112 protein-coding genes, 1 tRNA gene and 1 riboswitch (2 of these 114 cut by a window edge) are annotated in these 109,015 nt (G+C 71.6%); of the genes, 55 read left to right on the top strand and 58 right to left on the bottom strand.

The genetic code is table 11. The annotated features are described in order from the left end of the window. From ACFYO9_RS36590 to ACFYO9_RS36580, 3 genes are all read left to right on the top strand, one after another. On the top strand, positions 1 to 208 hold the end of the coding sequence (locus tag ACFYO9_RS36590; RefSeq protein ID WP_358778891.1) for a hypothetical protein. The gene continues 500 nt to the left of window position 1, outside the view; the window shows 208 of its 708 coding nt (coding positions 501-708); its start codon lies beyond the left edge, outside the window; the stop codon is at positions 206 to 208. Positions 209 to 249: 41 nt separating this feature from the next. Next, positions 250 to 1,338, top strand: a complete 1,089-nt coding sequence (locus tag ACFYO9_RS36585; protein WP_358778892.1) for a GNAT family N-acetyltransferase — start codon at positions 250 to 252, stop codon at positions 1,336 to 1,338. 300 nt (positions 1,339 to 1,638) lie between these two features. Continuing rightward, a complete protein-coding gene (locus tag ACFYO9_RS36580; protein ID WP_358778905.1) occupies positions 1,639 to 2,865 on the top strand; it encodes a Cmx/CmrA family chloramphenicol efflux MFS transporter in 1,227 nt (408 codons plus the stop codon). A gap of 12 nt (positions 2,866 to 2,877) precedes the next feature. Here the strand turns inward: ACFYO9_RS36580 and ACFYO9_RS36575 are convergent, their stop codons facing one another. Continuing rightward, the gene (locus ACFYO9_RS36575; protein WP_355807981.1) at positions 2,878 to 3,144 is read right to left on the bottom strand and encodes a DUF4031 domain-containing protein; all 267 of its coding nucleotides are present in this window, start codon (positions 3,142 to 3,144) and stop codon (positions 2,878 to 2,880) included. After that, positions 3,141 to 3,500 carry a hypothetical protein gene (locus ACFYO9_RS36570; RefSeq protein WP_355807983.1) on the bottom strand — a complete coding sequence of 120 codons (360 nt, stop codon included), beginning with the start codon at positions 3,498 to 3,500 and terminating at the stop codon, positions 3,141 to 3,143. Before ACFYO9_RS36570 ends, ACFYO9_RS36575 begins: the two co-directional genes overlap by 4 nt. 88 nt (positions 3,501 to 3,588) lie before the next feature. Here ACFYO9_RS36570 and ACFYO9_RS36565 point away from each other — a divergent pair, with 88 nt between their 5' ends. Together ACFYO9_RS36565 and murQ are read left to right on the top strand one after the other, a co-directional pair. Beyond that, the gene (locus ACFYO9_RS36565; protein ID WP_355807985.1) at positions 3,589 to 4,515 is read left to right on the top strand and encodes a MurR/RpiR family transcriptional regulator; all 927 of its coding nucleotides are present in this window, start codon (positions 3,589 to 3,591) and stop codon (positions 4,513 to 4,515) included. A gap of 81 nt (positions 4,516 to 4,596) precedes the next feature. After that, entirely contained in the window at positions 4,597 to 5,574 is a 978-nt protein-coding gene (gene murQ / locus ACFYO9_RS36560; protein ID WP_358713510.1) for an N-acetylmuramic acid 6-phosphate etherase, read from the top strand. A 63-nt stretch (positions 5,575 to 5,637) separates the two neighbouring features. On the opposite strand, the gene ACFYO9_RS36555 is transcribed toward murQ, so the two are convergent. Then, the gene (locus ACFYO9_RS36555; RefSeq protein WP_358713512.1) at positions 5,638 to 5,871 is read right to left on the bottom strand and encodes a hypothetical protein; all 234 of its coding nucleotides are present in this window, start codon (positions 5,869 to 5,871) and stop codon (positions 5,638 to 5,640) included. Further along, entirely contained in the window at positions 5,868 to 6,080 is a 213-nt protein-coding gene (locus ACFYO9_RS36550; protein ID WP_355807991.1) for a hypothetical protein, read from the bottom strand. Before ACFYO9_RS36550 ends, ACFYO9_RS36555 begins: the two co-directional genes overlap by 4 nt. Positions 6,081 to 9,113: 3,033 nt before the next feature. Between ACFYO9_RS36550 and ACFYO9_RS36545 the strand changes: the two genes are divergently transcribed. Beyond that, positions 9,114 to 10,388: a hypothetical protein gene (locus ACFYO9_RS36545; RefSeq protein ID WP_358778893.1), complete on the top strand. Its 1,275-nt coding sequence runs from the start codon at positions 9,114 to 9,116 to the stop codon at positions 10,386 to 10,388. 110 nt (positions 10,389 to 10,498) lie between these two features. Here ACFYO9_RS36545 and groL read toward each other — a convergent pair whose 3' ends face one another. The 4 genes from groL to thrC all read right to left on the bottom strand — a co-directional run bounded on the left by groL (position 10,499) and on the right by thrC (position 14,796). Next, on the bottom strand, positions 10,499 to 12,124 hold the full coding sequence (groL, locus tag ACFYO9_RS36540) for a chaperonin GroEL (protein ID WP_355807995.1): 1,626 nt from the start codon (positions 12,122 to 12,124) through the stop codon (positions 10,499 to 10,501). 378 nt (positions 12,125 to 12,502) lie between these two features. Next, positions 12,503 to 12,706, bottom strand: coding sequence for a cold-shock protein (locus ACFYO9_RS36535; protein WP_005315736.1), 204 nt, complete (start codon positions 12,704 to 12,706; stop codon positions 12,503 to 12,505). A gap of 421 nt (positions 12,707 to 13,127) precedes the next feature. Then, a complete protein-coding gene (locus ACFYO9_RS36530) occupies positions 13,128 to 13,403 on the bottom strand; it encodes a MoaD/ThiS family protein (protein ID WP_150217764.1) in 276 nt (91 codons plus the stop codon). A gap of 97 nt (positions 13,404 to 13,500) precedes the next feature. Further along, the gene (thrC, locus tag ACFYO9_RS36525; protein WP_358778894.1) at positions 13,501 to 14,796 is read right to left on the bottom strand and encodes a threonine synthase; all 1,296 of its coding nucleotides are present in this window, start codon (positions 14,794 to 14,796) and stop codon (positions 13,501 to 13,503) included. A gap of 17 nt (positions 14,797 to 14,813) precedes the next feature. Continuing rightward, positions 14,814 to 14,970, bottom strand: a riboswitch (SAM riboswitch). Between the two features lie 136 nt (positions 14,971 to 15,106). Between thrC and ACFYO9_RS36520 the strand changes: the two genes are divergently transcribed. The 3 genes from ACFYO9_RS36520 to ACFYO9_RS36510 all read left to right on the top strand — a co-directional run bounded on the left by ACFYO9_RS36520 (position 15,107) and on the right by ACFYO9_RS36510 (position 19,132). Next, positions 15,107 to 16,051, top strand: coding sequence for a glucosyl-3-phosphoglycerate synthase (locus tag ACFYO9_RS36520; protein ID WP_358778895.1), 945 nt, complete (start codon positions 15,107 to 15,109; stop codon positions 16,049 to 16,051). Positions 16,052 to 16,129: 78 nt separating this feature from the next. Next, the gene (locus ACFYO9_RS36515; protein WP_358778896.1) at positions 16,130 to 17,557 is read left to right on the top strand and encodes a trehalose-6-phosphate synthase; all 1,428 of its coding nucleotides are present in this window, start codon (positions 16,130 to 16,132) and stop codon (positions 17,555 to 17,557) included. A 78-nt stretch (positions 17,558 to 17,635) separates the two neighbouring features. Beyond that, entirely contained in the window at positions 17,636 to 19,132 is a 1,497-nt protein-coding gene (locus tag ACFYO9_RS36510; RefSeq protein WP_358778897.1) for a right-handed parallel beta-helix repeat-containing protein, read from the top strand. Here the strand turns inward: ACFYO9_RS36510 and otsB are convergent. The 3 genes from otsB to ACFYO9_RS36495 are packed head-to-tail and all read right to left on the bottom strand — an operon-like array spanning position 19,120 to position 21,522. After that, positions 19,120 to 19,992 (bottom strand): trehalose-phosphatase, encoded by an 873-nt coding sequence (otsB, locus tag ACFYO9_RS36505; protein ID WP_358778898.1) that lies wholly within the window; start codon positions 19,990 to 19,992, stop codon positions 19,120 to 19,122. The genes ACFYO9_RS36510 and otsB overlap by 13 nt on opposite strands. 19 nt (positions 19,993 to 20,011) lie before the next feature. Next, a complete protein-coding gene (locus tag ACFYO9_RS36500) occupies positions 20,012 to 20,251 on the bottom strand; it encodes a DUF3263 domain-containing protein (RefSeq protein ID WP_358713525.1) in 240 nt (79 codons plus the stop codon). Positions 20,252 to 20,268: 17 nt separating this feature from the next. Next, entirely contained in the window at positions 20,269 to 21,522 is a 1,254-nt protein-coding gene (locus ACFYO9_RS36495) for an extracellular solute-binding protein (RefSeq protein ID WP_358713527.1), read from the bottom strand. A 285-nt stretch (positions 21,523 to 21,807) separates the two neighbouring features. Between ACFYO9_RS36495 and ACFYO9_RS36490 the strand changes: the two genes are divergently transcribed. From ACFYO9_RS36490 to ACFYO9_RS36470, 5 genes are all read left to right on the top strand, one after another. Continuing rightward, positions 21,808 to 22,701, top strand: a complete 894-nt coding sequence (locus ACFYO9_RS36490; protein ID WP_355808010.1) for a sugar isomerase — start codon at positions 21,808 to 21,810, stop codon at positions 22,699 to 22,701. Between the two features lie 160 nt (positions 22,702 to 22,861). Then, positions 22,862 to 23,827 carry an ROK family protein gene (locus tag ACFYO9_RS36485; RefSeq protein ID WP_358713530.1) on the top strand — a complete coding sequence of 322 codons (966 nt, stop codon included), beginning with the start codon at positions 22,862 to 22,864 and terminating at the stop codon, positions 23,825 to 23,827. Next, positions 23,827 to 24,966, top strand: coding sequence for an N-acetylglucosamine-6-phosphate deacetylase (gene nagA / locus ACFYO9_RS36480; protein WP_355808013.1), 1,140 nt, complete (start codon positions 23,827 to 23,829; stop codon positions 24,964 to 24,966). Before ACFYO9_RS36485 ends, nagA begins: the two co-directional genes overlap by 1 nt. Positions 24,967 to 25,121: 155 nt before the next feature. Beyond that, positions 25,122 to 26,057 (top strand): 1-phosphofructokinase family hexose kinase, encoded by a 936-nt coding sequence (locus ACFYO9_RS36475; RefSeq protein WP_358778899.1) that lies wholly within the window; start codon positions 25,122 to 25,124, stop codon positions 26,055 to 26,057. A 34-nt stretch (positions 26,058 to 26,091) separates the two neighbouring features. After that, the gene (locus tag ACFYO9_RS36470) at positions 26,092 to 26,940 is read left to right on the top strand and encodes a class II fructose-bisphosphate aldolase (RefSeq protein WP_358778900.1); all 849 of its coding nucleotides are present in this window, start codon (positions 26,092 to 26,094) and stop codon (positions 26,938 to 26,940) included. 35 nt (positions 26,941 to 26,975) lie between these two features. On the opposite strand, the gene ACFYO9_RS36465 is transcribed toward ACFYO9_RS36470, so the two are convergent. Both ACFYO9_RS36465 and cdgB read right to left on the bottom strand, forming a co-directional pair. Beyond that, positions 26,976 to 27,971, bottom strand: coding sequence for a carbohydrate-binding protein (locus ACFYO9_RS36465; RefSeq protein ID WP_358778901.1), 996 nt, complete (start codon positions 27,969 to 27,971; stop codon positions 26,976 to 26,978). 250 nt (positions 27,972 to 28,221) lie between these two features. After that, complete coding sequence (cdgB, locus tag ACFYO9_RS36460) at positions 28,222 to 29,859, bottom strand: diguanylate cyclase CdgB (protein WP_358712253.1); 1,638 nt, start codon at positions 29,857 to 29,859, stop codon at positions 28,222 to 28,224. Positions 29,860 to 30,365: 506 nt separating this feature from the next. Here cdgB and ACFYO9_RS36455 point away from each other — a divergent pair. Beyond that, positions 30,366 to 30,857 carry a flavin reductase family protein gene (locus ACFYO9_RS36455; protein WP_388667074.1) on the top strand — a complete coding sequence of 164 codons (492 nt, stop codon included), beginning with the start codon at positions 30,366 to 30,368 and terminating at the stop codon, positions 30,855 to 30,857. A gap of 173 nt (positions 30,858 to 31,030) precedes the next feature. Here ACFYO9_RS36455 and arfB read toward each other — a convergent pair whose 3' ends face one another. Then, a complete protein-coding gene (gene arfB / locus ACFYO9_RS36450) occupies positions 31,031 to 31,468 on the bottom strand; it encodes an alternative ribosome rescue aminoacyl-tRNA hydrolase ArfB (RefSeq protein WP_355819119.1) in 438 nt (145 codons plus the stop codon). Between the two features lie 227 nt (positions 31,469 to 31,695). Between arfB and ACFYO9_RS36445 the strand changes: the two genes are divergently transcribed. Continuing rightward, positions 31,696 to 32,271 (top strand): TerD family protein, encoded by a 576-nt coding sequence (locus ACFYO9_RS36445; RefSeq protein ID WP_355819122.1) that lies wholly within the window; start codon positions 31,696 to 31,698, stop codon positions 32,269 to 32,271. Between the two features lie 152 nt (positions 32,272 to 32,423). On the opposite strand, the gene ACFYO9_RS36440 is transcribed toward ACFYO9_RS36445, so the two are convergent. The 3 genes from ACFYO9_RS36440 to ACFYO9_RS36430 form a co-directional block, all read right to left on the bottom strand. Then, positions 32,424 to 33,944, bottom strand: coding sequence for a multicopper oxidase domain-containing protein (locus ACFYO9_RS36440; RefSeq protein WP_355819124.1), 1,521 nt, complete (start codon positions 33,942 to 33,944; stop codon positions 32,424 to 32,426). A gap of 80 nt (positions 33,945 to 34,024) precedes the next feature. Beyond that, positions 34,025 to 34,273, bottom strand: a complete 249-nt coding sequence (locus tag ACFYO9_RS36435) for a DUF397 domain-containing protein (protein WP_355819127.1) — start codon at positions 34,271 to 34,273, stop codon at positions 34,025 to 34,027. Positions 34,274 to 34,284: 11 nt separating this feature from the next. Next, entirely contained in the window at positions 34,285 to 35,139 is an 855-nt protein-coding gene (locus ACFYO9_RS36430) for a helix-turn-helix transcriptional regulator (protein WP_355819129.1), read from the bottom strand. 219 nt (positions 35,140 to 35,358) lie between these two features. Here ACFYO9_RS36430 and ACFYO9_RS36425 point away from each other — a divergent pair, with 219 nt between their 5' ends. From ACFYO9_RS36425 to ACFYO9_RS36415, 3 genes are read left to right on the top strand one after another with little or no spacing between them, the layout of a single operon-like run. After that, on the top strand, positions 35,359 to 35,838 hold the full coding sequence (locus tag ACFYO9_RS36425; protein WP_355819132.1) for an ATP-binding protein: 480 nt from the start codon (positions 35,359 to 35,361) through the stop codon (positions 35,836 to 35,838). Between the two features lie 41 nt (positions 35,839 to 35,879). Further along, positions 35,880 to 36,230 (top strand): PadR family transcriptional regulator, encoded by a 351-nt coding sequence (locus ACFYO9_RS36420; protein WP_355819135.1) that lies wholly within the window; start codon positions 35,880 to 35,882, stop codon positions 36,228 to 36,230. A 2-nt stretch (positions 36,231 to 36,232) separates the two neighbouring features. Continuing rightward, positions 36,233 to 37,381, top strand: a complete 1,149-nt coding sequence (locus tag ACFYO9_RS36415; RefSeq protein WP_358778902.1) for a hypothetical protein — start codon at positions 36,233 to 36,235, stop codon at positions 37,379 to 37,381. 136 nt (positions 37,382 to 37,517) lie between these two features. Here ACFYO9_RS36415 and ACFYO9_RS36410 read toward each other — a convergent pair whose 3' ends face one another. The 3 genes from ACFYO9_RS36410 to ACFYO9_RS36400 form a co-directional block, all read right to left on the bottom strand. Then, the gene (locus ACFYO9_RS36410) at positions 37,518 to 38,945 is read right to left on the bottom strand and encodes a M1 family metallopeptidase (protein ID WP_388667071.1); all 1,428 of its coding nucleotides are present in this window, start codon (positions 38,943 to 38,945) and stop codon (positions 37,518 to 37,520) included. A 335-nt stretch (positions 38,946 to 39,280) separates the two neighbouring features. Continuing rightward, complete coding sequence (locus ACFYO9_RS36405) at positions 39,281 to 39,928, bottom strand: ankyrin repeat domain-containing protein (protein ID WP_355819140.1); 648 nt, start codon at positions 39,926 to 39,928, stop codon at positions 39,281 to 39,283. A gap of 133 nt (positions 39,929 to 40,061) precedes the next feature. Beyond that, complete coding sequence (locus tag ACFYO9_RS36400) at positions 40,062 to 40,619, bottom strand: heme-binding protein (RefSeq protein ID WP_358778903.1); 558 nt, start codon at positions 40,617 to 40,619, stop codon at positions 40,062 to 40,064. A gap of 439 nt (positions 40,620 to 41,058) precedes the next feature. Between ACFYO9_RS36400 and ACFYO9_RS36395 the strand changes: the two genes are divergently transcribed. The 3 genes from ACFYO9_RS36395 to ACFYO9_RS36385 all read left to right on the top strand — a co-directional run bounded on the left by ACFYO9_RS36395 (position 41,059) and on the right by ACFYO9_RS36385 (position 43,716). Further along, complete coding sequence (locus tag ACFYO9_RS36395) at positions 41,059 to 42,396, top strand: sensor histidine kinase (protein ID WP_358778907.1); 1,338 nt, start codon at positions 41,059 to 41,061, stop codon at positions 42,394 to 42,396. Next, positions 42,393 to 43,061, top strand: coding sequence for a response regulator transcription factor (locus tag ACFYO9_RS36390; protein WP_355819145.1), 669 nt, complete (start codon positions 42,393 to 42,395; stop codon positions 43,059 to 43,061). Before ACFYO9_RS36395 ends, ACFYO9_RS36390 begins: the two co-directional genes overlap by 4 nt. 154 nt (positions 43,062 to 43,215) lie before the next feature. Beyond that, on the top strand, positions 43,216 to 43,716 hold the full coding sequence (locus tag ACFYO9_RS36385; RefSeq protein ID WP_358778904.1) for a hypothetical protein: 501 nt from the start codon (positions 43,216 to 43,218) through the stop codon (positions 43,714 to 43,716). A gap of 1,188 nt (positions 43,717 to 44,904) precedes the next feature. Here ACFYO9_RS36385 and ACFYO9_RS36380 read toward each other — a convergent pair. Next, positions 44,905 to 45,618 carry a pentapeptide repeat-containing protein gene (locus tag ACFYO9_RS36380; RefSeq protein WP_355819151.1) on the bottom strand — a complete coding sequence of 238 codons (714 nt, stop codon included), beginning with the start codon at positions 45,616 to 45,618 and terminating at the stop codon, positions 44,905 to 44,907. A gap of 162 nt (positions 45,619 to 45,780) precedes the next feature. Between ACFYO9_RS36380 and ACFYO9_RS36375 the strand changes: the two genes are divergently transcribed. Then, positions 45,781 to 47,040, top strand: a complete 1,260-nt coding sequence (locus ACFYO9_RS36375; protein ID WP_358777794.1) for an FAD-dependent oxidoreductase — start codon at positions 45,781 to 45,783, stop codon at positions 47,038 to 47,040. A 425-nt stretch (positions 47,041 to 47,465) separates the two neighbouring features. On the opposite strand, the gene ACFYO9_RS36370 is transcribed toward ACFYO9_RS36375, so the two are convergent. From ACFYO9_RS36370 to ACFYO9_RS36360, 3 genes are all read right to left on the bottom strand, one after another. Continuing rightward, positions 47,466 to 47,975: a hypothetical protein gene (locus ACFYO9_RS36370; RefSeq protein ID WP_358712464.1), complete on the bottom strand. Its 510-nt coding sequence runs from the start codon at positions 47,973 to 47,975 to the stop codon at positions 47,466 to 47,468. Positions 47,976 to 48,161: 186 nt separating this feature from the next. After that, positions 48,162 to 48,650 carry a GNAT family N-acetyltransferase gene (locus ACFYO9_RS36365; RefSeq protein ID WP_358777795.1) on the bottom strand — a complete coding sequence of 163 codons (489 nt, stop codon included), beginning with the start codon at positions 48,648 to 48,650 and terminating at the stop codon, positions 48,162 to 48,164. 75 nt (positions 48,651 to 48,725) lie between these two features. Next, the gene (locus tag ACFYO9_RS36360) at positions 48,726 to 49,649 is read right to left on the bottom strand and encodes an aminoglycoside phosphotransferase family protein (RefSeq protein ID WP_388667065.1); all 924 of its coding nucleotides are present in this window, start codon (positions 49,647 to 49,649) and stop codon (positions 48,726 to 48,728) included. A 61-nt stretch (positions 49,650 to 49,710) separates the two neighbouring features. Here ACFYO9_RS36360 and ACFYO9_RS36355 point away from each other — a divergent pair, with 61 nt between their 5' ends. Next, on the top strand, positions 49,711 to 50,484 hold the full coding sequence (locus ACFYO9_RS36355; RefSeq protein ID WP_388667068.1) for a rhomboid-like protein: 774 nt from the start codon (positions 49,711 to 49,713) through the stop codon (positions 50,482 to 50,484). Here ACFYO9_RS36355 and ACFYO9_RS36350 read toward each other — a convergent pair. Beyond that, positions 50,462 to 51,316 carry a thioredoxin domain-containing protein gene (locus ACFYO9_RS36350; RefSeq protein ID WP_358777797.1) on the bottom strand — a complete coding sequence of 285 codons (855 nt, stop codon included), beginning with the start codon at positions 51,314 to 51,316 and terminating at the stop codon, positions 50,462 to 50,464. The two genes, ACFYO9_RS36355 and ACFYO9_RS36350, sit on opposite strands and share 23 nt — an antisense overlap. Positions 51,317 to 51,458: 142 nt before the next feature. Here ACFYO9_RS36350 and ACFYO9_RS36345 point away from each other — a divergent pair, with 142 nt between their 5' ends. The 3 genes from ACFYO9_RS36345 (at position 51,459) to ACFYO9_RS36335 (ending at position 53,481) form a co-directional block, all read left to right on the top strand. Next, positions 51,459 to 52,928, top strand: a complete 1,470-nt coding sequence (locus ACFYO9_RS36345) for an FAD-dependent oxidoreductase (protein ID WP_358777798.1) — start codon at positions 51,459 to 51,461, stop codon at positions 52,926 to 52,928. 62 nt (positions 52,929 to 52,990) lie between these two features. Beyond that, positions 52,991 to 53,293: a hypothetical protein gene (locus ACFYO9_RS36340; protein ID WP_358777799.1), complete on the top strand. Its 303-nt coding sequence runs from the start codon at positions 52,991 to 52,993 to the stop codon at positions 53,291 to 53,293. Then, on the top strand, positions 53,290 to 53,481 hold the full coding sequence (locus ACFYO9_RS36335) for a hypothetical protein (RefSeq protein WP_358712287.1): 192 nt from the start codon (positions 53,290 to 53,292) through the stop codon (positions 53,479 to 53,481). The genes ACFYO9_RS36340 and ACFYO9_RS36335 overlap by 4 nt, the downstream gene beginning before the upstream one ends. Before the next feature lie 34 nt (positions 53,482 to 53,515). Here the strand turns inward: ACFYO9_RS36335 and ACFYO9_RS36330 are convergent, their stop codons facing one another. Continuing rightward, positions 53,516 to 53,746 carry a hypothetical protein gene (locus tag ACFYO9_RS36330; protein WP_358777800.1) on the bottom strand — a complete coding sequence of 77 codons (231 nt, stop codon included), beginning with the start codon at positions 53,744 to 53,746 and terminating at the stop codon, positions 53,516 to 53,518. A gap of 110 nt (positions 53,747 to 53,856) precedes the next feature. Continuing rightward, positions 53,857 to 53,933: transfer RNA gene (locus ACFYO9_RS36325), tRNA-Thr, on the bottom strand. 219 nt (positions 53,934 to 54,152) lie between these two features. On the opposite strand from ACFYO9_RS36325, the gene ACFYO9_RS36320 reads away from it, so the two are divergent. The 3 genes from ACFYO9_RS36320 to ACFYO9_RS36310 all read left to right on the top strand — a co-directional run bounded on the left by ACFYO9_RS36320 (position 54,153) and on the right by ACFYO9_RS36310 (position 56,923). Then, entirely contained in the window at positions 54,153 to 55,289 is a 1,137-nt protein-coding gene (locus ACFYO9_RS36320) for a sn-glycerol-3-phosphate ABC transporter ATP-binding protein UgpC (RefSeq protein ID WP_358712291.1), read from the top strand. Between the two features lie 233 nt (positions 55,290 to 55,522). After that, complete coding sequence (locus ACFYO9_RS36315) at positions 55,523 to 55,978, top strand: hypothetical protein (protein WP_355819179.1); 456 nt, start codon at positions 55,523 to 55,525, stop codon at positions 55,976 to 55,978. 222 nt (positions 55,979 to 56,200) lie between these two features. Next, on the top strand, positions 56,201 to 56,923 hold the full coding sequence (locus ACFYO9_RS36310; protein ID WP_358777801.1) for a nucleotidyltransferase family protein: 723 nt from the start codon (positions 56,201 to 56,203) through the stop codon (positions 56,921 to 56,923). A 99-nt stretch (positions 56,924 to 57,022) separates the two neighbouring features. Here ACFYO9_RS36310 and ACFYO9_RS36305 read toward each other — a convergent pair whose 3' ends face one another. From ACFYO9_RS36305 to ACFYO9_RS36270, 8 genes are all read right to left on the bottom strand, one after another. Further along, positions 57,023 to 58,675 carry a DoxX family membrane protein gene (locus ACFYO9_RS36305; RefSeq protein ID WP_358777802.1) on the bottom strand — a complete coding sequence of 551 codons (1,653 nt, stop codon included), beginning with the start codon at positions 58,673 to 58,675 and terminating at the stop codon, positions 57,023 to 57,025. A 96-nt stretch (positions 58,676 to 58,771) separates the two neighbouring features. Beyond that, positions 58,772 to 59,722 (bottom strand): 23S rRNA (guanosine(2251)-2'-O)-methyltransferase RlmB, encoded by a 951-nt coding sequence (gene rlmB / locus ACFYO9_RS36300; protein ID WP_355819188.1) that lies wholly within the window; start codon positions 59,720 to 59,722, stop codon positions 58,772 to 58,774. Between the two features lie 131 nt (positions 59,723 to 59,853). Further along, entirely contained in the window at positions 59,854 to 61,257 is a 1,404-nt protein-coding gene (gene cysS / locus ACFYO9_RS36295; RefSeq protein ID WP_358712298.1) for a cysteine--tRNA ligase, read from the bottom strand. 100 nt (positions 61,258 to 61,357) lie between these two features. Beyond that, entirely contained in the window at positions 61,358 to 61,759 is a 402-nt protein-coding gene (locus ACFYO9_RS36290; protein WP_358777803.1) for a PPOX class F420-dependent oxidoreductase, read from the bottom strand. Positions 61,760 to 61,789: 30 nt separating this feature from the next. Further along, entirely contained in the window at positions 61,790 to 62,194 is a 405-nt protein-coding gene (locus ACFYO9_RS36285; RefSeq protein ID WP_358777804.1) for a PPOX class F420-dependent oxidoreductase, read from the bottom strand. Between the two features lie 72 nt (positions 62,195 to 62,266). Further along, complete coding sequence (gene ispF, locus ACFYO9_RS36280) at positions 62,267 to 62,776, bottom strand: 2-C-methyl-D-erythritol 2,4-cyclodiphosphate synthase (RefSeq protein ID WP_358712304.1); 510 nt, start codon at positions 62,774 to 62,776, stop codon at positions 62,267 to 62,269. Then, the gene (gene ispD, locus ACFYO9_RS36275; RefSeq protein WP_355819199.1) at positions 62,766 to 63,497 is read right to left on the bottom strand and encodes a 2-C-methyl-D-erythritol 4-phosphate cytidylyltransferase; all 732 of its coding nucleotides are present in this window, start codon (positions 63,495 to 63,497) and stop codon (positions 62,766 to 62,768) included. Before ispD ends, ispF begins: the two co-directional genes overlap by 11 nt. Before the next feature lie 316 nt (positions 63,498 to 63,813). Then, the gene (locus ACFYO9_RS36270) at positions 63,814 to 64,296 is read right to left on the bottom strand and encodes a CarD family transcriptional regulator (protein ID WP_003953493.1); all 483 of its coding nucleotides are present in this window, start codon (positions 64,294 to 64,296) and stop codon (positions 63,814 to 63,816) included. Positions 64,297 to 64,921: 625 nt separating this feature from the next. On the opposite strand from ACFYO9_RS36270, the gene ACFYO9_RS36265 reads away from it, so the two are divergent. Next, positions 64,922 to 65,674 carry a DUF461 domain-containing protein gene (locus ACFYO9_RS36265; protein ID WP_355819200.1) on the top strand — a complete coding sequence of 251 codons (753 nt, stop codon included), beginning with the start codon at positions 64,922 to 64,924 and terminating at the stop codon, positions 65,672 to 65,674. Positions 65,675 to 65,794: 120 nt separating this feature from the next. Here the strand turns inward: ACFYO9_RS36265 and ACFYO9_RS36260 are convergent, their stop codons facing one another. Together ACFYO9_RS36260 and ACFYO9_RS36255 are read right to left on the bottom strand one after the other, a co-directional pair. Continuing rightward, the gene (locus tag ACFYO9_RS36260; RefSeq protein WP_127911779.1) at positions 65,795 to 66,475 is read right to left on the bottom strand and encodes a response regulator transcription factor; all 681 of its coding nucleotides are present in this window, start codon (positions 66,473 to 66,475) and stop codon (positions 65,795 to 65,797) included. Next, positions 66,472 to 67,770, bottom strand: a complete 1,299-nt coding sequence (locus ACFYO9_RS36255) for an ATP-binding protein (protein ID WP_358777805.1) — start codon at positions 67,768 to 67,770, stop codon at positions 66,472 to 66,474. Before ACFYO9_RS36255 ends, ACFYO9_RS36260 begins: the two co-directional genes overlap by 4 nt. Before the next feature lie 305 nt (positions 67,771 to 68,075). Here ACFYO9_RS36255 and phoU point away from each other — a divergent pair, with 305 nt between their 5' ends. The 3 genes from phoU to ACFYO9_RS36240 all read left to right on the top strand — a co-directional run bounded on the left by phoU (position 68,076) and on the right by ACFYO9_RS36240 (position 70,128). Beyond that, positions 68,076 to 68,789: a phosphate signaling complex protein PhoU gene (gene phoU, locus ACFYO9_RS36250; protein ID WP_358777806.1), complete on the top strand. Its 714-nt coding sequence runs from the start codon at positions 68,076 to 68,078 to the stop codon at positions 68,787 to 68,789. A 522-nt stretch (positions 68,790 to 69,311) separates the two neighbouring features. Further along, a complete protein-coding gene (locus tag ACFYO9_RS36245) occupies positions 69,312 to 69,527 on the top strand; it encodes a hypothetical protein (RefSeq protein ID WP_355819208.1) in 216 nt (71 codons plus the stop codon). 76 nt (positions 69,528 to 69,603) lie between these two features. Beyond that, complete coding sequence (locus ACFYO9_RS36240; protein ID WP_355819211.1) at positions 69,604 to 70,128, top strand: hypothetical protein; 525 nt, start codon at positions 69,604 to 69,606, stop codon at positions 70,126 to 70,128. A 57-nt stretch (positions 70,129 to 70,185) separates the two neighbouring features. On the opposite strand, the gene ACFYO9_RS36235 is transcribed toward ACFYO9_RS36240, so the two are convergent. Continuing rightward, entirely contained in the window at positions 70,186 to 70,944 is a 759-nt protein-coding gene (locus tag ACFYO9_RS36235) for a GntR family transcriptional regulator (RefSeq protein ID WP_358777807.1), read from the bottom strand. A 193-nt stretch (positions 70,945 to 71,137) separates the two neighbouring features. On the opposite strand from ACFYO9_RS36235, the gene ACFYO9_RS36230 reads away from it, so the two are divergent. Then, a complete protein-coding gene (locus tag ACFYO9_RS36230) occupies positions 71,138 to 71,575 on the top strand; it encodes an ATP-binding protein (protein WP_358777808.1) in 438 nt (145 codons plus the stop codon). Positions 71,576 to 71,675: 100 nt separating this feature from the next. Here ACFYO9_RS36230 and ACFYO9_RS36225 read toward each other — a convergent pair whose 3' ends face one another. Then, positions 71,676 to 72,437 carry a phosphoglyceromutase gene (locus ACFYO9_RS36225; protein ID WP_355819218.1) on the bottom strand — a complete coding sequence of 254 codons (762 nt, stop codon included), beginning with the start codon at positions 72,435 to 72,437 and terminating at the stop codon, positions 71,676 to 71,678. A 202-nt stretch (positions 72,438 to 72,639) separates the two neighbouring features. Between ACFYO9_RS36225 and ACFYO9_RS36220 the strand changes: the two genes are divergently transcribed. Continuing rightward, positions 72,640 to 74,007, top strand: a complete 1,368-nt coding sequence (locus tag ACFYO9_RS36220) for an MFS transporter (protein WP_358777809.1) — start codon at positions 72,640 to 72,642, stop codon at positions 74,005 to 74,007. Here ACFYO9_RS36220 and ACFYO9_RS36215 read toward each other — a convergent pair. Further along, positions 73,978 to 74,544, bottom strand: coding sequence for a YbjN domain-containing protein (locus tag ACFYO9_RS36215; RefSeq protein WP_358777810.1), 567 nt, complete (start codon positions 74,542 to 74,544; stop codon positions 73,978 to 73,980). The genes ACFYO9_RS36220 and ACFYO9_RS36215 overlap by 30 nt on opposite strands. Continuing rightward, positions 74,537 to 75,892, bottom strand: a complete 1,356-nt coding sequence (gene mshA / locus ACFYO9_RS36210; protein WP_355819364.1) for a D-inositol-3-phosphate glycosyltransferase — start codon at positions 75,890 to 75,892, stop codon at positions 74,537 to 74,539. Before mshA ends, ACFYO9_RS36215 begins: the two co-directional genes overlap by 8 nt. Before the next feature lie 189 nt (positions 75,893 to 76,081). Here mshA and ACFYO9_RS36205 point away from each other — a divergent pair, with 189 nt between their 5' ends. From ACFYO9_RS36205 to ACFYO9_RS36195, 3 genes are all read left to right on the top strand, one after another. Beyond that, positions 76,082 to 76,882, top strand: a complete 801-nt coding sequence (locus ACFYO9_RS36205) for a class I SAM-dependent methyltransferase (protein WP_358777811.1) — start codon at positions 76,082 to 76,084, stop codon at positions 76,880 to 76,882. A 320-nt stretch (positions 76,883 to 77,202) separates the two neighbouring features. Next, positions 77,203 to 78,267 carry a C40 family peptidase gene (locus tag ACFYO9_RS36200; protein WP_355819227.1) on the top strand — a complete coding sequence of 355 codons (1,065 nt, stop codon included), beginning with the start codon at positions 77,203 to 77,205 and terminating at the stop codon, positions 78,265 to 78,267. Between the two features lie 316 nt (positions 78,268 to 78,583). Further along, complete coding sequence (locus ACFYO9_RS36195; RefSeq protein WP_358777812.1) at positions 78,584 to 80,011, top strand: fused response regulator/phosphatase; 1,428 nt, start codon at positions 78,584 to 78,586, stop codon at positions 80,009 to 80,011. 41 nt (positions 80,012 to 80,052) lie between these two features. Here ACFYO9_RS36195 and ACFYO9_RS36190 read toward each other — a convergent pair whose 3' ends face one another. The 3 genes from ACFYO9_RS36190 to ACFYO9_RS36180 all read right to left on the bottom strand — a co-directional run bounded on the left by ACFYO9_RS36190 (position 80,053) and on the right by ACFYO9_RS36180 (position 81,771). After that, complete coding sequence (locus ACFYO9_RS36190) at positions 80,053 to 80,406, bottom strand: DUF2516 family protein (protein ID WP_388667063.1); 354 nt, start codon at positions 80,404 to 80,406, stop codon at positions 80,053 to 80,055. Positions 80,407 to 80,542: 136 nt separating this feature from the next. Beyond that, the gene (locus tag ACFYO9_RS36185) at positions 80,543 to 81,205 is read right to left on the bottom strand and encodes a hypothetical protein (RefSeq protein WP_358777813.1); all 663 of its coding nucleotides are present in this window, start codon (positions 81,203 to 81,205) and stop codon (positions 80,543 to 80,545) included. A gap of 104 nt (positions 81,206 to 81,309) precedes the next feature. After that, positions 81,310 to 81,771 (bottom strand): helix-turn-helix transcriptional regulator, encoded by a 462-nt coding sequence (locus tag ACFYO9_RS36180; protein ID WP_355819237.1) that lies wholly within the window; start codon positions 81,769 to 81,771, stop codon positions 81,310 to 81,312. 193 nt (positions 81,772 to 81,964) lie between these two features. On the opposite strand from ACFYO9_RS36180, the gene ACFYO9_RS36175 reads away from it, so the two are divergent. Next, complete coding sequence (locus ACFYO9_RS36175; protein ID WP_358777814.1) at positions 81,965 to 82,546, top strand: hypothetical protein; 582 nt, start codon at positions 81,965 to 81,967, stop codon at positions 82,544 to 82,546. 10 nt (positions 82,547 to 82,556) lie between these two features. Beyond that, positions 82,557 to 83,237, top strand: coding sequence for a hypothetical protein (locus ACFYO9_RS36170; RefSeq protein ID WP_358777815.1), 681 nt, complete (start codon positions 82,557 to 82,559; stop codon positions 83,235 to 83,237). Between the two features lie 876 nt (positions 83,238 to 84,113). Here ACFYO9_RS36170 and ACFYO9_RS36165 read toward each other — a convergent pair. Continuing rightward, complete coding sequence (locus ACFYO9_RS36165; RefSeq protein ID WP_358777816.1) at positions 84,114 to 84,320, bottom strand: hypothetical protein; 207 nt, start codon at positions 84,318 to 84,320, stop codon at positions 84,114 to 84,116. Positions 84,321 to 84,395: 75 nt separating this feature from the next. On the opposite strand from ACFYO9_RS36165, the gene ACFYO9_RS36160 reads away from it, so the two are divergent. The 6 genes from ACFYO9_RS36160 (at position 84,396) to ACFYO9_RS36135 (ending at position 90,885) form a co-directional block, all read left to right on the top strand. Beyond that, on the top strand, positions 84,396 to 85,058 hold the full coding sequence (locus tag ACFYO9_RS36160) for a class I SAM-dependent methyltransferase (RefSeq protein WP_358777817.1): 663 nt from the start codon (positions 84,396 to 84,398) through the stop codon (positions 85,056 to 85,058). Between the two features lie 124 nt (positions 85,059 to 85,182). Beyond that, positions 85,183 to 85,980: an N-acyl homoserine lactonase family protein gene (locus ACFYO9_RS36155; RefSeq protein WP_358777818.1), complete on the top strand. Its 798-nt coding sequence runs from the start codon at positions 85,183 to 85,185 to the stop codon at positions 85,978 to 85,980. A 72-nt stretch (positions 85,981 to 86,052) separates the two neighbouring features. Further along, positions 86,053 to 88,629: an excinuclease ABC subunit UvrA gene (locus ACFYO9_RS36150; protein WP_358777819.1), complete on the top strand. Its 2,577-nt coding sequence runs from the start codon at positions 86,053 to 86,055 to the stop codon at positions 88,627 to 88,629. Positions 88,630 to 88,758: 129 nt separating this feature from the next. Next, positions 88,759 to 89,187 (top strand): helix-turn-helix transcriptional regulator, encoded by a 429-nt coding sequence (locus ACFYO9_RS36145; protein ID WP_355819253.1) that lies wholly within the window; start codon positions 88,759 to 88,761, stop codon positions 89,185 to 89,187. Between the two features lie 10 nt (positions 89,188 to 89,197). After that, positions 89,198 to 89,617: a VOC family protein gene (locus tag ACFYO9_RS36140; RefSeq protein WP_355819256.1), complete on the top strand. Its 420-nt coding sequence runs from the start codon at positions 89,198 to 89,200 to the stop codon at positions 89,615 to 89,617. An 83-nt stretch (positions 89,618 to 89,700) separates the two neighbouring features. Next, positions 89,701 to 90,885, top strand: a complete 1,185-nt coding sequence (locus ACFYO9_RS36135; RefSeq protein ID WP_358777820.1) for a MerR family transcriptional regulator — start codon at positions 89,701 to 89,703, stop codon at positions 90,883 to 90,885. A 133-nt stretch (positions 90,886 to 91,018) separates the two neighbouring features. Here the strand turns inward: ACFYO9_RS36135 and ACFYO9_RS36130 are convergent, their stop codons facing one another. After that, positions 91,019 to 91,390, bottom strand: a complete 372-nt coding sequence (locus ACFYO9_RS36130) for a helix-turn-helix domain-containing protein (RefSeq protein ID WP_358777821.1) — start codon at positions 91,388 to 91,390, stop codon at positions 91,019 to 91,021. Between the two features lie 110 nt (positions 91,391 to 91,500). On the opposite strand from ACFYO9_RS36130, the gene ACFYO9_RS36125 reads away from it, so the two are divergent. Further along, a complete protein-coding gene (locus ACFYO9_RS36125; protein ID WP_358777866.1) occupies positions 91,501 to 92,397 on the top strand; it encodes an NAD(P)-binding domain-containing protein in 897 nt (298 codons plus the stop codon). Positions 92,398 to 92,413: 16 nt separating this feature from the next. On the opposite strand, the gene ACFYO9_RS36120 is transcribed toward ACFYO9_RS36125, so the two are convergent. Together ACFYO9_RS36120 and ACFYO9_RS36115 are read right to left on the bottom strand one after the other, a co-directional pair. After that, the gene (locus tag ACFYO9_RS36120) at positions 92,414 to 92,812 is read right to left on the bottom strand and encodes a hypothetical protein (protein ID WP_358777822.1); all 399 of its coding nucleotides are present in this window, start codon (positions 92,810 to 92,812) and stop codon (positions 92,414 to 92,416) included. A 207-nt stretch (positions 92,813 to 93,019) separates the two neighbouring features. Then, positions 93,020 to 95,095 (bottom strand): AAA family ATPase, encoded by a 2,076-nt coding sequence (locus ACFYO9_RS36115; RefSeq protein ID WP_358777823.1) that lies wholly within the window; start codon positions 95,093 to 95,095, stop codon positions 93,020 to 93,022. Positions 95,096 to 95,160: 65 nt separating this feature from the next. On the opposite strand from ACFYO9_RS36115, the gene ACFYO9_RS36110 reads away from it, so the two are divergent. After that, on the top strand, positions 95,161 to 95,916 hold the full coding sequence (locus tag ACFYO9_RS36110) for a TetR family transcriptional regulator (RefSeq protein WP_358777824.1): 756 nt from the start codon (positions 95,161 to 95,163) through the stop codon (positions 95,914 to 95,916). A gap of 98 nt (positions 95,917 to 96,014) precedes the next feature. Here ACFYO9_RS36110 and ACFYO9_RS36105 read toward each other — a convergent pair whose 3' ends face one another. Next, positions 96,015 to 96,785 (bottom strand): TetR/AcrR family transcriptional regulator, encoded by a 771-nt coding sequence (locus tag ACFYO9_RS36105; protein ID WP_358777825.1) that lies wholly within the window; start codon positions 96,783 to 96,785, stop codon positions 96,015 to 96,017. Positions 96,786 to 96,940: 155 nt separating this feature from the next. Here ACFYO9_RS36105 and ACFYO9_RS36100 point away from each other — a divergent pair, with 155 nt between their 5' ends. Continuing rightward, on the top strand, positions 96,941 to 97,951 hold the full coding sequence (locus ACFYO9_RS36100; protein WP_358777826.1) for an ATP-binding cassette domain-containing protein: 1,011 nt from the start codon (positions 96,941 to 96,943) through the stop codon (positions 97,949 to 97,951). Continuing rightward, entirely contained in the window at positions 97,938 to 98,738 is an 801-nt protein-coding gene (locus ACFYO9_RS36095) for an ABC transporter permease (protein WP_358777827.1), read from the top strand. The genes ACFYO9_RS36100 and ACFYO9_RS36095 overlap by 14 nt, the downstream gene beginning before the upstream one ends. An 8-nt stretch (positions 98,739 to 98,746) precedes the next feature. Here the strand turns inward: ACFYO9_RS36095 and ACFYO9_RS36090 are convergent, their stop codons facing one another. The 4 genes from ACFYO9_RS36090 to ACFYO9_RS36075 form a co-directional block, all read right to left on the bottom strand. Continuing rightward, entirely contained in the window at positions 98,747 to 99,622 is an 876-nt protein-coding gene (locus ACFYO9_RS36090; RefSeq protein WP_358777828.1) for a hypothetical protein, read from the bottom strand. Between the two features lie 133 nt (positions 99,623 to 99,755). Continuing rightward, positions 99,756 to 101,759, bottom strand: a complete 2,004-nt coding sequence (locus ACFYO9_RS36085) for a phosphotransferase (RefSeq protein WP_358777829.1) — start codon at positions 101,757 to 101,759, stop codon at positions 99,756 to 99,758. Between the two features lie 60 nt (positions 101,760 to 101,819). Then, positions 101,820 to 102,572: an HAD family hydrolase gene (locus tag ACFYO9_RS36080; protein ID WP_358777830.1), complete on the bottom strand. Its 753-nt coding sequence runs from the start codon at positions 102,570 to 102,572 to the stop codon at positions 101,820 to 101,822. After that, positions 102,573 to 103,499: a GntR family transcriptional regulator gene (locus tag ACFYO9_RS36075; protein ID WP_358777831.1), complete on the bottom strand. Its 927-nt coding sequence runs from the start codon at positions 103,497 to 103,499 to the stop codon at positions 102,573 to 102,575. A 125-nt stretch (positions 103,500 to 103,624) separates the two neighbouring features. Here ACFYO9_RS36075 and ACFYO9_RS36070 point away from each other — a divergent pair, with 125 nt between their 5' ends. Next, the gene (locus ACFYO9_RS36070) at positions 103,625 to 103,813 is read left to right on the top strand and encodes a hypothetical protein (protein ID WP_355819293.1); all 189 of its coding nucleotides are present in this window, start codon (positions 103,625 to 103,627) and stop codon (positions 103,811 to 103,813) included. A gap of 6 nt (positions 103,814 to 103,819) precedes the next feature. Here the strand turns inward: ACFYO9_RS36070 and ACFYO9_RS36065 are convergent, their stop codons facing one another. Beyond that, positions 103,820 to 104,731 carry a GntR family transcriptional regulator gene (locus tag ACFYO9_RS36065; protein WP_358777832.1) on the bottom strand — a complete coding sequence of 304 codons (912 nt, stop codon included), beginning with the start codon at positions 104,729 to 104,731 and terminating at the stop codon, positions 103,820 to 103,822. A gap of 155 nt (positions 104,732 to 104,886) precedes the next feature. Here ACFYO9_RS36065 and ACFYO9_RS36060 point away from each other — a divergent pair, with 155 nt between their 5' ends. After that, a complete protein-coding gene (locus ACFYO9_RS36060; protein WP_358777833.1) occupies positions 104,887 to 105,072 on the top strand; it encodes a hypothetical protein in 186 nt (61 codons plus the stop codon). A 158-nt stretch (positions 105,073 to 105,230) separates the two neighbouring features. Here the strand turns inward: ACFYO9_RS36060 and ACFYO9_RS36055 are convergent, their stop codons facing one another. After that, positions 105,231 to 105,974, bottom strand: coding sequence for an ABC transporter substrate-binding protein (locus tag ACFYO9_RS36055; RefSeq protein WP_358777834.1), 744 nt, complete (start codon positions 105,972 to 105,974; stop codon positions 105,231 to 105,233). Between the two features lie 175 nt (positions 105,975 to 106,149). Here ACFYO9_RS36055 and dtd point away from each other — a divergent pair, with 175 nt between their 5' ends. Then, entirely contained in the window at positions 106,150 to 106,575 is a 426-nt protein-coding gene (dtd, locus tag ACFYO9_RS36050; RefSeq protein WP_358777835.1) for a D-aminoacyl-tRNA deacylase, read from the top strand. A 45-nt stretch (positions 106,576 to 106,620) separates the two neighbouring features. Here dtd and ACFYO9_RS36045 read toward each other — a convergent pair whose 3' ends face one another. The 3 genes from ACFYO9_RS36045 to ACFYO9_RS36035 are packed head-to-tail and all read right to left on the bottom strand — an operon-like array spanning position 106,621 to position 108,679. Then, a complete protein-coding gene (locus ACFYO9_RS36045; protein ID WP_358777836.1) occupies positions 106,621 to 107,586 on the bottom strand; it encodes a folate-binding protein in 966 nt (321 codons plus the stop codon). Between the two features lie 34 nt (positions 107,587 to 107,620). After that, the gene (locus tag ACFYO9_RS36040; protein ID WP_355819306.1) at positions 107,621 to 108,076 is read right to left on the bottom strand and encodes a transcriptional repressor; all 456 of its coding nucleotides are present in this window, start codon (positions 108,074 to 108,076) and stop codon (positions 107,621 to 107,623) included. 30 nt (positions 108,077 to 108,106) lie between these two features. After that, positions 108,107 to 108,679 (bottom strand): FABP family protein, encoded by a 573-nt coding sequence (locus ACFYO9_RS36035; protein WP_355819309.1) that lies wholly within the window; start codon positions 108,677 to 108,679, stop codon positions 108,107 to 108,109. A gap of 245 nt (positions 108,680 to 108,924) precedes the next feature. On the opposite strand from ACFYO9_RS36035, the gene ACFYO9_RS36030 reads away from it, so the two are divergent. Then, positions 108,925 to 109,015, top strand: the 5' portion of a protein-coding gene (locus ACFYO9_RS36030; RefSeq protein ID WP_355819312.1) for a DUF3099 domain-containing protein. Its footprint extends 167 nt past the window's final position; the window shows 91 of its 258 coding nt (coding positions 1-91); the start codon lies at positions 108,925 to 108,927; its stop codon lies beyond the right edge, outside the window.

The following is a 109,015-nucleotide window of genomic DNA, read 5'->3' as shown; positions in this document are numbered from 1 at the left end:
GGCCCCGGACGCGTACGCGGCCTACGCGGCGGCGGTCCGCGAGGAGTACGGCTTCGTGCCGGACGAGGCGTTCCGGCAGGGCAGGGCGGACGTGCTGCGCCGGCTCATCTCGCTGCCCCGGCTGTTCCGCACCCCGTACGGCGCCGCCAACTGGGAGGCGCCCGCCCGCGAGAACCTGGCGACCGAACTGGCCCTGCTCGCCCCGTAAACCGGGCGACCGGACGGACTCCGCTCCCGTACCCTCACCGCATGCTTTTCATGGGTGGGGACAAAGGCGGGGACCGGATCGACGAGGCCGTGGCGCACACGGCGAAGGTGCTGCGCGCGGCGCTGGACCGCGACTGGGGCGTCAAGGCGGACGGGCTCGACTGGAGCTGTCTGTACACGGCCGAGCACATCGCCGGTGACTTCGTCGCGTACGCGGGCCAGCTGACCGGCCGCCCCACCGACGCGTACGTCCCCTTCGAGGCCGTGCTCGACAAGGGCACGGCTCCCGAGGGCGCGATCCGCGCGATCGAGGCGACGGGCGGGATCCTCGCGGCGGTCGTCCGTACGACGCCGCGCGGCGTGCGCGCCTTCCACCCGTACCCCGCGGGCAGCGCCGACGCGGCGGGCTTCGCGGCGATGGGCGTGACGGAGGCGCTGCTCCACACCCATGACATCGCCGCCGCGCTTGACGTCGACGCCGAGCCGCCCGCCTCCCTCTGCGAGGCGGTCCTCGCCCACCTCTTCCCGCATGTCCCGCCCACCCCCGCGGGCGGCACCCCGTGGACCACGCTCCTGTGGGCCACCGGCCGAGGCACGCTGCCGGGCCGCGCCCGGCTCCCGCACTGGCGCTGGCGCAACGCGGACTCCCTGCCGGCCGGCCCCGTCGCCCTGCGCGAGGTGACGCCCGCCGCGGCGGCGGACCTCGCCACGGGGGGCACCGGCGGCTTCGAGTGGCTGGGCGGCGGCCCCTTCGACGGCACGCGCCGGGCGGCGGAGATGGTGACGAAGGCGTACGCGGCCGGGGTGCACCGTCCCGAGTGGGGCATGTACGTGCTGGTCCGCACCGCCGACGAGCTGGCCGTGGGCGGCATGGGCTTCCACGGGCCGCCGGACGAGAACGGCTGCGTGGAGGTCGGGTACGACCTGGTGGAGGAGGCGCGGGGGCAGGGTTACGCCTCGGGGGCGCTGCGCTCGCTCTCGCAGTGGGCCCTCACGCACCCGGAGGTGACGTCCCTCCTGGCCGTCGTCGAGCCGGCCAACGCCGCGTCGCAGGCGGTGGCGGTGCGGGCGGGGTACGAGCGGCTGCCGGACCGCGACACGAACTTCGCGTACGGGCTGCGCCGGGCCTGAACGTCTTCCTCCGCCCCGGGGCGGATTCTCGCCGGGGGCGGGGGCGGGGGCGGGGGCGGGGTCAGGGTCGGGGGCTGAGGGTTCCTCCCTCGCTCCCCCTGCGGGGCCGAACAGGCCCGCGGCTCGCCGCCCACCCGTTTGCCCCGCGACGCAGGGTTGGCGCAGGGGCCCCGGAACCCGAGACGGGCCGACAGCTCGGGCGCCACGGCCCCGCCCCATGGAATGACAGGTGCCACCCCGGCGTTCACCACTGTTATGCCGAACACCGCCCCCACCCCCGAGCCCGGCGCGGCCGCCCGCATGCCCATAGCCGTCTACATGCTCGGCCTCGCCGTCTTCGCCCTCGGCACCAGCGAGTTCATGCTCTCCGGCCTGCTGCCACCCATCGCCGACGACATGAACGTCTCCATCCCCCGCGCCGGCCTCCTCATCTCCGCCTTCGCCATCGGCATGGTCATCGGCGCCCCCCTCCTCGCCGTGGCGACCCTCCGCCTCCCCCGCCGCACCACCCTCGTCACCCTCATCACCGTCTTCGGCCTCGGCCAGGTCGCCGGTGCCCTCGCGCCCACCTACGAGATCCTGTTCGCCTCCCGCGTGGTCAGCGCACTCGCCTGTGCCGGCTTCTGGGCCGTCGGCGCCGCCGTCGCCATCGCGACGGTCGAGTTCCACCAGCGCGCCCGCGCCATGGCGGTCATGATCGGCGGTCTCTCCATCGCCAACGTGCTCGGCGTCCCCGCGGGCGCCTTCCTCGGCGAGAACCTCGGCTGGCGCTCCGCGTTCTGGGCGGTCGGCGCCGCCTCCGCCGTCGCGCTCGTCGGCGTGCTCGCCCTCATCCCCCGTATCCCGCTCCCCGCCGAGAAGCCCCGGCTGAAGAGGGAGGTCTCGATCTACGCGGACCGCCAGGTCTGGCTCTCCGTCGCCGTCACCGCCCTCGCCGCGGGCGGCGTCTTCTGCGCGTTCTCGTACCTCTCGCCGCTCCTCACGGACGTGGCCGGCCTCTCCGAGGGCTGGGTCCCGACGATCCTCGGCCTCTTCGGGCTCGGCGCCCTCGTCGGCACGACGATCGGCGGGCGCGTCGCGGACGCCCACCTCTTCGGCGTCCTCCTCAGCGGCATCACCGCGTCCACCGTCTTCCTGATCGCCCTGGCCCTGTTCGCGGCCACCCCGGCGGCGGCGATCACGCTGAGCTTCCTGCTCGGCCTCTCGGCGTTCTACACGGCCCCGGCGCTCAACGCCCGCATGTTCAACGTCGCGGGCGCCGCCCCGACCCTCGCGGGCGCGACCACGACGGCGGCGTTCAACCTCGGCAACACGGGCGGCCCCTGGCTCGGCGGCACGGTGATCGACCTCGACTTCGGCTACCGGGCCACGGCGTGGGCGGGCGCGGCGATGACCACGACGGCGATCGTCGCGGTGGCGGTGTCCCTGCGCCTGCACCGGAGGACCCCCAGCGGTGTCGTCACCACGTCCTTCGCCTCCTCCTCCAACCGCTCCGAGGAAGACACCAAAACCCCTTCCTGGAACTAAAGTTGACGGCGACTAGGCCGACCGCCCCTTGGGCCGCCGCAACCCCGCCCCCGTAAGCCTGCGCACCAGTTCCTTCGAGCCGATTTCCACCGCGCCCGCCCGCACCGCGTCCCCGTACCGCTCGGACGGTACGTCGTAGTGGTCGCCGTCGAAGGCGCGCTTCGGGCAGCCGATGGACGTCGCGAACGCGTGGAGCTCGTCGTACGAGACGTCGCTGACCAGGTGTGACCACATCCGGCCGTGCCCCGGCCAGGTCGGCGGGTCTATGTAGACCGTCACGGCGTGAGCCCGCCCACCGGGGCCACCACGACGCCCGCCTTGCCGCAGACCCAGTGCGGGTCGGGGCCCAGCTCCGGCTCCACGTCCAGCGCGTGCGGGTCGCCCGTGCCGCAGACGGGGCACAGCGGCCACCGCCCGTACCGTTCCAGGAGCGCGTCCTGGACGTCCTGGGCGACGAGACCGGCGACGTACGCGATGCCCTCCGGCCACTGCTCGACCCACCAGCGGCGGTGCGCCACCGACTCCTCGACCATCGAGACGACCTCCGCCTCGGCGACCTCGCGGGCCACAAGGTCGGCGAGGACGAGTGCGCGGGCGGCGTGCAACGCCTGCTCCAGGGGGTCGATCGTGTCCATGCAGCCATTGTCACCCCTCGACCGCCCTCGCACCCTTGACCGCTCCCGCACCCTTGACCGCCCCCGCGTCCGAAAATATCTTTCAGGCGTGACCCATGACGTGAAGGAAATTTTCGCGGGAGCCGCGCCCCCCGCCCCCGCCGCCCTCGCGGCCAAGGTGCGGACCCTGGCGCCCTCGATGACCCGCTCCATGCAGCGCGTCGCCGAGGCCGTCGCCGGCGACCCCGCGGGATGCGCCGCCCTCACGGTCACCGGCCTCGCCGAGCTCACCGGCACCAGCGAGGCGACGGTCGTGCGCACCGCCCGCCTCCTCGGCTACCCCGGCTACCGGGACCTCCGCCTCGCCCTCGCCGGTCTCGCCGCCCAGCAGCAGTCCGGGCGCGCGCCGGCCGTGACCGCGGACATCGCCGTCGACGACCCGATCGCGGACGTCGTGGCCAAGCTCGCCTACGACGAGCAGCAGACCCTCGCCGACACCGCCGCCGCGCTCGACACCGTGCAGCTCGGCGCCGCCGTCACCGCGCTCGCCGGCGCCGGGCGCGTGGAGATCTACGGCGTCGCCGCCTCGGGGCTCGTCGCCCAGGACCTCGCCCAGAAGCTGCTGCGCATCGGGCACATCGCGCACGCGCACTCCGACCCGCACCTGGCCGTCACCACCGCGGTGACGCTGCGCGCCAAGGACGTCGCCATCGCGATCACCCACTCCGGTTCGACGGGCGACGTGATCGAGCCGCTGCGGGTCGCCTTCGAACACGGGGCGACGACGATCGCGATCACCGGGCGTCCGGACGGCGCGGTCTCGCAGTACGCCGATCACATACTGACCACCTCCACGGCCCGCGAGAGCGAGCTGCGGCCGGCCGCGATGTCGTCCCGTACGAGTCAACTCCTCGTCGTGGACTGTCTGTTCGTGGGCGTGGCGCAGCGGACGTACGAGACGGCGGCCCCCGCGCTCGCCGCGTCCTACGAGGCCCTGGCCCACCGCCACAGTCCGCGCGGCGCCAACCCGCGCTGAGTACGGCCCCCACCTCCCCGATCACTCCACCCGTACTTACGTACGTACCTACGTACCGGACACGAGAGAGCCGCAGACGTCATGACCTCCACCACCGGCGCCACCCCCTCCCACCCTGGCGACCCCTACGGGGAGCTCCGCGCCCAGCTGGCCACCCTCACCACCGAGGCGTTCCGGCCGGAGCTCTCCGAGATCGACCGGCTGCCCACCCTGGAGATCGCCCGGATCATGAACGGCGAGGACACCACCGTCCCGGCCGCCGTCGCCGAGCAGCTGCCCCGGATCGCGGCGGCGATCGACGGCACGGCCGAGCGGATGGCCCGCGGCGGCCGGCTGGTCTACGCGGGCGCGGGCACCGCGGGGCGGCTCGGCGTGCTCGACGCCTCCGAGTGCCCGCCGACGTTCAACACCGACCCCGGTGAGGTCGTCGGCCTCATCGCGGGCGGCCCCACCGCCATGGTCACGGCGGTCGAGGGCGCGGAGGACAGCAAGGAGCTCGCCGCCGCGGACCTGGACGCCCTGCACCTCACCGCGGACGACGTCGTCGTCGGCGTCTCGGCGTCGGGCCGCACCCCGTACGCGATCGGCGCCGTCGAGCACGCCCGCGAGCGCCGCGGCGCCCTCACCATCGGCCTCTCCTGCAACGCGGACAGCGCGCTCGCGGCCGCCGCCGACCACGGCATCGAGGTCGTCGTCGGTCCCGAACTCCTCACCGGTTCCACGCGGTTGAAGGCGGGCACGGCCCAGAAGCTCGTCCTCAACATGTTGTCGACGATCACGATGATCCGGCTCGGCAAGACGTACGGGAACCTGATGGTGGACGTGCGCGCCTCCAACGAGAAGCTGCGGGCGCGTTCGCGCCGCATCGTCGCGCTCGCCACGGGAGCGTCCGACGAGGAGATCGAGGCGGCCCTCGCCGCGACCGACGGCGAGGTGAAGAACGCGATCCTCACGCTCCTCGGCAAGGTGGACGCCGCGACGGCCGCGAGGCTCCTGACGTCGTCGTCCGGTCACCTCCGCGCGGCCCTCGACAACGCCGCCTCCACCGACACGGCCTGAGCCGGGCCGGTGCCGGGCCGGTGCCGGGCCGGTGCCGGGCCGTACGGCGAGGCGGCTTCGCGCTCATCGCGGTCTGGCCTGCACCTGTCGGTTCAGCTCGCGCACCCGTTCGCGGAGCAGCTCGCCCGGCGGCGCGTCGCCGATCTCCGCGGGCGGGCAGTCCCACTCCCGGCCGCCGCCGATCGGCCTGAGCTGGACGAGTCCGCCCACGCATCCCATCACCTCCCCCACGCTTCCGTCCCGGTAGTCCACGGCGTACGTGCCCGTCTCCGGCACGCTCGGGTCCTCGGCGCTCATCGCGGTCCCTCCAGTACGGCGGCCAGCCGCAGCGCGGTGTCGAGGTTGCAGCGGCCCAGTTCCACGAGGGGCAGCGCGCCCTCGTCCGCGGCGGTCAGCGGGTCCATCCGCAACGACGGCAGCGTGACGCCCGCCCTCGCGAGGCCCTCCCGCAACTGCCGTACGGCCTCCTCCGCCGCCCTCACCCGTTCCCGCGCCGTCAGCGCCATGAGCTCCGCCTTTCCACCGAGTGTTCTGCGTTCCTCACCCAGCGTGGCCGAGCTTCCGTACGCTGAACAGCGCGGGAATCCCAACAAGTCACCGTGCGTGGTGGAGCGTTGTCCGTGACCCGTCCGACGGGTCTGGACCCCGCGAACGGGCGGGCCGGAGCCAGGGGCCCCGGGCACTCCGCGCTTCGTGAGCGGGTCGTTCATCGGCGCATTTACTTGACGTCCCAACAACCCCCTTGTTGCGGGCTGGGCCTTGAGGACGAGTCTGCCGCTGTGGCCCGGTACGACCTGGGCACGGGCACTGAGCTGGGCCGCGTTCGTGACGGCCCTCTGGTCGGTGTCTTCGGTGGGCCGGCGCCTTCAATTCTGACCGGGGCCGCCCGGGGTTTTGCGGAGTGTGGCGCCTCCGGGCCGCGAGTAAAGGGCGCTCCGCTGCGCTACGCGTCGGCTTCGCCGATTCCGCTGCGCTCCACCCTTGACTCCCGTCCCTACACCGCGACTTGACCTTCGACCCGGACGGCCAGGGGTGAGGCGGCGGGCGAGGCTGGGATGGTCATCCCGTTTCGCTGCCGGGTGCGGACCGGTCCATCGTGCGTCGACGCCCCCATGCGAGCTCGGCCCACGGCCAGCGTGGTCGGGTCATCGGCTTTCGCGGCCGAGTGCGGACCGGCCCAACGTGGGCGGAGGCCCCGGTGCGAGCTCGGCCCACGGCCGGTGTGGTCAGGTCATCGGCTTTCTCCGCCGGGTGCGGACCGGCCCATCGTGAGCGGGCGCCACGGTGCGAGCTCGGCCCACGGCCGGTGTGGTCGGGTCATCGACTTTCGCCGCCGGGTGCGGACCGGTCCATCGTGCGTCGACGCCCCCGTGCGGGCTCGGCCCACGGCCGGTGTGGTCGGGGCATCGGCTTTCGCTGCCGAGTGCGGCCCGGTCCATCGTGAGTGGGTGCCACGGTGCGGGCGCGGCCAGCCGCCCGGCATCGCCGCTCGGGCCATCGCCTTCGTGGCCGGGCGCGGACTGGCCCATCGTGGGCGCAGCCAGGGTCTGCGCCCTGCCAGCCGCCCGGCCACGCTGCTCGGGCCCATCACCCCTCGCCGCCGGGTGCGGACCGGCCCATCGTGGGCGGGGCCCTGGTGCGCGCGGCTAGCCCGGGGGCCTCCCCACTCGGGTCATCACCTTTCATCGCCGGGTGCGCTCCGGCACATCGTCGGCACAGGTCAACCTCGATGCGCTGCCCAGGGGCAGGGGACCGCCGTCCCGGCGGCTGTCACCTACTTTGGAAAAGTTGCGAATGAATATGCCGCACGCCCCCCTGCCACGCTCCAAGCCCCCCCCTGCCACGCTCCAAGCCCCCCCCGGAACCGTTCCATCCGCCGAAGGGAATGGGGTGGGTGGATCCTCTGCGCGTCATGGGAATCGTGGGACTGGTGGGTCCGCGTGGCGCATGAGGCCTGTGTGACGAATAAGTTCGGTGGGGCTGGTGGGTACGGGGGGCGGGCTGGATCCTGCGATTGCGCACCCGCCGGGCGGCGCGCGGGGGGTGGAAGGGGGGCGCGCGGAGATCCGCTGCGCAACTTTCCCGAAGTAGGTGCCAGACCCACCCCCTGCAAAACTCTCGTGACCGATGAAGCCTGTGGGACGGATGGGTTCAGCAGGGACGCCGGGCACAGCGGAGCGCTGAACCCTGCGACCGACCACCCGCCGGGCGGCGCGCGGGGCGTGGCAGGGGGGCGCACGGAGATCCGCTTCGCAACTTTCCCAAAGTAGGTCACCGAGGGGAGGGATGGAGCGGGGGCGGGCCAGACGTCAGAGGGTTGGCTTACGCCCTCGGCCCTCGGGGGCGCATTTTCGGTCTGGCGAGGGGGCGCGCGGCGTATCGATTCGCAACTTTGCCGAAGTAGGTGCCCGACCACGCGAACCCGGCCCGCGCCCCCGACCCCACCTCGACCGAGACGGCCAAGCACGAAGCCCCGGCCGCGAGAGCCGATGACCCGGCCTACGATGCCGCGCGGCTGGCGGAGTTCGTGCCGTGCCCCCGCCCACGATGAGCCGGGCCGCACCCGACGGCGAAAGTTGATGACCCGAGCGGCGATGCCGCGTGGCTGGCCGAGCGCATACCGTGGCGCCCGCCCACGATGGACCGGGCCGCACCCGGCAGCGAAAGCCGATGACCCGAGTAGGGAGGCCGCCGGGCTGGCCGAGCCCGTACCGTGGCCTCCGCCCACGATGAGCCGGGCCGCACCCGGCAGCGAACGCCGACGAGCCGACCACACCGGCCGTGGACCGAGCTCGCACCGTGGCGTCGGCGCACGATGAGCCGGGCCGCACCCGGCGATGAAAGGTGATGACCCGAGCGGGGAAGCCGCTGGGGTGGCCGAGCTCGCACCGGGGCGCCCGCCCACGATGGACCGGTCCGCACCCGGCAGCGAAAGTGGATGACCCATCCCAGCAGAGTCCGCCGCCTCACCCCTGGCCGTCCGGGTCGAAGGTCAAGTCGCGGTGTAGGGGCGGGAGTCAAGGGTGGAGCGGAGCGGAATCGGCGGAGCCGACGCGTAGCGCAGCGGAGCGCCCTTTACTGCCGGCCCGGAGGCGCCACACTCCGCAAAACCCCGGGCGGCCCCGGGGACCGTCGAAGGCACCGGGCCACCAAAGGGTGACCTCCGGGCGGCCCCGGCCTCCGGCAAACGCACCGGCCCACCGAAGTCCCGGGCGGCGGCCCCACCCCGGTCGCCTTCGCGACAGACTTTCCGTCGGTTCCCGCGCCCCGACACCCCCCACCCCCCGCCGAGTTGGCCGACGCGCCGACGCCCCGCCAGGGCCCCGCGCCCAGTCCCCCCGTACGCCGCAGGCCAACGCGTCCCGCCCCTCGCGCCCCAGCCGTAACCGGCCGAACCCGGCCTGTCCTAAAGGGTCCTGCCCCGGCCCGCATCCGGGCGCTCCCCCTACCCCGCGACTACCGGACGTACCAAAGATGGCACCGAACGTGACCGGCGCACTTCGCGTACCGCATCGAAGCCGCACCACCGGAGGGGACCCATGACCAAGCCCAGCGATCCCAACGCGTCGAACGAACCGCACGAGCCCGCCGACCCGCAGATCTCCGACGCCTTCGGGGCCGCCGCCCGCGTCACCCTGGCCCCCGGGTCCAGGGAGGCCAGGGAGCGGCCGGCCGAGGCGCCGGAGCCGGACGAGGAGTGGGCCCTGCCGAACGGCAGAGCCTGGGTGTACCTCGCCAACTCCGCGCAGGGGCTCACCCGGCCCGTCATCCTCGGCGACGGGTTCAACAGCGGGCCCAGTGAGCTGGACTTCTCCTGGGAGATCCTGGAGCGCGGCCCGTACCCGTTCATCAGCGCCCTGCGCCGACGCGGCCACGACGTCGTACTCCTCGGCTTCGACGAGCGCAGCGCCTCCATCCTGGACAACGCGCAGGTCGCCCGCGCCGCGATCCTGGAGGCGATCGCGCGGCGCCGGGGCGACCGTCCGCTGACGGTCGGCGGGTTCAGCATGGGCGGGCTCGTCACGCGGTACGCCCTCGCCAGGATGGAACATGAGGGCATCGACCACGAGACGGCGCTCTACTTCTCCTACGACAGCCCGCACCGCGGCGCGTGGATCCCCCTCGCCCTGCAGTCGTTCGCGCACTACATCCGGCGCCTCAACGCGGCGTTCTCGGACCAGATGAACAGCCCGGCCGCCCGTCAGCTGCTGTGGCAGCACATCGCCGAGTGGGACGACACCGCGGAGACCGACAAGGAGCGCGTGGAGTTCCTCGCCGAGCTGGAGCGGGTCGGCGGCTGGCCCGCGCGGCCCCGCAAGATCGGCGTCGCCAACGGCGTGCGCACCGGCGAGGGCAACGGCATCCGCGGCGGCGGGCGAGCCTTCCACGGCAAGGGCCTGGCCATCACCGGCACCCATCTGCACACCCAGCCCGCCGGCGAGAACCAACTCGTCGCGCAGTTGCGCGTGGTGACCCTGCGCAAGCCCCGTATCCACACCTCCGGCCTGCCGGAGACGGACGGCGCGCCCGGCGGCACCCTGGAGGGCTTCGGCATCCTCGCCGACGAGCTGGAGAAGATCCCGGCGATCATCGGTCTCGGCTCCGCGGCCGACATCCGCGCACACTGCTTCGTGCCGACGGTCAGCGCGATCGCGCTGCGCGACATCGACACCCACGAGAAGCTGTACGCGCCGGTGACGGCCGCCGCCGAGGAGGAGAGCGAACTGGACGAGTTCCTCTGCGCCTCCCAGAACGAGGGCCACACCCTGGTGACGGAGGAGCTCTGCAGCTGGATCCTGGACCGGCTGCCGTAGCAGTCGCGGACGGCTCCCGGAAACGCCCACAACGCCCGAGGGCGGCACCCCTTCGTGAGAAGGAGTGCCGCCCTCGGTACGTGAAGACTGGCCTGCCGAGCCGAAGCGGCTCAGAAGTCCATGTCACCGCCCGGCATGCCGCCGCCGGCCGGGGCAGCGCCCGCCTTCTCCGGCTTGTCGGCGATGACGGCCTCGGTGGTGAGGAACAGCGCGGCGATGGAGGCGGCGTTCTGCAGGGCAGAGCGCGTCACCTTCGCCGGGTCGAGGATGCCCTCGGCGATCATGTCGACGTACTCACCGGTCGCGGCGTTCAGGCCGTGGCCGACGGTCAGGTTGCGCACCTTCTCGACGACGACGCCACCCTCGAGACCACCGTTGACGGCGATCTGCTTGAGCGGGGCCTCCAGGGCGAGCTTCACGGCGTTGGCGCCGGTCGCCTCGTCACCCTGCAGGTCGAGCTTCTCGAAGACCGAGGCGGCCTGCAGCAGGGCCACGCCACCGCCGGCGACGATGCCCTCTTCGACGGCCGCCTTCGCGTTGCGGACGGCGTCCTCGATGCGGTGCTTGCGCTCCTTGAGCTCGACCTCGGTCGCGGCACCGGCCTTGATGACGGCCACGCCGCCCGCGAGCTTCGCCAGGCGCTCCTGGAGCTTCTCGCGGTCGTAGTCCGAGTCGCTGTTCTCGATCTCGGCGCGGATCTGGTTGACGCGACCCTGGACCTGGTCGCTCTCACCGGAGCCGTCGACGATCGTCGTCTCGTCCTTGGTGATGACGACCTTGCGGGCGCGGCCGAGCAGGTCGAGACCGGCGTTCTCCAGCTTGAGGCCGACCTCCTCGGAGATGACGGTGCCACCGGTGAGGATGGCGATGTCGCCGAGCATGGCCTTGCGGCGGTCACCGAAGCCCGGGGCCTTGACGGCGACGGACTTGAAGGTGCCACGGATCTTGTTGACGACCAGGGTCGACAGGGCCTCGCCCTCGACGTCCTCGGCGATGATCAGCAGCGGCTTGCCGGACTGCATGACCTTCTCGAGGAGCGGAAGGAGGTCCTTCACGTTCGAGATCTTCGAGTTGACGATCAGGATGTACGGGTCGTCGAGCGACGCCTCCATACGCTCCATGTCGGTGGCGAAGTACGCCGAGATGTAGCCCTTGTCGAAGCGCATGCCCTCGGTGAGCTCGAGCTCGAGACCGAAGGTCTGCGACTCCTCGACGGTGATGACGCCTTCCTTGCCGACCTTGTCCATCGCCTCGGCGATGAGCTCGCCGATCTGGGTGTCGGCGGCGGAGATGGAGGCGGTCGAAGCGATCTGCTCCTTGGTCTCCACGTCCTTGGCCTGCTCGAGCAGGGCGCCGGAGACGGCCTCGACGGCCTTCTCGATGCCGCGCTTGAGGGCCATCGGGTTGGCACCGGCGGCCACGTTGCGCAGACCCTCGCGCACCAGGGCCTGGGCCAGGACGGTCGCGGTCGTCGTGCCGTCACCGGCGACGTCGTCCGTCTTCTTCGCGACCTCCTTGACCAGCTCGGCGCCGATCTTCTCGTACGGGTCCTCGAGCTCGATCTCCTTGGCGATGGAGACACCATCGTTGGTGATCGTGGGGGCGCCCCACTTCTTCTCGAGGACGACGTTGCGACCCTTGGGGCCCAGGGTCACCTTGACGGCGTCGGCGAGCTGGTTCATGCCGCGCTCGAGGCCGCGCCGTGCCTCCTCGTCGAACGCGATGATCTTGGCCATGTGAAGTGGTCCTCCCGGACGGGGTGGAAATGCAAGCAAACGGATCGCACCGGCGCCCGCGACGGACGGCCTGCAAGCCTTGTGGTTCCTTGCCCCACCCGGCCTGCGGGCCTCACCGACCCGATCCAAGTTCTGTCACTCTCACGCGGAGAGTGCTAAGCCCAATGATTAGCACTCGACCCCGTCGAGTGCAAGGTGCTCCCGCGAAGCGGGATCATTGAGGGGCGGCGGTCGGGCGACGGGCGGGCGCAAGCGCCTCTTGAGGATCCGGACAGTGCCGGGCGCGCGGCGCGCGTACCCCGCGCGCACGAGGGGCCCGTACCCCTGATGGGATACGGGCCCCTCGCGATACTTGCTTCGGTGGTCGATCGCGCCGAGCTAGACGGCGAGCTTGACCATGTCCGCCTGCGGACCCTTCTGGCCCTGCGAGATCTCGAATTCGACTCGCTGACCTTCTTCAAGGGTGCGGTACCCGTCCATCTGGATCGCGCTGTAGTGGACGAAAACATCCGCACCACCGTCGACCGCGATGAAGCCGTACCCCTTCTCCGCGTTGAACCACTTGACGGTGCCCTGAGCCATGCCTAACTCCCCTATTACTGGCCCTTGCACAGGACCGCACTTCGCGGACCCGGGTCAGACCTCACCCCCCACTGATTGGGGGTGTGCGCCGGAACGCGTCGACCGCCGCTGAATGTATCTGTCCAACTGCCGTCTGCAACAGGTCAATCGGACGAGAATTCTGGGCACGCGCGATCGGTAATATGCGGAGAATTTGCCGTAATTCAGGGCAAGTCGGGCCGGGCAAAAGCCACATGGGGCTCAAATGGGCGGCGCGCATTGGCTGCTTCTTGTCGACTCCGGGTCGACTTCGTATATGCGCTCGGCACAAACGGCGAAGCACACTTCCCAACTGTACCGCGCTCAACCATGCAGAATTGCCCCCTCCGTTTCTCCGACGGAGAGGGCAATTCGGGTTAAGCAGGGTTCTTGCAGAAAAGGATCAGCCGCCGGCGACGGCCGGAATGATCGAGACGCCCGCACCGTCCGGGGTGGCGGTCTCCAGTCCCTGCTCGAACCGGACGTCGTCGTCGTTGACGTACACGTTCACGAACCGGCGCAGCTTGCCCTGGTCGTCCAGGACGCGGGCGGCGATGCCGGTGTGGTTCTTCTCCAGGTCGGCGATGACCTCCCCGAGGTTCGCCCCCTCGGCGGCGACCTCGGCCTTGCCGCCGGTGTAGGTACGCAGAATGGTGGGGATACGGACGTTGACGCTCATGGGTTTCACCTCGGGGATATCAGGGGGCGGGGGCGCCCCGTCAGGGACGCGGGGAACTGCGCGACCGGCCACGGCCGGCCCGCAGGGAAGCTACGGCCTAACCGGCGAGCCCCGCGGAGCGAAACGCCTCAAGGTTCGGCTTGATCGTGGCGGTCGCCTGGGACCTCTCGGCAACCGCGTCGAGCGTCTTGAGCCCGTCACCGGTGTTCAACACCACCGTGGTGAGGGAGGGATCGATGAGCCCCGCCTCGACGAGCTTCTTCGTGACGCCCACCGTCACCCCGCCCGCGGTCTCCGCGAAGATCCCCTCGCTCCGGGCGAGCAGCTCGATCGCTTCGACGACCTGCTCGTCGTTCACATCCTCCACCGCACCCCCCGTACGCCGCGCGATGTCGAGCACGTACGGCCCGTCGGCCGGGTTGCCGATGGCCAGCGACTTGGCGATGGTGTTCGGCTTCTGCGGGCGGACCACGTCATGGCCGGCCTTGAAGGCCGCCGACACCGGGGAGCACCCCTCCGCCTGCGCGCCGAAGATCTTGTAGGGCTTGTCCTCGACGAGGCCCAGCGCGATGAGCTCCTTCAGCCCCTTGTCGATCTTCGTGAGCTGCGATCCGGAGGCGATCGGGATGACCAGCTGGTCGGGGATGACCCAGCCCAGCTGCTCGCAGATCTCGTACGCGAGGGTCTTGGAGCCCTCGCCGTAGTACGGCCGCAGGTTGACGTTGACGAAGCCCCAGCCCTCGCCCAGCGGGTCGCCGATGAGCTCGGAGCAGAAGCGGTTCACGTCGTCGTAGTTGCCCTCGATGCCGACGAGCTCGCCGCCGTAGACCGCGGCCATGACGACCTTGCCCTGCTCCAGGTCGTGCGGGATGAACACGCAGGAGCGGAAGCCGGCGCGGGCGGCGGCGGCGCCGACGGCGCCCGCGAGGTTGCCGGTGGAGGAGCAGGACAGGGTGGTGAAGCCGAAGGCGCGCGCCGCTTCGAGGGCCTGCGCGACGACGCGGTCCTTGAAGGAGTGCGTGGGGTTGCCGGAGTCGTCCTTGACAAACAACTTGCCCTGTTGGACGCCGAGTTCGGCGGCGAGGTTGTCGGCCTTGACGAGCTTGGTCCAGCCCGGGTTCAGGTTCGGCTTGTCGGCCACGTCGGCGGGGACGGGCAGCAGCGGGGCGTAGCGCCAGATGTTGGCGGGGCCCGCCTCGATCTGCTTGCGCAGGGACTCCGGGTCGCCGAGGGGCAGGTCGTACGCGACTTCGAGGGGGCCGAAACACTCGGCGCAGGCGAAGATCGGGCCGAGCGGGAAAGTGGTGCCGCATTCCCGGCAGGAGAGTCCCGATGCGGGGCCGAGGTCTACGGAGGTGGTGGTGTTCTCGGTGGCGACAGTCTGCACAGCCATGGAGGCGAGGCCCTTTCTCCTCATCTTCCTCGCGACGCATCTCGCCGCGAGACGGATTTGGCACCTTCCCTAGCCGGGAGCCTCGCGGCGCTGATCACTTGATCGCGTACGAGACCGGCTGGAGGGTTGCCGGGGCTTCAACGGGCCGTATCCCTCTGCCCCTCTGGATGAGCGGTATTCGATTGTGTGACGCCCGGGACCCCCGACATGCGGTGGTCATCGGCGTTGTTCAAGACTGTAACCGAAGCCCCGGACCCTAGAGATAGTCGTCCGAACCGCGAGATGGATCACATATGGGAGGACTGCGACCGTGCTGGAAGAGGTCGAGCACTGGCTGAGCAGGCGTTCCTGGTCCGTCGCCGACCGCCCGCTGGATCTCCTGGTCGCCGCCAAACGCGCGTCAGGAACCTCGGTGAGCGTCGTACTGCCCGCGCTCGACGAGGAGGGAACGGTCGGCGAGATCGTCACCAAGATCCGCCGCGCACTGATGGAGGAGGTCCCGCTGGTCGACGAGCTCGTGGTGATCGACTCCGGCTCCTCGGACCGTACGGCCGAGGTGGCGTCGGCGGCGGGCGCCAGGGTCGTGCACCGGGACGAGATCCTGCCGCGCCTGACTCCGGTGCCCGGCAAGGGCGAGGTGCTGTGGCGCTCGCTCCTGGTGACGGGCGGGGACGTCGTGGCGTTCGTCGACGCGGATCTGCGGGAGTTCTCCGCGGACTTCGTCTCGGGCATCGTGGGCCCGCTGCTCACCGACCCGGACGTGGCCTTCGTGAAGGCGATGTACGACCGGCCGCTGGGGTCGGCCGCGGGGCAGGGCGGCCGGGTGACGGAGCTGATGGCGCGCCCGCTCCTGAACATGCACTGGCCGCTGCTCGCGGGGTTCGTCCAGCCGCTGGGCGGCGAGTACGCGGCGCGCAGGTCGCTCCTGGAGCGGCTGCCGTTCCCCGTGGGGTACGGCGTGGAGCTGGGGCTGCTCGTCGACGCGCTGCACACGGTGGGTCTGGACGCGCTGGCGCAGGTGGACGTGGGGGTGCGCAGGCACCGGCACCAGGACGGGCAGGCGCTCGGGCGGATGGCGGCGGCGATCTACCGGACGGCGCAGCTGCGGCTGGCGCGCGGCCATCTCCTGCGGCCGGAGCTGACGCAGTTCGAGCGGGGGGCGGACGGGTTCGTGCCGCGCACGTATCCGGTCGACACGGAGGAGCGCCCTCCGATGACGGGCATCGCGGAGTACGCGCACCGTCGCGTGGCGTAGGGCGTCACATCCGGCCAGGCCGTACGCGGAGTCCGTCCGTACGTTTGCCCGAGCCCGTCACGGGCTACGTTTTGCCACATGGTCTCCGAGTCCGCATCGTCAGCAGCAGCACGATCGTCAGCAGCAGCGCAGGTACTCGTCGCGTCCAACCGCGGCCCCGTCTCGTACACCGTGGGTGAGGACGGGGAGCTGACCGCGAAACGCGGGGGCGGCGGTCTGGTCTCCGGGCTCAGCGCCATCGGTGACGACGCGGACGCGCTGTGGGTGTGCGCGGCGCTCGGCGACGGCGACCGCGAGGCGGTGCGGCGGGGCGTCGGCGAGCCGGGCGTACGGATGCTGGACATCGACGCGGACGTCCACGCGGACGCGTACAACGGCATCGCCAACTCGGTGCTGTGGTTCGTCCACCACATGCTGTACCAGACGCCGCTGGAGCCGGTCTTCGGGCCGGAGTTCCGCGCGCGGTGGGCGGCGTACGAGAGGTACAACCGGGCCTTCGCCGAGGCGCTGGCGGCGGAGGCGGCGCCGGGCGCGGCGGTCCTGGTGCAGGACTACCACCTGACGCTGGTGCCGGGGATGCTCCGCGAGCTCCGGGAGGACGTGCGGATCGGCCACTTCTCACACACGCCGTGGGCGCCCGTCGACTACTTCCGGATGCTGCCGGACGACGTGGCCGAGCAGGTGCTGCGCGGGATGCTGGGCGCCGACCGGCTGGGGTTCCTCACCGGGCGGTGGGCGGACGCGTTCACGGAGTGCTGTGTGCGGGTCGTCGGCGGGACATCGGGCACCCGGATCGGGGTGCACGGGCTCGGCGCCGACGCGGACTTCCTGCGGGAGCGCTCGCGGCGGGACGACGTCGAGGAGCGGATGCGGACGCTGCGCGGGCAGGCGGGTACGCAGGACGGGGAGGACCGGAAGCTGATCGTCCGGGTGGACCGGACGGAGCTGTCGAAGAACATCGTGCGCGGCCTGCACGCCTACCGCGAGCTCCTCGACACCCACCCCGAGTGGCGCGAACGCGTCGTGCACGTCGCCTTCGCCTACCCCTCGCGGCAGGACCTGGCGGTGTACCGCGAGTACACGGCGGAGGTCTCCCGGGTCGCCGAGTCCATCAACTCCGCGTACGGGACGCCCGGCTGGACCCCGGTCCTGCTGCACGTCGACGACGACTTCGCGCGCTCGCTCGCCGCCTACCGGATGGCGGACGTGGCGCTGGTCAACCCGATCCGGGACGGCATGAACCTGGTCGCGAAGGAGGTGCCGGTCGTCTCCGACGAGGGCTGCGCGCTGGTCCTGTCGCGGGAGGCGGGCGCCCACGAGGAGCTCGGCGATGACGCGCTCACCGTGAACCCGTACGACGTGTCGGCCACCGCCGAGGCGCTGCACACCGGCCTGTCGATGCCCGCGGAGGAGCGCGCCGAGCGCACCAAGCGCCTCGCCGCGGCGGCCACCGCGCTGCCCCCCGCCCAGTGGTTCCTGGACCAGCTCCACGCCCTCACCGGCTGACGGCGCGGGGCCGGGCAGTCCAAGGGCCGCTTCGGTTTGTCCATGGGCGCGGGGCGGGTGCCTCACTACGGTCACCGCATGACCCCGCGTCGTACGAGCACCGTGATCCTGGCCGCTCTCGCCGTGGCGGGCGTGGGCCTCGCGCCCACCGCCGCCGCGCGGACCGGCACCGCGTACCACGTCGACTGCGCCGCAGGCGACGACCACGCGTCCGGCACCTCGGCGGGAGCGGCCTGGCGGAGTGTGGCCCGAGCGAGCGCGCACACCTTCGGCCCCGGCGACCGGCTCCTGCTGAAGCGGGGCACAAGCTGCACGGGGGTGCTGGCTCCCCAAGGTGCGGGTGCGGCCGGCGCCCCCGTGCGGATCGGCGCGTACGGCGACCGGCGGGCCGCCAAACCGCACATCGAGGGCGGCGGTGCCCGCGCGGCGCTGCACCTCGTCAACACCGAGCAGTGGGAGATCCGCGACCTGGACCTCTCCAACACCGGCCCCGCCACCACCACCGACCGCCGCGCGGGCCTCTATGTCCGGCTCGCCGACTACGGCACCGCGCACCACTTCGTCGTCGACGGCGTCGACGTGCACGACGTGAACGGCGCCGACTTCAAGGACCCGGACCCCAGCGGCGGCATCCTCTTCACCGTCCAGGGCACCGCGAAGCCCACCCGCTTCGACGGGGTGCGCGTGGAGGACTCCACGGTGCGCCACGTCGACCGCACCGGCATCGGCACCATGTCGACGTGGGACGGGCCGGGGCGGTTCTCCACCGGGGTACTGTTCCGGCGGAACAAGGCGTACGACGTGGGCGGCGACGGCATCGTCGTCCACGAGACGGCGAAGGCCCGCGTCGAGCACAACCACGTCGACGGCTTCAACATGCGCTCGGCCGGCTACAACGCGGGTGTGTGGGCCTGGGAGTCCGAGGACGCGCTGTATCAGTACAACGAGGTCACCGGCGGGCACGGGACGCGGGACTCGATGGCGTACGACATCGACGGCGGCAACGTCCGCAACGTCTACCGGTACAACTACAGCCACGACAACGAGGGCGGCTTCCTGCTCGTCTGCAACGGCGAGGGCAAGGTCAGCGACGGCAACCGCGTCCACGACAACATCAGCGTCAACGACCGCAACACGGCCGCCCCGTACGGGGTGATCTCGGTGGTGTGCGGGGCGACCACGGACACGCAGGTCTACCGCAACACCGTCGTCACCGACCGCGCGGACACCGCCCTGGTCTCGAACAACGGGCCCACCGGGGTGACCTTCCGCGACAACGTCTTCGTCGGCGCGGCCCCCGGAGCCGCATCCCCCACCGGCTCCCCCATCAAGGACACCGTCAGCACCTACGAGAGCAACCTGTACCGGAACACCGCGCAGCCCCGCGACCCGAAGGCCGTCGACGCCGACCCGCTGTTCGTCGCGGCGCACCCGACGCGGCCGGACGACGTGCGGCTGCGGCCGGGCTCGCCGGCGCGCGGCGCGGGCGCGGGGACCGTCGACGGCACCCGGTACGACTACTTCGGGCACCGGATCCCCGTCCCGCCCGGCATCGGGGCCGATCAGTCGAGCTGACCGGTGATCGCCGTCAGCAGTGCCACCACTCCGGCCGGGCCGTCCACCACCAGGTCGGCCCGGTCGGCGAGGTCCGCGACCTCGGTGCTGCCGCTGCACACCAGCAGGCCCGCGACCCCCTCCGAGCGGAGCTTCTCCACGGCGCCGAAGGCGGGCAGGTCGCCGAGGTCGTCGCCCGCGTAGAGGACGGACTCGGCGCCCACCTCGCGCAGGTACTCGGCGAGCGCCACGCCCTTGTCCATGCCGGGCGGCCGCAACTCCAGGACCATGCGGCCCGGCTCGACGATGAGGCCGTGCCGGTTCGCCAGCTCCGCGAGCGGTTCGCGGAGCGCCTCGAAGGCGGCCTGCGGGTCCGAGGCGCGGCGGGTGTGGACCGCGACGGCGCGGCCCTTCTCCTCGATCCAGGTGCCGCGCCATGCGTTGATCGCGTCGAGGAAGCCGGGCAGTTCGGCGCGGACGGCCGCGACGCCCGGGTGCGGCTCGGCGGCGTGCACGGTGCCGGTGACGGCGTCCCAGCGCTCGGCGCCGTAGTGCCCGAGGACGACGAGGTGCTCCAGGCCGGCGGCGCCCGCGAAGCCGCCGTGGCGGACGGCGACGCCCGCGGGGCGCCCGGTGACCACGGCGACCGACCGCAGCCGCGGTGCGAGCGCGGCGAGCGCGGGCACGGCGCCGGGGTGGGCGCGGGCCTGTTCGGGGTCGGGCACGATCGCGGCGAGCGTGCCGTCGAAGTCCAGGGCCACGACGGCGCGTTCGGGCCGGGCGAGGAGCGCGGCGAGGCCGTCGCGCCCGGCCGGCGTCACGGGCTCGGGCAGGCCGGGGCGTCCGGGCCCGGCGGGCTGCGTGTACGTAGGGTCACCCATGGGCCCGACCTTAACCGCGTCAGCGCTCGTCGCGCCGTGACTCCCGCACCCGGCGCAGCCGATTGACCGTAATCGGGTCGTGGGCGAGCGCGCGGGCGTCGTCCAGGAGGGCGTTCAGGACCTGGTAGTAGCGGACCGGCACCATGCCGAGCTCCTCGCGGATGGCGCGTTCCTTCGCGCCGGGGCCCGGCCACGGGCGCCGCTCCAGGGCGAGGACGGCGCGGTCCCGCGCGGAGAGCTCCGGTTCCTGATGGTTCATGCGGCCACGGTAAGCCTCTACTCGGCGTTCTCCTCGGCCGCTGCGCGGTTCTGGATGCCGGTGAGGACGGAGGCGGGGTTGCCGCCCTCCTCGACGGTCCTGCCGATGTTCTTCTTGACCTCCGCGGACACCTGCGCCCAGGAGGTCTTGCCGACCGGGTAGAGCTGCGAGGTGGGAAGCTCGTCGAGGAACTTGCCGAGCGCGGTGTGGCCGCGCTCGGCGGCCATCGCCTGGGACGCGGAGGTGGTCACCGGCAGGATGTCGTACTCGTTCGAGAAGTCGAGCACGTTCTTCTTGCTGTAGACGTAGTCGAGGAACTTGCCGGCCTCCTTGCGGTGGCCGTTCTGCTTGAACGCCATCATCCAGTCGGCGACGCCCATCGTGGCCTGCGCCTTGCCGTTGCGGCCCGGCGCGGGGACCATGCCGAACTTGACGCCCTTCTTGGCGGCCATCTTCATCAGCGTCGGGTGGCCGTTGAGCATGCCGACCTCGCCGCGCGAGAAGGCCGCGAAGGCGTCGGCGCGGTTCATCTTTCCGGGCGGCGTCGGGCCGGTCAGGCCCTCGCCGACGAGCTCGTCGCGGAGCCAGGAGAACGTCTTGGCGTTCTCCTTGGAGTCGATGGCGTACGAGCCGACGTTGTCGGTGTAGCCGCCGCCGCCGCTGAGCATCCACATCAGCGTCTCGGCGGGCGCCTCCTCCGGGCCCAGCGGCAGCGCGTACGGGATCTTCACGCCGCGCGCCTTGAGCGCCTTCGCGTCCGCCTGCAGCTCGGTCCAGCTCTGCGGCGGGGTGAGGTGGGCGTCCTTGAAGAGCTTGGTGTTGTAGAAGAGCAGGCGGGTCGAGGAGGCGAACGGCATGCCGTACTGGATGCGGTTGACCTCGCCGGCCTGGGAGAGCGGGGCGAGGAAGTCGGCCTGGGTGGCGATCGAGAGGAGCTCGTCGGCCTCGTAGAGCTTGCCCTGCGCGGCGTAGTCGGCGTAGGCGCCGATCTGCGCCAGGTCGGGGGCCTCGCCCTTCTTGACCATGTCCTTGACGTCGCGGTCCACGTCGTTCCAGGAGCGTACGGTGACGTCGATCTTGATGCCGGGGTTCTCCTTCTCGAACCCTTCGGCCAGCTTGTCCCAGTACTTCTTGGAGCTGTTCGCCGCGGAGTCGCCGTAGTCGGCGGCCACCAGCTTGAGGGTGACGTCGCCGGAGTCGCCGGGACCGCCGCAGCCGGCGAGCACGCCCGCCATGCCCAGTGCGGCCACCGCCGCGGTCAGTCCTGTCACGCGCCGCTGCACAGCTGTCCCACCCTCATTGCTTCCACGTCCCGGGGCGTCTTCGCCCCCGCGCTCTTGAACTGCGAGTTTCCCCCGAGTCCGGACACAAGGTCTACACCACCCGAGTATCACTTGTGCAACGGCCTCCACAGGCACCCCCACGGGCGCTTCCGCGGACGCCTCCGCCACGGCTGATCATTGCCGTGCGCGGCCGGCGACTGCTATGCACGTGTCGGCACAGCTCAGCGAAACCCCGCACCAGTCCAGCCCCGCACTGACGAGGAGCCTCGGCGCATGTCGCGTACCGCAGCAGAAATAGCAACCCAGCCCGCCTGCTGGAACCGGGCGGTGGAGGCGGCCGCCACCTTCGAGGGGCTGCCGAGGACGGGTGAGCGGGTCGCCGTCACCGGATGCGGGACGTCGTGGTTCATGGCCATCGCGTACGCGGCGCTGCGGGAGGCCGCGGGCCTCGGCGAGACGGACGCCTTCGCCTCGTCGGAGTTCCCGGCGGGGCGGACGTACGACCGGGTCGTGGCGATCACCCGGTCCGGTACGACGACGGAGGTCCTGGAGCTGCTCGGGCAGCTGAAGGGGAAGGTGGCGACGGTCGCGCTGACCGCCGACCCCAAGACCCCGGTCATGGACGCGGCGGACGCGGTGGCCGTCCTGGACTGGGCCGACGAGGAGTCGGTGGTCCAGACCCGCTTCGCCACGACGGCGCTCGCCTTCCTGCGGGCCGGGCTCGGCGACATCCCCGGTGTCAAGTCGGTGACGGAGGCGGCCGTCGACGCGGAGCTCGCGGTGACGGAGCCGCTGCCGGCGTCGGTGGTGGGCGCCGAGCAGTGGACGTTCCTGGGGCGCGGCTGGACGTACGGGCTCGCGCTGGAGGCGGCCTTGAAGATGCGCGAGGCGGCGGGGGCGTGGACGGAGTCGTACCCGGCGATGGAGTACCGGCACGGCCCGATCTCCATCACAGGGCCCGGCCGGGTGACGTGGATGTTCGGTGTGCTGCCGGAGGGGCTCGCGGGCGACGTGGCCCGGGTGGGCGGCGAGCTGGTGGCCCGCCAGGAGGCGGACCCGCTGGCCGAGCTGATCCGGGCGCAGCGGCTCGCGGTGGCGCTCGCGGAGTCCCGCGGCTACGACCCGGACCGCCCCCGCAACCTCACGCGCAGCGTGATCCTCCCGTAGGCCGTAGGCCGGGCGGGGTTTCCCGGGGCGGGGCAGGCCCCGGGAGACCCCGCGCCCGGCCCTCCGGGAGCTCTGCCCGACCCCCCGGAACCCCCGATACCCCCACAAGAAGCCGAAGTGGACTAGACCTTTCCAGGGGGAACGCGCGAGACTGTCCCCCGTGAGACACGTCATCGCCCTCGATGTGGGCGGCACCGGAATGAAGGCCGCCCTCGTAGGGGCGGACGGCACGCTGCTGTACGAGGCGCGCCGCCCCACCGGCCGCGACCGGGGCGCCGACGCCGTCGTCGAGTCCATCCTCGACTTCGCCGCGGACCTGCGCGCCCACGGCGCCGCCCGCTTCGGCGAACCCGCCGCCGCGGCCGGCGTCGCCGTCCCCGGCATCGTCGACGCCGAGCGCGGCATCGCCGTGTACGCGGCGAACCTCGGCTGGAGCGACGTCCCGCTCCGCGACCTCCTCAGCACCCGCCTGGAAGGCGTCCCCGTGGCCCTCGGCCACGACGTCCGCACCGGCGGCCTCGCCGAGGGCCGCATCGGCGCGGGCAAGGGCGCCGACCGCTTCCTCTTCGTACCGCTCGGCACCGGCATCGCCGGCGCCATCGGCATCGGCGGCGCCATCGAGCCCGGCGCCCACGGCTCGGCCGGCGAGATCGGCCACATCGTCGTGCGCCCCGGCGGCCCGCCCTGCGGCTGCGGTCAGCGCGGCTGCCTGGAGCGCCTCGCCTCCGCCTCCGCCGTGAGCAAGGCCTGGGCCGAGGCGAGCGGCGACCCTCAGGCGGACGCCGCGGACTGCGCGAAGGCCGTGGAGTCCGGCGACCCGCGGGCCCGCGCGGTCTGGCAGGACGCCGTCGACGCCCTCGCCGACGGCCTGCTCACCGCCCTCACTCTGCTGGACCCGCACACGCTGATCATCGGTGGCGGTCTCGCGGAGGCGGGGGAAACGTTGTTCACGCCGCTGCGGGCCGCCGTCGCGGCGCGCGTCGTCCAGTTCCAGACGCTGCCCGACATCGTCCCCGCGGCCCTCGGCGACACCGCCGGGTGCCTGGGCGCGGGCCTGCTCGCCTGGGACCTCGTCGACCGGAAAACCGGCGACCGGAATACCGACCCCACGGAGGTAGCCACCTGATGGCCACTAGCAAGGTTCTCGCCGGTGCACAGGTGGTCCTGCCCACCGGGACCCTCACCGACGGCCGAGTGATCGTCGACGGCACCCGCATCGCGGGCAGCGCGCCCGCCGACGCCGAGACCGTCGACCTCACCGGCCACTGGGTGGTCCCCGGCTTCGTCGACCTGCACAACCACGGCGGCGGCGGCGCGTCCTTCACCTCCGGCACCGTCGAGGACGTCCTGAAGGGCGTGCACACGCACCGGCTGCACGGCACCACCACCGTCGTCGCCTCGACCGTCACCGGCGAGATGGACTTCCTCGTCGAGCGCGCCGGGGTGCTCTCCGAACTCGCCGAGCAGGGCGACATCGCCGGCATCCACTTCGAGGGCCCCTTCATCTCCCCGTGCCGCAAGGGCGCGCACAGCGAGGGCCTGCTCCGCCACCCCGACCCCGCCGACGTCCGCAAGCTGATCGACGCGGCCCGCGGCCAGGCCAGGATGTGCACGCTCGCCACCGAACTGCCGGGCGGCCTCGACTCCGTACGCCTCCTCGCCGAGCACGGCGTCGTCGCGGCGATCGGCCACACCGACGCCACGTACGAGCAGACGGTGGCCGCGATCGACGCGGGCGCCACCGTCGCCACGCACCTGTTCAACGCCATGCCGGGCCTCGGCCACCGCGACCCGGGCCCGATCGCCGCGCTCCTGGAGGACGAGCGGATCACCGTCGAGCTGATCAACGACGGCACCCACCTCCACCCGGCCGCCTTCGAGCTGGCCTTCCACCACGCGGGCGCGGACCGCGTCGCGCTGATCACCGACGCGATGGACGCGGCCGGCTTCGGCGACGGCCGCTACATGCTCGGCCCGCTGGAGGTCGAGGTGAAGGACAGCGTGGCGCGGCTCGTCGAGGGCGGCTCCATCGCGGGGTCGACCCTCACCCAGGACCGCGCGTTCAAGCGCTCGGTGACCGTCGACGGGCTGTCCGTCGAGGACACCGTCCGCGCCGTCTCCGCCAACCCGGCCCGGCTCCTCGGGATGTACGACCGGGTGGGGTCCCTGGAGCCCGGCAAGGACGCCGACCTGGTCGTCCTGGACGCCTCGTTCGACGTCAAGGGCGTGCTGCGCAAGGGCGAATGGGTGATTGCGCCCGTTTGACCCCCGCAGCGCCCCTGCTGACCCCTGCTCATCCGTCCCGGACACAAGGCGGTTGGCCCTCACCTCTGGGCCAACCGCCTTCTGTTTGGCATGATCAGAACCCTGGAAACGCCAACGGCACGCGCGTACGAACAGGCACTTCGGGGGTGGTACGAGTGATCCTCACCGTCACACTGAACACCGCCCTCGACCTCACCTACCGCGTCCCCGCGCTCACCCCGCACGCCTCGCACCGCGTCACCGAGGTGACCGAACGCCCCGGCGGCAAGGGCCTGAACGTCGCCCGCGTGCTCGCCGCCCTCGGCCACGACGTGACGGTCACCGGTTTCGCCGGCGGCGACACCGGCCGCCTCCTGCACGAACGGCTCGCGGACGACCCCCACCTCACCGACGCGCTCGCCCCGGTCGCCGGCGCCACCCGCCGCACCCTCGCCGTGGTCGACGCGGCGAGCGGCGACACCACCCAGCTCAACGAACCCGGCCCGACCGTCACACCCGCCGAATGGGCCGCCTTCCTGGACACCTACGAGGAGCTGGTGCACCGCGCCGGCCTGGCCGCGGTCGCCCTCTGCGGCAGCCTGCCGCCCGGCGTCCCCGTCGGGGCGTACGCGCTCCTCGTACGGGCCGCACGCGCCGCCCGCGTCCCGGTCCTGCTCGACACCAGCGGGGAGCCGCTGCGCCGCGGGGTCGCCGCCCGCCCCGACATCGTCAAGCCCAACGCCGACGAGCTCGCCGAGCTGACCGGCTCCCACGAGCCGGACCGGGCCACCCGGGACGCCCGCCGCAGGGGCGCGCACACCGTGGTGGCCTCGCTCGGCGCCGACGGGCTCCTCGCGGTGACGCCGGACGGCAGCTGGCGGGCGCGTCCGCCGTCCCGGGTGCGCGGCAACCCGACCGGCGCCGGCGACTCGGCGGTGGCGGGGCTGCTGTCCGCGCTCGCCGAGGGGCTGCCGTGGCCGGACCGCCTGGCCCGCGCGGTCGCCCTGTCGGCGGCGACGGTGGTGGCGCCGGTGGCGGGCGAGTTCGACCCCGCCACGTACCAAGATCTGCTGCCTCGTGTCGCGGTGACCCGGCAGGTCACCGCGGCCTGAACCTCCGCACCGCCTAGAGCAATTGGGGAGAACCGTGTCACTGGTCAGCACCGGCGAACTCGTCGCGGAGGCCCGCGACGCGGGTCACGGCGTCGCCGCGTTCAACGTCATCACGCTGGAGCACGCGGAGGCGGTGGCGCTGGGCGCGGAGCGGGCCGGGCTCCCCGCGATCCTGCAGATATCGGAGAACGCCGTGCGGTTCCACGGCGGCCGGCTCGCCCCGATCGCGGCGGCGAGCGCCGCGGTGGCCCGCGCCTCCACGGCCCGGCTCTCCCTCCACCTCGACCACGTGACGGACGTGGACCTGCTGCGGGCCTCGCACGCCGAGGGCTTCAGCTCGGTCATGTTCGACGCGTCGAAGCTGACGTACGACGAGAACGTGAAGGCGACGGCGGACGCGGTGCGTTGGGGCCACGAGCGCGGCATCTGGGTGGAGGCGGAGCTCGGGCAGGTCGGCGGGAAGGAGGGCGAGGCGCCGCTGGACGCACACGCGCCGGGGGTGCGCACGGACCCGGCGGAGGCGGCCGCGTACGTCGCGGGGACGGGCGTGGACGCCCTCGCGGTGGCGGTGGGCTCCTCGCACGCGATGACGGAGCGCACGGCGGCCCTGGACCACGAGTTGATCGGCTCGCTCGCCGCGGCCGTGCCCGTCCCGCTCGTGCTGCACGGCTCAAGTGGCGTACCGGACGAGGAGATCCGCCGGGCCATCGCCGCCGGCATGGTGAAGATCAACGTCGGCACGGCCCTCAACACGGCGTTCACCGGCGAGGTCCGCGGCTACCTGGCCGCCCACGCGACGGGCGTCGACCCCCGCAAATACCTCGCCCCGGCCCGCGAGGCGATGGCCGGGACGGTGGCGGGTTTCCTGGGGCTCCTGAAGTAACCCTCAGGAGCCCGCCCGCAGTTCGTGAGGGGGCGCTAGCCCTTGTCGCCCTTCACGAGCCACATCTGGTCGATGTTGGCGCCGGTCGTCCCGCACAGGTCGCTCTGCGCGCAGGTGAGCGAGATGGTGTTGGTGCCCTTGGTGAGCTGGACCACCGCCCAGGTGTTGGTCCAGCCCTTCTCCCAGTCGCCCTCGTCCGCGTGCGCGAAGTTCTCCATGTTCAGCGGGCGGATCTGCTTCTTGCCGTTGACCAGGATGGTGGCGTTGGAGTCCTTGCCGGGCACCCCGTAGTGCACCCGGAGGCTGTACGCGCCGCTCTTGGGGATGCCGTTGACGGTCCAGGTCACCTGCGCGCCGACCTTGTCGAACCCGGCCACGTAGGTCCCGCCGTCCGCCTTGGCGCCGTCGACGTCGGACGCCGTGGTCGTGCCGCCGTCCAGCTTCAGGGCCTTCGCGTCGGTCTTGGGCAGGTCGGCCTGCTTCGCGGGCTTCTTGCTCGGCTTCTCGCTCGGCTCGACGGACGAGGCCTGCGACGGCTTGCCGCCGGCGTTCGCGTCGTCGCTCTTGTCGTCGTCGTTGCCGAAGATCAGGGCGGCGCCGATGCCGAGCCCGACGACCGCGACCACCGAGACCGCGGCGATCAGCAGCCCCTTGGTGTTCGGCCCCCGGCCCCGGCCGCCGCCCGCGGGCGCGTACTGCGGCGTGGTGACGGGAGCGCCGCCGGGCTGCGCCTCGGGCGCCGTGTAGTGGGCGTTCGGCCGGCCGTAGCCCTGCTGGGGCTGCTGCTGCGGCGGGACCTGCTGCCCGTACGCCTGCTGGCCGTACGTCTGCTGCTGCCCATAGGAGGGACGACGGTCGCCGACCGCTCTGACCTGGTTGTACGAGGAGCGGGGCCCGGGGTACCCGTAGCCACCCCCGCCGCTGGGCGGGGTCGCTCCGGCCGCCTGTCCGTCCTCGTACAGGTAGCCGAACGGATCGTCGTCGCCCTGCGGCGCGCTCGGCGTGTTCTCGCCGTTATTGCCGGGCGTCATTCCCAGGTCACTCCCTCATATCGCTGACGCCCGGGAGCCTACCCGGTCCGAGTGAGCCCAAGGGGTGGCGTTGACCTCATCCGGACGGCCAGGGTCTTTCGTTTGGGTCAGGCCGGGCTCGCGGGGACTGGCACGCACGCTCGCGGCGTTGTCGTCGGTCGCCATGGCTCCGCCATGCCTCCCTCCTCCGCCTTGCGATCGCACGCACCAGACCCCGCTCCCTGATCCGGCCCGACCCAAACGAAAGACCCTATCCGGCCCTGCGGTGCTGCTTGGCACGTGACCGTTTCTCCACGTACATCCGCTGGTCGGCGGAGTGCAACACTTCGTCCGCCGACATCCCGCAGTGCGCCCAGCCGATGCCGAAACTCGCCCCCACCCGGACCGCCCTGCCGTCGACGCGGATCGGCGGGATGATCGCGTTCCGCAGCCGGACCGCGAGGTCCTGGGCGTCGGCGCGGCCGAGCCCGTCGGCGAGCACCACGAACTCGTCGCCGCCGAGCCGCGCCACGGTGTCCCCGTCCCGCACCCCGTGGGTGAGGCGGCGGGCGACCTCGATGAGGACGGCGTCGCCGGTGTGGTGCCCGAACCTGTCGTTGATCGACTTGAAGCCGTCGAGGTCGCAGAAGAGGACAGCGAGACCCTTGGTGCCGTCGTCCACGTCGTTCTCCCCGCCCTCGGGGGCGACCGTGTGGACGTGGTGGTCGAAGCCGTCGTCCGCCCGGTGCGCGGCGGGCCCGAAGTCGAAGCCGTGTTCGTAGGCGGCGTCGAGGGAGTCGACGGCGCTGGGCTGGCCGGCGTGCGGCCTGCGGCAGAGGCGGGCGCTGAGCCGGGCGCGCAGCTCGGCGGAGTTGGGCAGGCCGGTGAGCGAGTCGTGCGAGGCGCGGTGGGCGAGCTGGAGTTCGCGCCGCTTGCGCTCCTCGATGTCCTCGACGTGGGTGAGCAGGAAGCGCGGCCCGTCGGCGGCGTCGGCGACGACGGAGTTGCGCAGCGACACCCACACGTACGTCCCGTCGCGGCGCGCGAGCCGCAGCTCGGCGCGGCCGCCCTCGGCGGAGGTGCGCAGCAGGGTGCCGATGTCCTCGGGGTGGACGAGGTCGGAGAAGGAGTAGCGCCGCATCGCGGAGGCGGGCCTGCCGAGCAGCCGGCAGAGCGCGTCGTTGGTGCGCAGGATCCGCCCGTGCTGGTCGCCGCCCATCTCGGCGATGGCCATGCCGGAGGGCGCGTACTCGAAGGCCTGCCGGAACGACTCCTCGCTGGCCCGCAGTGCCTGCTGCTCGCGCTCCAGACGGACCAGGGCGCGCTGCATGTTGGCGCGCAGGCGGGCGTTGCTGATGGCGATGGCGGCCTGGAAGGCGTACATCTGCAGGGCCTCGCGGCCCCAGGCGCCGGGCCTGCGGCCGTTGCGGGGCCGGTCCACGGAGATCACGCCGAGCAGTTCGCCGCCGGCCGCGCCGGTCGCGTACATGGGGGCGAAGAGGCGGTCGGAGGGGTGCCACTCGTCCTCGAAGCGGGGCTCGGGGCCCTCGGTGTACCACTGCGGAACGTCATCGTCGTCGAGGACCCAGCCCTCGGTGTACGAGATGAAGCGCAGCGCGCCCCACGCCTCGCCCATCGCGAGCCGGCGCTCCCAGGCGTCCCGGGAGCCGACGCGGCCGGTGATGAGCGCCTCGGCGGAGGAGTTGCCGGCGAAGGCGGCGACGACGAGGTCGCCGTCCGGGCGCACGAGATTGACACACGCCAGCTCATAGCCAAGGCCGTTGACGACGCCGTCGGCGACGGTCTGCAGCGTGTCCGCCAGGCTCCGGGCCGTGTTCAGCTCCGCTACCACCTGGTGCAGCTGCCGCAGGGTCGCAAGACGGACGTACGGCTCCGACTCGGTCTCCATGCTCGTTCTCCCCGAGACCTCGACAGCAACTCCAGGATGCGCAGCGTCCGCAGTGATCTTTCGCCCGTGCTCTTCGTGCTCTTCGTGGCAGTGGCTCTTCCGTGCCCTCTTGTGCCTTTGGTGCCCTCAGTGTCTTATTGCCACCGTCACTGAATCACAGCGAGCTGCTCACTCGGTACACAGGGTCAACAAAATATGGGTCCTGTGACTCAAGTCACAGATGGGGCACCGCCGTTGGTCCAGTCCCTTGGACTAGTCCTCCGGCGAAACGGCTCCGCACGGCACTGAGTGCCACACGCTGCGTGACGGCCGCCCCGGCCCCGCGCCTCGGCCCCGGGACCTAGGACCGTTCTGGGCCCAGCGGCCGATGTTTCGGCGGGGGCGCACGGGCTAGCTTCGACGGTGTGGCTCACGTACTGAAGACTCTCCCGGCCCCGCATTCCCCTCGTCATCCTGCGCCGCACGGGCATGCTGATGGGGTGAGCAACGACGAGTTCCGCGCGGCGATGTCCCGGCTGGCGGCGGGCGTGGTCCTGGTGACGGCGCGCGAGCCCGGCCTGGACCCGGACGACCCGGGCGCGCCCGCGGGCGAGGACGTGGGCATGACGGCCACGGCCTTCCTCTCCGTCTCCCTCGACCCGCCGCTGGTCATGGTGAGCCTGCGCGAGGGCTCCCGCATGGACGACCTGCTCGCCGAGCAGCCGCTGTGGGCGGTGTCGGTGCTCGCCGAGAGCCAGCGGCACATCGCGGGCCGCTTCGCGATGAAGGGCCGCATCAGCGACCGTCTCCTCTTCGAGGACATCCCGTACGTACGGGGGGCGGCGTCAGGCGCCCCGCTGGTCGGCGGCGCGCTGTCGACGCTGGAGTGCCGCACGGAGCAGACGGTGACGGCGGGCGACCACACACTGGTGATCGGCCGCGTGCTGACCGCGTCGCTTCCCAGCGGTGACGGTGGCCCCCTGACGTACTTCCGCGGCAAGTACCGCCAGCTGGGCTAGGCCCGTCAGGGGCGGGGGCGACAGCGCCCCGTCAGGGGCGCGGGGAACTGCGCGAGCAACCACGGAAAAGCCGCAGCCGCGACTGCGGGGATCCCGGCAGACGCGGCTGCGGCTTGTCGCGCGCTGAGCGCGGAGTTCCCCGCGCCCCGGGGCGGGCCTGACGCCGGACGGGGCTAGCCCCAACCCTGTCCGGAGCGCCCCCGCTTGGTCTCGCTGCGCGCCTTCTTGTTCCGCAGGCGCCGTTCGTTGATGCCGCGAGGAATCCTCGTGGCGCGGCGCGGCTTGGGCGGCGGGGCGGTGGCCTCGGCGAGCAGGGAGGCGAGCCGGGTGGCGGCCATCTCCCTGTTCCGCCACTGCGAACGGTGCTCGCTCGCCCGTACGCTGACCACGCCGTCGACGAGCCGCGGGGCAAGCCGCTCCAGCGCGCGCCGCTTCCACACCTCGGGGAGCGCGTCGGTGTTCGCGAGGTCGAACCGGAGCTCGACCTGGGAGTCACTGGTGTTGACGTGCTGCCCGCCCGGCCCGGAGGATCGCGAGAAACGCCACATGAGCTCGGCCTCCGGCAGGGAGACCGAACCGCGGATGACATGGGGACCGGACATGCCCCCCATGGTCGCGCGTCTGTCGGGCTCACGTCACGCCCTTTTCACGGGCCCGGGCAAAGACACGGGCAAAGACCCGCACAAAAGACCCGGGTAAAGAAAGTAAAGCCGAGTGGAACCTTGGGGACCCCGGTCGGCGTTGGTAGGAGTGAAGGTAGCTTCGTCCCCAGTACGAAGCCCGTACGCACCGCCCGCGCAGGGCGGAGCGTCGTAAACGAGGGAAGGGACTCCCAACAATGGCAGTAAGCCTGTCCAAGGGTGGCAACGTCTCGCTCACCAAGGAGGCTCCGGGCCTGACCGCCGTCACCGTGGGGCTCGGCTGGGACGTCCGCACCACCACTGGCACCGACTTCGACCTGGACGCCTCCGCGATCGCGGTGAACACCCAGGGCAAGGTCTTCTCGGACCAGCACTTCGTCTTCTTCAACAACAAGGCGACGCCGGACCAGACCATCGTCCACACCGGTGACAACGTCACGGGCCAGGGCGAGGGCGACGACGAGCAGATCAACGTCAACCTCGAAGGCCTGCCCGCCGACATCGAGAAGATCGTCTTCCCGGTCTCGATCTACGACGCCGAGAACCGCTCGCAGAACTTCGGCCAGGTGCGGAACGCCTTCATCCGCATCCTCAACCAGGCCGGCGGCACGGAGATCGCGCGCTACGACCTCTCCGAGGACGCCGCGACGGAGACCGCCATGGTCTTCGGCGAGCTGTACCGCAACGGCGCGGAGTGGAAGTTCCGCGCCGTGGGCCAGGGCTACGCCTCGGGCCTGGTCGGCATCGCGCAGGACTTCGGCGTCAACGTCTGAGACGACGTGACCGCGTGATCGCGTGATCGCCCGGAGGGCCCCGACAGCAACCGCTGCCGGGGCCTTCCGGCCTTCGCCCGGCTCCTGCACGTGGACTCCCGCGCGTGGGCGCCGGCCCTCGGTCCCGCGCGTGGGCTCCCGCGCGTGGCTGGTCAGTGGTGGTCGTGTCCCCGTGACGGTGCGCCCGACGGCGTGCCTGCCCGCTGTCCCTTCTCCACGACGACGAACTGCCCCATCATTCCGCCGTCTTCGTGGGCCAGCAGATGGCAGTGGTACATGTACGGGGTGTCCGGGTCGGCCGGCCCCTCGAACCGCATTGCCAGCTTCATCGTCGTGCCGTTCGGCACGAACACGGTGTCCTTGGCGCCGCGCAGCTCCGGCGGTGGCGCCTCGCCGTTCACCGCCAGCACCCGGAACTGGACGTCGTGCACGTGGAAGTTGTGCGGCACGCCGTTGTCGTTCCGGACGGTCCACGTCTCGGTGGTGCCCCGCGTCACCGTCTCGTCTATCCGGCCCATCTTCATCGCGCGCCCGTTGATCCCGGACTCCTTCAGGTCGAAGAACCGCCCGCGCGCCGGACTCTTGCCGTCGGGCACCTCCGGTTCGCCCAGCCGTCGCGGAAGGTCGCCGGAGGCGCGCAGTCGCTTCGCGGCCCGCAGCTCCAGGACGTCGAAGGAGTCGTCGCCCCCGCTGAACCGCGTCTGCCACGCACCCCCGTAGTTGTCCTGCGGGAAGCTGCGCAGGACGGTCCTCTCGCCCTGCTTCATGCGCACGACGATCTCGGCCCGTTCGCCGGGTGACAGTTGTATTCGCTGCATGCGGGCCGGCCGCTCGAGCAGACCGCCGTCCGTGCCGACCAGCGAGAAGGAGCGGTCGTCCGGGAAGCCGAAGGCGTACGTGCGGGCTGTCGAGGCGTTGAGCAGCCGCAGCCGGACCAGCTCGTCGCCGACCTTCCGGTACGGGCGCAGTGTGCCGTTGACCATGGTCCGGTCGCCCAGGAAGCCGACGTGCCGCATCATGTCGTGCCCGTGGTCGAACTTCGCGCCGTCGAACCGGACGTCCTGCACGATCACCGGCAGGTCGTCGACCCCGTACTTCTTGGGCAGCGCGAGCCGCGCCGACCGCTTGTCGTCGACGAGGAACATCCCCGCGAGGCCGCGCTGCACGTGCTTCTCCGTCGCGCCGTGCGGATGCGGGTGGTACCAGAGCGTCGACGCGGGCTGATCCACCTTCCAGTGCGGATTCCACTTGCCGCCCGGCTCCACCATCTGGTGCGGGCCGCCGTCCATCTTCGCGGGCAGGTGCATGCCGTGCCAGTGCACTGTCGACGCCTCGTCCAGGCCGTTCCGTATCCGCACGCGGACCTTGTCGCCGCGGTCCGCGCGCAGCGTCGGCCCCAGGTAGGCGCCGTTGAATCCCCACGTGGACGTCTTGCGGCCGTCCTCGAACTCCTTCTCGCCCGCCTGCATACGAAGGTCGAAGACACGGGTCCCGTCCTTGTCCAGGCGGGACTTCGCGAGCGGGGGTATCGACAGCTCGTTGTCGAACTGCTCCTTGCCGACCGTGCTCACCTTGGCGTCGTTCCACAGCCACAGGAATCCGCCGCCGAACGCCAGGGCCACGACGGTGACGAACGAGCCGAGCACGATGAGTGTGCGCTTGAGTGGGGACATGTCTCAAGCGTCGCGTCGCGGCTCCCCCGCGACATCCGGTAACTCCCCCTATCCACCCCCGACTTCAACCCCGAAGCCCCTCAGGGCCCGACCCTTAGCCGTCCCTCATCTCCCGGTGCGGGGTGGGCCGTTGCGGCAGCTGGCATGGGCGCCCGGCGGGGGTCTCGCAGGCCCCGTATCAGGGCGGCGAGGGCCTTGGGGGTGACGGTGAGGGTGTCGTCGGGGGTTTCGCTTTCGCGGAGGGTTATGCGGGGGTCTTGCGGGGCGAGTTCGACGCAGTTCTCTCCTCCGGCCCCAGAGAAGGACGACTTCTGCCACTGAACGGACATGACGTGGACTCTCACAATTCTCTCGCGATGCGGTGGATGAGCTGTCGGGATTCGTCAACGTCGAGGGAGGCGCCCTCAGCGATGTCGAGCAGCGTCCCGTACCGCTTGAGCTGAGCACCGACGCCGAGGAAGACGCCCCCCACAGCCGTGTCCACCTGCACCGTGTCGAGCTGTGGGACGACCCCTCCCGCGTAGAAGACGGGTTGTGTGGCCTCGACAAAGTTCTCGGTGGCGAACGGGATCACCCGCAGCGTGACAGCGGGCCACTCCGAGGCCCCCAGCAAGTACTCCAACTGCTGCCGTACGACCCTCCGCCCACCGGCCCGCATGCGCAGTGCCGCTTCGTGGATGACCACCGTGAACGATGGCGCGGTCTCTCGCTCGAAGATCCGTCGGCGCTTCAGCCGGAACTCCACCCGGACGTCCACCTCCTCCGCCGGGAGCGGCGGGATGTGACCACCGTAGATGGTGCGCGCGTAGTCCGGCGTCTGGAAGAGGCCGGGCAACGTCATGGGCTGGAGGGCACGCAAGTAGACGGCGTGGTGTTCCAACTCGGCGACGTCCAGGAACCCCGGAGCGAGCACACCGCGATAGTCGTCCCACCACCCCTGCCCCCGCGACTCACGCGCAATGGCGCACAACGCTTCGACGAGCTCCGCGTCGTCGCACGAGTAGAAGATCGCGAGCCGCCGAATGCGCTCCTCGCTCACCCCGATACGGCCCGACTCCATGTGGCTGATCTTCGCCTGGTCGGTCGAGAGCAGGCCGGCGGCTTCACGTGCCGTCCTGCCCGCAAGCTCTCGCAATTTGCGCAGTTCCGCGCCCAACCGGGCCTGACGGGCAGTGGGGTTGTCTCTCAGCGGCATGGGTCATCTTCCCTTCGCGGCCCGAGTCTGCCGTGCGGTGCTGGGCCGGTCCACTCACTTGAGTGAACTCTGCGGGACAACCTTGCTCCGTAACAAGGTTGTCCCTAGCTTCGCAGGGAGTCCGCGGCACGCCAGTGATCCCGCAGAGCAGTCGCCCCGGCGACCGAGCCACGGCGGCGTCCCACGGCAACCCACGCACGTACGACGGGAGTTGACACCATGAACCGCCCGATCGAACCTCCGCCCGGCCCGCAGACCTACCACCTCACCACCCCCAACACCCCCCTCTCCCCCAAGATCTGCCGCGACACCCTCACCCTCCTCCTCGCCGCCAACGGCCGCTCCGAACTCGCCGACACCGCCCGCACCCTCGTCTCCGAAGTCGTCACCAACGCCGTCACGCACACCGTCTCGCCGACCATCGGCATGGAGGCGTGCGTGCTGGCCGACGGCGGGGTTCGGGTCTGTGTGTACGACGACTGCCGCGCCGAACCCCTCGCCGCCCTCGACGTCTCGCGGGACAGCGAGCACGGGCGCGGACTGTTCCTCGTACAGGCCCTCGCGCACGAGTGGGGGACCGCCCCGGCGCCGCGCCAGGTGCGGGCGGGCGGGGGCAAGCACGTGTGGTTCGAGCTGCGGCAGGAAGGGCGGTCGGGAAACGGATTTACAGAGTCCCCACTATTCTGGATAATTGAATAGTACGGCAGAGCGAAGAGTCGAGCAACGAGTGAGGGGGATCCATGGCCGAGCCGTCCGCTGTCTGGACCCGTGCCGTCCTGCCTCTCTGTCTGCTCGGCATCCTCGAATCCGAACCGCGGAGTTACGGGTACGCCCTGCTCAGTCGGCTCGGGGAAGCCGGGCTTCACGGGGTCAAGGCCGCGACCCTCTACCCCGCCCTCACGCGCCTTGAGGAAGAAGGCGCCGTCGAGGTCGAGTGGGGGGCCGGAGAGGGCGGGCCCGGGCGCAAGTACTACCGGATCACCGCGGAGGGACGAGCGAGGTTGCGGCGTGACCAGGCCGCGTGGGGGGACTTCTCCCGGACCGTCGACTCGCTCCTTCCGGCCACGGCGACGAAGGACGAAGGGGGATGACGATGAGCAGGACACGTACGCCTGAGCTCAGTTGGGCGCGCGAGGAGGACGAGGAGTGGGCCGACGCCGTCCTGGTGCGGCTGGTCCTCGACGAGGACGCGCCCTCCGGCTTCGCCGACGACATACTCGCCGAGGCCCACCAACTCGTGGCCGAGGCGGGGCAGCCCGCGGCGGAGGTGCTCGGCGACCCCGCCGCGTACGCCCGTACCGTCGCCGCCGAACGCGTCAGCGAGCGATACCGGGCAAGCATCGACACCCGGGGCATGCGCCCCGGCGAGCGCGTCGCCACCTCGTTCGGGACGCTCGGGTTCCTGCTGTTCGCCGTCTTCGGCCTGTACTGGATCCAGGACGGCCTGTGGGTGACGGTCGACCCGTCCTCCCTCGCCGCGTTCGCCGGGATCGCCGTGGGTGCCTGCCTGGGGTGCCTCGCCTTCGTCGCCCGTTCCGCCGGGCTCTTCCGGGGCATGTGGGGGTTCCTTGCGGGTGCGGCCGCCGCGCTGATCGGCGGGATCGCCCTGGCCAGTACGGTCTCCGAGGACCGGTTGTTCCGCGTGCCCGCGCCGGTCCTCATGCTGGCCGGCGTCGGCTGGGCCGTCGGCGCCTTTCTGCTCCCCGACACCCGTATCGACCGGTGGTTCGCTCCCGTACGCCGCGCGGGCCGTCCCGGCGGCGGCCTCGACGGTGGCCCCACCGGCGGTCTCGACGACGAGCGGTGGTTGGCCCGTCTGGAGGGCCTGTTGCGCGGCCGGCACGGCATGAAGGCCGCCGAGGCCCGCGGTCATGTGCGTGAGGCGCGCCAGCATCTCGCCTCCGTCGAGGGGTCCGCCACGGGATCCGCCGCGGGGCCCACCACGGGATCCGCCGCGGGAGAGGAGCGGGCCGAGGAGGTCTTCGGTGACGTCGAGATCTACGCGCTGCGTCTCTCGGAGGGTCCGCGCAGGCAACAGCGCATCACCCGCCAGAAGCTGTACGGCGCCCTCACCTCGGCGGTCATCTTCGGAGTCCTCGGCGCCGACCGGCTGATCGACGCGGAGGGGCGGTCGATGGGCTGGGCCGCCGTCTACGCCGGCGCGTTCGGCTGCGCCGCTTGGACCGCGTTCGGCGAGTGGCGCAGTCTGCGCACGCAGCGGGCGGGGGCGTCGGGCGGGTGAGGGTTGCGCGGGTGAGGGTTGCGCGGGCGCGTGAGGTGTGGCGCGGGGCGCGTGAGGTGCGGGGGTTACGTGTGTGAGGTGCGGGGTTACGTGCGTGGGGTGTGGGGGCCCCAGGAGGGGGGCGGGGCCCAAGGCGTCAGCGGTGGTCCGGTTTTCCGTCTCCGTACAGCCAGTCGCCCCAGATCCTGCGGACCTTCGCCCGCGCCTCGTCGCCGCCCGCGTGTTCCTCGACGTACTCGGTGAAGTCGCGGGTGTCCGCGTTCTTGTGCCGGTACGTCTTCGCCCAGCCCTGCACGATGTCGTAGAACGTGTCGTCCCCGACCGCCTGGCGGATCTTGTGGATGACCATTCCGCCGCGCTCGTAGACGGGCGAGTCCGAGATGCTCGCGGCGTCGGTCGGCTTCGCGGGCGGGAACTCCCAGAGTGCCTCGTTGTCCTCGTCGTCCTCGAAGTACTCGCCGTCGTAGAGCGCGTCGAAGGTCTCCTGCGCGCTGTCGCCGTCGTTGTCCTCCTCGTACAGCCACTCCGCGTACGTGGCGAAGCCCTCGTTGAGCCACATGTCGCGCCACGACTTGGGCGTGACGGAGTCGCCGAACCACTGGTGGGCCAGTTCGTGGACGAGCAGTCCGGTGTTGAAGTCGCCCGGGAACGTCGGCCGGGTCTGCGTCTCCAGGGCGTATCCCACGTGGCCCGCGCGGTCGACGATCGCGCCGGTCGAGGAGAACGGGTAGGGCCCGAAGTTGTACTCCGACCACTCCAGGATGTCGGGCAGTTCGTCGAGGACCTTCTTGCTCGCCTTCGCCCGCGCGGGGTCGACGGCGGTGATGACCTGCATGCCGTCGTCGGTCGTCGACCTTTTCAGCTCGTACTTGCCGACGGCCACGGTCGCCAGATAGCTCGCCATCGGTTCGGCGCTGTGCCAGGCGAAGGTGGTGCGGCCGTTCTTGGTCGACTCGCGGGTCAACTCGCCGTTGGACACGGCCTTCAGGCCCTTCGGCACGGTGATCTCTATGTCGTACGAAGCCTTGTCGCCGGGGTGGTGGTTGCCCGGGAACCACGCCATGGAGCCGGTCGGCTCGCCCAGCGCGAGCGCGCCGTCGTCCGTCGGGAGCCAGCCCTCCTTGGAGCCGTCGTCGTCCGTGATGGTCTCCGGCGTGCCGGCGTAGCGGACCGTCGCGCGGAACGTCTCGCCCCGGTCGAGTTCGTCGGCCGGGCGGACCCGCAGCTCGTGGCCTGCGCGCTGGAAGCGGGCCGCCTTGCCCTCGACGGTGATGTCCGAGACGTCCAGGCCCTTGAGGTCGAGGTTGAACGAGCTGAGGTTCTTGGTGGCGCGGGCGGTGATGTCGGCGGTGCCGGTGAGGTGGCGTGAGTCGGGGTCGTAGCCGAGGGTCAGGCCGTAGTGCGTCACGTCGTAGCCGCCGTTGCCCAGTTTGGGGAAGTACGGGTCGCGTACGCCGTCGGCGCCCGGGGTGCCGTCCACGCCTGCGCCGCTGCACGCTCCCAGGGTCGCTAGCAGGGCGAGGGAGCAGGTGACGGTGGCGGCTCGGGCGGCCGGAGATCGCAGGTCCACGCGATGATCTTATGCGGCAAATGTTCGGGGCGGGTTGGTATGGGGGGCGGGTGCGTGGCGTCTGCGCCTTCGGTTCGTTTTTGGGTGCGGGGCCGCGGGGGTATGTGCGTACTCGCTATCCACTGTTCGCCACGCCTCGTGAACGGCGGGGCTACAGCGTGCTCGGTGCTCCGTGCGCACATACCCCCACGTCCCCTTCCGTCTCGTACGCGGGTGCGGGCCGGTGGGGGTTCCCGGAGGAGTCGGCGCTGGGGCGCTGTGGCTAACGGGCGGGCTGGGGGCGGGAGTCGGCTTAGGTGACGCACGCCTGTGCCGCGGTGGGGCGGGCCTCACGCCGTGTCTCGTAGAAGGTGGGCGATCTCCGTGAAGCCGCGGCGTTCCGCGTGTGCGAGGGGGGTGACGCCGTCGCGGTCGGCCAGGTCCGGTGTCGCGCCCGCGGCGAGGAGTGCGCGGACGACCTCCTGGTGCGCGCGGCCGCCGTCGCCGAGGATCACGGCCTCCAACAGGGCGGTCCAGCCGAGGTCGTTGACGTGGTCGACGTCGGTGTCGGTGGCGCGCAGGACCTCTCGTACGTACGCGACGTGGCCGCGTTCCGACGCGGGGATCACGGAGACTCCGCCGAAACGGTTGCGCAGCGTCGTGTCGGGCCCCGCGGGGAGCAGGATGTGCAGCATGGCAACGCTGCCCGTCACCCCGGTGACCAGCCAGGGGCTGTCGGACCTGTGGTCCTGCGCGTTGACGTCCGCGCCGGCTGCCACCAATACCCGGGCCGCCTCCACGTGGTCGCCTGCGGCGGCCAGCAGCAGGGGTGAGCGCAGTTCGGTGTCCCGGGCCTCGACCCGCGCGCCCGCGTCGAGGGCGGCGGCCACCTCCCCGGCGTCCCCGGCCCGCGCGGCGGCGAGCAACCGCTGGTCGGCGGAGGGGGCGGGGGTGGGGGTGGGGGTGTTGGAGGGGTCAGGGGTAGGGGTGGGGGGCATGGGGTCTCCTCGTCGTACGGGGTGTCGTACGGGGCGTCGTACGGGCTTCCCGCGCGGACGGGCGCGGGGGGCGGGGCCGGGGCGGCCGCCAGGCACTCACGATGCCCCGTGGCCCGGCCCCGCGGGCCGTGACTCAGCGGCCGAGCGCCGCCACGCCCGCCTTCGCGAACTTCTCGTCGAGGTCGCCGCTCGGGGCGCCCGCGACGCCGATGCCCGCGACGGGCGCGCCCTTGGCAGTGACCGGTGCGCCGCCCGCGAGGAACAGCGTGCCGGGGATGTCCTTCAGGTTCGGCGTCTTCTCCAGACGCCCGGCGAGCTCGGAGGTCGGCGCGTTCCAGGAGACGGCGGTGTACGCCTTCTTCTCGGCGGACTCGTACGACTGCGGGCCCGCGCCGTCCCCGCGCAGCGTGACGACGGTGTTGCCGTTGCGGTCGACGACGGCGACGGAGACCCGCTGGTTCTCCTTCTTCGCCGCGTCGAGGGTGGCCTGCGCGGCCTTGGTGGCGGCGACGACGGTGAGGTGCGTCGACTGGGTGAGGTTCTTGTTGCCCGCGTCGGCGGTGACGGCGGCCTTGGTCGCGGCGTCGGGCGTGCCGGCGGTGGCGGAAACGGCACCGAAGGTACCGGCGCCGAGAACGGCGGCGGTCGCGGCGACGGTGAGGACACGGGTGCGGCGGGAGAGCTTCTGCATCGGGGGCTCCAGGGTGGTGGGGGTGGGGACAGTGGTGTCCGTGGTGCGGCCGGTGACCGTGGTGCGGCCAGTGACCGTGGTGTGGCTGGTGACCGGCGTGCGGTCGGTGGCCGTGGTGCGGGCGGTCGTGGTCGCGGAAGAAGGGGCGGGCCGGAACCGTTCGCCTCTGTCCTCAAGCCTGGGGTCGCAGACACCCCGTACCCCTCGACGTACCGGCTCGCTGCCGCGCGCGACTCGGTCGACACGGGGGTCAACCGATCGGTTGACCCCCTCGTGGCCACGACGGGCCACAATGAAGGTGTTTGCCCAGTTCAGCGGCGGCGCGATCGCCGGCGAGAAACGGCCGTACGAGGAGGAGGCGCCCGTGGGACAGCGCACGCCGGACCCGGCCCCCCGGACGTCGTACGGCGACACCCGGACCCCGTACGCCGATGCCCGCATGCCGCTCGCAGACGCCCGGACGGCGGACCTCGCCCTCCCCGCGCCGGACCCCGACGCCCGCTGGCTCGCGGCCGTCATGCACGCGACGTTCTACCTGCTCCTCGCCACCTCGCTGGCCCGTTTCCTGCTGCGTCACCCCGGCGGTGCACGCGCCCCGTGGATCGTCGCGCTCGTCGCCGTCCTTGCCGTCCTCTACGCCCTGCCGCCCCTGGCAGCCGCGGTCAGGGGCCACCGGCGGAAGGGGGCCGGGCCCCGCGCTCCCCGCCCGGCGCTCGACGCCCGCCCCACGCCCCGCCGGCTCACCTGGCTGGGCCTGGTCGTCGCGGTCTGGCTGGTCCTCGTCGTGCTCGCGCCGAGTTTCGGGTGGTGCGCGGTACCGCTCTTCTACACCGGCCTCCGGACGTTGCCGCCGCGCGCGGCCCTCGCCCTGGTGGCCGTGCTGACCGCCTGCGTCGTCGCCTCGCAGCTGCGGCTCGCGGGCCGTTACGACCCGGATCTGATCCTCGGCCCGCCCGCCGTCTCGGCGATCGCCACGGCCGTCTTCCTCCACATGCAGCGCCAGGCGGTCCGCCAGCGCGAACTGATCGACGACCTGATCCGCACCCGCCGCGAACTGGCCGCCATCGAACGGCGCGAGGGCACGCTCGCCGAGCGCCAGCGGCTGTCCATGGAGATCCACGACACCCTCGCGCAGGGCCTGTCCAGCCAGCAGATGCTGCTGCAGGCGGCCGACCGGCTGTGGGACGCGGACCCGGCGAAGGCCCGTACCCACGTCCGTACCGCCGAGTCGATCACCGAGCGCGGCCTCGCCGAGGCCCGCCGCTTCGTGCACGACCTGGCCCCCGCCGACCTCGCTGACGGCGGCGGTGTCGTCGAGGCGCTGCGGGCGCTCGCGGAGCGCGAGTCGGGCGCGGGCCTCACCGTCCGTTTCCACGCGGAGGGCCCGGTGGTGCCGCTGCCCGACCGGGTCGGCTCGGCGCTGCTGCGCATCGCGCAGGGCGCGCTGGCCAACGTACGGGAGCACGCGCACGCCACCACGGCCGCGCTGACCCTGACCCTCCTGGACGACCAGGTGGTCCTGGACGTCGCCGACGACGGCCGCGGTTTCACGCCGCAGGGCGTACGGGGGCAGGAGGAGGTACGAGGGCAGGAGGAGGTACGAGGGCAGGAGGAGGTACGAGGGCAGCAGGAGGTACGAGGGCAGCAGGAGGTACGGGGGCACGGTCTGCCCGCGATCCGGGCGCGGGCCGGGCAGCTCGGCGGCACACTGACGATCGAGTCGGCGCCGGGCGAAGGCGCGGTCCTCTCCGTATCGATCCCGCTGGAGTCACAGTGACGAACGCCCACGCCGCGCCCTCCCGCCGCTCCGATCGTGTGGTGCGGCTGCTGGTCTGTGACGACCACGTGGTCGTCCGCGCGGGTCTGCTCGCCCTGCTCGGCAGCGCGCCCGACCCCGACATCGAGGTGGTCGGCGAGGCCGGTACCGGTGAGGAGGCGGTCGCGCTTGCCGCGAAGCTGACGCCGGACGTGGTCCTGATGGACCTCCAGCTGGGCGAGGGCATCGACGGCGTGGAGGCCACCCGCCGCATCACGGCGGCGTCCCCCGCCCCGCACGTCCTGGTCCTCACCACCTACGACACGGACGCGGACATCACCCGGGCGATCGAGGCGGGCGCGACGGGCTACCTCCTCAAGGCGGAGCGCCCCGAGGAACTCTTCGCCGCGATCCACGCGGCGTCGCAGGGCCGCACGACGCTCTCGCCGCCGGTGGCCTCCCGCGTCATGGCCCGCATGCGGGCCCCGCACCCCACGCTCACCGACCGCGAACGGGACATCCTGGGCCAGCTCTCCCGGGGCCTCGGCAACCGTGAGATCGCCCGTGCGCTGTTCATCAGCGAGGCCACGGTGAAGACGCACCTGGGCCGGATCTACGACAAGTTGGGCGTGGACACGCGGGCGGGGGCGGTGGCGGTGGCGAAGGAGCAGCGGCTCTTGCCCTGAGGGGTGGGGGCTCCGGCGCAGCGACGCTCCGGCGCACCGGGTCCCGACCGCCCCGCCCCGTACCGGTCATCGCCGCCCCGCCCTCCTCTCGCTCTCCGCCGGGGAGGGCGTGCACCGGGGAAGGCGTGCGCCGGACCATGACACCATCGACCCCGTGCTCGACATCGGCTACGCGCTCTCCGCCCGCTTCCCTGACCCCCCTCAGCTGGACTACAGCCGAGCGGACGTCCACACGCTGCGGCACGACCTCTTCTGCGGGGACGTGTACCTGGCGGACACGAAGGCGGACCGGGAACTGTCCACAGCCTGGGGATGGGTTCCCGTCCTGGACTTCGCGTGGGCGCTGTGCGACATCGTGGAGACGCTGGACAAGGACCCGCTCGGGAGCCGGGCGTCCCGTCCCCAGTACGCGGAGCTCGACTTCACGGAGTCGACCGACCGCATGCTGTTCGCCCGCCGTTTCGGCTGGGTGGACATCGAGGCGGACTGGATGGACGCGGAGGAGGCGCCGCTGTCCTTCTCCCACACGGAGTTGCGGCGCGAGGCGCGCGACTTCCTCCACGACGTCGTGGCCGACCTCACGGACCTCCACGACACCCTGGCGGACAACCCGGCCCTGTGGTCGCTGCTGTCCCGCTTCCCTCGCATGCGGTAGGCCCGGGGGGCCTGGGGGTACGGGGAGGGGGTGCGGGTGGGGGTTACGGGCGCCGCCCCCCCCTGAGCACCCCCAGCCCCGCCGCTCCGCGGCGGAGGGAACGGGCGAGTGACCTCACCGGCTCCGTCCTGCGGGCCGGGGGCGGGTGGGGGGACTCCCCCGTCTCCCCCTGCGGACTCAAACAGTCCCGCCGCTCCGCGACGGATGCATCCCACCCACCCACCCGTTCACCCCGCGACGCGGGGCGGGAGTAGGGGCGGGTGGGCGGGTGCACCCCGCGACGTGCGGCCGAGGCCGGGGCAGGTGAGCGGGTCTACCCCGCGACGTGCCCTGGAGGCAGGGGCGGGTGGGCGGGCGTGCCCCGCAACGTCCGGCCGAGGCCGGGGCGGGTGGGCGGGTCCACCCTGCGACGTGCCCTGGGGGCAGGGGCGGGTGGGTGGGCGTGCCCCGCAACGTGCGGCCGAGGCCAATGCGGGAGGGCGGGTGCACCCCGCAACGTTCGGCTGAGGTCGGGGCGGGAGGGCTTACCCCGCGCCGTGTTGCCGGTGTGGGGCGGGTGGGTTCACACCGTGACGTGCGTCTGGGATGGGGGTGGGTGGGTACGCCCGCGCCTGCGGCGGGAGTAAGGGCAGGTGGGCTTACCCCGCAACGTGCGGCCGACGTGGAGGCGGATGGGTGGGCTTACCCACGTGCGGCCGGTGTGGGGCGGGTGGGTGGGCTTACCTGCGATGTGTGGCCGGCCGGCGCGGGGGTGAACGGGTGGGTGTGCCCCGCGACCTGCTGTGGGAGTAGCGGTGGGCAGGCGGGTCCACCCCGCGACGTGCGGCTGAGGTCGGGGCGGGTGGGCGGGTCCACCCCGCCACAGGGGCCTGGCTGGCGCCAGGGCGCCGCGGGCGTAGCCCACTGCCAGCGGGGGCGATGGCCGTCCACCGACCCCGCGGCCTTCAACCGGCCGCAGGCATAGGGAGCTGCCCCACCGGGCCGCAGCCGTGTACGAGACGGGAGGGGACGTGGGGGTATGTGCGCACGGAGCACCGAGCACGCAATAGCCCCGCCATCCGTCAGGCGTGGCGAACAGTGGATAGCGAGTACGCACATACCCCCGCGGCCCCGCACCCACAAACGAACAGCAGGCGCAGACCCCAGCCCAGGCGCAGCCCCCGCCCAAGGCGCCCCCGCCAGAAAAAATCACGCCACCCGAACCCCCACCTGCCCCGCAAACACCGGCGCCAGCTCCATCAGCTGCACCGGACTGATCACCGCCCCCGCCATGCTCTCGATCCCCCGCGCGATCCCCAGCTCCGCCGCCTCCCGGAAGTCCACATCCCGCATCCGCACCCGCGTGAAGTCGACCCCCCGCACCACACACCCCCGAAACTCCACCCGCTCCAACGTCGCCTCCCCGAAGTCCGGCTCCACCAGCACGCACTCCTCGAAGATCACGTCCCGCAACCGCGCCTTCCGCAGGTTCAGGTAGTCGATCTTCCCGCCCCGCACCACCACCCGCTCCAGCACGCCCCCGTGCACCTGCACGCCCCCGAGCCGCGCGTCGACCACCTCCACGTCCCGCAGCGACGCCTCCACCAGATCCGTCCCCACCCCCCGCAACTCCGTCAGCACGGAGTCGACGAACCGCGCCCGCGTCAGCCGGGTCTCGTCCACCGTGCACCCCGTCACCGCGGAGTCCATGAACAGCGCGCCGCCCCCGTCCTGCCCCCCGAGGTCGAGGCCACGGAACTCGACCCCGTCGTAATCCCCGTCGGGCTCCAACTCCCGCCCCGCAAAAGGCATCAGCGCAGGCAACCGCACCTCGGCCCGCCGAGCAGCCTTGACCACGCCCCCGCCCCCGGCACCCGCACCCGCACCCGCCCCCGCACCCGCCTGAACTCTCTTCCGCACCATCCCCCCATCGTGCACGCCGCCACCGACAATCCCCGCCCCCACCACCGCACCACCCCACCACCGCCACCCACCCCAAGCCACCTCCCCCCACCCGATGTCACATCCCGCCCACCCCCGACCGTCCAAGAGGTGAAGCCCAAGCACCCCGAGGGAGCCCATCCCATGCCCGACACCCCGGCCCACCCCCACAAAGCCACCAACACCCACCCCCACACAGCCACCCGCACCCCCGCGCCCCGCGCCGACGCCACCCACCTCACCGTCATCGGCGGCGGCTTCGCCGGCCTCACCGCCGCCATCACCGCCGCCGAGGCCGGCGCCCGCGTCACCCTCCGCGAGGCCCACCACACCCTCGGCGGCCGCGCCCGCACCTCCGAAGGCACGTACAAGACGAACGACGGACCGCACGCCCTCTACAACGGCGGCCCCCACTGGGCCTGGCTCAAGCAGCGCGACCTCATCGGCCCCCTCGCCCCCCTCCCACCCCTCGAAGGCGCCCGCCTGCGCCTCCTCCACCACGGCGAGCTGCGCCGCGTCCCGCCCCTCGCCATGCTCAAGCTCCTGCGCCGCAAGGCCGAACACGCCCCGGTGGAGCAGGACTTCACGACCTGGGCGACCGCACAGGTCGGCGAGGAGGGCACACGCGCAGCCGCGCACTACGCCGCCGTGGCGACGTTCCACCACGACCCCGGTTCCCTCTCCGCCCGCTTCGTGCACGAACGCCTGCGCCGCGCCACCAAACTGCCCCCGGAGGCGCACTACCCGCGCGGCGGCTGGGGCTCGGTCATCGACCGCATGGCCGCGCTCGCCTGGAACATGGGCGTACGCACGGAGACCGTGGACCGCGTCGACAGCCTGGCGGGACCCACCCGGACCGGTCCGGTCGTCGTCGCCACCTCACTGGAGTCGGCCCGCCGCCTCCTCGACGACGAGTCCCTGCGCTGGCCGAGCGGCCGCACCACCCTCGTCGACGTGGCGTTCCGCTCCCGCAGGGGCGACGCCTTCGTCGTGTCCGACCTGGACCGTACGGGCTGGGTCGAACGTTTCACCGCACAGGACCGCGCCCTCGCCCCCGACGGCGAACAACTCGTCCAGGCGCAGATCCCGCTCTCCCCCGACGAGACCAAGGCGGACGGCGTGGCCCGCGCCGAGCACCTGCTCGACCTCGGGTACCCGGGCTGGCGCGAGCGGCTGACGTGGCGCCGCGCCTCGGTCGCGAACGGCCGCACCGGCGCGCTGGACCACCCCGGCACCACCTGGCGGGACCGCCCCGCGATCGACCGCGGCGACGGCGTCTACCTCGCGGGCGACCAGGTCGCGGCGCCGGGCCTGCTCTCCGAGGTCTCGTTCAACAGCGCGCTGGAGGCGGTGACGCTCGCGCTGACCGAGTCGCGCCTGCACCTCAGGCCGACGTCGGGTTGAAGCGGGGACGGCCGCGGGCCCCGTACGCAACGCACCCCGCGCCACGCCCGCGCGCCCCGCGCCACGCCCGCGCACCACGCACCGCGCGCCACGCACCAGAACGCAAGACGCCCGCACCGAACCTCATCCCGAGGTGGTGCGGGCGCCTGCCGATTCAGCGCACACGAATTCAACCCAGCACGGAAGAGAGCCGGCTGAACCGTTAGTGATTGATAACCCCTATCGGGAATTCCCGCGCACCCGCACATACCCCCGGCCGAAATAGAGCATTCCCACCACTCCGATCCCCGCACCGACGGCACACAACACGGTCGCCCACTGGGCCATGTCCCGCGTCATCCACAGCAGGCTCACCACGACCAATGCCAGGGAGAGCAGAAAGCGCTCCCCATATCCGGCCCCGTATCCGGGGCCGCGGCGCGTCATCAGTCCCTGCTGGCCGTGCACTTGTACGTGACGCCCTTCATTTTGATGGTCCGCCACCCCGCCATCACCCCTACGGTCGTGTTCATCGGGGCGACATCGGTTCCACCACCACCGCCGCCGCTCTGCTTCCGGCAGTAATAGCCGAGGGCATCAAGCTTCTTGAGATCGCTCATGGCCTGGTACTTCTTGTACGACTTGATCATGGCCGCACGCTTCTGCGCAGGCGTCGCTTCCTTGGCCTTCGTATAGGCGTAGCACCCGACGCTGGCGCCGATGCCCACCCACGATGCCCCCTTGGCCAGCGCCTTGGCAAGGCCCGCCGCCCCGCTGCCGATTCCCAGGACCGCGCAGATCTCGTCCGCGCCAAGCGCCTGACGAGTCGCCGCCGACGAGGCCGACGGGGTGGCCTCCGCATTTCCTTCACCGTGCGCCGAAGACGCGTACGCCGTGTTACCCGCTACCCCGGTCAAGGCGCAGGCAATCGCCACGGATATCCCTTTATTGCGCATGTTCACGAAGTCGTTCCCCCAACTTCCCGCAATTGCTTGGTCATTGCACGCGGGACGCTACCAGCGGGCCCTCCGCACACGCAATGATCTTCTTTGCGCAACGGAATCTCTTGATGAGAATGCCCCGCTAGGCCCGCCTGGGCCCGTCTAGACCGCCTAGTCCCGCCTAGGCCCGTCTAGACGGGTCTAGGCCCGCCCGGCCAGCGAAGCCACATCCCCCAATGCCCCGTCCGTCAGCCGATAGACGCTCCACCCGTCCTGCGGCAGCGCGCCGAGCGACTTGTAGAAGTTGATGGACGGCTCGTTCCAGTTCAGGACGGACCATTCGAGCCGCTCGTAGCCGCGGGCCACACAGATCCGCGCGAGCTCGGCGAGCAGCGCCTTACCGTGGCCGCCGCCGCGCGCCTCGGGGCGTACGTACAGGTCCTCCAGGTAGATCCCGTGCACCCCGCGCCAGGTGGAGAAGTTCAGGAACCACAGCGCGAAGCCGACGACCTCGCCGGACGCGTCGTCCTGCGCGACGTGCGCGAACGCGGCCGGGCGCTCCCCGAAGAGCGCCTCGCGCAGCTGCTCCTCGGAGGCCCGCACCTCGTCGAGCGCCTTCTCGTAGGCGGCGAGGTCGCGGACCAGGGTGTGGATGCCGGGGACATCGGCAGGCGTGGCGGTACGAATCATGAGGTCAGCAAGCCACGCCCACCCCACCACGGTCAACGCCCCCCAGCACCGGAGCCGGCGCCCGCGTCCGTCCCCTCACCGCCCCAGCAGCCGCCGCGCGGTCTCCATGTGGTCGGCCACCAGCGGGCGCCCGTCCTCGACCTCCCAGAGGGAGTTCTGCAGGACGCGGCCGAGCGTCCACGCCCTGGCCCGCTCGCGGTCGAGGCCCAGGACCTCCGTCATCGCGTCGAACCGCCACACCACGTCGTCCGCGTCGAACTTGTTGTCGAGGGCGGGCCACAGGTCGAAGCCGGGGTCGCCCGCGAGCGGCTTCGGATCGATGGCCAGCCACGGTTCGCGCTCGCTCGCGAGGACGTTCTCGAAGTGCAGGTCCCAGTGCAGCAGCCGGTCCCCCGGCTCGTCCAGGACCTCGCGCACCGCGCCCCCGCACCGCTCGACGAGCGCGCGTTCGGCCGGGTCGGCGATCGCCCGCAGCGCCTCCGGCAGCCCGTCGACCATCTCGGCCGCGATGTCGCCGAGCCGGCGCATGCCCTCGGGCGCGGGCCCCGCGGTCAGCCGGGCGAGGAGTTCCGCGATGACGAGTACGGCCTTACGGGTGTCCGTCATCGTCGACAACATCCGCCCGGCGTCGAGGCGTTCGAGCAGCATGGTGCCGGTGGCTGCGTCATGGTCGAGGAGCCGCACCGCCCCGTCGCCGCCCCACACCCGCAGCGCGACCGGCTCGCCCTCGGTCTCCTCGTCCAGGACCTGGAACTTGACCACGGCGGGCGTGCCGTCGGCGCGCACCACGGGCAGCACGAGCGCGGCCATGCCGTGCATCGGCTCGCCGTCGGGGGTCAGCTCCCACCGCTCGACGAACTCCCGTACGCGCGCGGGCAGCCCGGCGACGAAGGCGCGGCCCGCCTCCCCCGCGTACATGTGCTGCGACGCGACCAACCCGTCCGGAACGCGAATGTCGATCACGGCCCGGACCCTACCGGCGTGCGTGAATCGCCGCATGAGGATTTTGGGGCGGGACGTGACCGGACCCGCGCGGGCCGCCAAACGCGCCACCGCCCGGATCGCCACGGCCCGATTCGCTACCGCCCGCACCCGCACCCGAACAGGCCGACCCACCCGCACCCGCGCCACCCCCGGAGCGGCCGCCACCGCCCTCGCCTCCCGCGTCGCCACCTACATCCGCACCGCCCCGGGCACGTACATCTGGCTGACCACCCTCTTCGTGACGACCGTCGCCATGCATCACATGTCGCCGGAGTTCGAGGACGCCTTCCTGCGCCAGCACTCCACGAACATCCATGAGCTGTCGCACAACCCCGTGCGGGTGCTGATCTCCAGCGCGTTCTGGATCGACGGCGGGAGCTGGCTGCCGTACGCCGTGCTCTACACCGTGTTCCACGCGAGCGCCGAGCACTGGCTCGGCACCCGCCGCTGGCTGGTGGTGGCCGCGCTCTCCCACGTCCTCGCCACCCTCATCAGCGAGGGCGTCCTCGCGCTCGCGATCCACCACGGCGCCGCCCCGCGCACCTCGGTCAACACCCTGGACGTGGGCGTGAGTTACGCGCTCGCGGGCGTGGTCGCCGTGCTCACGTACCGGATCCCGCGGCCGTGGCGGTACGCGTACCTCCTGATCGTCCTCGCGGTGTACGGCGCCCCGCTGATCACCGGCAGGACCTTCACCGACCTGGGCCACTTCACGTCGGTCCTGGTCGGCCTGGCCTGCTACCCGCTCACCCGGGGCGCCGCACCAGCCGCGCCCGCCGCGCCGGCCGCACCGGCCGCACCGGCCGCGCCGCCACCACCGCCTCCCGTCAGGAGATCCCCGCCGCCCTGAGCTCCTTCGCGAACGCCGCCTGCTCGTACAGCGCGTTGCCGCCGCCCCCGGCCTTCTTGCCGTCGATGAAGACGGTCGGCGTGCCCTGGATTCCGTCGGCGCTGAAGGCCTCCATCGCCTCACCGACCCACTTCTTGTACGTCCCGTTGGTGACCGCCTTGTCGAAGGCGCCGCCGCGCAGGCCCTCGATCTTGTCGGCGATCCTCAGCAGGAACGCCGGGGTGTAGGCGTCCTCGGTCTCCTCCTCCGCCTGGTTGGCGAAGACCGCCGCGTGGAACTGCGGGAATTTGCCCGCCTCCACGGACGCCCGCAGCGCGTTCGCCGCGTTCACCGAGCCGCTGCCGCCGAGGTTGTTGTCGAGGAACGACGCGATCGTGTACTCGACCTTGACCTTGCCGTCGGCGACCGGCTTCACCAGCGCCTGCGCCCCGCCGTCCTCGAACCTCTTGCAGAACGGGCAGCGCGGGTCCTCGTACACCTTGACCGTATGCCCGGCCTTCGGATCGCCGACCGTGATCACGCCGCCCTTCACCGAGGCGGGCACGTCGGCGAGTCGGGAACTGGCCGCCGGGGGCGCCTCGGCGTCCGGCGTGTCGGCGTCGGCCCCGGCCTCCGGGGACCGCTTGCCGGACGGGCCGTCGGACGAGTCGTCGGACGGGCCGTCGGAGGACGCTGCGGGCTTCTCGTCGGCGCCGGCGCTCTTGCCGCCGCCCTTGCCGCTGTCGTTGCCGTCGTCGGGGCCACAGGCGGACGCGGCCACCCCGATCAGCGCCGCCGCTGCCACCGCGGCGGTGACGCGCCCGGCCCTGCGTCCGGCCTTGTGTACCGCCATGAGTGGAATCCTCCAGAAGTTCGACCCGTACCGCTCAAAGTATCGGAATCTATCCCGCGTCCCACCTGCCGAAGGACCCGCCCCCAAGGACCAAGGCCCCACCCCCTGCACACGGCCCCCACCTGCGCAGTAACGTCCGCCCATGAGCAGCGCGAACAACACGTCCCATGGGTCCGGCACCGGGACCGGCACCGGCACCGGCACCGGCACCGGCACCGGCACCGGCACCGTCAACGGCGGCATATCGTTCTGGTACGCCGACCAGGGCCTGCCCCCCGTCCGCGAGCCCCTGACCTCCGACGCGACGGCGGACGTCTGCGTCGTCGGCGGCGGCTACACCGGCCTGTGGACCGCGTACTACCTGAAGAAGGCCGCGCCCTTCCTGCGCGTGACCGTCCTGGAGCAGAAGTTCTGCGGTTACGGCGCCTCCGGCCGCAACGGCGGCTGGCTCTACAACGGCATCGCGGGCCGTGACCGCTACGCCAAGCTGCACGGCCACGAGGCCGCGGTCCGCCTCCAGCGGGCGATGAACGACACCGTCGACGAGGTGATCCGGGCCGCCGCCGAGGAGTCCATCGACGCCGACGTCCACCACGGCGGCGTACTCGAAGTGGCGTACACCCCGGCCCAGTTGGCCCGCCTGAAGGCCTTCCACGCGAGCGAACTCTCGTACGGGGAGAAGGACCGCACCCTGCACGGCGCCCGCGAGACGGCCGAGCGGGTACGGGTGGCGGGCGCGGTCGGCTCGACCTGGACCCCGCACGGCGCCCGGCTGCACCCGGTCAAGCTGGTCCAGGGCCTGGCGGCGGCCGTCGAGGCGCTCGGCGTCACGATCCACGAGTCGACGCCCGTCACGGAGATCAAGCCGAAGCACGCCGTCACCCCGTACGGCACGGTCCGCGCCCCGTACGTGCTGCGCTGCACGGAGGGCTTCACCGCCTCCCTCAAGGGCCAGCGCCGCACCTGGCTCCCGATGAACTCCTCCATGATCGCGACGGAGCCGTTGTCGGACTCCCAGTGGGAGTCGATCGGGTGGGCGGGCCGCGAGACGCTCGGCGACATGGCCCACGCCTACATGTACGCCCAGCGCACGGCCGACGGCCGCATCGCGCTCGGCGGCCGCGGCGTCCCGTACCGCTACGGCTCGAAGACGGACAACGACGGCCGCACCCAGCAGCCCACCGTCGAGGCCCTGCACGCCATCCTGACCCGCTTCTTCCCCCAACTCGCGGGCGTACGGGTGGCACACGCCTGGTCCGGCGTCCTCGGCGTCCCGCGCGACTGGTGCGCCACGGTCACCCTGGACCGCGCCACGGGCCTCGGCTGGGCGGGCGGCTACGTCGGCTCGGGCGTCGCCACCGCCAACCTGGCCGCCCGCACCCTGCGCGACCTGGTCCAACAGGACTCGGGCCAGGCGGGCCCCACGGACCTCACCACGCTCCCGTGGGTGAACCACAAGGTCCGCAAGTGGGAACCGGAACCGTTCCGCTGGCTCGGCGTACACGGCATGTACGCCACGTACAACGCCGCCGACCGCCGCGAACAGACCACCCACACCACCGACTCCTCCCGCCTGGCCCAGTGGGCGAACCGGGTGGCGGGGCGGCACTGACCGCTGGGCGCGGGGGCCCAACGGGACTGCCGGCACCGGCCGTTCGCTCGTAAGATGCCCGCATGCCCGCCCGAATACGAACGAGCCGTCGCACGTGGGTCGTCGCGTGGACGGTCCTGTGTGCGGGTGGCCTCGCCGCCACCGCCGGACTGAACGCCTCCACCACACCGGATCCACACCCCGAGAAGTCCGTCAGCGCCGACTGCGCCCAGCAGATCGCGGACATCGACGCGCAACTGGCCAAGGCCGAGCGGGAGGCCGCCAGAGGCGAGGAAAACCCCCTACTGGCCATTTCGGACATCCGGACGGCCGGGGAGGCCAACTGCGACGAAGAGCTCCGCGACCACCTCCAGGACGCCCGGTGAGCCGCCGCGCCCGACTCGCCCTGTCGGCGGGCCTCCTCTGCGCCGCCGCCGGGGTGGCCGCGGGCGTCGCGGCGGGAGCGGAGCCGGACCCCGAGCCGCAGCCCGCGCCGTCCCGCGTCTACTCCTCCTGCCTGGTGGCCGACACCAAGCCGATCCCCCCGGGCGAGGACCCGTGCGACCTCCGGTGAGGCGGCGCCGGGCGCGGGCCGAGGCGACCAGAGGTCATCCGGCGCGGCGACGTGAGCGCTGTCGGTGGGCCAGGGCCCACCACTGAAAGACCCCGTTGACCACCAACAGCACCACGGTGAACACCAGAGCGTCCGTCCAGGAGTGGTCCAGCACGAAGTGCCAGAACAGGCCGAGTGCCCCGTAGAGCACCACCCAGACGGCGATCACCACACCCCAGAGCGCCCCGCGCCGCTCCCGCCACGACACCGGCACAAGCTTGATCACAGACCATCTGTCCATGCCCGACGCCTACCCCGCGACCGCGCCATCCGTGCAGCGCCTGCGCATCCCCGCGCGCCAAGGGGGCGCCGAAGCCCGGCGAGAGGGAGAAAAAATGGAGCCCCCTGTCGGATTCGAACCGACGACCTACGCATTACAAGTGCGTTGCTCTGGCCATCTGAGCTAAGGAGGCACACACGGTCCTCGCGGATCGCGCCCCCGCAGTGTAACCAACCCCGCCCGTACGCCCGTCGAAAATTTCCTCGAAGGGCGAAGGTCGTCCAGCCGCGACTGCTGACAGACCGCGGGGCTCCGGTATACGGTCACGAGCAGTTCACTCAGGTGGACTACACCACTCCCTCTCTACAACGGATCGTCCGGCACGTTCCTGCCGGTGAAGGGGGCCCTCACCATGGCCACTGTTTCGTTCGACAAGGCGACCCGCATCTACCCGGGTGGCGACAAGCCCGCCGTCGACGGCCTCGACATCGAGATCGAGGACGGCGAGTTCCTCGTACTCGTCGGCCCGTCCGGCTGCGGCAAGTCCACCTCGCTCCGGATGCTCGCGGGGCTCGAGGACGTGAACGCCGGCGCCATCCGCATCGGTGACCGCGACGTCACGCACCTGCCGCCGAAGGACCGGGACATCGCCATGGTGTTCCAGAACTACGCGCTCTACCCGCACATGACCGTCGCCGACAACATGGGCTTCGCCCTGAAGATCGCCGGCGTCAACAAGGCCGAGATCCGCCAGAAGGTCGAGGACGCCGCGAAGATCCTCGACCTCACCGAGTACCTGGGCCGCAAGCCCAAGGCGCTCTCCGGTGGTCAGCGCCAGCGTGTCGCCATGGGCCGTGCCATCGTGCGTGAGCCGCAGGTCTTCCTCATGGACGAGCCGCTCTCCAACCTCGACGCCAAGCTGCGCGTCTCGACGCGTACGCAGATCGCCAGCCTCCAGCGCCGCCTCGGCATCACCACCGTGTACGTCACCCACGACCAGGTCGAGGCCATGACCATGGGCGACCGCGTGGCCGTGCTCAAGGACGGGCTGCTGCAGCAGGTGGACAGCCCCCGCAACATGTACGACCGCCCGGCCAACCTCTTCGTCGCCGGCTTCATCGGCTCCCCGGCCATGAACCTCGTCGAGGTCCCGATCACCGACGGCGGCGTGAAGTTCGGCAACAGTGTCGTGCCGGTGAATCGGGAGGCGCTCAGCGCCGCCGCCGACCGCGGCGACCGCACCGTCACCGTCGGCGTCCGCCCGGAGCACTTCGACATCGTCGAGCAGGACGGCACCACCGCCAAGACGCTCTCCAAGGAGACCGCCGACGCCCCGGCCGGCCTCGCCGTCTCCGTGAACGTCGTCGAGGAGCTCGGCGCCGACGGGTACGTCTACGGCTCCGCGGAGGTCGCCGGCGAGCACAAGGACCTCGTGGTCCGCGTGAACGGCCGCCGCGTGCCGGAGAAGGGCGCCCAGCTCCACGTCGTACCGCGTCCGGGTGAGACCCACGTGTTCTCCACCTCGACGGGCGAGCGCCTCAGCGACTGACCCCGAGCGAACCCCGGGCGAATCCCGGGCGAACCCCGCTCACCAGCGACGCGCAGGGCCCCGCACTTCGGTGCGGGGCCCTGCGCGTTCGGCCACGTTGTCGACAAATACCCCGGCACATCGGTCATTTCGCCGCGGCCCCGTCAACGCCGCTCCAGAAAAACCTGATTCCGTGTCGCTCGACCGAGTGACTAAATGTCGCCAAATCATCACCTAGCGCTACGCTCACTCGCGTGACGCACTCCGCCAACTACACCCAGAAGCCGCGCCGAGCCCACCGGGGCCCCGCCCGCCGCATCGGCCGCACGCTCGCCCTCGTCCTGCCCGTGATGCTGGTGCTTTCCGGGACCCTCGCGGTCACCAGCGTCAACTGGTCGGGGGACTCCTCGGACTCGATGCTCACCGCATCCGCCGACAACCTCTCCAAGCCCGCCAAGTCGCGCGCCCCGCAGGACATTGTGCGCGACCGGCTCCTCCTGGAGCTCCAGGAGAAGAACCCGGGCGTCGCCCTCACCCACCTCCAGCAGGAGGTGAACCGCCATCCCTCGCTCGCCCGGCACTGCGCCGCGATCGCCCGCGCGCTCGGCCGTGCCGCCGTGCGGGTGTACGGCCCGAGCCGCGCCCAGTCGTACGCCAGGCCCGTCTGCGACACGTCGTACGCCACGGGCGTGGCCCGGTACGCCTCTTGAGACACCCGGCACCCGCAGCCACAGCCGCGGGTGAGAGCGAGGGCGAGCGCGAGCGCGAGAGCGAGGACGAGGACCCGGGCAGAGCCACCGGCACAGACCCGGGCCCGCGTCCCCGCAGACACCCGCGCACGCGCCCGTACGCAAGCCCGCGCACGCGCCCACGCATGACTCCGCGCCGGGGCCCGGGACACAGCCGTACTGCGTCCGCTTATCGTGCAGTGCATGACTGCTGACCCGCCGCCCCGGCAAGCCGTGATCCTCGCCGGAGGCCAAGGCTCCCGCCTCCGTCCGTACACCGACGACCGACCCAAGCCGATGGTCGAGATCCCCGGCACGGGGACCCCGATCATCGGCCATCAGCTTGCCTGGCTCGCCGAGGAGGGCGTCACGGACGCCGTCGTCTCCTGCGGCCATCTCGCCGAGGTCCTCCAGGAGTGGCTGGACTCCGCCGACCTGCCGCTGAACGTCACGACGGTCGTCGAGAAGGAGCCCCTCGGCCGCGGCGGCGGCCTCAAGTACGCCGCCCGCCACCTGCCGCACGCGGACCAGCCCTGGTACGCGACGAACGGCGACATCTGGACCCGGTTCTCGCTGCGCGACATGGCGGCCTTCCACGCCGAGCGCGACGCCACCGCGACCCTCGCCCTGGCCCGCCCCCGCATCCCGTGGGGCGCCGTCGAGACGGACGCGTTCGGCCACATCACGGACTTCATCGAGGCCCCGCCGTCCCCGTACCTCATCAACGCGGGCGTGTACGTCTTCTCGGCCGCGTTCACCGGACTCCTGCCGGACCTCGGCGACCACGAGCGGACCACGTTCCCGCGGCTCGCCCGCGCCAAGCGGCTGGCCGGCTTCCCGCTGCCGCAGGGCGCCTACTGGCGCGCGATCGACACCGCCAAGGACCTCACCGAGGCCGCCAAGGAGCTCTCCGCACAGGCCCGTTGAGGACCTCTCCACTCGTACGGCCCTTCCTCCTGGTACGCCGACGGGGCCCCGCACACCTGCTGTGCGGGGCCCCGTGCGTTCTGCGGGAGGGGGAGCGGGTCAGCGGCCGAGCACGCCGCCCAGCAGCCCGCCGGGCTCGTCGCCCCCGCCGGTGCCGCCCGACGTCCCCGCGCCACCACCCGTGCCGCCCGCGGCGCCGGAACCGCCGGTCGTCGACGGGCCCGCGGTCGTGGCCGACGGCTGCTGCGGCGCCGACTGCTGCGGCGGGGCCTGGCCGCCGGACGTGCCGCTGCCCCGGGTCTGGCTCGGCTGCGTGGAGCCGATCGTGCCCGTGTCGCGGGAGCGGGCCGCGCCCGGCGTCGCCGCGCCGCCCTGCGTGGGACTCGCCGAACTGCCCTGCGTGGGGGCGCCCGTCGAGGCCGTGGGGCTCTGCGACTGGCGGTGGTGCCGCTTCTTCGCGGGGTCACCGGGGAGCGGGGAGCCGGGCAGTTCGTTGCGCGGGGCCTCGCCGGGGCCAGGCGCCGTGACACGGTCCGCGTCCCGCACCGCGCCGCCCAGCATCGAGCCGATGAGCAGCGTGAGGCCGACCACGACCGCCCCGACCAGGGCGCCGCGGCGCAGCACGCGCCGCCGCAGGTCCCAGATGTCGACGCGCGGACCGAGCGTGCGCCAGGCCTCGCCCGCGAGGCGTCCGTCCACGGAGTAGACGGGGGCGCCCGCGATGATCAGCGGCGACCAGGCGGCGAGGTAGATGATGTCCGGCGCGTCGTAGGCGGGGACGGTCTTCCAGCTCACCGTGACGATGAGCGCCGCCGACAGCAGCACGCCGATCGAGGCGGCGACGCGCTGCCAGAGCCCGAGGACCGTCAGGACGCCGACGACGACCTGGAGGAAGGCGATGGAGAGGCCGGCGCCCACCGGGTGCTGGAGGGCGAAGTCGCGCAGTGGCTCGGCGAGCGCCCAGGGGTGCAGCGAGGTGAGCCACTTGACCATGGAGCCGCGTTGGCCGCCGTCGAAGTAGACGGGGTCGCAGAGCTTGCCCATGCCAGCGTAGGTGGAGATGAAGCCGAGGAAGACGCGCAGCGGGAGCAGGACGACGCCGAGGTTCATGCGGCGGCCGGGGTAGTAGGCGTGCCGGACGGGGTCCGAGCCGTGCCGCCGGACCCGGTCCGGGCCGCCCTCCGCGTCGTCGTATCCGTATCCGTACGCGTCGGTGTCCTCGCCCTCCTGGGCGAACCGTTCGTCGTAGTCGCTGCCCGACGGCCGCATCTGGGGCAGCAGCCGGGTCCCTGATTCGGGGGTGCGCGGTCCGATGACGGCGGGCGTCTCGGCGGTCTCGGGGCCGTCGTCGAGGTCGACGCGCGGGATGACCTGCGTGGCTCCGGCCTCTTGGTAGGGCCCTGTCTCTTCGGCCGAACGGCGCACGCTGTTGCCTCGGACGGCCTGCAGCAGTCTGATCGCGCCGGTGTCGTCCGGATCGGACTTCCCGCTCCAGACGACGGGCGCGCGACGCCTGGCGGCCGCCCCGACGGCGGGGATCCGCACCGTCTCGTCGGGGGTGCCCAAGTGCCGTGAGATGCGCGGGGATTGAGTGCGCCCAGCGGCGGGAAGCTGCACGCGGAAACTCGCGTGATTGACGATGACCTGCGCCGGGTCGCTCGGCACCTTCACCATGCTCAGCGCGGGAGCATCGTCGAAACCTGACGAGCTTCCCCCCGTGGGAGTGCGGGGTGTTCTGGTGTCCACACTCATCTAACCGAGTGATGTGTGTTTAGGACACTGCCTTGACCATGGGGAAATGTCCGGGCCGCGTCAAGAGATCACCGCGGCCCGGACATCGCCGGTGGATCAGGCGCGGCGGCGCGAGGCCTCGTAGAGCACGATGCCCGCGGCCACACCGGCGTTCAGGGACTCCGCGCCACCCGGCATCGGAATCCGCACCCGGAAGTCGCAGGTCTCGCCGACGAGGCGGGACAGGCCCTTGCCCTCGCTGCCGACGACCACGACGACCGGGCCGCTGAGCGCCTCCAGGTCGCCGACCTCGTGCTCACCGTCGGCGGCCAGGCCGACGACGGCGACGCCCGCCTTCTTGTACGCCTCCAGGGCGCGCGTCAGGTTGGTGCAGCGCGCGACCGGGGTACGGGCGGCGGTGCCCGCGGACGACTTCCACGCGCCGGCCGTCATGCCGGCGGCGCGCCGCTCGGGGACGAGGACGCCGTGCCCGCCGAAGGCGGAGACGGAGCGGACGACGGCGCCGAGGTTGCGCGGGTCGGTCACGCCGTCGAGCGCGACGATCAGCGGGTCCTGGCCCTCGTCGTACGCGGCGGCGGCGAGGTCCTCGGCGTGCGCGTACTCGTACGGCGGGACCTGCAGGACGAGGCCCTGGTGGTTGAGGCCGTTCGTCATGCGGTCCAGCTCCGGGCGGGGGGCCTCCATGAGGTGGATGCCGCCGCGCTCGGCCGCGAGCTGGAGCGCCTCGCGGACCCGCTCGTCGTTGTCGATGAACTGCTGGACGTAGAGCGTGGAGGCGGGCACGCCGTCGCGCAGCGCCTCGAAGACCGGGTTGCGGCCGACGACCATCTCGGACGTGCCCTTGCCGCCGCGCCCCTTGAGCGTGGCGGGACGGCGGCCACCCGCGGTCTTCTTGGCCTTGGCGTTGGCGATGCGGTTCTTCACATGCCCCTTGCGCGCCTCGGCGGGCGGCGTCGGGCCCTTGCCCTCGAGGCCGCGGCGCCGATTGCCGCCGCTGCCGACCTGCGCGCCCTTCTTGCCGGACATGCGGCGGTTGTTAGCGGCCATGACCTACCTGTCTGTCGTGTTGCGTGTGCGCGTACGTGCGTACGCGCAGAGGTGTACGTCTCTGAAGTGTGCCGTGTACGTCTATGAAGTGTGCCGCCCGGAAGGCCGGGCGGCACATCAGCGGGGTCGGTTCAGCGCGGACCGAGCGTCCAGCGGGGCCCGCTCGGGCTGTCCTCGATGACGAGGCCCGACTGGCCGAGCTGGTCGCGGATGGCGTCGGCGGTGCCCCAGTCCTTGCGGGCGCGGGCGGCCTCGCGCTGGTCGAGGACCAGGCGGACCAGGGCGTCGACGACGCCGTGCAGGTCCTCGCCGCGGTCGCTCGCCGCGCCGGCCCAGTGCGGGGCGAGCGGGTCGAGGCCGAGGACGCCGAGCATGGCGCGCACCTCGGCGAGGCGGGCGACGGCGGCTTCCTTGTCGTCGGCGGCGAGGGCGGAGTTCCCCTGCCGCACGGTGGTGTGCACGATGGCGAGCGCCTGCGGGACGCCCATGTCGTCGTCCATGGCGTCGGCGAAGGCGGGCGGCACCTGGGCGGCGGGCTCGACGACGCCGCCGGCCATCTCCACGACGCGCTGCACGAAGCCCTCGATGCGCGCGAACGCGGACTCGGCCTCCTGCAGGGCCTCCGGGCTGTACTCGATCATCGAACGGTAGTGCGGGGTGCCCAGGTAGTAGCGCAGCACGATGGGCCGCCACTTCTTGACCATCTCGCTGACGAGGACGGAGTTCCCGAGGGACTTCGACATCTTCTCGCCGCTCATCGTCACCCAGGCGTTGTGCACCCAGTACCGCGCGAAGCTGTCGCCGAAGGCCTTGGCCTGGGCGATCTCGTTCTCGTGGTGCGGGAAGATCAGGTCGATCCCGCCGCCGTGGATGTCGAACTCGCGGCCCAGGTACTTGTGGGCCATCGCCGAGCACTCCAGGTGCCATCCCGGCCGGCCGCGGCCCCACGGGGTCTCCCAGCTGGGCTCCCCCTCCTTGGCGGCCTTCCACATGGCGAAGTCACGGGGGTCGCGCTTGCCGGTCTCGCCCTCACCGGACGGCTGGCGCAGCTCGTCGAGGTCCTGGTTGGACAGCTCCAGGTAGCCCGGGAAGGACCGCACGTCGAAGTAGACGTTGCCGTCGGCCTCGTAGGCGTGGCCGCGCTCGATGAGGCCGCGCATCATCTCGATCATCTCGGTGATGTGGCCGGTGGCGCGGGGCTCGTAGGTGGGCGGGAGGCAGCCGAGCACGTCGTATCCGCTGTTGAAGGCGCGCTCGTTCTCGTACCCGATGGACCACCAGGGGCGGCCCTGTTCGGCCGACTTCTTGATGATCTTGTCGTCGATGTCGGTCACGTTCCGGATGAACGTGACGTCGTACCCGCGGTAGGCGAACCAGCGGCGCATGATGTCGAAGTTCAGGCCGGACCGGATGTGCCCGATGTGCGGGGCGGCCTGCACCGTGGCACCGCAGAGGTAGATCGAGACACAGCCGTCGTTGAGGGGGCTGAAGTCACGGATCTGCCGGGCGCTGGTGTCGTACAGGCGAATCGTCACCACACCAGGGTAGTGGGCGCGGGGCAGTGCCCTGCGCCCCTTGGGCCACAGGGCACCGAACTGTGACGTCACGCGCCGCGCGGCACGGCGGACGCGGTCCTCAGATGCTCCCGACCACCTTGCGCGCCGAGACGCGGACGACCACGCGCTCGGTGTCGTCCTTCGAGGACGGGTTGAACTCCGCGTACTTCTTGCCCGTGTACTTCACCGACAACTCGTCGATGAGCTCCTGCCCGCCCTCCGTCGTCATCTGCGCCGTCCCACGGATCTCCGCGTACGAGTACGGCGCGTCGAACGGCTGCACCAGCACCGTCACCCGCGGATCCCGCCGCAGGTTCTTCTCCTTGCGACGGTCCACCGTCGTCGAGAACAACACCTCGTCCCCATCCCGCTTCACCCACACCGGGGACACCTGCGGACTCCCGTCCGGCTGAATCGTCGCGACAGTGATGCTGCATCCATCAGCAGGCTCCGCCCGCGGGCGGGGGGCAGACCATCGCACCGACCCCGCCCCGCGGAGCAGAAGCAGACCTCAGATGCTCCCGACCACCTTGCGTGCCGAGACGCGGACGACCACCCGCTCGGTGTCGTCCTTCGAGGACGGGTTGAACTCCGCGTACTTCTTGCCCGTGTACTTCACCGACAACTCGTCGATGAGCTCCTGCCCGCCCTCCGTCGTCATCTGCGCCGTCCCACGGATCTCCGCGTACGAGTACGGCGCGTCGAAGGGCTGCACCAGCACCGTCACCCGCGGATCCCGCCGCAGATTCTTCTCCTTGCGACGGTCAACCGTCGTCGAGAACAACACGTCGTCCCCATCACGCTTCACCCACACCGGGGACACCTGCGGACTCCCGTCCGGCTGAATCGTCGCGACAGTGATGAAGACGGGGCTGTCGAGCAGCTCTTTCAGGGCGTCGGAGAGTTGGGCGGACATGGCTCACTCCTTCGTGCGGTGGGCGTACGGCGCGGCTGCCTGTACGAGGCATACGAATACCCCATCGCCCGGCTACGACGACGTACGTACGACCAACGCGGTGGCGATCGCCGCCAGGCCGTCGCCGCGGCCCGGGAAGCCCAGGCCGTCGGTGGTGGCCCCGGAGACGGAGACCGGCGCGCCGGCCGCCTCGGAGAGCACCTTCTGCGCCTCGTCCCTGCGCTTGCCGATCTTCGGTCGGTCGCCGATGACCTGCACGGCGACGTTGCCGACGGTGAAGCCGGCGTCCCGGACGATGCGGGCGGCCTCGGTGAGCAGCGTCAGGCCGGAGGCGCCGGACCACTCGGGGCGGCCGGTGCCGAAGTGGGCGCCGAGGTCGCCGAGGCCCGCCGCGGAGAACAGCGCGTTGCACGCGGCGTGCGCGACGACGTCGGCGTCGGAGTGCCCGGCGAGACCGGGGCCCTCGCCCTCCCACTTCAGGCCCGCGCACCACAGCTCGCGGCCCTCTTCGAAGGCGTGGATGTCGGTGCCGATGCCCACCTGCGGCAGCAGGGGCGCGGGTGCGGGCGTCTCAGAAGCCATCGTTGGCCCTCCTGCGGGCGAGGACGGCCTCGGCGAGGACGAGGTCGAGGGGGCGGGTCACCTTGAAGGCCTCCTCGTGGCCCGGCACGCACACGACGGGCAGGCCCAGCTGCTCGACCATGCCGGCGTCGTCGGTGACCTGGCCGGTGACGCTCGCGTGCGCGCGCTCCAGCGTGGCCCGGTCGAAGCCCTGCGGGGTCTGCACGGCGCGCAGCCGCGCCCGCTCGGGCGTGGCCAGTACGGGTTCGGGCGCACCCGGTGCCGCGGCGGGCTCGACCTGCTTGACGGTGTCGGCGAGCGGCAGCGCGGGGACCACGGCGGGCGCCCCGTCGCGTACCGCCTCGATGACGCCGTCGACCGTGTCGACCGGCACGAGCGGGCGGGCCGCGTCATGCACGAGGACGACGTCGAAGCCGGGCGGCAGCGCGTCGAGACCGGCCCGCACGGACTCCTGGCGGCTCTCGCCGCCGGGCACGACGAGGAAGTCGGTCCGCTCGGGCAGCGCGTGGTCGTCGAGGAGGGTCTTGACCTCGGGGGCGCCGTCGGGCGGTGCGACCACGACGACGAGGGAGACGGCGCGGGACTCCGCCATCGCACGCACCGCGTGGATGAGCATCGGGGTGCCGTTCAGCGCGCGCAGTGCTTTGGGGGCGCCAGGGCCGAGGCGCACGCCCCGCCCAGCCGCGGGAATGACCACCGCGGTACGGGATTCGCTAGACATCGGTTCCGTTCAGGTTTGTGTGCTCGACCGACGTGGGTATGGCCACACCGTGCCGGGTGGGACGCCTCGACCGGACCCTTCCGTGACATCCGGTCGAGCGAGCTGCCCGGACCCGGCACGCCGAACACGGCCCCGTGCGGGGTCGCCAACACGACGTACCGGGCCGGCACGTAATGATTCAGCGGTCCACGAGGGTCGCGTCCGGGTACGAACATGCCGCAGCGCCCGGCGACACCATAAGGGTCAGCGGGCACCGCGGCATTGCTGCGCCGATTCAGCGCGGAACTTCCGAGGCGGCTGCCCCGGACCATCCGCGTCAGGACGCGAGGACCTCGTCCAGCAGGGCCTCGGCCTTGTCCTCGTTCGTGTTCTCCGCGAGGGCGAGCTCGCTCACCAGGATCTGGCGGGCCTTGGCGAGCATGCGCTTCTCACCGGCCGACAGTCCCCGCTCCCGCTCACGACGCCACAGGTCACGCACGACTTCCGCGACCTTGATGACATCGCCGGAGGCGAGCTTCTCGAGATTTGCCTTGTAGCGACGCGACCAGTTCGTGGGCTCTTCGGCGTACGGCGCGCGCAGTACTTCGAAGACCCGGTCGAGGCCGTCCTGCCCGACCACATCACGCACACCGACGAACTCCGCATTGTCCGCTGGCACACGCACCGTCAGGTCGCCCTGGGCGACCTTCAGCACCAAGTAGGTCTTGTCCACGCCTTTGATCTGGCGAGTTTCGATAGCCTCGATCAGCGCGGCCCCGTGATGGGGATAGACCACGGTGTCGCCAACCTTGAACGTCATGTGACAGGTACCCCTTCCGTGGCTATCCATCCTAACACGAGAACCGCCTCTTCTGAATGGCGTTTTCGCAGGTCAGGGCATATCTCGGGGCTTGACAACAGCAACAGGAACGTGCTGCGGAGGGCCTCCGGAACGGGGTATTCGCAGGTCGGAGCGGCTCTCCGAGGACCCGGAAACGCGCCCGATACGCGCCCCTCACGTGCGCTCCGGGCGGCCGAACGTCCCGGTTTGCGCGGTTCCAAGCGGTGAACTTTCGATACTCCGTTCGGAGGCGGAAGAGGTGTGCTGTGCGCCGTCCGGAGCGTTTCCCGAATTGATCAAGGCGCCGGATGATCAATTCTCCGGACCCCCATGCATTCCTTACCGGAAATCCGCACGGTGGGGCCCCCGAGCTCTTGACGGCGCTTATCCGAAAGATGGCCGAGGGGCCACGGGGACGGGTGGGGCGCGGGCCGTCCGGCGGGGCGCGTGGTGTCCGGAGGGCGGCCGGGCGCGTTAAGGGGCGGGTCGGGTGCGGTGGCACGGGAACGGCTCGGTAACCTAAGCGCGCTGACACACCCTTAGGACGGCTTTACGGCCGCCCGCCCCGTCCTGTACCGCCCACGTTCAAGGAGTTGCCGCCGCCGTGAGCCGCAGCCTTCGACGCGGCGCCCTCGCCGCCACCGCCATCGCGTTCTCGCTTGCCTCGCTCTCCGCGTGCGCAGCCGGCAACAACGCTCAGACGATGGAGGTCAAGCCGGACAACGCCGCGATCTCCGTCGGCGACATCAAGATCCAGAACGCCCTGGTCATCACCCAGCCGGACAAGGAGGCCCAGGGCCCTGCCGCGGTCTCCGCGACGATCTTCAACGCCGGTGACAAGCCCCAGAAGCTGAACTCCATCTCGGTCGAGGGCGCCGACTCGAAGGCCAAGCTCGCCCGCGGCAAGGAGGACAAGGTCTCCAAGCCGAACGGCCCGCTGACCATCCCGGCCGGCGGCTCTCTCGTCATCGGCGGCAAGGACAACGCCTCCGCGCTCGTCGCGGGCGCCGGCGAGGAGGTCAAGGACGGCAACGCGCAGCGGATCACCTTCGCCTTCAGCAGGACCGGCGACGTGAAGATGGAGGCGTTCGTCGTCCCCGCCGACAGCTACTTCACCAAGTGGGGCCCGAGCCAGGTGCCGCAGGCGCCGAACGGCAAGGCGTCGGGGTCGGCGAAGCCCGGCGAGTCGGGCGGGCCGAACGAGTCGGGCAAGCCCGGCGAGTCCGGCAAGCCCGGTGGCGGCGGCACGGACCCCTCGGGTGCGGGCTCCGGCAAGCCGTCCGGCAACCCCTCCGGTGAGGCGTCGGACGCGGGCGAGCACGGTACGGACGACGCCGGGACCGGCGCCGAGCACTGATCTCCGTACGCGCACAGCTCTGCGTACACACGCAGCTCGTCGTACACGCGCATGAAGAAGGGCGGGACCCCACCGGGGCCCCGCCCTTCTTCATGTCGCTGTCGGGTCGGTGTCCGCTGTTTACGGCTCGAACTTGTAGCCGAGGCCGCGCACCGTCACCAGGTAGCGCGGCGCGCCCGGGTCCGGCTCGATCTTGGCGCGCAGGCGCTTGACGTGGACGTCGAGGGTCTTGGTGTCGCCCACGTAGTCGGCGCCCCAGACCCGGTCGATGAGCTGCATGCGGGTCAGCACGCGGCCCGCGTTGCGCAGCAGCATCTCCAGGAGGTCGAACTCCTTCAGCGGCAGGTCGATCTTGGAGCCGGAGACCGTGACCACGTGGCGGTCCACGTCCATGCGGACCGGGCCGGCCTCCAGGGCCTGCGGGGCGACCTCCTCGGGCTCCCCGCGGCGGCGCAGGACCGCGCGGATGCGGGCGACCAGCTCCCGCGAGGAGAAGGGCTTGGTGACGTAGTCGTCGGCTCCTATCTCCAGGCCGACCACCTTGTCGATCTCGCTGTCCTTGGCGGTCACCATGATCACCGGGACGTTGGAGCGGCTGCGCAGCTGGCGGCAGACCTCGGTGCCGGGCAGGCCGGGCAGCATCAGGTCGAGCAGGACGAGGTCGGCGCCGTTGCGCTCGAATTCGTCGAGTCCGTCCGGGCCGGTCGCCGCGATGGCGACTTCGAAGCCCTCCTTGCGGAGCATGTAGGACAGGGCGTCGCTGAAGGATTCCTCGTCCTCGACGACGAGCACTCGGGTCACGGAAGGACCTCCGGGGCAGGAATGGGTTCGTACGTGGTGGTCGCGGCGGTCGCGGCGGTTGCCGTGCCCCCGCCCTGTGGGGTGGCGGTCTCCTCGTCGAGTCCGCCGCCGGTGCCGCCGCCACGACCGGCTGCGCGGTCGCGGTGCGCGGCCGCCTCGGGCAGCCGCAGGGTGAAGGTGGAGCCCTGTCCCTCGGAGCTCCACACGGTGACCTCCCCGCCGTGCGAGGCGGCCACGTGCTTGACGATGGCGAGGCCGAGGCCGGTGCCGCCGGTGGCCCGGGAGCGGGCCGGGTCGACGCGGTAGAAGCGCTCGAAGATGCGCTCCTTGTCCTTGTCGGAGATGCCGATGCCCTGATCGGTGACGGCGACCTCGACAAGGTCCCCACCGGGCGCGGCGACCCGGCGGGCGGCTATGCCCACGCGGGTGCGGGCGGGGCTGTAGTTCACGGCGTTCTCGACGAGGTTGCCGAGGGCGGCGGCGAGCTGGCCGCGGTTGCCCCAGATCTGCAGGTCGGCGGTGCCTCCGGCGGCCATGGTGATCTGCTTGTGGGAGGCCTGGTGCCGGCTGCGGTCGATCGCCTCCGCCACCAGCTCGTCGACCGGGACGGGCTCGGCGTCCTCCAGAGGGTCGTCGTTCTGCACCCGGGAGAGGTCGATGAGCTCCTGGACGAGGCTGGTCAGGCGGGTCGCCTCGATCTGCATGCGGCCAGCGAAGCGCTCGACGGCCTCCGGGTCGTCCGAGGCGTCCATGACGGCCTCGGAGAGCAGGCTCAGGGCGCCGACCGGGGTCTTCAGCTCGTGGCTCACGTTCGCGACGAAGTCACGCCGTACCGCTTCGATGCGCCGGGCCTCGGTGAGGTCCTCGACCAGGAGCAGCACGAGGCGCGAGCCGAGCGGCGCCACCCGGGCGGAGACCGCGAGGGCGTCGCCGCGTCCGGTGCCGCGCCGCGGCAGGTCCAGCTCGACCTGGCGTATCTCCCCGTCGCGGCGGGTGTCGCGGGCCATCTGCAGCATCGGCTCGACGGCGAGCTTCCCGCCGCGTACGAGCCCGAGTGCGTACGCCGCCGAGCTGGCCTTGACCACGCTGTCGGCCTCGTCGAGGACGACCGCGGAGGAGCGCAGCACGGAGAGCACCGTGTCCACGCCGGGCGGGAGTACGGGATCGGTGTGCAGGGAGGTCCGGGTGGGGCGTTTCTGGTCGCGTTCGCTCCATCGGAACGCCAGCATGGCGATGACGCCGGTGCACACCCCGGCGATCGCTGCCGCTGCGGCGACCGCCGCGTTCACGTCCATGTCTCCAGGTTATGCGCCGGTTCGGTGTCGCCCACAGCCAAACGGGTGCCGCCTCGAACACTCGTCGCCCAGAGTTCACCGTGGGGACGGTGCTGGTTCACTTCCCCCGGCCGGGTGGCGGCGGGCACGCGCCGGGACGGGGGGTTACGTCGCCCACAGTTCACCTTGGCGACGGGGGCGATTCATGTGGGGTGCCGGAAACGGACGCGTGCGGCCCGCACCGTGGGAGCGTAGGGGCCAGCCCCTTGCGACGTATCGGAGCGGTAGGGGCCGGCCCCCTGGACGTACGAGAGAGGGACAGCCACATGCGGGACGCGTACCACGAGGAACTTGACTCGATCGGCGACAGCCTGGTCGAGATGGCCCGCCTGGTCGGGTCCGCGATCGGGCGCGCCACGACGGCCATGCTCGACGCCGATCTGAAGATGGCCGAGAGCGTGATCGCCGCCGACCAGAAGGTCGACGATCTCCAGCACGACCTGGAGGCGCGCGCGATAGCCCTGCTGGCGCGGCAGCAGCCGGTCGCCACCGATCTGCGCATCGTCGTCACGTCCCTGCGCATGAGCGCCGACCTGGAGCGCTCGGGCGACCTCGCCCAGCACGTCGCGAAGCTGGCGCGGCTGCGCTTCCCGGAGTCGGCGGTGCCGCGGGATCTGCACGCCACGATCCTGGAGATGGGCCAGCTCGCGCAGCGCCTGATGGCGAAGGCGGCGGAGGTCATCATCACCAAGGACGTCGACCTGGCGCTCCAACTGGAGCAGGACGACGACGAGATGGACCAGCTGCACCGCACGCTCTTCCAGCACCTGATGGACGACCGCTGGAAGCACGGCATCGAGACGGCCGTCGACGTGACGCTCCTCGGCCGCTATTACGAGCGCTTCGCGGACCACGCGGTGTCGGTCGCGAAGCGGGTCGTGTACCTGGTCACGGGCGAACACGCGGACGAGATCCAGGCGGCGGGGTCGACGGGGTCTGCGGCGGGCTCGACGGGGTCGGCTCCGGTGGAGGGCGCGTAACGCTCCCCCCCGCGCGCGGGTGCCCCGCACGACGACGTCAGGTGTCGCGCGGGGCACAGCGCTGTCCGGCCGCGGTGTCAGTGGGTCACCCGCAACCGCCGCCGCACTGGCAGGGGCCACCGGACTGGCAGCCACAACTGCAGCCGGAGCCGCAGCCGCAGGCACCCAGAAGTACGAGGGCGGGCAGCCCAGGCGTGTCGACCGGCTGCTCGGGGACGGGTTCGCGCATAGGGCACTCGGCCATGGTCTCCTCCTCGAAGGCGTACGACGTACTGCCTGTTGCCCATTGCATGCCCACGGGGGCGGGCGCATCAACGGCGCACGCGCGCGTGCGCCGTTCCCGCCGTACGAGCGCCTCCCACGGCCGCCCTCGGGAGGTGGCGGTGGCATACACGTCACGCACGTGCCGATTCGGTCGCGGAAGAGCGGTTTGCTGCCAAGTACGGGCGACGGGAGACCCAATAGGAGTGCTTTCGGGCTACACAGGAAAGCCGGGACGTTCTCATCCGAGGGGGCCTGGCCGTGGTTCTGACGATCAACGTGGCGGTTCTGCTGGCTGTCGTCATCGTCCTGCGTCTGCGGAGGAGAACGCAGGCCCGCAGCCGCAACGACGAGCAGTTGACGGTGGCCATCGTGCTGGTCTTCGGCGTACTGATCGCCCCCACCGGCTTCGGCCAGTGGATCCTGGAGGTGGTCCGCAGCCTGGCTCAGGGGATCACGGATTCGGGTAGTCCTTGAGGCCGTCGGGCGTGGGTGTTGCCCGTGCCCCGGCCGGGAAGGAAGGAGGCAGAAGCGACGTCGGTCGGGGGGCCTGATGGAGATCGCGGCGTTGCTCGTGTCGGCCATGGCGCTGGGAGTGTCCGGTTTCGTGTCCCTGCGGCAACTGCGCCTGACGGAACACGCGAACACGCTGCCGGTCCTGGTCGACCTCTTCCGTGAGCATCGCAGTGCGCGTCTGGCGCATGCCCGGTATCTCGTCTTTGAGCGACTGCCCGGCTGCGATCCCTCCAACGGCATGGCAGGCCTTCCGGAGGCCGAACGAGACCTGATCCGTGAACTTGCCTGGTTCTACGACAACTTGGGCGCCCTGGTCTCACACGGCGTGGTGGACATCGAACCCGTGTCCGGGTACTTGGGCGGATCGGTGATCTCGGTATGGGAGCAGATGGAGCCCTTGGTGCGGGTGGAGCGACAGAAGCGGGTGCGGAACGCTCTGCCGGACCCGGACCGCTGGCAGGCGTACTTCGAGAACCTCTACCACTTGGTGCGCGAAATGCCGCCACCGCGGGCCCGGGCGGAGACGGCACTGTGGCGACTTCCCCGGCTCCCCCGGCCGTAAAGACCGTTGTCAGCACCAGAGGGCGGCGCCGACGTCGCCTCACCACGGGTGCCGGCGTCAGGCGTCGAAGTCGTATTCCAGAACGTACGAGGCGGCGTCCAGCGTCATCTCGTTGAACTCGACGGCGCGGCCTTCGGTCGTGAACGCCGTGCGGCAGATGAGGATGACCGGGGTACCCGCCGACGTGCTCAAGCGCGCCGCCTCGTCCTTCGACGGCATGCGTGAACGAATTTCCTCGCGGAAGTGCGCCGGTCCGTGGCCGAGCTCGGCGAGCCTGGCGTACGTCCCACCATCCCCCGTGTCCTGCTGGGTGATCACGGAACCGGCGACCAGGGACATGGGCAGATAGCTGGTCGCGAGCAGGATCGCTTTGCCGTCCAGGACGAAACGCCGACGCCTCACGCATACCGACTGTCCGTCGGCCAAGTCCAGGACCGTGCCGACGTGTTCGGGTGCGGCCTCCTCGGAGACGGCGATCTCATCGACATCGAGGGAACGGTCCTCGATGTCCACCGCCCAGACCGAACGGCCGTTGCCCCACTGCTGTTCGGCCAGCCGCTGGACGGCCCGGCGCCTGAGCGGGCGGAAGCTGCGGACGAACACGCCTGCTCCCTTGCGGGCTTCGGCGATGCCCTCGTCCTTGAGGACGCCCAGAGCCTGGCGGGCCGTCATGCGGGCCACGCCATGCGCGGCCATGAGGTCGTTCTCCCCCGGCAAGCGGTCACCCGGACCGTACTGACCCGTCTGGACCGCCTCGCGCAGGCCGTCCGCGATCCGCTGGTACTTGGGCCGAGGGCCGTCTTCGGTGTGGACCATCCCGCAGGTCTCCTCCCTCTCTTCTCTAGACACCTTAGGCCACGGGTTTGGCGGGCGGTCGCTGCGTACGCCGCCACGCTCCGACGGCCACGGCCTCTTCCGACATTTCGATTGACATCTCTAGAGATGAAGCTCCAGAGTGAGAAGTATAGAGAGGTCTGACGACCTCTGGAGTGAGAGGTGCGGAACGCCGATGACCTACACGATCTGCCGCCACCCCTGCGAAGAGTCGCCGCGCCTCGGCGCGATGACCTTGCATCCCGTAGCGGAATCCGCGCCTCGGGCCCGGCGCTGGTTCCGGAAGTTCATCGCTCCGTACGAACCCGCCTGCTCCATCGACGACTGCGTCCTGATGATCTCGGAGCTCGTGACCAATGCCGTGGTCCACAGCAGGTCGGACGAGCCCTGGGTTGTCCGGGTGGAGTGGTTCCGCGAGGATGCCTCGCTCCGGGTCGAGGTGCACAATCCGGGGCTCCCGGACGCCGTGCGGCTCAGACGTCCCGATGCCGACGACGCGCACGGGCGCGGGCTGCTCCTGGTCGACTCCGTCGCCGACTCCTGGCACTCCGGACCCAGCCGCTTCGGCGGAACCGTGGTCTGCTTCCGGATGGCCGACGCCTGGCCGTCCTGAAACGCGCATCGGCTCTGCAGGCAGCTGCCCACAGAGCCGATGCACGCCACGCGGTCCCCGGCCTACGCGCGAAACGCAGGCCGAGCCACTTGTGTGGCCCTTACTTCTTCTTGCCCTGGTTCTTGACCGCCTCGATCGCCGCCTTCGCGGCCTCCGGGTCGAGGTAGGTGCCGCCGGCCTTCACCGGCTTGAAGTCGGCGTCCAGCTCGTACGAGAGCGGGATGCCGGTCGGGATGTTCAGGCCCGCGATGTCGGCGTCGGAGATGCCGTCCAGGTGCTTGACCAGGGCGCGCAGCGAGTTTCCGTGCGCCGCGACCAGGACCGTCCTGCCGGTCAGCAGGTCCGGGACGATGCCGTCGAACCAGTACGGGAGCATGCGGACGACGACGTCCTTCAGGCACTCCGTCTGGGGGCGCAGCTCGGGCGGCAGCGTCGCATAGCGCGCGTCCTCGAACTGGGAGTACTCGGCGTCGCGGTCCAGCGCCGGCGGCGGGGTGTCGTACGAGCGGCGCCACAGCATGAACTGCTCCTCGCCGAACTCGGCGAGGGTCTGGGCCTTGTCCTTGCCCTGCAGCGCGCCGTAGTGGCGCTCGTTCAGGCGCCAGCTGCGGTGGACCGGGATCCAGTGGCGGTCAGCCGACTCCAGGGCGAGCTGGGCCGTGCGGATCGCGCGCTTCTGGAGCGACGTGTGGACCACGTCGGGGAGCAGGCCGGCGTCCTTCAGCAGCTCACCGCCGCGGACCGCCTCCTTCTCGCCCTTCTCGTTGAGGTTGACGTCCACCCAGCCGGTGAACAGGTTCTTCGCGTTCCATTCGCTCTCGCCGTGGCGGAGGAGGATCAGCTTGTACGGTGCGTCGGCCATGCCTCTGAGCGTAATGGAACGGCGGGGGGCGTCGCGCGCGCGGGCGCGGGAGCGGACAAGGGGGTCGGCGGGAGGGGGCCGCGGTCGTGACAGTTGACGGCGTTCGTCAATTGTGTGGCGGGTCCGGGTGCGGGACTCGTAATGTGTGCATGCCGTCTTCGACACTTACACGTCAGCCGTTTGCACCTTCGGGGGGACCTCCATGCCGTATGCCGCCACAGGACGCGTGAGACGCGCCGTCAGTGAGAGCGTCTCGGGGCTTCCCCGAGCCTTCTGGTGGCTGTGGACCAGCACCCTGATCAACCGGCTCGGCGCCTTCGTCGCCACCTTCATGGCCCTGTATCTGACCCTGGAGCGGGGCTACTCCGCCTCGTACGCGGGGCTCGTGGCCGCGCTGCACGGGCTCGGCGGTGTCATCTCCTCGCTCGGCGCGGGGGTGATGACCGACCGGCTCGGGCGCCGGCCCACGCTGCTCATCGCGCAGGCCTCGACCGCCGTGTCCGTGGCGGTGCTCGGCTTCATGGAGCATCCCGTCGCCATCGCGGGCGTCGCCCTCCTCGTGGGCATGGCCAGCAACGCCTCGCGCCCCGCCGTACAGGCGATGATGGCCGACATCGTGCGGCCCGAGGACCGGGTCAGGGCGTTCTCGCTCAACTACTGGGCCATCAACCTCGGCTTCGCGATCTCCTCGGCGGGCGCCGGCTTCATCGCCTCGTACAGCTACCGCGCCGGGTTCCTGATCGAGGCCGCCATGACCATGGCGTGCGCGATCGTCGTCTTCGCGAAGCTGCCGGAGTCGCGGCCCGTGCGCACGGCGCTGGAGAAGGCCGCGGAGCCGGCGGTCGGCATGGGGGCGGTCCTCAAGGACGGGCGGTTCATGGGCGTCATGGGGCTCTCGTTCCTCGTGGCGCTGATCTTCCAGCAGGGGTCCGTCGGGCTGCCGGTCGCGATGGGCCAGGCGGGCTTCGCCCCCTCCGACTACGGCATCGCCATCGCCGTCAACGGAGTGCTGATCGTCGCCTTGCAGATCCCCGTCACCCGGTTCATCGAACACCGGGATCCGCGGCGGCTGTTGGTGATCTCCTCGGTCCTCGCCGGGTACGGCTTCGGCCTCACCGCGTTCGCCGGATCGGTCGGCGCCTTCGCGATGACGGTGTGCGTGTGGACGCTCGCCGAGATCGTCAACGCGCCGACCCAGACCGGCCTGGTCGTCCGCCTCTCGCCCACCCATGGCCGCGGCCGCTATCAGGGCATGTACACGATGTCCTGGTCCGTGGCCGCGCTCGTCGCCCCGCTGATGTCGGGCTTCACGATCGACCGGTTCGGCGCGGAGTGGCTGTGGGGGATGTGCGCGGTGCTCGGAACGGTGGCGGCGCTGGGGTACTGGGGGTTGATGCGGGCGCTTCCGGAGGAGCCCGTACGCAAGGAGGAATCCGTACGCAAGGAGGAGTCGGCTCCCGCGGAAACCGTTGTTCCGGCTCCCGCGGTCGCCGCGGAGGCCCTCGCCTCCGCCCCGTCCATCACCGCGGAGGCCGTCGCCTCAGCCCCGTCCGTCCCCGCGCGCCCCTGAGGCCTGCGGACGCGTCAGGTGCGTGAACGCGTCCAGGTTCCGCGTCGACTCTCCCCGCGCCACGCGCCACTCGTACTCCTTGCGGATCGCCGACGCGAACCCGAGCTCCAGCAGCGTGTTGAAGGAGTCGTCCGATGCGGAGAGGACCGAGCCGAGCAGCCGGTCCAGTTCCGCGGGCGTGACCGCCGCGAGCGGCAGTTTGCCGGCCAGATAGATGTCGCCGAGGGAGTCGATCGCGTAACTCACCCCGTACAGGCGGAGGTTCCGCTCCAGGAGCCAGCGGTGCACCGCCTCGTGGTTCTCGTCGGGGTGGCGGATCACGAAGGCGTTCAGGGAGAGGGAGTGGTTGCCGACCCGCAGTGACAGCGTGGTGGAGAGCTTCCGCGTGCCGGGCAGCTTCACCACGTACGAGCCGGGCCCGGCGGCCTCCCACTCGAGCTCCGCGTCGTCCAGGGTCCGCTCGATGACCGTCGCGGTGTCCGGAGGAGTGCCTTCCGGAGGAGTGCCTTCCGGAGGAGTGTTCGCCTGCTCAGCCATGGTGCGAGCGTACGTGACGCTGCGACGCCCGGAAGTCGTGCATGGCCGCCGTATAGACGTCCGCCGTGGCGGACGCCGAGGTGTCCCAGCCGAAGGACTCCGCGTGCCGCGCGGCCGCCTCGCCCATGCGGTCCACGAGATGCGGGTGGTCGGCGAAATCGCGCAGCACGCGCGCGTAGTGGGCCGGTTCGTGGCCCTGGATGAGGAAGCCGGTCTCCTCGTCGCGCACGGCCACCGGCAGGCCGCCCACCGCCGCCGCGAGCACCGGCGTGCCCGCCGCCTGCGCCTCTATGGCGACGAGCCCGAACGACTCGCTGTAGGACGGCATCACCAGGACCGACGCCGCGCGGAACCAGTCCGCCAACTGCTCCTGGCCGACCGGCGGCTGGAAGCGGACCACGTCCGCGATCCCCAGCTTCGCGGCCAGCTTCTGCAGCCCCTCGGGCTTCGCCAGGCCGCTGCCGCTCGGACCGCCGACTATGGGGACGACGATGTTCGAACGCAGCGCGGGACGCTCGTCCAGCAGGACGGCGACCGCGCGCAGCAACAGATCGGGCGCCTTCAGGGGCTGGATGCGGCCCGCGAAGAGCGGCACGAGGGCGTTCTGCGGCAGGCCGAGCCGGTGCCGGGCGGCGGCGCGGCCGTCGGCGGGCCGGAACCGTTCGAGGTTCACGCCGGGGTGGACGACGGCGACCTTGCCGGGCTCGGCCTCGTAGTGGCGGATGAGTTCGTCGGCCTCTTCGGAGGTGTTGGCGATGAGCCGGTCCGCGGCCCGCACGATCTGCGTCTCGCCGATGACGCGCGCGGCGGGTTCAGGCGTGTCGCCCGCGGCGAGCGCCGCGTTCTTGACCTTCGCCATGGTGTGCATCGCGTGGACCAGGGGGACGCCCCAGCGTTCGGCGGCGAGCCAACCAACGTGTCCGGAGAGCCAGTAGTGGGAGTGGACCAGGTCGTAGTAGCCGGGGCGGTGGCCCGCCCAGGCCTGCATCACGCCGTGGGTGAAGGCGCACAGCTGGGCCGGCAGCTCTTCCTTGGCGAGCCCTTCGTAGGGGCCCGCGTCCACGTGCCGCACCAGGACGCCGGGCGCGAGCTCCACCGCGGACGGCAGCCCGCCGGTGGTGGCGCGCGTGAAGATCTCGACCTCGATGTTGATCGCGGCGAGGCGCTTGGCGAGTTCGACGATGTAGACGTTCATGCCGCCCGCGTCCCCGGTGCCGGGCTGGTGCAGCGGTGAGGTGTGGACGCTGAGCATGGCCACGCGGCGCGGGCGCCGGACGGAGCCGGGGATGCGGAGCCTGGAGGGTGCCGTCGGGGAGCGACGCCCGAGCCTGGACACGTACTGGCTCACGTGGCGGTCCTCCTTGTGTACGGGCATGACGACACGGTGTAAGGGCATGACGACACGGAGGGCGTACGGTCCTCCGGAGGGGGAACACCGGATGTCGCCGCTCCATTTCCACCCCGCGCACCGCGTGCCCTATTTTGCCAAAGCATTACGTGGGGCTCTCAACCGGTCGCCCCCGCATACCCTTCTCCCATGGCCCCACGCACCCCTTCCCGCCCCGTGGGAACGGTGACGCGCGGGACCACGAACCCGAACCGGCTGCGCCGCATGGACCGCTGGATCGCCGCCGTTCACGGCCCCGCGCTGCGCCGCTCCCCCGACCCGGTCGCCGTCGACCTCGGTTACGGCGCCTCCCCCTGGACCGCCGTCGAACTGCTGTTGCGGCTGCGCTCCGTCGCGCCGCACGCGCGCGTGGTCGGCATCGAGATCGATCCGGCGCGGGTCGCGGCGGCCGCCCCGTACGCGCGCGAGGGCCTCACCTTCCGGCACGGCGGCTTCGAGGTGCCGCTGCCGGGCGGTGCTCCGGTCCTGATCCGGGCCGCGAACGTCCTGCGGCAGTACGACGAGGAGCAGGTCGCCGACGTCTGGCGGCGGCTGTGCGCCCGCCTCGCCCCCGGCGGCCTCCTCGTCGAGGGCACCTGCGACGAGATCGGGCGCCGGCACGTGTGGGTGGCGCTCGGGCCCGAGGGGCCGCGCACGGTGACGTTCGCGGCGCGGCTCGGCTCCCTGGAGCGCCCCTCCGACCTCGCCGAGCGGCTGCCGAAGGCGCTGATCCACCGGAACGTGCCGGGCGAGCCGGTGCACGCGTTCCTGCGGGACTTCGACCGGGCCTGGGCGGCTGCGGCACCGTACGCCTCGTACGGTGCCCGGCAGCGGTGGATCAGGGCGGTCCGCGACCTGACCGCCGACTGGCCGGTGCGCGACGGGACTTCGCGGTGGCGGCAGGGGGAAGTGACGGTGGGGTGGGGGGCGTTGACGCCTCGGGTGGGGTGAACGTCGCGTCCGCTTCCGCCGGGTGAGCCGGTGGATCCCGGCCGTCTCGGCCCGTGACCCCGACGCCTCCATCGGGAGGAACCCCGGCTGCCTCCGTCGGGGTGAACCCCGAGGTCACTCCGGGGCCACCCGGACGTCACCCGGAGATGGTCCGGTGTGCGGAGCCGGCGGGGAACGATCTCCGCGTGTCGCACGTCACATGGAGCGAGTGGGGGGATCGGAGTTGCCGCCGGGCTCTGTCGGATCGGGCGTCGGCGTGGCACCATCCCGTTGGCGACCGTAAGTTACTGACGGTAAATCAGCTTTGGGGGTGGCAGGACGTGACCGGCAAGCGATACTCGGCGGCGGCGACTGTGGCGCTGATCTGCGCGGCTGTGGTGGTGACCGCACCGGGTGCGGCGTACGCGAGCCCGGCCCCTCCACGGCCCACGGGCCCGGCCCCCAGATCGGACAAGTCGCTGGAGCAGGTCCGCAAGGACATCGACGAGCTCTACCACGACGCGGGCGTGGCCACGGATGCGTACAACGCCGCCGAGGAGAAGGCCGACAAGCAGTCCGAGCAGATCGTGAAGCTGGCCAAGGACATCGCCGACGGCCAGGCGAAGCTCAAGAGGCTGCAGGCCCGCGCGGGCGCAGCGGCCCGCGCCCAATACCGCGGCGGCGGCCTGCCGGACGAGGCCCGGCTGATGCTGAGCGACAGCCCGGGCCAGTTCCTCGACGGCGCGGGACGCATCCGGCAGGGCGAGAAGGCCACCAAGGGCATGCTCACCGAGCTGGAGCGCACGCAGGAGGACCTGCGGATCTACGCGAAGGACGCCACCGCCCGCTGGAAGAAGCTCGAGGCCAACCGCAAGGCGAAGGCGGCGTCGAAGAAGCGGATCAAGAAGAAGATCGCGGCCGCCGAGAAGCTCGAGTCGACGTTGGAGAAGAAGGAGCGGGAGCGGCTGCGGAAGATGGAGGAGGCAGCCGCCCTCAAGAAGCAGTCGGCGTGGGTGAGTTCGGGCGTCCTGAAGGACATCGACGGCAAGGCGTCGGCCCAGGGCAAGAAGGCCATCGCGTTCGCCACCGCCCAGATCGGCAAGCCGTACGTGTGGGGCGCCGAGGGCCCGGGGTCGTACGACTGCTCGGGACTCACCTCGAAGGCCTGGTCGGCGGCGGGCCGCGGCATTCCGCGGACCTCGCAGGAGCAGTGGAAGCAGTTGCCGCACGTCGACGTCAAGAACATGCGCCCCGGTGACCTGATCATCTACCACTCGGACGCGAGCCATGTCGGGATGTACCTGGGCGACGGCGCGATCGTGCACGCGCCCCGGCCGGGCCGGGACGTGACGATCACGGGGGCGGGGTCGATGCAGATCCTCGGGGTCGTACGGCCGGACAAGTAGCGGCCACGGTGGGGGCGGGGCGAGGGCCGCGGCGGGGGCCGGGGTGGGGTCGCGGTGGGGGCCGCGCCCTACGGGGATACGGGGATACGGGTGTGACCCAGTGCACGCCGGGGCGTCCCGCTCAACCCTCACGGCGTGATGTTCGTCATCCCCCGCAGGGACCTGCCGTGCCCAATTGCGTTCCTGGATGCGGCATATGACGGTGGCCGTTTGCCGCGCGGCATTCCAATGGAGGCGCGGCTACCGCTATGGTCCCCGTCGGTGCTGCGTCGACCTGCGCGGCACCACGCCCTCGGGGGGAGGGAAGGACCAAACGATGCCCGTACCCATACCGCGGCAGAGAGCGATCCCGGCCGCGGAAGGCGGTCAGGCTCATGCGGCGCCCCCGTACGACACGGCGGCCTCCACCGGCACCGCCGGATCCGGATCCACCGGCACCACCGGATCCACCGACAACAGCCACACCCAAAAGGACAGCAACGGCAGCGGCGGCACGGGCACCGGCCCGAGCGCGGGCACTGGCCCAGGCACGGGCACCGGCACCGGCACCGGCGGCAACTCCGGCGCGCTCACCCTGCTGGTGATCGAGGACGACCCCACGGGCTCGTTGAGCCTCCCCGCGCTTCTCGACTCCGCGGGCAAGCCCATCCGTATCCGTACCGCCCGCAACCTCACCGAGGCCGAGCGGCTGCTCACGGACGACGTGCACTGCATCCTGCTCGACCTGGCCCTGGCCGGACCGGGCGCCGCGGAGGCGGACGAGGACGAGCTCACGGCGCTCAGGCACGTGCTGCGCCTCGCGCCCCGGCACGCCGTCCTCGCCCTCACGGCGAACGACGACTCCGAGGCCGGCGCCGAGGCCGTGCGCGTCGGCGCCCAGGACTACCTCTTCCGTGAGGAGCTGGACGGCCGGTTGCTGAGCCGCGCGATCCGGTACGCGGTGGAGCGCAAGCGCGCCGACGTCGCCCAGCGCCAGCTCTCCGAGTCCCGGCTGCGGGCGCAGGAGAACGCCCGACTGGAGCGTGGCCTGCTGCCCACGCCACTCCTGGACGGTTCACCGTTGCGCTTCGCCGCGCGGTACCGGCCCGGCCGCTCCCGCGCGCTGCTCGGCGGGGACTTCTACGACACCGTGCGCACGCCCGACGGTTCCGTGCACGTCATGATCGGCGACGTCTGCGGGCACGGCCCCGACGAGGCCGCGCTCGGCGTGGAGCTGCGGATCGCCTGGCGCGCGCTGACCTTCGCGGGCCTGTGCGGCGACGAACTGCTCTCCACGCTGCAGAAGGTTTTGGAGCACGAGCGCGCGGACGAGGAGATCTTCGCGACGCTCTGCACGGTCGACATAGCCCCCGACGGCCGCCGGGCCGGACTCTGTCTCGCCGGGCACCCGTCGCCGCTGATCGCGCGCGAGGGCCGGCTCGCCGAGCTGCTTCCGTACGAGGACGGCGGCCCGGCGCTCGGACTGCTGCCGCGCGCCCGCTGGCCGCGCCGGCAGGTGGAGCTCGGCGGCACGTGGAGCCTGATGCTCTACACCGACGGCTTGATCGAGGGCCGGATCGGCCAGGGCAATCAGCGGCTGGGGCAGGAAGGCATGGTGGAGATGGTCCGCCGCCAGATCGCCGCCGGGCTGCAGGGCGACGAACTGCTCGAAGCCGCCGTGAACGAGGTGCGCGACCTCAACGGCGGGGATCTGACGGACGACGTGGCGGTCCTGCTCCTGGACCGGACACCGGGCGGGCGGTGAGGTCACCCGGCGGGCTCGCCGCCGATGATGCTCGGTACGGGTCAGCGGCCGCCGTTGTACGGCCCGTACGGACCGTCGCTGCTGGAGCCGCCGCGGCGGCCGCCCCGGCCGCCGGAGATCTGCTTGATTGCGGGGCGCACGTCCACCATGTACACGATGGTGGCGACGAGCCCGATGATCGGCAGGAACGAAATGATCTGGAAGATCAGGTTCACCACGAAGGCGAGGCCGAGGATGATCAGCCAGAACGGCTTGGTCTTCTTGTCCGCCGCGCGATAGGCGTCCTCGCGCCGGACGGCGGCGTCGATGAGCGCGAATCCGCTGAAGACGATCAGGGCCAGCGACAGCAGCCACATGAAGTTCGCGAACCCTTGCATCAGCACAACGTCCACCACCAGTCTCGGCTCATCATTACGCGGCCACGGTACCCGCTACCCGGTCAACGGAACGGGCACTCGGGTAGTGCCCGTTCCGCTGCCGTCCCGCTCCGGTCCCGTACACGCGCCGTACGCGCGACCGGGTCTGCTCCGCCTACTTGGCGGGCGGCGTGGTCTTCTTCGCGGCGGTCTTGCGGGGCGTGCCCGCGGTCTTCTTCGCGGCGGGCTTCTTCGCCGGGGCGGCGGCCGCGGACGGCTGGCGGGGCGCCGGGGTCACGGGGGTGACGGGGGTGACCGTGGAGGTCTCGGAGGTCTGGGCGCCACCGGCCACCTTGCCGGTCTCCGGCTCGGTCTCCGGCTCGGCGTCCGGCTCGACCGTCTCGGCCAGGTCGAGGATCTCCTCGGCGGCCTCGCCGCGCCAGGCCTTCACGGCCTGCTCGCCGTGCTCGGCGACCTCGTCGTACTTCTCGCGCGCCTTGACCGCGAACTCGGCGGCCACGCCGACACCGCGCAGCGCCAGGTCCTGGGCGGTCTCGCCGAGCTTCTTCAGGTCGGTGTCGAGCGAGCCGAGCACCTCGGTGACCCTGGCCTGCAGGGTCTCCTGCGCCTCCTTGGCGCGGGTGGCGGCCTTGTCCTGCACGGTCTTGGGGTCGGTGTTGCGCACCGCCTCGAACCGGGACGGCGCCTCGGCGATCAGCTGCTCGACGATGCCGGGCACCTTCTTCGCCTGCTGGAACGCGAGGTCCGCGGAACCGGCGACGAAGTAGGCGGGCGTGGGGTTGCTGAGGGTCTTGCGCAGGTCATCGGTGATGGCCATGACGATGGTCCTCCCGGATTCGCGTCAGCTTGTCACTTGAGGGTTATGTTGCGGTTGTGGCTCGGGTTTTTTAGTACGTCGAGCTCCGTGCGTCTGGACGGGCATCACGCGCTTCCGTCGGCTCCGCGGAGGTCGTCGCCGGGTCCGTCCTGATCTTCCTGATCATCGCGATCATCCCGAACGTCCTGGTCCTCCACGTCCTCCACGTACGACGAGGTCTCGAAGCCGTTCTCCTTGCGGAACGACTCGTAGATCTGGAGGAGCACCTGCTTCTGGCGCTCGTTGATGGACGGGTCGGCGAGGATGACGGCGCGCGTCTCCAGCTCGTCCCGCTCCTTCTCGTCGAGGATCCCGGCCCGCACGTACAGCGTCTCCGCGGAGATCCGCAGCGCCTTGGCGACCTGTTGCAGGACGTCGGCGCTCGGCTTGCGCAGGCCGCGCTCGATCTGGCTCAGATACGGATTGGACACCCCGGCGGCGTCGGCGAGCTGCCGCAACGACAGCTGCGCGTTGCGCCGCTGCTCGCGCAGGTACTCACCGAGATTGCCGACGTTGAGCGATGCCATGCCGTCGATGGTGCAGCACCCTTGCTAACTTTTGCAAGCACCCGCTTGCAAAAGTGCGCCACGCCACTGTCTCGCGTCCGTGTGCCTCGCAGCGACAACTGTCACTTCGCAGGGATTTCTGTCACCAGTCCGCCGTAGTCGCCGAGCGGTAATCCCCCAAGGCCTGGCTGTGTGGGCCGCTAGGTTGGCGTGTGTGGAGACACGGGGGCAGAGGTATCGGTATGTGGGCCCGGCTGAGTTGAAAGAGCTCGTCCGGGCGGGTGGTGAGGGGTGGGGCGTCCGCTCGGCAGCGGACTTCGGCGAGTGGGTATCGGCGCTGGCTCGGGACGAGTTGGCTGAGCCGTTCACGTTCGTCGTCGACGGCGACGGGGTGCTGCGACTGGCCCTGCGCCGCAGTGAGCACGTGGTGTGTGCCGGCGGCGGAGAGGTCCTGAGCGCCGGTGAGATGAGCTTCCGCGAGGAGTCCGGGCGGTGGGCGGTCGAGGAGGTCAGCAATCAGTCGACCGGCTACTGCCCGGACATCAGCTCATGGCCCGCCGTGGCCAAGGCTCTGGATCGGATCGGGATCCAGCGACCGCCCGGATTCACGCACAAGGTCGTCTTTCGCCGATGCCACTCCTGCCGGGAGCTCAACATCGTGCGGGAGGAGGACTTCGTATGCGTCTTCTGCGGCGAGGATCTGCCTCAGGAGTGGAACGTCGGTGACTTCTCCTGCGAGCGCTTCCCTCTGTCGGCGCCTCGCGATCGTCGCCACGATCCCAAAGACACGTCTTAACCTGACCCCCATGCCCACCCCTGTGCACGCACTGGCCCACTGCCCCCTGACCCCGGCCGCCGTGGCAGAGTTCCTCGCCCTGCCGCAGCAACCGACGGCTGCGGATGGCTTCGACGCGCTCGACGCCGTTCTGCGCGCTCGGGGCTGGAGTTGGGAACACGCATGCCTGACGGACTCCTACCGCACGGGCTACGGGCATCCGTTGTGCACCGAGGGCGACACCCCTTTCGGGGACCCGGCAGCGCGACGTTTCCTGGTGTTCGGGCAGCTGTATCCCGTCGACCCGCACGACGACGACCTCGACAACATGCCCTGGCTGGGCGAACTCGTGGACGACTGGGGCAGGGCCCCGGGCTGGACGGTCCACCGCCCGTCCACGGTGGAGGCGTGCGCCGAGATACTCGACCAAGCCGCGGACGCCGTCACCGCCCATCTCGGCGCCGCTCCGGAGCGGACGGTCACCAGCGACGCGGCCGTGGTGACGGGCCCGCCGATGCTCCACCGGATCTGGCGCACCGCCACGCAGGCCGTGATCGTGGGGCCACACGCGGACAACGGTCCCTACGGCTACCTCACCCATCTGCAACTCGCTGCTTCTCCCCTCAGTCAGGTCAGTCCGGCCCGCGAACTGCCCCCCAAGGGCGACACGGCGGGACTGGACCGCTGGATCGAGGCGCACGTCGACTGGTGACACCCAGCCGGCACTCAAGGCGCGAAGCCCGGCCCTTGCAGCCCTCCGCCCCCGCACAGGCGGTCTCCGCCGGTCCGACTTCAGTGACAAGCCGTCCAAGGTTCGTTGGCAGAGGACAGGGGACCGGTGATCTCGGAAGGCGAGCCGCCAACGGCGGCTGACCTGTCGCAGCGAAGTTAGTCGGGCCGGATCGCGTTGACCTGCGGGGACTGGATTGGATGAGACGGCTGCGGCCGGTCCTTCGTCCGTCAGGATGCCAAGCTGGTGGTGAACACGGTGTTGGAGCATGCCCATGACGTCGCCCAGGCAGAATGATCGTGTGATTGTCCTTCACTGCATGAACTGTCAGCAGCCTCTGACCTAGCGGTGAACGGTTCCGTAGGACACGCTGGTGGCGGCGTATTCGTCGAGGATGACGTCGATGGCGGGACCGACGCGTCCTTTAGCCCGGCCCTGGATGGCCGCGCGTTCCTTGCGTGGTGGAGGAGTCGATGAGGCGAGGGCCTGGCGAACCATGTATCGGCCCACGCCGTGCTCGCCGCCAACTTCCCGACGGACTGCTCTCCTGCTCGGACGTCCCGACGGATCGCCGCGACGAGCGCGGGCTTGTCCGCGCTGGTGGTGACACGTCACTTGGGCTTGTCCGGGGCTGGCCTCGCACGTTTCTTTCGCACCAGATCGGCCAGCACCCGTCCCAGTACCTCTTGTCGACGGCCGGTAACTGCGGCGAGTCGGTCAGCGCGTGGTCGTTTCCCGCGTCCGTAGGCTTGAGATGGTTGGCCTGAGCCAGTCGGCGGATGAAGGAGTCGGTGCCCTCGCCGAGCCGCATTGAGACCTGGACGGGGAGTCTGGCCAGCTGTTCGGGCAGCGTCTCGGTCACCTGGTGGCCGCCTTCTTCACCGGCTTCTTCACGGTTTCCGCGGCGTGGTCCAGGGGGATCTCGTCGAGCCCTTCTTTGGTCACGTCTTTGGTCACGCGTTCGGTCCCGCCCGGAATCGCGTCGATCGCGGCGCCCCGGATGGCGTGGGACAACGCTCCGATCATGCCGTCGGCCCGGTTGTGGAGGTAGCGGTCCAGCTTCACCAGGCTGCCGTCGGCCGCAGCACCGCCGCGGCACGTCCAGCGGGCCAGGCAGGGACAGCATTACGGTCATGGGCCATGACCGAAGCGACCTACCTGCACGCCACTCGGGCGGCCTACGACACCGTTGCCGTCGACTACGAGAAGCTCCTGCGCGACGAGTTGGACGCGAAGCCGTTGGACCGTGCCATGCTGGCCGCGTTCTCCGAGCTCGTGCAGGCACCGGGCACCGGACCTGTCGCCGACCTCGGTTGCGGCCCCGGTCGCATCACGGCCCACCTCCACTCACTTGGAGTGGACACCTTCGGAATCGACCTCTCCCCCGAGATGATCGCGGTCGCCGGCCGGACCCATCCGGGCCTTCGGTTCGAAGAGGGATCGATGACTGCTCTGGACCTGGCGGACGGGGCACTCGGCGGCGCCGTCGCCTGGTACTCGACCGTCCACACCCCGCCAGAGCTCCTGCCAACCGTCTTCGCGGAATGTCACCGGGTGCTGGCCCCCGGCGGCCCCATGCTCCTGGCGTTCAAGGCCGGAAATCAGCGTCGGCACCTGCACAAGGGATACGGCCACGAGCTGTCGCTCGACGTCTACTGGATGGCACCCGATCTGATGGCCGACCTGATGAACAACGCCGGCCTCGTCGTGGATGCCCAGTTGATCCGCGAACCTGACGCGAGCGAGAGGCCTCGGTTGGGCCGGCAAGCCTTCTTCCTCGCCCACAAGCCCATCGCATCGTGACCCGTCCGGCGTCCGGCGTCCGGCGTCCGGCGTCCAGTGCCCGGTGTCCCGTCTCCGCCGCCCGCCCCTCTGCCCTCGGCAGATCCCCCTGTACGTCACCCCTCTCCCCGCCCAAGATGGCCGCATGGGCAGGGACATCGTGGTGCGGCGGCTCGATCTTGGTTGGTTTGTTCGGCCTGCTTCTGAGGTCGGCGGCCCGCACCCCCGCGTCGAACCAGCCCTCGCCTATCTCGTGCGGCACGACGGCGGGCTGCTTCTCTTCGATACCGGTATCGGCGAGGCGGATGCCGGGACCGAGGCTCATTACCGGCCCCGGAGGCGGGCGTTGGACGAGGCCCTGGCGGGGGTCGGCGTCGGTGTCGGTGACATTTCCATGGTCGTCAACTGCCACTTGCACTTCGACCACTGTGGCGGCAACCCCCTCTTCGGCGGCGTGCCCATCCTCGTCCAGGACGTCGAACTCGCCGCCGCACGTCGGGGTGACTACACCGTCGATGAACTGATCGACTTTCCCGGTGCTGCCTACGAAGAGGTCCGCGGCGAGGTCGAACTCCATCCGGGGATCTGGGTCGTCCCTACGCCCGGGCACACCGACGGGCATCAGTCGTTGGTGCTGCGGCGAGGTGACGGCAGCGTCGTCCTCGCAGGGCAGGCGCACGACTTCGCCCCCGAATTCGCCTCCGCCCAGCTGGCCCGCGACGCCGCGCTCCACGGCGTCGAACAGCCGCTCCCTCCCTATCCGCGCTGGCTGGACCGGCTCGCCGACTTCGACCCGCGACGTGTCCTCTTCGCCCACGACTCCTCGGTCTGGGAACCCGCGGCGGAGCGGCCAAATCCGGTCAGTACGAATCCGGTCAGTACGAATCCGGTGAGTACAGATCCGGTCAGGAATCGAGAAGCGTCTGACCCTCGCCGCCGCTAGCGTGGCCCCACCACGACACGTGCCGGAGGTAAGGACCGCCGGGCGGTCCGGGCCCGACAGACGGAGACCACCATGAGCAAGGCCCGGAAGACCACCCCACCGCAGACTGCGGCCGCGGCCACGCCCGCACCCGCCGCCCCCGTTTCCGGGGCCGCCCCGCACGCCGCCGACCGGCACGACCTCATCCGCGTGCACGGCGCCCGCGAGAACAACCTCAAAGACGTCAGCATCGAGATCCCCAAGCGGCGGCTCACCGTGTTCACCGGGGTCTCCGGTTCGGGCAAGAGCTCCCTGGTCTTCGACACCATCGCCGCGGAGTCGCAGCGGCTGATCAACGAGACGTACAGCGCGTTCGTCCAGGGGTTCATGCCGGCGCAGGCGCGGCCCGAGGTCGACGTGCTCGACGGGCTGACCACCGCGATCACCGTCGGCCAGCAGCGGATGGGCGGCGACCCGCGCTCCACGGTCGGCACCGCCACCGACGCCCACGCCATGCTCCGCATCCTCTTCAGCCGGCTCGGCGAGCCGCACATCGGCCCGCCCAGCGCGTACTCCTTCAACACCGCCTCCGTACGGGCCAGCGGCGCGATCACCGTCGAGCGCGGCAACAAGACCAAGGCCCAGAAGGCGACCTTCCAGCGCACCGGCGGCATGTGCACCCGCTGCGAGGGCCGCGGCAGCGTCTCCGACATCGACCTCACCCAGCTCTACGACGACTCCAAGTCGCTCTCCGAGGGCGCGTTCACCATTCCCGGCTGGAAGTCCGACAGCCAGTGGACCGTGCAGGTCTACGCCCAGTCCGGCTTCGTCGACCCGGACAAGCCGATCCGCGCGTACTCGAAGAAGGAGCTGCAGGCCTTCCTCTACGGGGAGCCGGTCAAGGTGAAGGTCAACGGCGTGAACCTCACCTATGAAGGGCTGATCCCCAAGATCCAGAAGTCGTTCCTCGCCAAGGACAAGGAGTCGTTGCAGCCGCACATCCGGGCGTTCGTGGAGCGGGCGGTCACCTTCACCGTCTGCCCCGAGTGCGACGGCACCCGGCTCAGCGAGGGCGCCCGCTCCTCGAAGATCGGGGGGAAGTCCATCGCGGACCTCTGCGCCATGGAGATCCGGGACCTGGCCGAGTGGGTACGGGGGCTGCGCCAAGACACGCCCGCGGGTGCCCCCGGCCCCGCGAACGACCCCGCGAACGGCCCCGCGCACGATCCCGCGTACGACAAGGTCGCCCCGCTCCTCACCGCCCTCCAGCAGACCCTCGACTCGTTCGTGGAGATCGGGCTCGGCTACCTCGCGCTCGACCGCCCCGCGGGCACCCTCTCCGGCGGCGAGGCGCAGCGCGTCAAGATGGTCCGGCACCTCGGCTCCTCGCTCACCGACGTCACGTACGTCTTCGACGAGCCCACGATCGGCCTGCACCCGCACGACATCCAGCGGATGAACGACCTGCTCCTACGGCTGCGCGACAAGGGGAACACCGTGCTCGTCGTCGAGCACAAGCCGGAGACCATCGTGATCGCCGACCACGTGGTGGACCTCGGCCCCGGCGCGGGCACGGGCGGCGGCACCGTCTGTTTCGAGGGCACCGTCGAGGGGCTCCGCGCCTCCGACACCGTCACCGGCCGCCACTTCGACGACCGGGCCGCGCTGAAGGAGACCGTGCGCGAACCCACCGGGGCGCTGGAGATCCGCGGCGCGGACACGCACAACCTGCGCGGCGTCGACGTCGACATCCCGCTCGGGGTGCTCACCGTCGTGACCGGCGTCGCGGGATCCGGCAAGAGCTCGCTCGTGCACCGGTCGATGCCGGCCGGCGCGCAGGTGGTGACCGTCGACCAGACGCCGATCCGCGGCTCGCGGCGCAGCAACCCCGCGACGTACACCGGGCTGCTCGACCCGATCCGCAAGGCGTTCGCGAAGGTGAACGGAGTGAAGCCCGCGCTGTTCAGCGCCAACTCCGAGGGCGCCTGCCCGACCTGCAACGGCGCCGGCGTCATCTACACCGACCTGGCGATGATGTCCGGCGTGGCCACCCCGTGCGAGGACTGCGAGGGCAGGCGCTACCAGGCGTCGGTGCTCGAGTACCGCCTCGGCGGGCGCGACATCAGCGAGGTCCTCGCGATGTCGGTGGACGAGGCCGAGAAGTTCTTCGGCGGCGGCGAGGCGCCCGCGGATGCGCATACGGATACGGATACGGATACGGATACGGAAGCGCTCGCGGAGGCGCACACTCCCGCCGCCCATCGGATCCTGCGGCGCCTCGCGGACGTCGGGCTCGGCTACCTCAGCCTGGGCCAGCCGCTCACCACCCTCTCCGGCGGTGAACGGCAGCGGCTGAAGCTGGCCACCCACATGGCCGACAAGGGCGGCGACCGACTCGTCTACGTACTCGACGAGCCGACCACCGGCCTCCACCTCGCCGACGTCGAACAGCTGCTCGGCCTCCTCGACCGGCTTGTCGACGCGGGCAAGTCGGTCGTCGTCGTCGAGCACCACCAGGCGGTCATGGCCCACGCCGACTGGATCATCGACCTCGGGCCGGGCGCGGGCCACGACGGCGGAAAGATCGTCTTCGAGGGCACGCCCGCCGACCTGATCGCGGCCCGCTCCACGCGCACGGCGGAGCACCTGGCCAAGTACGTCGGGGCGTGAGGGGGGCGGGTGCCGCCGTCGTACGGGGATGTCGCTGTCGTACGAATGGTGCCCCTGCCATACGGATGGTGCCGCCGTCGTACGAGGGCGCCGCGGCGCCGCGCTCGGTACGGTGGTCCTGTGCCCCGTATGTCCGGTGTTCCCCTCTCCGACCTCGTCCGCTTGCGTCAGGCCCGCGACCGGATGGACCGCGACTACGCGCAGCCGCTGGACGTCCCCGCGCTGGCCCGCGGCGCCCTCATGTCGGCGGGCCACTTCTCGCGCAGCTTCCGTGCCGCGTACGGCGAGACCCCGTACAGCTACCTCATGACGCGCCGCATCGAGCGCGCCAAGGCGCTGCTGCGCCGCGGTGACCTCAGCGTCACGGAGGTCTGCTTCGAGGTGGGCTGTACGTCGCTCGGCTCGTTCAGTTCGCGCTTCACCGAGCTGGTCGGGGAGAGCCCGAGCGCCTACCGGGCCCGCGACCACGCCGCCGGCGCCGCCGTCCCCGCCTGCGTCGCCAAACTGCGCACCCGGCCGGTCAGGAACGGAGAAGCGAAGACCGACCCGAGTGCCTAGCGTGGAAGACATGGACATCGAACTCGCGCAGTGCTTCATCGCCGTCGACGATCACGACAAGGCGCTCGCCTTCTACCGTGACGTGCTCGGTTTCGAGGTGCGCAACGACGTAGGTTTTGAAGGGATGCGGTGGGTGACCGTGGGGCTGCCCGCGCAGCCGGGCGTGGAGATCGTCCTCGAACCCCCGCTCGCCGACCCGAACGCCCCGGCCGCCGACCGGCGGGCCGCGGCCGAGCTGATGGCCAAGGGCATGCTCCGCGGCGTCAACTTCCGCACCGCCGACTGCGACGCGACCTTCGAGCGGGTGCGCGCCGCGGGCGGCGAGGTGCTCCAGGAACCGGTGGACCAGCCGTACGGCGTACGGGACTGCGCCTTCCGTGATCCGGCGGGCAACATGCTCCGTTTCGTCCAGCCGCACGCGGACCGCTGAACCGGTAGTTGACCTTCACCTTGGGGGAAGCCGCAGCATCGGTGGGGCCGGGCGCCGTGCCCGGTACGAGGGAGGGGCGGGCCATGAGGCTGCTGACCATCGGGGCGTTCGCGAAGGCGTCCCGGCTGTCGCCGAAGGCACTGCGCCTCTACGACGAGCTCGGCCTGTTGCGCCCGGCCGTCGTCGATCCGGTGACCGGCTACCGCCGTTACGCCCCGGACCAGTTGGACCGGGCCCGCCTGGTCGGCTGGCTCCGCCGCCTGGGCATGCCGCTCGCCCGCGTCCAGCACGTGTGCGCGCTGGCGGACGCGGATGCGGATACGGAGGCGACAGGTCCAGTGGCAGGCCCGGCGGAGACCGCCGCCCAGGAGGTACGCGCGTACTGGGCGCAGGTCGAGGCCGAGACCGCCGCCCGGCGGGATCTCGCCACCTTCCTCGTCGACCATCTGACCTGGAAGGACCCCACCTTGTCCGCGACGACCCAGCCCCTCCGCATCCGCGGCGCCGCACTGTCCGACACCGGCCTCGTCCGGGAGAGCAACCAGGACATCGCGTACGCGGGTGCCCGCCTCCTCGCCGTCGCCGACGGCTTCGGCCCCGCGGGCGGAGCAGCGAGCGCCGCCGCCGTCGGCTCGCTCAAGCGCCTGGAGACCCCGGAGGTCCTGCGAGCCCCGGAAGCCCCGGAAGCCCCGGAAGCTCCGGAGGGCAGGCAGCTCCTCGACGTCCTGGAGGAATCCATCGAGTCGACCCGGCAGGCTGTGCGCGACGCCGCCACGGAAGCGCCTGCCGCGAACGACACGAACGACACGAATCACGACACGAACCACGTCGGTACGACGCTCACCGCGATGTTCTGGACCGGCTCGCAACTCGCGCTCGTGCACATCGGCGACTCCCGGGCCTGCCTCCTGCGCGACGGCGAGTTCTTCCAGATCACCCACGACCACACGGTGGTGCAGTCGCTGCTCGACGAGGGCCGCATCACCCCGGAGGAGGCGTCCTCCCACCCCCAGCCGGCGATGCTGCACCGGGCCCTGACGGGTGGGTCGGACACGGCCCTCGACGTCCGCCTGCACGACGTCCGCCCCGGAGACCGTTACCTGCTCTGCTCCGACGGCCTGTCCACCGTCGTCCCCTCCGAGGAGGTGCGCCGGGTGGTCGCCACGGTCGACGATCCCGAGGAGGCCGTACGGGAACTCGTCGCGCTGGCCAACGCGTTGGGCGGACCCGACAACGTCAGCTGTGTGGTCGCCGACGTCGTCGGATGACGATGCCCCACCGGCCGGGCGCTGCGGCATGGCCACTTTTAAGTGGGTACTTGGCGGGCGCCCGGCCGGCGGCGAAGCTGATGGGGCAGCGGCGGACAGCGCCGGCCAAAGGGGAGACGGAGGTGATGGGGCGTCACAAGTCCTGCCGTACAGCGGTCTCGACGGGAACACGCGCCGCCATCCCGTCCAGGCGCCGGTGTCCCCAGTCGGACAGCGGGGCCAGCGCCGCACAGAGGTCCCTGCCGAACCCCGTGAGGGAGTAGACGGTCTTCAACGGCCGTACGTCGTGCACCTCCCGGAGCACGAGGCCGTCCTCCTCCATTTCACGCAACGCCTGGGTCAGCACCTTCTCGGTCAGCCCCGGCAGCATGCGGCGCATCTCGCCGGGGCGGCGCGGGCCGGTCTCCAGCGTCCAGAGCAGCGCGGTCTTCCACTTGCCGTCGATCACCGCGATCGCGGCGGTCACCCCGCACACGTTCGGGTCATGGGCGCGGCTGCGCGTCATCTTCGTACCCCTCCCCCTTCACGGCACCCTCCGCTGCGACTCATCCATTTTTCTGCGCATACGGAAGTCGAATCATGCCTCAGCACACCCACCAGCCGTCCGCCACCACCATGGCCACGACCATCTCTACGTCCACCCCTCCCACCGTCACCGTTCTCGGGCTGGGCCCCATGGGCCGGGCCCTCACCCGCGCCTTCCTCGCCGCCGGGGTGCGGGCCACCGTGTGGAACCGGACGCCCGGACGGGACGGCGAGCTCGTCGAGCTCGGCGCGGTGAGCGCCGCCACGGCCGAAGAGGCCGTCTCCGCAAGCCCGTTGACCGTCGTCTGTGTCGTCAACTACGACGCGTCGGACGCCGTGCTGCGCCGCGACGACGTCACCCGCGCCCTCAAGGGGCGCACCCTCGTGAACCTCAGCGCCGACACCCCCGACCGGGCCAGGGACACCGGCGACTGGGCCGCCGCGCACGGCATCCGCTACCTGGACGGCGCGATCATGACGCCGACCACGACCATCGGGACGCCGCACGGCGTCTTCCTCCACAGCGGTGACGCCGCGCTCTACGAGGAGCACCGCCCCGTCCTCGACGCGCTCGGCGGCACCCACACCCACCTCGGCGAGGACATCGGTCGGGCGGCGGCGTACGACGTCGCGCTCCTCGACGTCTTCTGGACCTCGATGACCGGCTATCTGCACGCGCTGGCCGTGGCGAAGGCCGAGGGGATCTCCGCGCGGGAGCTCGCGCCGTTCGCGGCCGGCATCAGCGCGATCCTGCCGGCGCTCTTCGAGGAGTTCGCGGTCGACGTGGACACCGGCACGTACTCGGGTGAGGTCAATCCGATCACCTCGGCGGCCTCCACCATGGCCCACGTCATCCACACCTCCGAATCCCACGGCATCGACGCGAGCGTCATGCGCGCCGCCGAGGGCCTGGCCCGCCGCGTCATCGGCGAGGGCCACGGCGCCGACGGCTCGACCCGGATCACGGAGCTGCTCGGGCGGCGCTGAGAGGGTGGGGGCCGCTTCAGGGTGACGCGTGGGTGCCGGTCGTCAACTCCACCTCGGTTCCGGTGAGGGTGAACTCCCTTACCAGCCAGGCGCGTTCGTCGATGCGGGTGCCTGCGCCGGTGGTGTAGGACGGCACGGTGAGTACGGGGTCCGCCTCGCCCCCGGCACGCAGTTCCGCGTCGACGATCACCCCGTCGGAGAACCGCAGGTCGACGCCGACCGGCCATGGTGCGGCGGCGAAGGCGTGCGGGTCGTGCAGTCCCTGGAGGCGGCAGCGGGCCCCCGGGAACAGGTGGGTGTGCCCGCACGTCGCCGGCACGGTCTCCGGTTCCGTGGGTTCGCGAGGCGCCGTGGGTTCGCGGGGCCCCGCGGGCTCGAAGGGCTGCGAGGGCTCGGGGGCGGCGGGGTGGGGCATGGGCGGACTCCGTAACCGTCGGCGGCGAGCTGTTCCGGGCAGCTTGCCGGAAGAGGGGCGCGGTGCGGTGCGCCCGCCGGGCCCGGCACCGCGTTCACGCCTGATCGGAGCAGGCCGGAGCGGGCCGCAGCAGGCCGGGGCAGGCCGCCGGTCGGCGCCCCAGCGGAGCACCCCAGAACTCCGAGAGCCCCGCCCCCCGTCCCCGCGCTACACCTCCCACGGCAGCGGTCTGCTGTGCAGCACGTCGAGCCGGGAGACCGCACGCGTGAGGACGACGTACAGCCGGTGCATTCCGCGCCGTTCCGCCTCCGCGATCGCCGCGGGCTCGACGGCCACCACGTGGTCGTACTCCAGGCCCTTCGCGACCGATGCTGGCAACAGGGCGACGCGGGCGCCGAGTTCGTCGGGACCGGCCACCGCCACGCCCGCCGCGCCGAACACCGCACGCAGCCGCTCCACCTCTCCGTCGGCCGCGATGACCCCGATGGACCCCTCCCGCCCCAGCGCATCGCGCACCGCCCCGACGGCGGCGGCCGCCACGTCCGGCACCTCCCTGATCGCCAACTCCCCGTCCGCACGCATGGATTGTGCGGGCGGCACGTCCACGTCGAGCTGCCCAAGGACCCGGTTGGTGAGGCCGACGATGGCGCGCGGCACGCGGAATCCGACGGTCAGCGGGGTGACCGCGGCGTCCGGCTTGCCCAGGTGGGCGAGGAGGTCGGGCCAACTGCGGGCGGCCCAGGGCGTGGTGGCCTGCGCGAGGTCGCCGAGGACGGTCAGCGAGCCGAAGCCGGCGCGGCGCGCGATGGCCCGGCACTCCATGGGCGAGAGGTCCTGCGCCTCGTCGACGACGATGTGCCCGTATCCGGCGGGCCGTTCGAGGAGTCCCTCGATCTCGTCGAGCAGCACCAGGTCGGCGGCGCTCCACCGCGCGGACTTGTACGAGCGCGGCGGCCGGACCCAGCGGAGGACCCGCTGCTCCGCCTCGTCGAGGACGCCGTCGGCCGCGGCGGCGAGCGCGTCCGCGTCGCCGAGGAGCGCGGCGAGCACCTCGTCGGACCGGACCTTGGGCCAGGCCGCGTCGACGAAGGCACCGACAGGCCGGGACCGCCCCACCTTCTGCAGCCAGGCGCCGCCCTGCGGCCCGGCCCGCCGCTCGGCCCGCTCCTGGATCGCCCGCACGGCCCGGCCGCGCACCCGCTCGCGCCCGACGGCGTACGGCGACCCCTCGGCCCGTACGTCCTCGATGATCCGCTCCAGCTCACCGAGCGGCACCCGCCACCGGTACGAACCGTCCACCACCGCGAGCGGCTCGGCGGGCGGCGCGACCCGCGCGTACAGCGCGCGGCGCAGCACCTCGGCCATCCGCACGTCGTGCTTGACGACGGCGGCGGCCTCGTCGTCGACGGCGCGCACCGGATGCCGCGCGATCTCGTCCTGGACGGTGGACTGCCGTACGCCGCTCTCGCCGAGCGAGGGCAGCACCTCGGCGATGTAGCGCAGGAAGGTGCGGTTGGGCCCGAGGATGAGGAGGCCGGAACGCCGCACGCGCTGGGGGTACGTGTAGAGGAGGTACGCGGCGCGGTGCAGGCCCACGGCGGTCTTGCCGGTGCCGGGGGCGCCCTGCACGCAGACGGAGGCGGCGAGTTCTCCGCGTACGAGGTCGTCCTGGTCGGGCTGGATGGTGGCGGCGATGTCGCGCATGGGGCCGACGCGGGGGCGTTCGATCTCGCCGGCGAGGATGCGGCCGGAGGGGGCGTCGCCGGCGGCCCCGGTCAACTCCTGCGCTCCGTCCAGGAGTTCGTCCTCCATGCCGGTGAGGTCGGCGGAGGCGCCCTTGCTGCCGGGCGCCCAGCCGAACCGGCGGCGGACGGCGACGCCCTGCGGATCGTGGGCGCCGGCCTGGTAGAAGGCGCGGGAGACGGGGGCGCGCCAGTCGACGACGAGGGGCGGCGCGGAGGGGTGTTCGGTGATCCGGAGCCGCCCGACGTGGTAGCGCTGGCCGCGGTGGTCGCCGGCCCGTTCGCCCTCGGGGCCGCTGTCGGCGAAGTCGAGGCGGCCGAAGAAGAGGGGCGCCTCGGGGAGTTCGCGCATGGCCTTGGCGTGGCTGCGGAACTGGTAGCCGAGCACTTCGGCGTCGGCCCCCGAGGCCGAGACGTCCGCGCCTTTGACGACGCGTTCCTCGGCGCCCTCGACCATGGCGGTGAGGGCGGCGCGGCAGAGGTCGTGGTGGTCGCGTTCCCGGTCGAGGGCGTGGGCGCCGTGGGGTGTCGGGGTGGTCATGCGTCGAGAATAATGTAACCGAGTTAAATTCATAACCGGGTTTCGCGAGCGGGTACACTGTGGGCATGAGCAGCGCCCGCAGGACGAGCGATCAGTTGAGCCCGGCGCCGGGGGCGGCCGGAGCGTCCGGCACGGCTGGAGCGCCCGGCACGTCTGGCGCGGTCGGCACACCGGGAGCACCCGGCGGCCTTCCCGCCCCCGGTGGCCTGCGCGAACGCAAGAAACAGCGCAGGTACGAGGAGATCTCCGAGACAGCCATCGCGCTCTTCCTGGAGCGGGGCTTCGAGAAGGTGTCGGTCGCGGAGGTGGCGGAGGCGGCCGAGGTCTCCAAGCCGACCCTGTTCCGGTACTTCGCGTCCAAGGAGGACCTGGTCCTGCACCGCTTCTCCGACCACGAGGACGAGGCGGCCCGGGTGGTCGCCGCGCGCCCCGCCGGCACGGCCGCGCTCGACGCCCTGCACCGCAACTTCCTGGCCGGCCTCGAACGCAACGACCCGGTGACGGGCCTCTGCGACGTCCCCGCCGTCCGCGCCTTCCACCGCCTCCTCTACGGCACCCCGTCCCTGGTCGCCCGCCTGTACGGGTACCAGGACCGCTCCGAACAGGCGCTGGCCGCCGCCCTGACCGAGGCGCACGGCGGCACCCCGCTCCAGGCCCGCCTGGCCGCCGGCCAGATCGTGGCCGTGCAGCGGATCCTCGCCGAGGAGACGTGGCGCCGCATCGCGGCGGGCGAGAGCGCGCGGGAGGCGGCCCCTGACGCGCTCAGGTCCGCGAACGAGGCGTACGACCAGCTCCGGGCGGGACTACCGCGCTATGCGTGAGCCCTCCGGGACGCGGGGCGACGGGGGCGCGGGGCGCTGACCAGTACCCGTACCAACACCCGGACCAGCGCCCGCACCCGTACCGACCCGCGCCCGCCTCAGCCACCGGAACCCGGACCACCCACCAGCACCGCCACCCCGTCGAGCACCCGCGCGAGTCCGAACTCGAACTCCGTGTCCTCGGCATCCGCCTCCCCGAGCACCCCCGTGGCGAGCAGCCGCCGCAGCGCGGGGAAGCGCTCGGCGCGGGCCGAGGTCAGTGCGTCGACGGTGCGTTCGTAGCGCCGCATGACCGCGTCCGGCGTGAGCCCCTCGGCCCGCATCGCGGCGTCCAGGCCGGACATGAGGGAGACCTCGTTGCGCACGTAGCCGCCGACCAGCATCATCACGGAGATCTTCCGGCCCTCGTCGAGGCCACAGCCGTCGAGGACCTGCAGGCCCTGCTCCATCCACGCCAGCCCGTTCGGTGTCGCGGGCGGCGAGCCGATGGGGATGCGCAGCAGCCACAGGTTCCGCCGGAACGTGTCGCGCTGCGCCCGCGCCCACCACTCAAGACCCGCCCGCCAGCCGTCCGCGGAGGCGGGCCGCGGGGGCGGCGGGCCCGTCGCCGCGTCCTGCATCAGGACGTAGAGCTCGTCCTTGGCGGCGACGTACCGGTAGAGCGACATCGTCGAGACGCCGAGCTCCTTCGCGACGCGCCCCATGGAGACCGCGTCGATCCCCTCCGCGTCCGCGACCGCGATGCCCGTGGCGACGATGTGGTCCACGCTGAGTCCGCGCTTCGGCCCCTTCGCCGGGCGTTCCCGCAGCCCCCAGGCCGCCTGCAGGCCGACGGGCAGCCCCGTGTCCCCGCCGTCGTCCGCCACCATCGCCAGCCGCCTCTCACCGTGTCAGTCCCCGCCGTACTCGCCGCCCTCCGAGCCCTCCGAGCCCTCCGACGCTTGACGCACATCGTAGTTCTGCGTAACCCTTACGCAGTAATGCGTATGCCCTACGCAGTAGCGACCCATGCGAGGAGCCGCTCATGCCACCCACACCCCCGGCCATCGAGGCGACCGGCCTCACCAAGGCGTACGCCGGGGGCGCGGGCCGCACCTCCGCCCCCGGCCCCGCCCCCAGCCCCCTCCCCGTCCTGCGCGGCATCGACCTGCACGTGCCGCCCGGTACGGTCTTCGCCCTGCTCGGGCCGAACGGCGCGGGCAAGACGACCACCGTCCGCATCCTCGCCACGCTCACCGAACCCGACGCGGGCACCGCGCGCGTCGCGGGCCACGACATCCGCGCCCAGCGCCGCGCGGCGCGGCGCGCGCTCAGCCTCACCGGCCAGTTCGCGGCGGTCGACGAGAAGCAGACGGGCGCGGAGAACCTGCGGATGATGGCGCGCCTGGCCGGCCTGTCCCGGCGCGCGGCCCGCGCCAGGGCCGCCGAGCTCCTCGCCGTCTTCGGGCTCACCGACGCCGCGGACCGCCTGGTCGTCACGTACTCGGGAGGCATGCGCCGCCGCGTCGACCTCGCGGCGGGCCTCGTCGGCGACCCCGAGGTGATCTTCCTGGACGAGCCGACGGCGGGGCTCGACCCGCGCAGCCGCCGCCAGATGTGGGAGGTCGTCCGCGGCCTCACGGACCGCGGCACCACGGTGTTCCTCACCACCCAGTACCTGGAGGAGGCCGATCAACTGGCCGACCACATCGCGGTGTTGCACGAGGGCCGGGTGGTCGCCGACGGTACGGCCGCCGCGCTCAAGTCGCGCGTGGCGGGCCACCGCCTGGACCTCACCCTCGCCACGCACTCCGCCTACCTGCGCCTCACGGACCGGGCGGTCCACCGTTCCCCCGAGACGCTCACCCTCGGCATCCCGACGGACGGCACCGCACGGCACGTACGGGAACTCCTCGACGCGTTCGACCCGCACCGCACGGACGTGGCGACGTTCGCCCTGCGCACGACCTCCCTCGACGACGTCTTCCTCGCCCTGACCCGGCCCACGACGGACCACCCGCACCCCACGGAGGCACCCGCCCATGTCCACCGCTGACGCCCCGCCGCGCACGCCTCCCACGGCCCTGGCCCTGGCGCTGACGCCGGCACTGACCCTGACCGGCCGCTCCCTGCGGCTGAGCCGCCGCAACACCGACGCGCTGATCACGGCGCTCGCGATGCCGGTCATGCTCCTGCTGGTCTTCGTGTACTTCTTCGGCGGCGCGATCAACACCGGTACGGCGTACGTGACGTACGTCGTCCCCGGCGTCCTGCTGCTCTGCGCCGGCTTCGGCTCGGCGAACACGGCCGTCGCCGTCACGGAGGACCTCCGGGGCGGCATCATCGACCGCTTCCGCTCCCTGGACATCGGCGGCGTCCCGATCCTGACGGGCCACGTCCTGGCCTCCACGGCGCGCAACCTCGTCGCGACGTTCCTGGTCCTGTGCCTCGCCCTGGCGATCGGGTTCCGCCCGACGGCGACCCCGGCGGGCGCGCTCGCCGCGCTCGCCCTGCTCGTCGCCTACGTCCTCGCCCTGTCCTGGCTCTCCGCGACGGTGGGCCTGCTCGCCCGGTCCGCCGAGGCGGCGGGCGGCTTCACCTTCTTCGTCAGCTTCCTGCCCTACCCCAGCAGCGCGTTCGTCCCCACGCGGACGATGCCGTCCTGGCTCCGCGCCTTCTCCGACCACCAGCCGGTGACCCCGGTCATCGAGTCCCTGCGCGGCCTCCTCCTGAACCAGCCGGTGGGGCACACTCCGTGGGTCGCGCTGGCGTGGTGCGCGGGGATCCTGACGACGTCGGCGGCGCTGAGCGGCATGCTGTTCGCACGGCGGACGTCCTCCTGACCACGACGTCAGGAGCCGGGTCCGCCGCCCAACGGGGAGGCCACCCGCCACAGCGTGTCGAAGAGGTCCTGGCGCTGGACGACCTTCGCCCGGGCCACGGCGCCCGTCTCGGCACGCCAGCGGGTGAGGACCGCCTGGTAGCCCATGAGGTCGAGGACCTGTCGCTCCGGGGGCGTACGGGCCGGGCGCTCCACGACCTTGTCGTAGATGCCGTCGAACAGCTCCTCGCCGTTGATCAGGCAGAACTTCAGGAGCGGCGTGACGCGCAGCACGCGGAACTGCGCGTCGAGCTCGGCCTGTTCACTCTGCCGCAGACTCCGGGCCAGGGCCCGCCACTCGTCCTCGTACTCCTGGACCTTGCGCTGTAACTCTCCCCGGAAGCGTGGATCGTCGACGGCACGCCCGTGCTCGTCCAGCATCCCGGGGATCGCCATGGGGGCGGTGAAGTCGGGGACGAGGATGCGCAGGCGCACCACCCGCCGCGCGCCCCTGTCGAGCCCCTCCAGCTTGCGGCCGAGCGGGTACAGCACGGTTTCGCCGGTGAAGCCGATGGCGTCGACAGCGACCTGTGGCTGCCTCCTGACCCTCAGGGCCTGATCGAAGTACTGCTCCAGATCAGTCGACGGCACCTCGTCCCGCACGTCGGGCCGCAGCGCGTCGTTCAGCTTCCGCACCTCGCTGTACAGCACGAACCCGACGAGGCTGAGGATGGCGCCGCCCACATAGGTCTTGCCCTCCAGCGCGTCACCGACCGGCCGCACGAACTGGGCGACCAGGCCCAGGACGGCCACCCCGAGCAACAGCGCCTTGGTCACCGCCCCTTCCGCGTTCGCCCACCGCTCCGCGGCCCGCTGCCGTGCCGTACGACGAACGCCCGGTATCACCCAAACCCCCCTGACGGCACGTGCGTTGGCCGGACGGCACAACGGCGAGAACATGTTCCCCCGCGCTCCACCCGTCAGGAAGAGGACGGACGGGCCGGCCTCGGCACGGCGCCGGCCCCGCCACCTCACACGGTCAGGAGGGGTCCGCCCCCAGCAGGCCGAGCAGCGGGTCCAGGGACGGGACGACCACCTCGGCCCCCGCATCGCGCAGCGCCCGCTCGCCCGCCTCGTCGTGGGCGTGGCCGACGAAGAGGACCTTGGCGTTCCGTGCCGCGAGCACCTCGGTCGCCGTGTTCCCGATCATGAGGGCGTCGGCGGGCTCGGCACCCAGCGCGTTCAGGGCCCGCTCCAGGCTGTCGGGGTGCGGTTCGAGCAGGCTCGGGCTGTCCGTCCGGCCGTAGATGTGCGGTCCGAAGGCGGCGGACAGGCCGCTGCGGTGGAGGTGGGCCGCCACGGCGCGGGGGGAGTTGTCGGTGACGACGGCGATCCGCACCTGCCGCCTGCGCAGCTCGCGCACCAGCTCGGCGGCGCCCGGCGTGCGTGACGCCGTGAGGGCCGCCCGCGCCTCGCCCGCCGTCAGGAGTTCCTGGAGACGAGCGACCACCTCGCTGCCCGGACGGGCGCGGTCCAGGGCGCGCAGCACGTCATGCGGGTCGGCGGTCCGCTCTTCCCGCGGCGTGAGGAGGTCCTCGTAACCGCTCGCGCGTACGTGCTTCCTAAGCTCGTCGGCCACGCGCCGCGACGATCCGTCCGGGTAGAGGCGGCAGAGAGGACCGTCGAAGCCGAAGAGCACACAGCAGTCGGGGGCCGCGTCCAACAGGTCGGCCACCGGCTTCAGTTCACGCGCTCCGGGCTGGTGCACTCCGGGCTCGCGTGCTCCGGGCTCGCGCGCCTCCAGGATGTACGTTCCGTCGCGGGCCTCGTCGACGACCAGAGCGGCCGAAGCGGGCCGGGTGGCTGGGGCCCGTCGCGTGGCGGAGAGCGGTCCGCGGCGCTCCTCCAGGCTCAGGGCCCGGCCGAACGGCCCCGCGTACCAGTCGCGCAGGGCCCGCTCCGCCCGCCCCTCCTCCGGCACCTCCGCGAGCCGCAACGGCTCGGCCGCACGCCGCAGTGCACGGCAGACCCGGACGGCCGCGCCCGCGAAGGCGGGGGCGCCCGCCTCCTCCGGTGCCTCGGCCAGGTCGAGGGCCGCCCGCATGATGTCGGGGAAGACCGACTGGGCGTACTCGAAGTCCAGGTAGACGGGCAGGTCCTCCTCCATCCCCCGCGTCATCGCAACGTGCCCGGCCTGCTCCATCGCCGCCGTCCACAGCTCCCGCATCCGCAGATGCTCGTCCTTGTCGTACTCCATCCGGACGAGATGCGTGGCGAGGTCGTGCAGCGGATCGCCGTACATCGCCAGCTCCCAGTCGATGACGGCGATCTGCTTGCGGTCGACGACGACGTTGGCGCGGTGCACGTCGGTGTGGAGGAGGCAGAAGGGCCGGGATGCGAGGGCCTGGCAACGCGGATCGTCGCGGAACGCCGTTATGGCGTCGCGGCGGACCCCCACGGCGGTGAAGAGGTCCTCGAACCGCCAGCGATTGGGGCCGTGCACCCGGCCGTCGGTGTAGTCGATCAGCCAGTGGAGGAACTCCCGGCTCTGCCCCGACTCCGGCCAGCCGACGGGCCGCGGCGGCAGCTCCCGCGCCGGTACGGACGCGGCGCGGGCGAAGAACTCGGCGAACGAGCGCAGCATCCCCGGCCCGACGGGCCCGGTGGGCTGCACTTCGGAGAGCGCCCGCCCGGCCCGGTAGGAGTGCAGCGCCCAGTCGCCGAAGTCGCGCAGACAGCGCGGGACTTCCTCCAGGTGCCGGCTCACCACCGCGAGCAGTTCGGTCTCGCTCGGCCAGATGCGGGGCACGACCTCCACCACGTCACGGGGCATCCGGCACTTCACCCGGGCCCGGAACGGCATCGTGCGCAGCAGCAGGGCGAGGCACCAGCCGAGCGGCACCACGTAGTTGATGTTGTGGTGACCGGCCACGACGTGGCGGTCGGGATGATCCCGGTGCGCGTCGGCGAGGCGTCGGATCCACGACTCGCGGCGACCGCTCTTCGGCGCCTCGTGGGGAGTGCGAGGCGGAGGTGACGGCATGAGCGCTGAGGGTATCCGATGGAAGGTCGTCTTCCGTCCGTTGTCGCTTTGTGCGCAGATTTACGCTTTTGCGGTGCTCCCCTCGCTTCGGAGGAGCCGCAATACCTTCTCCCATGACGAGATCACATATGCGTCCGGCACCCCCGCCTCCCGCAACACCTTCGCCTTGCGCTCGTTCCGTGCGAAGCCCAGGAAGGCGACGCCCGCCGCCGCTGCCGCCTCGAAGTCCGACGGCGCGTCTCCCACCATCACCGTGTCGGACGGGGCCGCGCCCATCGCGTGCAGGGCCCTCGTCAGGCAGTGCGGGTGGGGTTTCAGCAGGTGGAGGTCGTGGGTGCGGCCGTAGACGTGCGGGGCGAAGGAGGACGTCAGGTCGCGGGAGGCGAGGTAGCGCTCGGCCGTGCGGGCCGAGTTGTTCGTGGTGATGGCGAGCCGGACACCGACGGCCGTCCAGGTGCGGACGACCGCGTCGGCGTACGGGGTGGGCCAGGCGCTCGGGACCGCGGTCAGCTCGTGCTGGGTGAGCCGTTCCTCCAGCTCCGTCACCAGGTCGCTGCTCGGGTGCCGGTCCGCGACGGCGCGCAGGACGGCGAACGGGTCCGTCTCCTCGCGCACGTCGTCGGTGAGCAGACCGTGCAGGCCCTGGGCCGCCAGCCAGCGGACCTGCTCGTCCGCGATCTTCGCGGCGGAGAGGCCCGCGAAGAGCCGGCAGATGGGCCCGTCGAAGTCGAGCAGCACGAAGCGGGCGCGCTCGATCATCAGCCGTATGCGCTCGTTCTCACCTGTGGGCGGAGTCACCGTGTCGGGGGTCATTTAAGAGAGTGTCAGGTCAGTCGTGATGGTTTCCCAGAGTGCGTCGAACCACTTCTGCGACTCGTCGACGAACAGGGTGTCGCGCGACCCGGCGCCGGCCCGTTCGAAGGAGAAGACCGGGGCCTTGATGCCGCCCGCGTCCCAGATGTCCATCACCTCCGGATCGCTCCCGTTCTCGCCCAGCTCCACGGAGTTGGCCGTCAGCGTGTAGTACGCCAGCAGCGCCTCGCTGCCGTTCAGGAGGTACAGCTTGACCGGCGTGGTGAACGGCAGGGCGCGGAAGGTGACGTCGACGTCGATGCCGTGCGAGGAGCGCAGGGCGCGGAGGTTGTGGCGCAGCACCTGGCCCTGCGCGTTGCGCTGTGCGAGCCAGCGCCGGTGGAGCCGGTCCCTGTTGGACTCGTCGTCGCCCGCCTCGTCCCTGTCGTCCCCCCTCGGCACCGGGAACGCCAGCTTGATGTCGCTGCTGGGCAGCAGGATGCGGACCTTGATGGACTGCGGATGGAGCCGTCCCTCGTGGATCAGCCGCACCGGCTCGCCGATCGCGATCATCAGCGTCTCCGCGGTGTACGACACGACGTCGATCGTCACGTGCGGCTGCGCGAACGCGTCGGCGAGGCGCGGGCCCAGCGCCACCATCGACGGCTGCGGCCCCACGCTCGCCGCCGCGGGTCCCGCCTGGGCCACCCGGGGCGGGCTGCCCTTGCTGACGTTGGACAGCAGGCCCTCGCTCTGGAGCTTTTTCATGGCCTGCCGGACCGCTCCGCGTTCGACGCCGAACTCCTCGGCCAGCTCGGCCTGGGTCGGCAGGCGTTCTCCCGCTCTGAGCTCGCCCGCCCGGATGCGGTCCCGGAGGGTGTCGGCGATGTCCTGGGGTGAGCGTTTTCCGCTGCCGTTCACTGCCACGTTCTCCTGGGTCACGGCCAAACGATACAACTGACGGCCATCTCTGGGCAGTTGATGGAAAGTTGTTTTAGTTCTCCCGCCAAGTGGGGACAACCTAAGCAGAGTTGGTTGCCAACTGACTCAAGATGGCAGAAGGAGGAACCACCATGCCCGCCATAGCCCTCCTCGCAGCCGTGGTCGCCGTCTCCCTGGAACAGCTGGTGCAGTGGAAGTACGGCCCGATGGGCATCGTGGGCCTCCTCCTGCTGACCGTGGGACTGAAGGCGAAGAACCCCACCTGCAGCTCCATCGGCGCCGTCGTCCTCGCCCTGATGGTGACCGCCCCGGCCGGCTGACCGGACTCAGCGCGACCCCAGCTCCAGGTCCTGACTGATCGTGTTCCAGAGCGCGTTGAACCACAGATGGGACTGTTCCACGAAGGTCGTGTCCCGCAACCCGTCCCCCTGGTGGAACGGGAACAGCATGGACTGCGTGCCCTGCGCGTCGTACATCTCCAGGGATTCCTGGCCGATCTCCTCGTCCCGTTTGGTGAGCGTGTAGTAGGCGAAGAGCGCCTCCGTGCCGTTGATCAGATACAGCTTCACCGGCGGCGTGAACGGCAGCGCGCGGAACTGCACCGACACGTCGATGCCGTGCGAGGAGCGCAGCGCGAGGAGGTTGTGGCGCAGCACCTGGCCCTGCGCGTTGCGCTGCGCGAGCCAGCGCCGGTGCACCTGGCTGCCCTCGTCCTCGCCGCTGTCGACCGGCGCGGGGAAGGCCAGGTCGATGTCCCGGCTGGGCAGCAGCACCCGGACGTCGACCTTGGCCGGTTCGCGCTGTCCCGCGTGGATCTGCCGCAGCGGTTCGCCGATGGCCAGGGTGAGGGAGATGGACGTCAGGCACAGCGCATCTATCTCTACGTGCGGGGCTTCGAAGGCGGCCGTGATGCGTGGGGCCAGACCGACCATCGTGGGCTGCGGACGCACCTCGCCGGGATGGGCCGGCGCGCGCTCCGAGGCCTCCGCGACCGTGGCGGGGCTGCCCTTGGACACATTGGACAGCAGATGCTCGCGCTGCAGGACGCGCAGCGCTTCACGCACCGTCCCGCGCTCCACACCGAACTCGTCGGCCAGCTCGGCCTGGGTGGGCATGCGCTGCCCCGCCCGCAGTGATCCGGACCTGATCCGGTCGCGCAGCACGTCGGCCACCTCGCGGTGGGACCGCTGCGTCCGCTTGCGCCCGTCGACTGCGGCGTGTTCGGTGCTCACAACCAAACAGTACAACTTCGCGCCATCTTAGGGGAGTTGTAAGAAAGGTGGTTATGAGTCGACTCCCAGCGGAGATAACTCAGTTGAAGTTGGTAGCCAACTTTGGCAGTTGGCACCGACTCAACGGGGTCCGTCACCCCGATCCCGAAGGAGGGAACGTCATGCCGCTCATCGCCCTCGCCATCGCCGCCCTCGCCATCGGTTTCGAGCAGCTCGTCCAGTGGAAGTACGGTCCGCTCGGCATCGTCGCCTTCATCCTGCTGACCGTCGGCATCAAGGCGCAGAACGTGAAGCTCAGCGGCGTGGGAGCCGGACTCCTCGTCCTGCTCCTCGCCCAGTCGGGCTGACCCGCCCGCACGGTGGGCCCGGCCCACCCCCGGACCCGGTTGACCGGGCTCCCATCCGGAGGGGAGCCGGGAGTCCGGTCAGCCGCCGCACAACGAGCCCCGGCCCCCGGCTACGGGGGGCCGGGGCTCATCCCGTCCCGGAGTCCGGGGTCAGGTGATCACGACAGCAGGTCGTCCACCTGGGCCTCGCCCACCCGGTAGCGACGGGCGATCTCCGCGCTGCACTCGTCCGTCGTGCGCTGTAGGAGCTGGCGGCGGCGCGACACCTGCTGTTCGTGGCGGACCAGGCGGCCCATCGCCGTGTGCAGCTCCTCGTCCGTGCGCGCCGCCAGGTCGGAGAGCTCCACCTCGGCGAGCATCTCGGTGGCCAGCATGCGGTACTCCTCGCCGTGCGGCGTGCCCAGCGTGACGTGCCGGGCCGACGAGCGGTGGCGTGCCGGGGCGTCCGTCAGGATCTCCGGGAGACGGCTCACGACCTTCCCCACGGGGCCTGCGGAAGCGGCGGAACCGTCGGAAGCGGCGGTGGCGCCAGGCTCTCCGGGAGCGCCGGCACCCCCCGTACCACCGGCCGTACGGGACTCACGGGCCGCACCAGAGCCGTCGGAGTCGCCAGAGCCACCAGAGCCGCCCGAGCCACCCGCCCCCGCCGACCGCGTCGCAAGCTCCGCGCGCAGGATGTCGATCCGCCCCTGCAACAGCCGCCGCAGATAGCTGAGGTCCGCCTCGTCCCGCTGTGCCGCCCTGCGCAGCTCGCGGAGCTCGGGCAGGCGCAGCGCCGTCAGGTCGTGCTCGGGTGCGTCGGACAGCGGCCGGATCCCCGTGCGCTGGGCCGGTGGCCGCGGGACCTGTGTGCGCCGCAGCGAGATACGGCCGGGCGACTGCCCCGTACTTGGTGTGCTCATCTGCCCTTACCCGTCCCCTCGACCGGCCGACGCGGCGCACCGCGGGTGTGCGTCGCGTGTGAGCATGGTGCCACCCCGAGCGGCCGCTATGTGAGCGAGTGCCCGGAATCGGCCCCAGATGGGGGGATCGGGGCCGCGTCCCGGGCGCCCCACCCGTCACGGCATGATGGGCCGTATGCGAGCAGTGGTACAGCGGGTCGACGGCGCGAGCGTCGAGGTCGCGGGCGATACGGTCGGCGAGATCAGCGGTGAGGGACTGTGCGTCCTGGTGGGCGTCACGCACGACGACACCAAGGAGAAGGCGGCCCAATTGGCCCGCAAACTCTGGTCGTTGCGCATGCTGGCCGACGAGAGGTCGTGCAGCGACATCGACGCGCCGCTTCTGGTCGTCAGTCAGTTCACGCTCTACGGCGACGCCCGCAAGGGCCGCCGCCCCACCTGGAACGCGGCGGCCCCCGGCGACGTGGCCGAGCCCCTCGTCGACGAGGTGGTGGCCCGGCTGCGCGCGCTGGGCGCGACGGTGGCGACGGGCCGGTTCGGGGCGCAGATGCGGGTGGGCCTGACGAACGACGGCCCGTTCACGGTGCTCCTGGAGATGTGACCGGCGCGGCCCCGGGCGAGGTGACCGGCGCCGCCCCGGGCGAGGTCAGGGCTCGACCACGACCTCCTGCGCGGCGGCCGTGTCCCCGGCGATCAGCTCGGCGTCCAGCGGTACGTTCCGCTTGACCAGGCCCAGCGCGATCGGCCCGAGCTCGTGGTGGCGTACGGCCGTGGTGACGAAGCCGAGCTTGCGCCCCTCGGCGCCCTCGCTCGCCAGGTGCAGCGGCGTCCCGGCCGCCGGCAGGTGCACCTCGCTGCCGTCCAGGTGCAGGAAGACCAGGCGGCGCGGCGGCTTCCCCAGGTTGTGGACGCGGGCGACCGTCTCCTGGCCCCGGTAGCAGCCCTTCTGCAGGTGCACCGCGGTGCCGATCCAGCCCAGCTCGTGCGGGATGGTGCGGTGGTCGGTCTCGAAGCCGAGGCGCGGCCGGTGGGCCTCGACGCGCAACGCCTCGTAGGCGAGGAGCCCGGCCGCGGGGCCGTTCTCGGCGGCGTACGAGGCGAGGTCCATCCGGGGCAGGAACAGGTCGCGGCCGTGCGCGGTCTCGCGTACGACGACGCCGTCCGGGACCGCGGCGATCGAACCGGCCGGCAGGTGGGCGACGGCGAACTCGTCGGTGCGGTCGGCGACTTCCACGCGGTAGAAGAACTTCATGCTCTCCAGGTACGCCATGAGCGCGTCCTGCGTGCCGGGCTCCACGTGCGCCCAGACGGTCTCGCCGTCGTCGACGAGGTACAGGGCGTGTTCGATGTGGCCGTTGGCGGAGAGGATCAGCGCCTCGGTGGCCTGTCCCGTCGGCAGCTCGCTGACGTGCTGGGTGATCAGCAGGTGCAGCCAGCTCAGCCGGTCGGACCCGGTCACGGTGAGCACGCCGCGGTGCGAGAGGTCGACGAAACCGGTGCCGTCGGCGAGGGCGCGCTGCTCACGGAACAGTTCGCCGTAGTGGGCGGCGACGCCTTCGTCCACGCCCTCGGCGGGGACGGCGCCGGGCAGGGACAACAGGGGGCTCTTCATGTTCACAAAGACTACGACCTGCGCGCGCCCCCGCTTATTCCTGGGCCGCGCCTCCCGCGTCCCCCGCGCCGCCCCGGCACTTCTCGCACTGCCCGAAGATCGCGAAGTGCTTCAGGTCGGTGTCGAAGCCGAAGGTCTCGCGCAGCTTGTCGGTGAACTCCGCGGCGATCGAGGTGTCCGCCTCGATGACGTCCGTGCAGTCCCGGCACACCAGGTGGATGTGGTGGTGGCGGTCGGCCAGGTGGTAGGTGGGCGCGCCGTGCCCGAGGTGGGCGTGGCTGACCAGGCCCAGCTCCTCCAGGAGCTCCAGGGTGCGGTAGACCGTGGAGATGTTGACCCCCGACGCCGTCTTCCGCACCTGGCAGAGGATGTCGTCGGGGGTCGCGTGCTCCAGGGCGTCGACGGCCTCCAGGACAAGCTGACGCTGCGGCGTCAGCCGGTAGCCGCGCTGACGCAGGTCGCTCTTCCAGTCGGAGTCGGTGCTCGCCACACCGTGAAGTCTAGGCCCTGGTGTTCGGGTCTACTTGAAGAAGGCGATGCCGTCGTCGGGCAGATCGCCGAGGTTGCGCGCCATGTCGGCGACCTCCTCGGGGGTGACGACCTTCTTCAGCTGGGCCGACATGTACGGCCGTAGCGGCACCTCGGGGGTCTGCTTCTCGCCGACCCACATCAGGTCGCCCTTCACATAGCCGTAGAGGCGCTTGCCGCCGGTGTAGGGGCCGGAGGCGGCGGTGCGGGCGACGGCGTCGGTGGCCAGGTCGATCTGCGGCTTCTTGTCGGCCAGCTCGCCGTACCAGACCTCGACGACACCGTCGTCGCGGACCATCACGACCTCGACCTTGCGGTCCTTGTCGATCCGCCAGAAGCCGGACTCGGACTCCAGGGGCTTCACCTTGTTGCCCTCGGCGTCGAGCACCCAGGTGTACGAGCGGTACTCGATGAAGTCCCGGCCGTCATGCGTGAAGGAGACCTCCTGGCCGAAATTCGCCTTCTCGGCGCCGGGGAAGTCGGTGACGCCCGCGCCCGCCCAGTTGCCGAGGAGGAAGGCGAGGGGGACGAGGTCGGGGTTCAGGTCGGACGGAATCTCGATCATGGGAAGCTCAGGCGATCTCTAGGGGGTGTACGGGGCTCAGCGCTGACCCTGGTACAGCTTCTTCACGCTCAGGCCGGCGAAGGCGAGGACGCCCAGGCAGACGAGAACCAGCAGGGTGGAGAAGAAAACCTCAAGCACGGGGTGCTCCTCGGTGAGCGGTGGGGCGGGTGTTCAGAGCCGGTCCCACTGTAGTCGGGCGGCGCCCGTCCCTCTCTGTGAGGTCCCTCGCGGCGTACGCTGGGTGTATGTACGCGCGTAGGCGCCATGTGTACTTCGCCATGATGGGGACCTGCATCGGCCTCTTCGTCCTGGCCTGGGGCGTCGTGCGGCTGTGGT

Origin of the sequence: Streptomyces sp. NPDC005863, from assembly GCF_042871345.1 — a bacterium.
In the GTDB taxonomy this organism is placed as follows: Bacteria; Actinomycetota; Actinomycetes; order Streptomycetales; family Streptomycetaceae; genus Streptomyces.
Note: the sequence above shows the minus strand (reverse complement) of the source record. Positions and strands in the feature narration are given on the sequence as shown.

Coding starts and splice junctions, on each gene's coding strand:
- ACFYO9_RS36585 (WP_358778892.1), top strand. CDS start 250: ATGCTTTTCATGGGTGGGGACAAAGGCGGGGACCGGATCGACGAGGCC.
- ACFYO9_RS36580 (WP_358778905.1), top strand. CDS start 1,639: ATGCCCATAGCCGTCTACATGCTCGGCCTCGCCGTCTTCGCCCTCGGC.
- ACFYO9_RS36570 (WP_355807983.1), bottom strand. CDS start 3,500: ATGGACACGATCGACCCCCTGGAGCAGGCGTTGCACGCCGCCCGCGCA.
- murQ (WP_358713510.1), top strand. CDS start 4,597: ATGACCTCCACCACCGGCGCCACCCCCTCCCACCCTGGCGACCCCTAC.
- ACFYO9_RS36555 (WP_358713512.1), bottom strand. CDS start 5,871: ATGAGCGCCGAGGACCCGAGCGTGCCGGAGACGGGCACGTACGCCGTG.
- ACFYO9_RS36550 (WP_355807991.1), bottom strand. CDS start 6,080: ATGGCGCTGACGGCGCGGGAACGGGTGAGGGCGGCGGAGGAGGCCGTA.
- ACFYO9_RS36545 (WP_358778893.1), top strand. CDS start 9,114: ATGACCAAGCCCAGCGATCCCAACGCGTCGAACGAACCGCACGAGCCC.
- groL (WP_355807995.1), bottom strand. CDS start 12,124: ATGGCCAAGATCATCGCGTTCGACGAGGAGGCACGGCGCGGCCTCGAG.
- ACFYO9_RS36535 (WP_005315736.1), bottom strand. CDS start 12,706: ATGGCTCAGGGCACCGTCAAGTGGTTCAACGCGGAGAAGGGGTACGGC.
- ACFYO9_RS36530 (WP_150217764.1), bottom strand. CDS start 13,403: ATGAGCGTCAACGTCCGTATCCCCACCATTCTGCGTACCTACACCGGC.
- thrC (WP_358778894.1), bottom strand. CDS start 14,796: ATGGCTGTGCAGACTGTCGCCACCGAGAACACCACCACCTCCGTAGAC.
- ACFYO9_RS36515 (WP_358778896.1), top strand. CDS start 16,130: ATGGTCTCCGAGTCCGCATCGTCAGCAGCAGCACGATCGTCAGCAGCA.
- ACFYO9_RS36510 (WP_358778897.1), top strand. CDS start 17,636: ATGACCCCGCGTCGTACGAGCACCGTGATCCTGGCCGCTCTCGCCGTG.
- otsB (WP_358778898.1), bottom strand. CDS start 19,992: ATGGGTGACCCTACGTACACGCAGCCCGCCGGGCCCGGACGCCCCGGC.
- ACFYO9_RS36500 (WP_358713525.1), bottom strand. CDS start 20,251: ATGAACCATCAGGAACCGGAGCTCTCCGCGCGGGACCGCGCCGTCCTC.
- ACFYO9_RS36490 (WP_355808010.1), top strand. CDS start 21,808: ATGTCGCGTACCGCAGCAGAAATAGCAACCCAGCCCGCCTGCTGGAAC.
- nagA (WP_355808013.1), top strand. CDS start 23,827: ATGGCCACTAGCAAGGTTCTCGCCGGTGCACAGGTGGTCCTGCCCACC.
- ACFYO9_RS36465 (WP_358778901.1), bottom strand. CDS start 27,971: ATGACGCCCGGCAATAACGGCGAGAACACGCCGAGCGCGCCGCAGGGC.
- cdgB (WP_358712253.1), bottom strand. CDS start 29,859: ATGGAGACCGAGTCGGAGCCGTACGTCCGTCTTGCGACCCTGCGGCAG.
- ACFYO9_RS36455 (WP_388667074.1), top strand. CDS start 30,366: ATGTCCCGGCTGGCGGCGGGCGTGGTCCTGGTGACGGCGCGCGAGCCC.
- arfB (WP_355819119.1), bottom strand. CDS start 31,468: ATGGGGGGCATGTCCGGTCCCCATGTCATCCGCGGTTCGGTCTCCCTG.
- ACFYO9_RS36445 (WP_355819122.1), top strand. CDS start 31,696: ATGGCAGTAAGCCTGTCCAAGGGTGGCAACGTCTCGCTCACCAAGGAG.
- ACFYO9_RS36440 (WP_355819124.1), bottom strand. CDS start 33,944: ATGTCCCCACTCAAGCGCACACTCATCGTGCTCGGCTCGTTCGTCACC.
- ACFYO9_RS36435 (WP_355819127.1), bottom strand. CDS start 34,273: ATGTCCGTTCAGTGGCAGAAGTCGTCCTTCTCTGGGGCCGGAGGAGAG.
- ACFYO9_RS36430 (WP_355819129.1), bottom strand. CDS start 35,139: ATGCCGCTGAGAGACAACCCCACTGCCCGTCAGGCCCGGTTGGGCGCG.
- ACFYO9_RS36425 (WP_355819132.1), top strand. CDS start 35,359: ATGAACCGCCCGATCGAACCTCCGCCCGGCCCGCAGACCTACCACCTC.
- ACFYO9_RS36420 (WP_355819135.1), top strand. CDS start 35,880: ATGGCCGAGCCGTCCGCTGTCTGGACCCGTGCCGTCCTGCCTCTCTGT.
- ACFYO9_RS36415 (WP_358778902.1), top strand. CDS start 36,233: ATGAGCAGGACACGTACGCCTGAGCTCAGTTGGGCGCGCGAGGAGGAC.
- ACFYO9_RS36405 (WP_355819140.1), bottom strand. CDS start 39,928: ATGCCCCCCACCCCTACCCCTGACCCCTCCAACACCCCCACCCCCACC.
- ACFYO9_RS36400 (WP_358778903.1), bottom strand. CDS start 40,619: ATGCAGAAGCTCTCCCGCCGCACCCGTGTCCTCACCGTCGCCGCGACC.
- ACFYO9_RS36395 (WP_358778907.1), top strand. CDS start 41,059: ATGCCGCTCGCAGACGCCCGGACGGCGGACCTCGCCCTCCCCGCGCCG.
- ACFYO9_RS36380 (WP_355819151.1), bottom strand. CDS start 45,618: ATGGTGCGGAAGAGAGTTCAGGCGGGTGCGGGGGCGGGTGCGGGTGCG.
- ACFYO9_RS36375 (WP_358777794.1), top strand. CDS start 45,781: ATGCCCGACACCCCGGCCCACCCCCACAAAGCCACCAACACCCACCCC.
- ACFYO9_RS36370 (WP_358712464.1), bottom strand. CDS start 47,975: ATGCGCAATAAAGGGATATCCGTGGCGATTGCCTGCGCCTTGACCGGG.
- ACFYO9_RS36365 (WP_358777795.1), bottom strand. CDS start 48,650: ATGATTCGTACCGCCACGCCTGCCGATGTCCCCGGCATCCACACCCTG.
- ACFYO9_RS36360 (WP_388667065.1), bottom strand. CDS start 49,649: ATGCGGCGATTCACGCACGCCGGTAGGGTCCGGGCCGTGATCGACATT.
- ACFYO9_RS36350 (WP_358777797.1), bottom strand. CDS start 51,316: ATGGCGGTACACAAGGCCGGACGCAGGGCCGGGCGCGTCACCGCCGCG.
- ACFYO9_RS36345 (WP_358777798.1), top strand. CDS start 51,459: ATGAGCAGCGCGAACAACACGTCCCATGGGTCCGGCACCGGGACCGGC.
- ACFYO9_RS36340 (WP_358777799.1), top strand. CDS start 52,991: ATGCCCGCCCGAATACGAACGAGCCGTCGCACGTGGGTCGTCGCGTGG.
- ACFYO9_RS36320 (WP_358712291.1), top strand. CDS start 54,153: ATGGCCACTGTTTCGTTCGACAAGGCGACCCGCATCTACCCGGGTGGC.
- ACFYO9_RS36310 (WP_358777801.1), top strand. CDS start 56,201: ATGACTGCTGACCCGCCGCCCCGGCAAGCCGTGATCCTCGCCGGAGGC.
- ACFYO9_RS36305 (WP_358777802.1), bottom strand. CDS start 58,675: ATGAGTGTGGACACCAGAACACCCCGCACTCCCACGGGGGGAAGCTCG.
- rlmB (WP_355819188.1), bottom strand. CDS start 59,722: ATGGCCGCTAACAACCGCCGCATGTCCGGCAAGAAGGGCGCGCAGGTC.
- ACFYO9_RS36285 (WP_358777804.1), bottom strand. CDS start 62,194: ATGTCCGCCCAACTCTCCGACGCCCTGAAAGAGCTGCTCGACAGCCCC.
- ispF (WP_358712304.1), bottom strand. CDS start 62,776: ATGGCTTCTGAGACGCCCGCACCCGCGCCCCTGCTGCCGCAGGTGGGC.
- ispD (WP_355819199.1), bottom strand. CDS start 63,497: ATGTCTAGCGAATCCCGTACCGCGGTGGTCATTCCCGCGGCTGGGCGG.
- ACFYO9_RS36270 (WP_003953493.1), bottom strand. CDS start 64,296: ATGACGTTCAAGGTTGGCGACACCGTGGTCTATCCCCATCACGGGGCC.
- ACFYO9_RS36255 (WP_358777805.1), bottom strand. CDS start 67,770: ATGGACGTGAACGCGGCGGTCGCCGCAGCGGCAGCGATCGCCGGGGTG.
- phoU (WP_358777806.1), top strand. CDS start 68,076: ATGCGGGACGCGTACCACGAGGAACTTGACTCGATCGGCGACAGCCTG.
- ACFYO9_RS36240 (WP_355819211.1), top strand. CDS start 69,604: ATGGAGATCGCGGCGTTGCTCGTGTCGGCCATGGCGCTGGGAGTGTCC.
- ACFYO9_RS36235 (WP_358777807.1), bottom strand. CDS start 70,944: ATGGTCCACACCGAAGACGGCCCTCGGCCCAAGTACCAGCGGATCGCG.
- ACFYO9_RS36230 (WP_358777808.1), top strand. CDS start 71,138: ATGACCTACACGATCTGCCGCCACCCCTGCGAAGAGTCGCCGCGCCTC.
- ACFYO9_RS36225 (WP_355819218.1), bottom strand. CDS start 72,437: ATGGCCGACGCACCGTACAAGCTGATCCTCCTCCGCCACGGCGAGAGC.
- ACFYO9_RS36220 (WP_358777809.1), top strand. CDS start 72,640: ATGCCGTATGCCGCCACAGGACGCGTGAGACGCGCCGTCAGTGAGAGC.
- ACFYO9_RS36215 (WP_358777810.1), bottom strand. CDS start 74,544: ATGGCTGAGCAGGCGAACACTCCTCCGGAAGGCACTCCTCCGGAAGGC.
- ACFYO9_RS36205 (WP_358777811.1), top strand. CDS start 76,082: ATGGCCCCACGCACCCCTTCCCGCCCCGTGGGAACGGTGACGCGCGGG.
- ACFYO9_RS36195 (WP_358777812.1), top strand. CDS start 78,584: ATGCCCGTACCCATACCGCGGCAGAGAGCGATCCCGGCCGCGGAAGGC.
- ACFYO9_RS36185 (WP_358777813.1), bottom strand. CDS start 81,205: ATGGCCATCACCGATGACCTGCGCAAGACCCTCAGCAACCCCACGCCC.
- ACFYO9_RS36180 (WP_355819237.1), bottom strand. CDS start 81,771: ATGGCATCGCTCAACGTCGGCAATCTCGGTGAGTACCTGCGCGAGCAG.
- ACFYO9_RS36170 (WP_358777815.1), top strand. CDS start 82,557: ATGCCCACCCCTGTGCACGCACTGGCCCACTGCCCCCTGACCCCGGCC.
- ACFYO9_RS36160 (WP_358777817.1), top strand. CDS start 84,396: ATGACCGAAGCGACCTACCTGCACGCCACTCGGGCGGCCTACGACACC.
- ACFYO9_RS36155 (WP_358777818.1), top strand. CDS start 85,183: ATGGGCAGGGACATCGTGGTGCGGCGGCTCGATCTTGGTTGGTTTGTT.
- ACFYO9_RS36150 (WP_358777819.1), top strand. CDS start 86,053: ATGAGCAAGGCCCGGAAGACCACCCCACCGCAGACTGCGGCCGCGGCC.
- ACFYO9_RS36145 (WP_355819253.1), top strand. CDS start 88,759: ATGTCCGGTGTTCCCCTCTCCGACCTCGTCCGCTTGCGTCAGGCCCGC.
- ACFYO9_RS36140 (WP_355819256.1), top strand. CDS start 89,198: ATGGACATCGAACTCGCGCAGTGCTTCATCGCCGTCGACGATCACGAC.
- ACFYO9_RS36135 (WP_358777820.1), top strand. CDS start 89,701: ATGAGGCTGCTGACCATCGGGGCGTTCGCGAAGGCGTCCCGGCTGTCG.
- ACFYO9_RS36130 (WP_358777821.1), bottom strand. CDS start 91,390: ATGACGCGCAGCCGCGCCCATGACCCGAACGTGTGCGGGGTGACCGCC.
- ACFYO9_RS36125 (WP_358777866.1), top strand. CDS start 91,501: ATGGCCACGACCATCTCTACGTCCACCCCTCCCACCGTCACCGTTCTC.
- ACFYO9_RS36120 (WP_358777822.1), bottom strand. CDS start 92,812: ATGCCCCACCCCGCCGCCCCCGAGCCCTCGCAGCCCTTCGAGCCCGCG.
- ACFYO9_RS36115 (WP_358777823.1), bottom strand. CDS start 95,095: ATGACCACCCCGACACCCCACGGCGCCCACGCCCTCGACCGGGAACGC.
- ACFYO9_RS36110 (WP_358777824.1), top strand. CDS start 95,161: ATGAGCAGCGCCCGCAGGACGAGCGATCAGTTGAGCCCGGCGCCGGGG.
- ACFYO9_RS36105 (WP_358777825.1), bottom strand. CDS start 96,785: ATGGTGGCGGACGACGGCGGGGACACGGGGCTGCCCGTCGGCCTGCAG.
- ACFYO9_RS36100 (WP_358777826.1), top strand. CDS start 96,941: ATGCCACCCACACCCCCGGCCATCGAGGCGACCGGCCTCACCAAGGCG.
- ACFYO9_RS36095 (WP_358777827.1), top strand. CDS start 97,938: ATGTCCACCGCTGACGCCCCGCCGCGCACGCCTCCCACGGCCCTGGCC.
- ACFYO9_RS36085 (WP_358777829.1), bottom strand. CDS start 101,759: ATGCCGTCACCTCCGCCTCGCACTCCCCACGAGGCGCCGAAGAGCGGT.
- ACFYO9_RS36080 (WP_358777830.1), bottom strand. CDS start 102,572: ATGACCCCCGACACGGTGACTCCGCCCACAGGTGAGAACGAGCGCATA.
- ACFYO9_RS36070 (WP_355819293.1), top strand. CDS start 103,625: ATGCCCGCCATAGCCCTCCTCGCAGCCGTGGTCGCCGTCTCCCTGGAA.
- ACFYO9_RS36060 (WP_358777833.1), top strand. CDS start 104,887: ATGCCGCTCATCGCCCTCGCCATCGCCGCCCTCGCCATCGGTTTCGAG.
- ACFYO9_RS36055 (WP_358777834.1), bottom strand. CDS start 105,974: ATGAGCACACCAAGTACGGGGCAGTCGCCCGGCCGTATCTCGCTGCGG.
- dtd (WP_358777835.1), top strand. CDS start 106,150: ATGCGAGCAGTGGTACAGCGGGTCGACGGCGCGAGCGTCGAGGTCGCG.
- ACFYO9_RS36045 (WP_358777836.1), bottom strand. CDS start 107,586: ATGAAGAGCCCCCTGTTGTCCCTGCCCGGCGCCGTCCCCGCCGAGGGC.
- ACFYO9_RS36035 (WP_355819309.1), bottom strand. CDS start 108,679: ATGATCGAGATTCCGTCCGACCTGAACCCCGACCTCGTCCCCCTCGCC.